This is a genomic window from Shimia sp. R9_1 (assembly GCF_017743775.1).
Classification (GTDB): Bacteria; Pseudomonadota; Alphaproteobacteria; order Rhodobacterales; family Rhodobacteraceae; genus Shimia.
Map to the genome: position 1 here is coordinate 396,149 of NZ_JAGHRN010000003.1, position 108,398 is coordinate 504,546.

Genomic DNA, 108,398 nt, shown 5'->3' on the forward strand with positions numbered 1-108,398 from the left:
GTCGTCATGATCAGACATGTCTCAACTCCTTTCCTGCTGCGTTATTGGGACGGGGTGAAGGTGCTCTCCACCAACGGCGGCGTGTTGGCCTGCGGCACGTGGCATTGGTTACAGAACCAACGGGTGCCCGCGACCTGATCAAGCTGTTCGCCCTCGCGCCCCAGATAGTGGGTCATCGACAGCGTCGGTGCGCCGCGATCCCCGGCATTGCTCCAGTCATGGCACGCGAGACACTGGTTTGCGCTCAGATCAATCTGATACTGATCGATGGAATGCGGGATCAGCGGCGGCTGCTGGCGATAGTTGCGCACAAACCGGCGGCTCTCCTGATGCAGAACCTCATCAATCCGGTTGATGTGGTCGATCTGATCATTGCGCAGCGTTTTCACTGTGCCCGCCTGATCCGCAATCGCAAAACCGCTGCCCACAACCACAGCAACCGCTGCCAAGGTGCTGACAAAACTGTATTTTCTCATCTTACAATCTCCGTAGCTTGCGGGGGTGGCTTTGGGCCGCGCCCCGCGCTGGCTATGTTGGGTGGGGCGCTCTTCAGGCGCGCTCCACCTTGCAGGCACATTTTTTGAAGTCCGTTTCTTTGGACAGCGGACATGTCGCATCCAGCGTCAACTTGTTGATCAGCTGACCCTCATCAAACCACGGCACAAACACCACGCCACGCGGCATCCGGTTGCGGCCACGGGTTTCAACACGGCTGTGCATCTCTCCACGACGGGTGGAGATGGTGATCTCCTGCCCGCGCCGCAGGCCGCGCTCCTTGGCGTCCTCCGGGTGCATGAACACCTGCGCATAAGGATAGGCCCGGTGCAGCTCGGGCACACGCCGGGTCATGGAACCGGAATGCCAGTGCTCCAACACACGACCGGTGACGAGCCACATGTTGAACTCCTCATCCGGCACCTCCGCTGGCGGCTCATAAGGGGCAAAGATGATCTTCGCCTTGCCATCTTTGTGGCCGTAGAACTTAACGCCTTCGCCTTCTTTCACGTAGGGGTCATAGCCCTCGCGGAAACGATATTTGGTCTCCTTGCCGTCAACCACGGGCCAACGCAGGCCGCGCTCCTCGTGATAGACGTCAAAGTCCGCAAGATCGTGCCCGTGGCCCCGCCCAAAGGCGGCGTATTCCTCAAACAGGCCTTTCTGCACATAGAAGCCGAAGTCCTCAGATTCCGCGTTGGCAAAGCCCTCAGCGGTTTCAGAAAGCGCGTATTTGTCGACCTGCCCATTGGCAAAAAGCACATCAAACAGGGATTTGCCTTTGAACTCCGGGTTCGCATCCAGAATGTCGGCTGGCCAAACCTCGTCAGTGGTGAAGCGTTTGGAGAACTCCATCAGCTGCCACAGATCCGACTTTGCCTCACCGGGCGCATCCACCTGCTGCCGCCAGAACTGCGTGCGGCGCTCCGCATTGCCAAAGGCGCCTTCTTTTTCCACCCACATCGCTGTGGGCAGGATCAGGTCTGCCGCCAATGCAGTGACCGTTGGATAAGGATCAGATACCACGATGAAGTTGTCGGGGTTGCGATAGCCCGGATAGCCTTCCTCATTCATATTGGGCGCGGCTTGCATGTTGTTGTTCACCTGCACCCAATAGGCGTTGATTTTGCCGTCTTTCAGGTCGCGGTTCTGCTGCACAGCATGGGAGCCCGGCTTCGCATTCAGGATGCCGCTGGGCAGTTTCCACTTCTTCTCGGCAATCGCGCGGTGCTCATCATTCGCCACCACCATGTCAGCTGGCAGACGGTGGGCAAATGTCCCCACCTCACGCGCCGTCCCACAGGCCGAAGGCTGCCCTGTCAGGGAGAAGGGCGAGTTGCCCGGCTCCGAAATCTTGCCGGTCAGCAGGTGCACATTGTACATCAAGCCATTCACCCAGGAACCACGGGAGTGCTGGTTGAAGCCCATGGTCCAGAGGCTCATCACCTTCCGGTCCGGATCGGCATACTGCTGTGCCAGGCGCAGCAGATTGCTCTCCGGCACGCCGGACAGCTCGCTCACATATTCCAGCGTGTATTCGCTGACATAGTCTTTGTAGGCCTCAAAATCGATCGCTTCGAGCTTGCCGCTGTTCGGGTTCGCCGCCGCTTGCTGAAGCTCATGTTCAGGGCGCAGGCCATAGCCGATGTCGGTCGCGGTTTTGGTGAAGTTGACGTTCTTGTTCACAAAGTCCCAGTTCACCGCATCATTCTCGATGATGTAGTTCGCGATGTAGTTCAGGATGGCGAGGTCGGTCTGCGGCGTAAAGATCATGCCATTATCCGCCAGCTCAAAGGAGCGGTGCTCAAAGGTGGAAAGCACATGCACCTGCGCGCCGGGCTTGGTCAGGCGTGTGTCGCTGATGCGCGACCACAGGATCGGGTGCATCTCCGCCATGTTGGAGCCCCAGAGCACAAAGGTGTCCGCCGCCTCAAGGTCATCATAACAGCCCATCGGCTCATCAATGCCAAAGGCCCGCATAAAGCCGACCACCGCAGAGGCCATGCAATGGCGTGCATTCGGGTCGATGTTGTTCGACAGAAAGCCCGCTTTCATCAGCTTGGCGGCGGCATAGCCTTCCCAGACCGTCCACTGGCCGGAGCCAAACATGCCGATGCCGGTCGGGCCTTTGTCCTTCAGCGCGGCTTTGAACTTCTCTTCCATGATGTCGAAGGCTTCATCCCAGCTCACCGGGGTGAACTCACCTTCTTTGTCATAGACACCATTGGTCTTGCGCAGCATCGGCTGGGTCAGCCGGTCCGCGCCATACATGATTTTGGACAGGAAGTAGCCCTTGATACAGTTCAGTCCGCGGTTCACTTCGGCTTTCGGGTCGCCTTGGGTGGCAACCACTTTGCCATCCTTGACCCCCACCAGGACCGAACAGCCCGTGCCGCAGAACCGGCAGGCCGCTTTGTCCCAGCGGATATCGGGCGTGCCCACCTGCGCCTGCGCCTCTTTGGGCAAGGTGATCCCTGCGGCAGAGGCCGTGGCCGCAGCGGCCGAGGCCTTCAGGAAACTACGTCGGGACGTTGGCAATGTCATGGCTAGACCTCCTTCAGAGCGTTTTGGATGCGGCTGCATCCGCGCCGCTTGGTTCGAAATGGTGATAGGTCAGCGTGATGGTGATCACGCCGGGGATCTGGTGCATGTCCATGATGATCTCCGAGGCCCGTCTGGTCTCGGTGTCTTCAACGGTGGTGACAATCCGCCCCTCTTCCTGGGCGTGCACCTCACAGCCTTCCGTGGCTTTGATATCAGCGACGATTTCTGAGACACGCTCAGGCATCGCATGAACTAGGCATCCGCAGATATTGTACATTTTGGCATCTCGCTGGCTTGGGAAAGGCTGGCTGGGGAAGTCTCGTCCTCCGCCCCGACTGCGGGCGCAGGATGGTGAAGCGACAGGGCATCTGCCGGACAAGGCGCAACACAGGCCCCGCATCCGCTACAGGCATCAACATCAATGTTGGGCTGCGACCGCCCCCCTGTCATAAGGCGAAACCGAATGGCGCCTTCGTCGCAATGATCTTCGCAAGTGCGGCACATCACCCCCTGCAAAGAGAGGCAGCTCTCCGCGACAACCGCGCGTACCTCCCATCCTGTCGCAGGCAGGATCGCACCAGCGGTGCAAACGTCAGAGCAAGCGTTACAGAAATCACAGGCGCGGTCACTCACATCCACCACCGGAAAGCCGGCGTCATCAGCTGTGATGATGGCTTGCGGGCATGCCGCCGCGCAGTCTCCGCAATGGGAGCAGGCCTCTTCAAACAGCCCGCTCTCAAGTGCGCCCGGCGGACGCAGCGCCTGTGCGTGCGCAAACTGCCCGGTCAAAAGGGCTCGGCGCTCAGGCGAATGTCGCATCTCTAACGTCACGTAAACACCGTAGAAAAATTCTGTTCGGGTCTTGAAGTCGTAAGTGCGTTCTTGCGCCACAAATAGGCTGGCGTAATTGACCTAGATCATTATGCGCCGATTTAGTGAAGCTTTTATCTGCCAAGGCAGAGATTAAACCCAACAATTACAACTGCATATTCGCGACTTCCCCAGCTTACAATGCAAGCTATACGTGTGTCAAAACATGCATGTTTGGCGCAACGATTTTTTGGCACTCTCAAAACATTTCGGCAGAGCGCCCTAAGACGCATCGCGTTCCGCTACCTCAGCAGCCCCCTCAAAAAAACCTTGGCGCACAGCAATACGACGCGGGGTCCCTTTTCGAGTTCACGCTTCAACTCATTAAAGTTGTTTGTTTCATTTGCGAAGCATATGCGGATTTTGGTAACGGAAAGCGTTACACAATAATCAACACAAACCAAATAACGTAACTTTAACTTGCGACGAATCGAACCGACGCTTAGGAAAACACAAGGGATCGCGGCATGTGCCGAAACACAGAGATCCCGGGAGGAAACATGTCAGACGCTTTTATCTGTGACGCCACACGCACCCCAATTGGCCGCTACGGCGGGGCGCTTTCTTCGGTGCGCACAGACGATCTCGCTGCAGCGCCCATCGCCGCATTGATGGTACGCAATCCCCAGGTCGATTGGACCTCGCTCGATGACGTGATTTTCGGCTCTGCCAATCAGGCGGGCGAAGACAACCGCAATGTGGCGCGCATGGCCGCCCTGCTCGCAGGTCTGCCCACCGACGTGCCCGGCACCACCATCAACCGCCTCTGCGCCTCTGGCATGGATGCGGTTGGCATGGCCTCGCGTGGTCTGCGCGCGGGTGACTACGACATGGCCATCGCAGGCGGCGTGGAAAGCATGTCCCGCGCGCCGTTCGTGATGCCCAAAGCCACCACAGCGTTTTCGCGCGCCAATGAGGTGTTTGACACCACCATCGGCTGGCGTTTTGTGAACCCGAAGATGAAGGCGATGTACGGCACCGACAGCATGCCGCAAACTGCCGATAACGTGGCCGCAGATTACAACATCAACCGCGCAGATCAGGATGCATTTGCCGCCCGGTCTCAGGCGCGGTGGGCGGCTGCTCATGACGCTGGCTACTTCGCTGAAGAGATCACCCCGGTGACCATTCCCCAGCGCAAAGGCGATCCGCTGATCGTCGACACCGATGAACACCCCCGCCCCGGCACCGATGCTGCCAAACTCTCAAAACTGCGCGGGGTGAACGGGCCTGACCTCACCGTCACCGCAGGCAATGCCTCCGGCGTCAACGACGGCGCCGCCGCGCTCTTGATGGCCACCGAAGCTGCCGCCGCCACCAATGGTCTCACCCCGATGGCCCGCATCGTGGGCATGGCCGCCGCAGGCGTTGAACCACGCGTGATGGGCATCGGCCCGGTGCCTGCCACACGCAAAGTTTTGAAGCGCACAGGTCTCACCATCGACCAGATGGATGTGATAGAATTGAACGAGGCTTTCGCGGCTCAGGGGCTCGCATCGCTACGCGAACTCGGCGTGGCCGATGATGCGCCCCATGTGAACCCAAACGGTGGCGCCATTGCCATTGGCCACCCGCTCGGCATGTCAGGCGCACGCCTCGTGCTTTCTGCCGCTTATCAGCTCAAACGCACCGGCGGCCGCTACGCGCTTTGCACCATGTGTGTCGGCGTTGGCCAGGGCACCGCACTTATTCTCGAAAGGGTCTGACATTTCTCAGCCCGACGCCAGAGGAGGATACCAATCATGTACGCTCAGATGATCCAGTCAGAAGCCAGCCTGGATGATCCGCAAAAGCTTGCGGAGTTTCAAGCCCGCATTGATGCCGACATCAAGATCGAGCCGCGTGATTGGATGCCCGAAGGTTACAGAAAAACCCTGATCCGCCAGATTGGACAACACGCCCATTCCGAGATCGTGGGCCAATTGCCTGAGGGCAACTGGGTCACCCGCGCACCCACGCTGGAGCGCAAGATGATCCTTCTGGCAAAAGTTCAGGATGAGGCCGGCCACGGCCTCTACCTCTACTGCGCCGCTGAAACCCTGGGTGTGAGCCGCGATGACCTTACCGAACAGCTCCTGTCCGGCAAGATGAAATACTCCTCCATCTTCAACTACCCCACCCTCACATGGGCCGACATCGGCGCGGTCGGCTGGCTGGTGGATGGGGCGGCCATCATGAATCAGGTGCCGCTGCAACGCACCTCTTATGGCCCCTATTCGCGCGCCATGATCCGCATCTGCAAAGAAGAAAGTTTCCATCAGCGTCAGGGCTTTGACATCATGATGAAGATGGCTCAGGGCACCGAGGCGCAGCGCCGCATGGCGCAGGATGCGCTCAACCGGTTCTGGTACCCCTCACTCATGATGTTTGGCCCGTCTGACGCGGAGTCGGTGCATTCCACCCAGAACATGGCGTGGAAAATTAAGATGAACACCAATGACGAGCTGCGCCAGAAATTCGTCGACCAAACCGTGCCACAAGCAGAATTCCTCGGCCTCACCGTGCCGGATGAAAACCTTGCCTGGAACGATGAAAAAGGCGGCTACGACTTTTCCGAGCCTGACTGGTCAGAGTTCTTTGACGTTCTGAAAGGCAACGGCCCCTGCAACACAGAACGGCTGGAGGCACGCAACAAGGCCTGGGACGACGGCGCATGGGTGCGCGAGGGCTTGCTGGCTCATGCAGAAAAGAAACGCACCCGCAAAACCGCTGCGGAATAGGAGGCAGACATGTCCAAAGAATGGCCCCTCTGGGAAATCTTCATCCGTGGCCAACATGGCCTAAGCCACCGCCACGTCGGCTCTCTGCACGCGCCAGATGCAGAAATGGCGATCAAAAACGCACGCGATGTCTACACCCGCCGCAACGAAGGTGTGTCCATCTGGGTGGTTGAAGCCAACAATATCGCTGCCTCGGCCCCGTCCGAGAAAGGCCCGCTTTATGAACCTTCTGAGAGCAAAATCTACCGCCACCCCACCTTCTACGACATCCCTGATGACGTGGGGCATATGTGATGGATCAGGATAAAACACAGCTCACTGAATTCCTGCTGCGGATGGGCGACAACGCCTTGATCCTCGGCCACCGCACCTCTGAATGGTGCGGCCATGCGCCCGTGCTCGAAGAAGACATCGCGCTCGCCAACACAGCGCTCGACCTGATGGGCCAAACCCAGCTCTGGCTCACCTATGCCGCAGAGGTCATGGGCGACGGCAAAACCGCCGACGACCTCGCTTTTTTGCGCGACGTCTGGGATTTCCGCAATCTCCTACTGGTCGAGCTGCCCAATGGCGATTTTGGCCAAACCCTGATGCGCCAATTCCTCTTTGACGCCTTCCAGTCAATCCACCTGCCCCGTCTGGCAAAATCCTCAGATCCGCGCCTCGCTGAGATTGCGGAGAAAGCCAGTAAAGAAGCCGCCTATCATGTGGAGCGGTCAGCTGACACCGTGGTTGGTCTTGGCGATGGCACCGAGGAAAGCCACAACCGTATGCAAGCCGCGCTCGATCGGCTCTGGCCTTACATTGGAGAGATGTTTGCCAGCGATCCGGTGGATGCTGCCATGGCCGAGGCCGGCATCGCCCCCGATCCCGCCAACCTGCGCACTGAATATGACGCTCTGGTGGGCAGAGTTCTCGCTGAGGCCACGCTGACGGTCCCGGAAAGCACATTTGCGCACAAAGGTGGTCGCACTGGTCAGACGCACACCGAACACCTCGGGCATTTGCTGACCCAAATGCAGTGGCTGCAGCGCGCCTATCCGGGGGCAACGTGGTGATCAAAGGGCATCGTGCAACCGCGGGCGGAAGCGAAGCGCCCGCCCATGGGGGCGGTTGGGCGCTGCCCGGCCTATCGCCAGGCGACTCGGCTTTGCCGAGTATTGAGCAAGTCTGGTCTTGGCTCCACGCCATCCCTGATCCGGAAATTCCGGTAATCTCGCTCACCGATCTCGGTGTGATCCGCGATGTGGCTTACGAAGATGAAACGCTCATCGTCACCGTGACCCCCACTTATTCCGGCTGCCCCGCCACCTCGATCATCAACCTCGATATCGAAACCGCTCTGCGAGACCACGGCGTTACCGAGCTCAAATTGCGCAACCAGCTCAGCCCGGCATGGACCACCGACTGGATGACAGATCAGGGCCGCGCCAAGCTCAAAGCCTATGGCATCGCGCCTCCGACACCCACGGGCCATCCGGAATGCTGCCCGAATTGCAACTCGGAAGACCTTGAAAAGGTAAGCCAATTTGGCTCCACGCCCTGCAAATCCCTCTGGCGCTGCAAAAGCTGTCTGGAACCCTTTGACCACTTCAAATGCATCTGAGGAGACCACCATGGCGCGTTTTCATGACCTCACTGTCACAGACATCCAAAAGACCATCCGGGACGCGGTGGTGGTCACCCTCACCCCAGCTGCAGATGACGCGGCGGTGTTTGATTTCACCCAAGGCCAATACCTGACATTCAAACGCGATTTTGACGGCGAAGAGCTGCGCCGCTCCTATTCGATCTGCGCTGGCAAAGACGACGGCGTTCTGCAGGTGGGCATCAAACGGGTTGATGGCGGGGCCTTCTCCACATGGGCCAATACCGATCTGCAAATTGGCGACACACTCTCTGCCATGCCGCCCATGGGCACATTCTTCACCGATCTCGATGCAGATGCCGCCAAAACCTACCTCGGCTTTGCAGGCGGCTCCGGCATCACACCGGTGCTTTCGCTGATCAAAACCACCCTCAGCCGCGAACCGCGCGCCAATTTCACACTGATCTACGCCAACAAAGGCGTCACCACGATCATGTTCCGCGAGGAACTGGAAGACCTCAAAAACCTCTACATGGGCCGCTTCAACGTGATCCACGTGCTGGAAAGTGACAGTCAGGAAATCGACCTCTTCACCGGGCTGGTGACAGAGGAGAAATGCGCGCAGCTCTTTGGCTCAGGCTGGATCGACATCAACAGCGTCGACACCGCCTTCATCTGCGGGCCGGAGCCGATGATGCTTGGCATCGCAAAAGCGCTGCAGGATCACGGTCTTGCCAAAGAGCAGATCAAATTTGAGCTCTTCGCCAGCAGCCAGCCCGGCCGCGCCAGACAGAAAGCGGCCAGCACGACCTCAGAGGCTGACAAAGTGACCGCGACGATCACGCTGGATGGCGCCACGCAGACCATCACCATGGATCAGAACACCGCCATCCTCGACGCCGCGCGCGCGCAGTCTCTGGACGTGCCCTACGCCTGCAAGGCGGGCGTCTGCGCCACCTGCCGCTGCCGCGTGCTGGAAGGCGAGGTCGACATGCACACTAACCACGCGCTGGAGGATTACGAGGTGGAAAAAGGCTACGTGCTGTCGTGCCAGTCCTACCCGCTCAGCGACCGCGTGGTGGTGTCATATGACGAATGAGCGCGCTTAAATTCAGGCCGCTAACACCATGTCATGTATGGAATTTTCTTAGATCGGAGGCGCTGGAGAGCCTGAGCTCTCCTCTTCGGTGTCAAACGCGCCGCCAATACCGATACCATAATCCAGCGCACCGATGCCGAGATCATATCCAAGGCTGAAATCGACGTAGAAATCCTCATCCAGATAGGCCGCACCCACCGTCGGCCGGATCGCACCGGAGCCGAACTTATAATCCGCTCCGATTGCCAGTACCGCACTTTCTGGCTCGTCATCACTGAAAACACGAATGCCCGCGGCAACGTCGCCGCCAAACACAAAAGTGACGCCAAAACCAAAGGACGGATCAGCTTGCGTGAAGGTCGGCCCAGCCAGCGCCGTTACCAAAACAACAGATTTCATATAGGTCTTCATGAAAATCCCTCAAACAAATTAACCAAAAAACAAATCTTAACACCGGCGCTGACCAGTGCAAATATTAACGCATATTAGGGATGTTTTGTCAGGTCAGGGTTTCCCGCCCCCGGCGGTGCCAGTGTTTCCAGCGGTCCCTGTGATCCCGTTCAGCACAAGATCGGCCACCACATCCGCATAGCGCAGCCGCGCGGCCTGATCCGCAGCGCTCTGCCACATATAGTACCAATTCAGCATGCCAAAGATCGACATGGTGGTTTCATGCAGGCGCGCTGCATCCTCGGCAAACAGCTCTGGCGCATTGGCCGCCACAACCCTCTTCATCACCGCCACCATGTCACGCTGATAACCGCGCAGCACCTGCTGCTCTGCCTCAGGCAGGCGCGCAATGCCGCTGCTCTGCACCCGATGCTCATCGTCAGCACCCTGATAGGCCAACAGGATTTCACGCAACAGCGCGCGCAGCTGCGTCTCAGGTGCCAACTCCGCCAGTTCCAAGCCGCAAACCCGATCACGCAGCGCGCGCAAATAGCTGTCCAGCACATCAAACAGCAAGGCATCCTTGCCGCTGTAATAGTGATAGATATTGGCCTTGGAGATGCCGCAGGCCTTTGCCAAAACCGTCATAGACGCGCGGTCAAACCCTTCGGCGGCAAAGACTTTTGCCGCCACCTTCAGGATATGCGCCCGCTTCTGATCGTGATCTTTGGCAATTGTGCGCGCCATGGGCTCAGCCTTCGCTCCGCCGGTCTACAACCCGACGCGCTTTGCCCTGAGAGCGCTCGACCGAGCCAGGTGCGCCCACAGAAACCGCTGCAGAAACGCCGACCATCGCTTTGATATGTTTGCTCAAAATCCGCGTCGCCTCTTCTGTGTTGCCCACTTCCGGCAGCGCCTCAACATGCACCCGCATCGCGTCCATCCGACCGTCTTTGTAGAGTTCGATCTGGTAATAGGGCGCAAGCCCCTCCGTGGCCAGCACCTGTTCCTCGATTTGTGAGGGGAACACATTCACCCCGCGCAAAATGATCATGTCATCACTGCGCCCGGTGATCTTTTCCATCCGGCGCATCGAGCGGGCCGTGCCGGGCAACAGCCGGGTCAAATCGCGCGTGCGATAGCGCACCATTGGCAGGCCTTCTTTGGTCAGGGTGGTAAACACCAACTCGCCAATTTCCCCGTCTGCAACCACTTCGCCGGTCTCAGGGTTGATGATCTCCGGATAGAAATGATCCTCCCAGATCACCGGCCCATCTTTGGTTTCCACACATTCGTTGGCCACCCCCGGCCCCATGATCTCCGACAGCCCGTAGATGTCGACCGCATGCATATCAAAGGCGGCTTCCACCTCTTTGCGCATCGCGTCGGTCCAGGGCTCCGCCCCAAACACCCCAACACTCAGCGAACTCTCGCGCGGATCGATCCCTGCCGCCTGAAACGCCTCCAGAATGTTGAGCATATAGCTCGGCGTCACCATGATCCCATCCGGTTTGAAATCGGTGATCAACCCAACCTGTTTCTCGGTCTGCCCGCCACTCATCGGCACCACCGTCGCCCCAAGACGCTCAATCCCGTAGTGCGCGCCCAGCCCGCCGGTGAACAGCCCATAGCCATAGGCGTTGTGAATCATGTCACCCGCGCGCAATCCCGACGCCCGGAGGCTGCGCGCCATCAAATCCGCCCAATTGTCGATGTCCTTTTGCGTGTAACCCACCACCGTTGGCTTGCCCGTGGTGCCGGAGGAGGCATGCAGGCGCGCAATCTGCGCTCGTGGCACTGCCAGCATGCCAAAGGGATAGTTGTCGCGCAGATCGTCTTTGTAGGTGAAGGGAAATTTCGCCAAATCGCTCAGCGATTTCAGATCATCCGGATGCACTCCGGCCGCATCAAACCGCAATCGGTACATCGGCACATTCTCATAGGCATGGCGCAGCGACCATTTCAGACGCGCGAGCTGCACCGCCCGGATTTCGTCAATCGAGGCAATTTCGATTGGCTCCAGCTCCTCCCGCCGTGGTGACAAATCCTTCATGAAACCCTCCCAAGTTCCCCGCTAGTCTTCTTCAAATACCGCGCCTTTGACCGCACGCGACGCCCCGCGAAACGCGGCAATCACCCGATTGTCCTGATTGGTAACGGTGACATCATAAAGCCCGCTGCGGCCGTTGAGGCTGATCTCTCGCGCCTCGGCCCGCAGCACATCGCCTTCTTGTCCCGGCGCAAGGTAGCTGATGGCGTTGTGCTGCGCGACCGTCATCTGATTGCGGCTGTTGCACGCAAAGGCAAAGGCGCTGTCCGCCAGCATAAAGGTGATGCCGCCGTGACAGATGCCATGTCCGTTGCAATGCTCAGGCCGCACCGTCAGTGTCAGCACCGCACGCCCGGCATCCACCTCGGCAATCTCCATGCCGATATGCTGGCTCGCGCGATCGCTCGCCCACATCGCCGCCGCAGCCTTTTCCGCCAGCGCCTTTGGCGTCAGCTCTCCCATCGCGTCCTCCCCATCACTGCCTCCCCTGCGTGATGTTCCTCTCTCCCAGCTTGCATAAACCGAACGGTTGGTCAATAAATAACCAGAGGAGACATTCAGGGAGGGGCAACCATGTCCATTCATCAGGTGGCAAGTTTCGCCGCAGGCCAGTGGTTTGCGCCAAACAGCGCCGCGCGCGCAATTGACTGCGCGATCACCGGAGCGCCTTTCGCAACTGCGGGCAATGACACACTCGATGTGCAGTTGATGCTGTCTTATGCCCGCGAGACCGGCGGCCCCGCCCTACGCCAAATGACCTTCCATGACCGCGCCCGCATGCTCAAGGCACTGGCTCTGCATCTGCGCGAACACCGTCAGGCGCTTTATGATCTCTCCTTTCATACCGGAGCCACGCAAACCGATCACCTGATCGACATCGACGGCGGCATCGGCACCATGCTGGTCTACGCCTCCAAGGGCCGCCGCGAGATGCCCGACAGCACAGTCTATCCCGATGGCGAGGTCGAGCAACTCTCCCGCAACGGCAGCTTTCTGGGCCAACACATCTGCACGCCGCTGCAAGGCGTCGCGATCCACATCAACGCCTTCAACTTTCCGGTCTGGGGCATGCTTGAGAAACTCGCCCCCACGCTTTTGGCCGGTGTGCCCGCCATTGTAAAACCCGCCACCGCCAGCTGCTATGTCACCGAGCTTTGCGTACGCCTCATCATCGACAGCGGCATTCTCCCTGAAGGCGCCTTGCAACTTGTCTCAGGCGGCCTTGGCGACATGCTCGATCATCTCAGCTGTCAGGATGCTGTGGCCTTCACCGGATCCGCACAGACCGCATTAAAACTGCGCTCCAACCCATTAATTTTGAAGAACTCAACCCGTTTCACGGCAGAGGCCGACAGCCTCAATGCATCTATCCTTGGGCCAGACGCCACAGTGGGCACGCCGGAATTTGACCTCTTCATCAAAGAGGCCGCGCAGGAGATCACCACCAAGGCCGGGCAGAAATGCACCGCCATCCGCCGCATCATCGTGCCGGAAAGCGCGACCGAAAGCGTGATCGACGCGCTCAGCCAGCGCCTGTCAGACACCCTGATCGGAGATCCCCGCGCCCCCAACACCCAAATGGGGGCTTTGGTCTCCGCCGCGCAGAAACGTGATGTGCATGCCAAGGCCGCGCTTCTCGCAACCGAATGCGAGCAGGTCTTTGATGGGGCCGGAAACATGGAACTTGCCAGTTGCCTCGCCAAGGGCGCCTTTGTGCCGCCCATGCTGTTTCACTGCGCCGATCCGGACACCGCCACCCATGCCCATGGCACCGAAGCCTTCGGCCCGGTCTCAACCATCATGAGCTACCGCACGCTCGATCACGCCATTACGCTAGCCAATAAGGGACAGGGCTCGCTGGTCACCTCACTGATCACACAGGATGCGGATATCGCCCGCGAAATCACGCTGGGCAGCGCAGCCTATAATGGCCGCATCTACATCAACAACCGCGACAGCATGGCCGAAGCCACAGGCCATGGCGCGCCCCTGCCACATATGACCCACGGCGGCCCCGGGCGTGCTGGCGGCGGCGAGGAACTGGGCGGCATCCTCGCGGTCAAACACTACATGCAGCGCACCGCCATTCAGGGCAGCTCTGACATGCTCGCCAAAATCACCGGCCATTGGGTGCCCGGTGCCATCCAACAGCCCGCGCCAGCCCACCCGTTCACCCGCCGTTTTGGGGAGCTGCAGATCGGGGAAACCCTGCACACCGCGCCTCGCGAAGTGTCGCTTGAGGACATTGAGCACTTTGCCCATTTCACTGGCGACACTTTCTATGCCCACATGGACGAGGCCGCCGCCGCCCGAAATCCCTTCTTCCCCGGCCGCGTCGCCCACGGGTATCTCCTGCTGTCCTTCGCCGCCGGTCTCTTTGTTGAACCCAACGAAGGCCCCGTGCTCGCAAACACCGGCCTTGATAGCCTGCGCTTCATGAAACCGGTGGTGCCGGGCGACAGCATCAAGGTCGCGCTGACGGTGAAGCAGAAAACCAAGCGCAATGACGAGTACGGCGAGGTCCGCTGGCACGTGCGTCTCACCAATCAGGATGATGAGGCGGTGGCCGAATATGAGCTCCTGACCATGGTGGCCTACTAGGTGCCAGCCAAGGGGCCGCAATAAGCCGCTTGTTCAAAGGCATGCGGCGCGCTACCCCTTGGCCTGCAACCACCTCGGACCCGCCCATGCCCCTCGCGCTCACCCAGCTTGCCGACCTCGCCGCCCTGCCGTTTGACGAGGTCATCGATGTGCGCTCCCCCGCTGAATTTGCCGAGGACCACATGCCCGGCGCGATCAACCTGCCTGCGCTCTCCAACGAGGAACGCGCCCGCGTCGGTACGATCTACGTGCAAGAAGACCCGTTCAAAGCCCGCAAAATCGGGGCGGCGTTGGTGTCGCGCAATATGGCGGCGCATCTTGAAGGCCCGCTGGTCGATCGCGAGGGCAGCTACAAACCCTTGGTTTATTGCTGGCGCGGCGGCCAGCGCTCAGGCTCCGTGGCCATCATCCTCAAACAAATCGGCTGGCGCGCGGACACGGTGGAGGGCGGCTATCAGGCCTATCGCCGTCTGGTTTCAAAAGCGCTGTATGATGGAGCGATGCCTTGCCCTGTGGTGGTGATCGACGGCGGCACGGGTACGGCCAAAACCCGTCTTTTGCACCACCTCGCGGCTCAAGGCGCTCAAACGCTCGATCTGGAGGCCATGGCGGCCCATCGCGGTTCTCTCTTTGGCCCAATCTCAGAGGCTCAGCCGAGCCAGAAAGCCTTTGAGAGCCAGCTGGCCATGGGCCTCGCCGCGCTCAAGCCGGACCGTCCGGTCTATGTGGAGGCCGAAAGCTCCAAGATTGGCCGCCTGATCATTCCGCCAACTCTCTGGCAGGCCATGATCGCCGCACCCAATCTGCGCGTTACCGCCCCTTTGCAGGCCCGCGTCACCCATCTGATGACCGCCTATCCCGACATGCTGGAAGATAGCGCAAAACTCGCCGATGTGCTCATCCAGCTGACCCGCTATCACGGCCATGAAATCGTGCAACAGTGGCAGACCTTGGCGCAGGCCCGTGATTTTGCTCCCCTCATTCAGGCTCTGGTGACAACCCACTATGACCCGCGCTACGCCCGCATCAGCCGCGCGCATGCTCCGGCCGCCAAGGAGATCGCCTTGCAAGATTTGTCTGAGGATACGCTGGCCGCCACCGCCGCCGAACTGATCGCTGCAGAGTGATCACATCAGGGTAATGGACGGCCCGCCCTCCATTAGGGTGCCAATCACCGCCGCATCATGCCCCAGCGCGCGCAGCTGCACCACCAAACCAGCCGCTTCCTCCGCTTTCACCGCCGCCAACAGGCCGCCCGCAGTCTGCGGATCATGCAGCAACACCGCCCGTGGGCTCTCGCCGCCAAACACCGTCGTATGCGCGGCGTTGTCATTATAGATCGTGCTACGGTGCCCTGCGGCTGCCAGCGCCTCGGCACCGTCATAAACCGGCACCGCGGCCAGATCGAGTTCCGCCGCCACTTCGGAGGCCGCACAAATGGCCATCAAATGACCGGCAAGGCCAAAGCCCGTGACATCCGTCATCGCATGGGCGCCCCGTAAGATGGCCGCCGCATCTCCCTGCGGCTGCGCCATCTGCGCCAGCGCGGCGGTCACATCCGCCCCTTGCGCTTTGCCCTGCATCATCGCCGCCAGTAGCGTGCCGGACCCGATGGGCCGCGTCAGGATCAAGCGATCCCCGGCTTTCGCACCCGCCACCGTGATCGGCGCGCCGTCGAGCAATCCCGTGACGGTCAGACCAATGCTCAGCTCTGCCCCCATGGTCGAATGACCGCCGACAATCTCGGCCCCAGCCTGCCGCACCACCACCACGGTTTGCTGCATCACCTCGGTCATGGCCCGTACCTGCAGCTCCGGCGTCATACGAGGCAGCGTCACGGACAACAGCGCAGACTGCGGCGCGGCCCCCATGGCCCAGACATCCCCCAAAGCATGCACCGCAGCAATCCGCGCCATCAGGCCGGGATCTTGGATAAAACCGCGCAGGTGGTCGACGGAAATCACCTGACGCGCCGCGCCCATCTGCAAAACCGCCGCATCATCTCCCGGACCGCTCAACACATCGTCGCGCGTTCCCACTGGCAAGGCTGCCACGGCCTGCGCCAATTGTTTGGGCGCCACCTTGGCCCCACAGCCGCCGCACAACATCTGATCCGCACCCAGCGAAGGTCCGCCCTGTGCCACCAGCTCAGATTTGGTGGCGAGCGCCATGTTTGGTAGCTCGTCAAACTGGCGCATGAATTTCTGGTCGATCCCATCCTTGAGGGTCCACAACGTCTTGGCCGGGCCGCGCAGCACACGCCCCCATTTCGCAGCCATCGCCCCTTTGCCCCCCAGAGAGATCAGCTTCAGATAATCGCCTTGCGGAAGGAACCTCTCATAGCTGCCCCCGGTCAGTGCAGCGCGAATATTGGCCAGAAGAACCGGCGCGGCCCGCACCGCAAACACCCCGGCCTTGGGGCGCGGCGAGGCCAGCAGATGCGCGCAATCACCTACGGCAAACAGATCTTGCTGCCCCTCAACCAACAGCCGGTCATCCACCTGCACAAAGCCATCCGCATCGCAAGGGAGCCCGGAGCCCGCAACCCAGTCATGGGCAAAACCACCCGCCGTTGCCACGGTGAACTCAGAGGTCACATCCTCAGCGCCCTTCAAGGCCACCGCATCCGCACGCACCTGGCTCACCTTCGCGTTCACATGCACCGTGATGCCTAGCGCTGACATGGCCGCGCGCAATGGCGCATCCGCTCCCGGCACCCCAGTGCCAAGCCTTGCGCCCGCCTCAATCAGTTGCACCCCGCCCGGTCGGCCAATCTGGCGTAGGTGGTGCGCCATCGCCATCGCCAGCTCCGATCCGGCAACCCCGCCGCCAATCACCGCCACACGGCCCTCGGCCTGCCCCATCTCGACTTGTTTGAGGAAACCCGCCCATCTGTCAGCATAGAGCCCCAAGGGCTTCGCGCCGACGCCGTATTTGGCGAATCCGGAAATATGAGGCGTGACCGCATGCAGCCCGACGTCCAGCGACGCAACATCGTAGGGGATTTCGCGCGTTCCAAGGATGGCATCCTCAACCGTCACAACGCGCGCGGTCGGATCAATCGCGGTTGCCGCCCCATCGATCAGCCGAACTCCGGCCCATGCCGCCAGCTTCACCAGATCAATATCCAGCGCCTCCCGGCTGTAGTGCCCGGCAATATGCCCCGGCAACATCCCCGAATAAGGCGCCGTCGCTCCGGGATTGATCAGCGTCACCTGCACACCGGCCACCGGCTGCATCCCCCACATGCGCAACAGCAGCGCATGGGCATGGCCGCCCCCCACCAGAACCAGATCACGGGTCAGCATCCTGTCAGCAGTCATCGGCATTCTGTCTCTGCGCCTCATCCGTCCAATTTGCCCTTGGATACCCCAAGCCAGAGCCCTGTAACACCCTTCTACCAAAACGTGATTTACGGCGACGAAAAACCTGCCTGTTGCGCGGTGTTGCGCTGCAATGCGGCGCAAAACGGCACCTCCGCGATACAGCCGCAATACCGACGCGATACCGAAGCCAAAAATGAGCGGATTTCGACCGAACGGTAAAGAATTAACCCCGCCAGCGCCATGGCCGCTAGACATCGCCTGCCCACATTGTAAGTGTGCGCTCTCAACCATCGAAGAGGACGGCTATGAGCGCGCGCAAGATCATCATCGACACGGACCCCGGGCAAGACGACGCCGTCGCCATTTTGCTGGCGCTGGCCAGCCCCGAGGAGATCGACGTTCTCGGCATCACCGCCGTTGCTGGCAACGTGCCGCTCTCTTTGACCGCCAAAAATGCACGTATTATCTGTGAGTTAGCAGGCAAATCCGACGTGAAGGTCTTTGCCGGTTGTGAACGCCCAATGGGCCGCGTTCTGGTGACCGCAGAGCATGTGCATGGCGAAACCGGCCTCAACGGCCCCGTGCTTCCCGATCCTGAAATGCCGCTTCAGGACATGCACGGCGTTGATTTCATTATCGAAACCCTGCGCGCCCATGAGGCGGGCACGGTCACGCTCTGCCCGCTTGGCCCGCTCACCAACATCGCGACGGCTTTTGAGAAAGCGCCTGATATCGTTGAAAAGGTTCAGGAAATTGTCCTGATGGGCGGCGCCTACTTTGAGGTGGGCAACATCACGCCCGCAGCCGAGTTCAACATATATGTGGACCCGCAAGCCGCTGATATCGTGTTTAAATCCGGCGTTCCAATTGTGGTGATGTCGCTGGATGTCACCCATAAGGCGCTGGTGACCAAATCCCGCAACGACGCCTTCCGCGCGCTGGGCACCAAAGCCGGTGTCGCCGTTGCGGAAATGACTGATTTCTTTGAACGTTTTGACCGCGAGAAATACGGCTCCGAAGGCGCGCCGCTGCACGATCCCTGCGTTACCGTCTACCTGATCAACCCCGACCTCTTCACCGGCCGCCACATCAATGTAGAGATCGAGACCCAGTCCGAATTGACCATGGGTATGACCGTCGCCGATTGGTGGGGCGTCACCGACCGCAAACCCAACGCGCTGTTCATCGGCGACGTGGATGCTGACGGCTTCTTTGGCCTGCTTACAGAACGGCTCGCACGTCTATGAGCGGCGCCGTACATCTCGCCACAGAGGCAGATTTTCACCGCCTGGACGCGCTTGTGGCCGCATTTCATGCTGAAATGCACATGGCGAGCTCGCCAGAAAAGCGCGCCGATGCGCTGGTGCCGCTGCTAAATGGCTCACCCTATGGAAGCGCCTACCTGATCGGCCCGCGCCGCGCCCCGGTTGGCTATCTTGTGGTGACCTTCAGCTGGTCGGTGGAGTTTGCCGGCATGGACGCCGCCATCGACGAATTCTACATCCGCCCCAATGTGCGCGGCCGTGGCATGGCCTCCAGCGCGCTTTACAGCATCTGTGAAGCGCTTGAAAACAATGGCATAACCGCGTTTCATATCGAAGTGGATCGCGAGGATGCTTCCACGCAAAAGCTCTATGAGCGCGCCGGGTTCACGCGGCGTGACCGCTACGCTCTGATGACCCGCGCGAAACGCTGACGCAAAGCCTCTGGATTTCTGGAGCGGGCGGATTATCTTGCCTCTATGAGCCTGCATATTCCCTTTGAAAACAGCTACGTCGATCTCCCCGATCGCCTGTTTGCCCGCCAGAAACCCACCCCGGTCCGTGCACCCAAATTGATCGCCTATAACGCGCCCCTTGGCGCGGAACTGGGCATCACCGAAGACACAGACGAGGCAGAACTCGCGCAGGTCTTTTCCGGCACCCAGCTGCCGGAAGGCTCAGACCCGATCGCACAGCTTTATGCCGGCCATCAGTTTGGCAACTGGAACCCGCAACTGGGCGACGGTCGTGCGGTTCTCTTAGGGGAATCAAACGGTTACGACATTCAACTTAAGGGTTCCGGCAAGACGCCTTTCTCCCGTCGCGGCGATGGTCGCTCTTGGCTCGGCCCAGTCCTGCGCGAGTATATTGTGTCTGAGGCCATGCATGCCTTTGGCGTTCCAACCACCCGCGCGCTTGCCGCCGTGGAAACCGGTGAAACCGTCTTTCGCGAACGCCCACAACCCGGTGGCATCCTCACCCGCGTGGCCAGCAGCCACATCCGTGTCGGCACCTTTCAGGTCCTCGCTGCCCGTCAGGATATTGAAGGACTTCAATCCCTTATGAGCTACTCCTGCGCGCGCCATTATCCTGAGGCATCGACCCCTGCGGAATTTCTAGCCTCCGTCATCGCACGACAAGCTGATTTGGTGGCCCATTGGATGGCCCTTGGTTTCATTCATGGGGTGATGAACACCGACAACTGCAGCATTTCGGGCGAAACCATCGACTATGGCCCCTGTGCCTTCATGGATGCGTTCCACCCCGGAAAAGTGTTCTCCTCCATCGATCACTACGGCCGCTATGCCTATGGCAACCAACCGGAAATCGCCGCTTGGAACATGGCACAGCTGGCCACCGCGCTGCTGCCGCTGGAAGGCAATTCCGACGCCGCTGTGCAGGAATTCACCAAGCTGGTGCACGCCATGCCCGAGATGATCCGCACCGAATGGCGCAGTCGTTTTGCCGCCAAGCTCGGCATCACGAAAGTTGTGGCCGAGGATGAAGATCTGATTGCGGACCTGCTGGAAATCATGACCGACACCAAGGTCGATTTCACCAATAGTTTCAGCGTCCTAACTGATGAAACTGCCACAGAGTCACCCCTTGGTGCCAATGATACCTTCCAGGACTGGCACAGCAGATGGCAGCGTCGCCTAGAGGCAGAAACCGCTGATCCCAAAGCCACCATGACTGCGGCCAACCCGGTGCGCATCCCGCGCAACCACCGCATCGAAGCGCTCATTCAAGCCGCGCTTCAGGGTGACTATGCCCCGTTTCACAGGCTGCACGCCGCACTCGCGCAGCCCTATGATGTCATTGAGGAATTTGCCGACCTCACCGCACCTCCAGAACCGGAAGAGGTCGTCACACACACCTTCTGCGGCACCTAAACGCGCTTTAAAAAGCAAACACAAAGGGCTCTTTATGACCAAATATTTTGTCTATGACGTCTTCACCGAAGCGCCCTTTGGTGGCAATCCTTTGGCGGTGATCCCCGACGCGACAACGCTCGCCGAAGATCAGCTCCAAAAGATCGCCCGCGAGTTCAATTTCTCTGAAACGATCTTCGTTTACCCGCCAAATGAGGCGCAACACACTGCAAAGGTTCGAATTTTCACCCCGACCATGGAAATCCCATTCGCCGGGCACCCGGTTGTTGGCACCGCGATCGCGCTCGCCGATGAAGGCGCTCAAGGGGATCTGACACTTGAACTCGGCATCGGCCCCGTTGCCTGCAAGATCAACGGACGACATGCAGAGTTTGTCACCACCGCAGCGCTGGAATTACAGGCCGAACCTGACCCCGCGCTGGTTGCCGCAGCACTTGGCACCCGCACCGACAACATCGTCTTTGCCACCCATCCGCCCGTCATGGCCTCTCTTGGATTGCCCTTCACAATCACACAGCTCAAATCCCGTGAGGTGCTCGCTAACCTGACCACGGACATTGCCGCCTTCCGGGAAGGTAACGCCAAACACCCCTCCGGGCTTGATTTTGCGCAATTTGCCTATGTGCGCGACGGCAACCATGTCGATGCCCGCATGTTTGCCCCGCTGGACAATATTCCCGAAGACCCCGCCACCGGCAGTGCCTGCGCCACCCTTGGCGCTTTACTCCATCGCATCGAAGGCGCGCCGGTGTCGCTCTCCATCGTGCAGGGCGAAGACATGGGGCGGCGCAGCGAGATCTCCGTGCGGGCCGACAGCGCAGGCGTGGCCGTCGCGGGGAGCGCCGTGCGGGTCATGTCAGGAAATCTGACCCTCTAATCCGGAGTTTTCCCCAGAAATCTTGGCAAATTGCTGTGGAATTTGATGACGTCTTTGGATAGACAGGAAAGCCAGAAAAACAAGGCATCCAAAACGGGCGATCATGGGCGACACCATCATAGAACGCTGCGAAGCCAAAGGCTTACGCATGACAGGACAACGCAGGACCATCGCGGCCGTTTTACAGGACTGTGATGACCACCCCGATGTCGAAGAGCTCTATGCCCGTGCATCGGCGCGCGATTCCGGCATTTCACTGGCCACCGTCTACCGCACCGTGAAGCTCTTTGAAGAAGCGGGCATCCTTGACAAACATGAGTTTGGCGACGGGCGCGCGCGCTATGAGGATGCGGAGCGCGCCCATCATGACCACCTGATTGACATCAACTCCGGCGAAGTCATCGAATTTGTCGATCCGGAGATCGAAGCGCTTCAGGAAAAGATTGCCGAAAAGCTCGGCTATGCGCTCAAGGGCCATCGGCTGGAGCTCTACGGCGTTCCCATCAAGAAATAACCGCCTTCCAGGCACAGGTTTACCCATCTGAGGGGATCAGGTCCGTTGCGCTGCAGCGGGCCTTTTTGTTTGCCAGTGCCGCCAGAAAAGCGAGCCTCCCTGAACCGGCACCGCCAAAGATCGTGAGCCTTCAAAATCCAGATACGACACTTTCTGTCGCAATCCGACATGCCGGGGCGTTTGCGTTGTTCGTTTGATGAAACCAACAACAAGAGGGAGATCGCCATGGAGACCACCACCCGCGTGGCCGTTATTGGGGGCGGCGTTGTTGGCTGCTCGGTATTGTACCATCTGACCAAGCTTGGCTGGTCTGACGTCATGCTTCTGGAGCGCAATGAGCTGACCTCTGGTTCGACATGGCACGCTGCGGGCGGCTTTCACACGCTGAACGGCGACACCAATATGGCAGCCCTCCAGGGCTATACAATCAACCTCTACAAGGAGCTTGAAGAGCTCACCGGCATGTCCTGCGGCCTGCACCACGTCGGAGGCGTGACACTTGCGGACAATCAGGACCGGTTTGACATGCTGTTGGCCGAGCGGGCCAAGCATCGCTTCATGGGACTGGATACCGAAATCCTCACACCCGAAGAAATTCAGAAGTTCGCCCCTGCCACCAATATCGAGGGCATCCTCGGCGCGCTCTATGATCCGCTGGACGGGCACCTTGACCCGTCCGGCACCACCCATGCCTACGCCAAAGCCGCGCGGCTTGGTGGCGCAACGATCCAGACCCACACCAAGGTTCTGGCCACCAAGCAGCGCACTGATGGCACCTGGGATGTGATCACCGACAAGGGCACAATCCATGCGGAGCATGTGGTCAATGCGGCGGGCCTCTGGGCGCGCGAAGTTGGGGCCATGGCCGGTGTCTATTTCCCGCTGCATCCGATGGAGCATCAATACATCGTCACCGAAGATGTGCCTTTGATTGTCGAAATGATGCAGGACGGCAAAGAGCACCCGCATGTGATGGATCCCGCCGGAGAAAGCTACTTCCGGCAGGAAGGCCGCGGCCTCTGCATCGGCTTTTATGAGCAACCCTGCCGCCCCTGGGCGGTCGATGGCACGCCTTGGGACTTTGGCCATGAGCTGCTGCCGGATGATTTTGACAAGATCGAAGACAGCATTGCCTTTGCTTATAACCGCTTCCCTGCTCTGCAAACAGCAGGCGTGAAATCGGTCATCCACGGCCCCTTCACCTTTGCCCCAGACGGCAACCCGCTTGTCGGCCCCGTGCCCGGTATGCGCAACTACTGGTCCGCATGTGCCGTGATGGCCGGCTTCAGCCAGGGCGGTGGCGTTGGCCTGATGCTGGCGCAATGGATGGTCGAAGGAGAATGTGAGCGCGACACATTCGCCATGGATTGCGCGCGGTTTGGCGATTGGATCACACCGGGCTACACCCGTCCGAAAGTGATCGAAAACTACCAGACCCGCTTCTCGGTCTCCTATCCAAACGAAGAACTGCCCGCCGCGCGCCCGTTCCGGCAGACGCCGATGTATGACGTGTTTGACAAGATGGGTGCCGTCTGGGGGCAGCAGTTTGGCCTTGAGGTGGTGAACTACTTCGCAGAAGGCGATGAGCCGCGCTATGAGACCCCGTCGTTCCGCCGCTCCAATGCCTTTGACGCCACCGCGCGCGAGGTCAAAGCCGTGCGCGAAGCCGTGGGCATCAACGAAGTCCACAACTTCGGGAAATACATGGTCACCGGCCCAAATGCCCGCAAATGGCTCAACAAGATCATGGCGGGCCGCATTCCGGAACCAGGCCGCCTGAGCCTTACCCCCATGTTGTCCCACAAAGGCCGCTTGATCGGCGACTTCACCGTGTCCTGCCTGTCAGAAGACGCTTTCCAGCTGACCGCCTCTTACGGTGCGCAAGCCTATCACATGCGGTGGTTTGAGCAGAATGAGGCCGAAGGCGTGTTGGTCAAAAACGTGTCCGACCGTCTCACCGGTTTCCAGATCGCGGGTCCCAAAGCCCGCGAAGTCCTGCAGGCCTGCACCCGTAGCGATATCTCAGACATGGCCTTCATGGATGTGCGGCCTTTGACCATCGGCATGGCGGACTGCATTGTGCAGCGGGTCAGCTACACCGGCGATCTGGGCTTTGAGATCTACTGCGATCCGATGGCACAACGCGCGCTCTGGAATACACTTTGGGAGGCCGGAGAGCCGCTTGGGATGCGCCCCTTTGGCATGCGCGCTATGATGTCCCTGCGGCTCGACAAATTCTTTGGTTCCTGGCTTTCGGAATATTCCCCCGATTACACCGCCGCAGAGACCGGATTGGACCGCTTCATCTCCTTCAAGAAAGAAGGCGCTTTCATCGGTCGTGAAGCAGCGGAAGCGCAGAAAGCCGAAGGCGCAGCCCGCAAACTGTGCTGCTTTGAGGTAGAGGCAGAGGATGCCGATGTTCACGCCTATGAGCCGATCTGGCTCGATGGTGAAGTGGTTGGCTTCTGCACATCCGGCGGCTACTCGCACCACGCGCAGAAATCCATCGCCATCGGGTTTGTGCCCACCAAACAGATCACCGATGATCTGGAGGTCGAGATCGAAATCCTCGGAAAAATGCGCCAGGCGAAGATCATGACCACTCCGTCATTTGATGCAGACGGTGCGCGCATGCGGGGCTAGTATCGTCTCAGAAAACAGAGGCACCGCAAAACCTGCGGTGCCTACGATGGGCATTGGTTCAATAAAATGATTTCGATACTGATACTTGCAGCAGGATCTTCATCTCGCATGCGCGGCGGAGACAAATTGATGGAGGAGGTAGAAGGCGCCCCACTGCTGCGCAATCTGGCCCAACGGGCCATGAAGACCGGCTCAGAGGTTCTGGTTGCCCTACCCACGGACAGACCACAGCGCCGCGACGCTCTGGACGGTCTGAACGTCGGCATCGTTGAAGTTTCAGATGCGAGAGAAGGCATGGCCCATTCCCTGCGCGGCGGCATTGCGGCATTGCCAGAGGAGACCAGCGCCGTAATGATCTTACCTGCGGATATGCCGGAGCTCACGTCAGAGGATTTTCAAACACTCACTGCCGAGCATCAAGACGACCCAAAAGCCATTCTGCGGGGCGCGACCAGCACCAACAAACCCGGCCATCCGGTGCTCTTTCCCAGGCGCTTCTTTGAAGATCTGCGCAAACTGACAGGCGATGTCGGCGCGCGCGACGTTCTGAAAGCCAACCATGATGTGGTGAAACTGATCCCCTTGCCCGGCGATCATGCCCTGATTGATCTGGACACACCGGAGCAATGGGAAAACTGGCGCGCGGCTCAGGATTAAACCCAAGCCGCGCCCCAGTCTTAGAGAAGAGGTCTTAGAACAGCACTCTTAGAACAGGAAGTGGTCGCTGCTCAGATCATTGAGCTGCGCATCTTCCAAAGTGATATTGTGACTGCCCAGCGAGATCACCACATCAGCCCCGCTTTGCTTGGCGTGATTTGACATCAGGTCGGAGAAGCTCTTGATCTCTGTGACCTCAGAGAAGTCCAGCACATCCGCGTCACCATCCACGTCAAAATCGGTCACCACATCGCTGCCAAAGCCGTTGTGGAAGACAAACACATCCACGCCCATGCCACCGGTCATCCGGTCATTGCCCGCATCGCCGCGCAAAGTGTCATCACCGCCGCCGCCAATCAGCGTATCGTTGCCTGCCGCGCCGCGGATATAGTTATCCCCCGCGTCACCGGTCAGATGGTCGGAAGCCTCTTGCGATCCCACCAGCCCTTCGATGCTGACATAGGTGTCAGAGCTTGAGTTTTCGCCGGTCTGCAGGTTGGCAGTCACGCCGGTCGCATGGCCCCAATAGCTGGCGGTGTCAAAACCTTCGCCGCCGTCAAACACATCTTTGCCGTCATCATCGCGCAGATAGTCATCGCCCGCGCCACCTTCCAGCCGGTCATTGCCCTCGCCGCCATAAAGCCGGTCGGTGCCTTCACCGCCGATCAGCGTGTCATGCCCGTCATAGCCATGCAGCGAGTCATTGCCACCAGCCCCGTCCAGACGGTTTGCCACCTCATTGCCGTAGAAACGGTCGTCCGCAATATTAGACCCAAGCAGGTGCTCGATGCTGTCATAAGTGTCACCACTGGTGTTCTTGCCGGTGGTCAGGCTCGCCGCCACACCGTATTTGTGCCCCCAGTAAGACACGGTGTCCTGTCCGGCACCGCCTTCAAAGACATCCCGGCCGTTCTCATCACGCAGATAGTCATCGCCATCGCCGCCTCTCAGCGTGTCGTCCCCGGCGCGCCCATAGAGGCGATCATCCCCGAAAGCACCGTAGAGCAGATTGTCACCACGGCTGCCCACCAGCGTGTCATTGGCTTCATTGGACCCGTAGAGATTTTCGATGCTGTCATAAGTATCTGAGCTGTTGTTCTTGCCGGTGTGCAGATCAACATAAACGCCGTAGTGGTGCCCCCAATAGGAGGCCGTGTCATTGCCAGCGCCACCGACAAACTCATCCCTGCCGTTTTCATCGCGCAGATAGTCATCGCCATCCCCGCCGATCAGCCGGTCATCGCCGCTGCCGCCATAAAGCCGGTCCTCACCGTCGCGCCCTTCCAAACGGTCGTCGTTGCGCCCCCCAATAACGGTGTCATCGCCTGTGCCGCCCACCAGGAAATCATCCCCGTCGCGCCCGTTGATATAGTCGTCCCCGCCGCTGCCATCAAAGCCATCTTCGCCGTCACCACCTTCCAGCACTTCTGCGGAATTGGTGCCGAAGATGACATCCTCATGTACAATGGTGATTTCAATCACCTCATAGGGATTGAGCGTCGCCGTCAGGTTGGAAACATCGCTGCCAAGCGCCTGTTGAGAGACATCGGTGATCGTGCCCGTGATATCGGTTTCCGTCGCGAAATAGAAATCATTCAGGCTGGTTGCACGCGACACACCGGGGCGCAACAGAATGTCCTGTGGCTGCGGCAGGTAGGTTTTGGTCGCTCCGCCAACAGTCTTGATCAGACTGTCATCCCAGGCATCTCCCAGAACATCGCGCAGCGCATTCAGCTCAGCCTGATCAATGGTCCGCCGCGGGTTACGCGAGGCCAGATCGCCATATTCATCATAAGCCGCATTGTCGCTCAAACCGTCAGAGGTTGCCGCGTCAAACCCGATCAGCCGCCCGCTCCAGCTTTCGGCCATACCTGCAAGATCAGACAGATCGAGCGTAAAGTTCTGGCCAAAATTTTCGCTGTGGGAGGTCACATAGACAACCGTCCGGTAGCCGTTGGTAAAGGCATTCACCTCAAGCTGCGTCGGATCAAAGCCCCCCAGGCTGACGGCATACATCGCGCCGTTCTCCGGGTGCAGGCTCTCGGTCATCAGTTTCAGCGCGACACCCGCGGGGGTCAGCTCAACCGGACCAGCATCGTTGTTGCCACCCGCAATCGCGGAGGCAGTGTTGTGGCGGATGGTCCAGAAATCTGCCCCATCCACGCCCAGCTCCACCATACTGTGGAATTGCTCCACAATCGCACCAGCCGCGCGCAGGCCGAGATAGGACCAATGGCCGATTTCGACATTCCATTCCGTAAGCTGCAGATCGAGGTCCTGAGGGATCAGCCCCTCCCAGGTTGCCAGACGCAGATCAAGGTTCTTCAGCTCCGAACGGCTGGCGGCCGGGCTGAGGTCATAACCGTCCACCTCATCATCAAAATAGTAGTGCGCAATCACCCCGTCGACGGCACCAGAAGCACTGTCTGTCTGGAAGCCATTGGTGATATCGCGGTCCGCATCCAACTGCTCGATGAGCTCAAGATTGCCCTTCACGATGCGTTTTTCAAAGCCACTCAGGCTGCGATAGTAGTCTTCGCCAGATTGCGCGTCAGACCAATCCGCCGGCCGCACGTCGCGGTCCCAGTGCTGCATGGCCGCAATCGCATCTTCATCTGAAATGCTCCCAAAGCTGCCGCCCTTGTAGTTGGAGCCATCCCCGACGACATTGGAGCTCTGCACCCAGATATCGGGCTGATAGCCATTGATCGAAGCCCCGCTCAGGCCACGTGCAATGTCATGGGCGTATTCGCCGTATTCTCTCTCATCAATGTGCTGCCAGAATTCATTGCCGATTTCATAGCCGACAATCAGCTCCGCCTTATCGCCCATATACTGCAGCATCAGGTTGGCCCAATCGCGCACATCCTGCTGATTGGCGTTCTCAGGTGACAGCGCGGGCACCACCAAAGTGGTCCGGTTGCCGGTCTCCATCACCCAGTCCAGATAATTCCGCAGATCTTCGCGCAGCTGGTCCGAGCCGCTTTCAGAGCGGTCCAGCTCAATGATGTTCTCGCTCGCAGCGCGGCCACCGGGATAGCGCAGCCTTGTGGAGCCCAGAACGTCAATGGCATCAGAAAACTCGTCTGTGGGGACGCCATTGACCTCATTGGTTGTGCCAAGGAGGTTGGCTCCAAACATGTCCGCGCGCACTTCGACTGGCGCACTACTGCGATCCACAGTAATGGTGATAGGCATCAAACTGTCCTCAGACTGAGTATTAGTGCGCGGCGCGTCCTGCGACCTGCTGTGCGGCGCTACGTCCGCCTAAGGACATAGCGTCCTGGCTAAGCGGCTTGCTCTTGGCAAAGCTGTACTGCTTGAGAAACATGACAGTGTCCCCACGATAAGGCCTTCCCAGGCCGTTACAAATCCCACCTCTATTGGTAGGACTTTCCGCTTAACGAAGCCAAAACATTGAATTTTCAAGTTCTCTCAAATTTGCAGAGAACTAAAAACTTGGGAAATTTTCGACGTAAGTAACTGTAAATAATATGATTTTCAAAGTGCAACAATTCGCCAGAGAATTGCATCCTATTGTCAAAATTTTAAGAAGATGCTGATCGCCCAATTCTTGCCACATTCTAAACACGCGAGCGACTCACTGCCTCAACCTGGCTGACACAATCGATCCGACTGCCACAAAAACACCCCATTAGGGCGAGTCGCAGATTCGGTTCACGAGAGTTTTTTGTTGGGGAGATGGCGCACCCAGAAGGATTCGAACCTTCGACCTTCGCCTTCGGAGGGCGACACTCTATCCAGCTGAGCTATGGGTGCTTCCAAAACGGGGTATAGCCAGTGTGGCTACGCCCCGCAATCGCAAAATGCTTGGTTACGCAAAGAGTTCGTGAGCGAGTTCCAGCGCGTCCACCAACACATCCACCTCTTCTGTGGTGTTATAAAGACCAAAGCTGGCGCGGCAGGTGGCCGACACACCCAGATGGTCCATCAGCGGCCCGGCACAGTGGTGCCCTGCCCGCACAGCCACACCTTTCTTGTCCAGAATGGTGGAGATGTCATGCGCGTGCGCTGCGCCATCCAGCGTGAAGCTGAAGATCGCCGCCTTATCCGCCGTCGTGCCCTGCACCTGCAGCCAATTCAGCCCGGAGAGCTTTTGCACCGCATAATCCCGCAGCGAGGCCTCATGCGCGGCGATGTTCTCCATGCCGAGATCCATCATATACTCCAGCGCTACGCCCAGACCGATGGTCTGCACAATGCCCGGTGTACCTGCTTCAAACTTCATTGGCGGATCATTGTAGATGACAGCCTCTTTGCTGACTTCCTTGATCATGTCGCCGCCCCCGATAAAGGGGCGCATCTCCGCCATGCGTTCTGCCTTGCAGTAGATCGCGCCGGAGCCGGACGGGCCATAAAGCTTGTGTCCAGTGATCGCATAGAAATCGCAGTCGATGTCCTGCACATCCACAGGCGCGTGCACCGAGCCCTGAGAGCCATCCACCAGCACCGGCACGCCTTTTTCATGGGCTGCTGCGGTGATGGTTTTTACATCCACCATGGTGCCCAGAACGTTGGAACACTGCGTGATGGCGACCAGCTTGGTTTTGGGGCCAATCGCGTCAATCACCGCCTGTGGGTCCAGCGCGCCGGTTGCGTCCACATCCACCCATTTGATCACCACGCCCTGACGCTCGCGCAGGAAATGCCACGGCACAATATTGGCATGGTGCTCCATCACCGACAGAACGATCTCGTCACCGGCTTCCATACGCGGCATCGCCCAGCCATAGGCCACCATATTGATGCCTTCGGTGGTGCCGGAGTTCAGGACGATCTCATCCTCGCTCTTGGCGTTCAGGAACTTGGCAATGATGCCCCGCACCGCCTCATATTTGTCGGTCGCCAGATTGGAGAGATAGTGCAAACCGCGGTGCACATTGGCGTATTCATCAGCATAGGCCTGCGTGACCGCGTCAATCACCACCTTGGGCTTTTGCGCGGAGGCGCCATTGTCCAGATACACCAGCGGCTTTCCATTCACCTCACGGCTGAGGATCGGAAAATCAGCGCGGATTTTATTGACGTCATACATGTTAGGACATCCCAATTGCGGTTGCGGCAGTCAGTGACAGCAGCATGGTCATTCCGAGCACAAGGCCCAATGAGGTAAAAAGCAGCAGCACAAAGGTTTTGCCAAGACTGCCGATGCCATGGATCACATTCACGAAATGCAACACGATCCAGATCGAATAGAGCCCGACGCCAAGCGACAGCAGCAACGCGAAGTTTGGCAGCAAAACCATGAGGATAAGAACAAACATTTGAACCACGAAACGCATATACTGCAGCCAGCCCATAGCCAGCAGCAGATCGTCAAACCGCCCGCGTCCACCAATTGCGCGACCGCCCCAGAAGAAGGCAAAGATCAGCACAATCAGCCCACCGCCCATGGCAAAGGCATAGAGGAAAGGCGCATTCAGCAGAGGTGTGGCAAACTCTTCCGGCGCAGGGAAAATGGCCAGCGTCAGGAAATGGGCAAACACATTCAGCAGGATGCCCAGAAACAGGATCATCCAGCCAATTTGGCGTGCCACAGGGCGGCTCATGATCGCGAGGGCGGCCTCTGCAGGGTCACGGATCGTGAGCCAGAACAAAGCGCTCAATTGGTCTTTCATGCGTCTACCCTGCCCGCCTCAATCAATCCGGAAAACCAGATCCACAGAAACACCGCAAACCACAAGGCCCCCACGATGGTCAAGGCGGTGCCCTCACCGATGAAGCCCTCCACAAGCCCCACCAAAAGATAGAGCGGGCCGGTGGCGATCATCGCCCAGAACAGCGACATACGCGCGCCAAAGGCGCTTTGCTTGCGCCCAGCGGTGCGCAGGATCAGATGTGTCACGTAGGCCAGAACATAGGCACAAAGCGGCAAAATGAACAAAAGCGCAAAAAGGCTGCCCCCCAGAAGCGGGTTCAGCTCGATCTGCTCAAAATGAGCTTGTCGCGCAAGCGCAGGCCAGCGCGATACAAAAATGACCGCGCAAGCGGCCATGAGGATCGCAAAGGCGCGATCCTCTCGTTCTCCCATTGCAAGCAATCTGCGCACCACAGAGCGTGGTGCGCGATAGCTCGCAACAATGTCTTGCGTGATTGACATCAGTGGTGACGACGCTCCAGCCAGCCTTGCAGACGCTCAATCAGCGCCTCCCGCAGCTCTTCGCTTTCGACCTCATCCACCGCTTCGGCCACAAAGGACATCACCAACAGATCGGTGGCAATGTCTTTGGGCACGCCGCGCGCACGCAGATAGAAAAGCGCATCTTCGTCGATCGCACCGGAAGTGGAGCCGTGTGAACAGGCCACATCATCGGCGTAGATTTCAAGCTCCGGCTTGGCGAGGAACTGGCTGTCTTCATCCAGCAGAAGCGACTGGCTGATCTGATAGCCATCGGTCTTCTGTGCGCCTGCTTTCACGAGGATCTTGCCCTGGAAGGTGCCAACCGCGCCATTGCGCAGCACCTTTTTGAACACCTGACGGCTTTCACAGTTCAGCGCATCATGGGTCACAAACACCGTGTCATCATGGTGGAATTCACCATCACCCAAGCACGCACCCGCCACATGGGCCACCGCGTCATCCCCGGTCAGCTCAAGCACAGCTTCGTTGCGGGTCAGACGGCCATTCACAGTCAGCGTGAAGGATTTGAACACGCTTTCGGTGCCCAGACGCCCAAACAGATGTGTCACCGCACGGCGCTCGTGATCACGGCCCTGCGCACGCACATGGTGGAACGCCGCCCCATCCGCCACATCCACTTCCATGGATTTGTTGAAACGCGCCGCTGCCGGGCCGTTTTCAAGGATGGTCACTTCCGCACCGGCGTCCAGTTTCACAACATGGTGCAGGATCGCGTCAGAGGTGGTTTCCTTGTGACGGTAAATCAGGTTCACAGGCTTGCTCACCTTGCCGGTCACATGGATCACCACACCGTCAGTGGCAAAAGCGGTGTTCATCGCCGCCATCGGGCGTTCAACCGGATCCTGACCTTTGGCTTCCAGATGCCCGTAAAGGTCTTTGGCCCAGTGAATGTCCTTGCTGGCCACATCCGCCAGACGCTCGATGCTCAGGCCTTCACCGGCCAGCGCGTCAGAGGCATCCGCGTCAAACACACCGTCAACAAAGACCACTTTGATGCGGTCAAAATTGTCAAACAGCGGCGCTTCGCCGGTTTCAAACACAGCCGCCTCAGGCGCCTCTGCTTGGGTCAGCGTGTCCGGGCGAGTGAACTTCCAGTATTCGTCGCGACGATCCGGCAGGCCCATTTCCTCGAGACGGCTCAGCGCCGCCTCACGTGCCTCAGTGGCCCACTGGCCACCGGCCGGCAAGCTCAGCCCGTCCAGCCGCGCTGCCGTTGCCTCTTGTTTCTTTGCCAAAGCGGCCATTATGCCACCTCCGCCAGAATGTCGGCATAGCCGTTCTTTTCAACTTCCAGCGCCAGCTCGGGGCCGCCGGTCTTCACGATGCGGCCGTTTGCCATGATGTGCACAACGTCCGGTTTGATGTGGTCCAGCAGACGCTGGTAGTGGGTGATCACAAGGAAACCACGGCCTTCATCACGCAGCGCGTTCACGCCCTCAGACACCAGTTTCATCGCGTCCACATCCAGACCGGAGTCGGTCTCATCAAGGATGCACATCTTTGGCGCAAGCATCGCCATCTGCAGGATTTCGTTACGCTTCTTCTCACCACCGGAGAAGCCCACGTTCACCGGACGCTTCAGCATATCCGCGTCGATTTTCAGGGTCTTCGCCTTTGCGCGCACCTCTTTGAGGAAGTCCGCCGCAGAAAGCTCTTCTTCGCCACGTGCCTTGCGCTGTGCGTTCACCGCGGTGCGCAGGAAGGTCATGTTACCAACACCGGGGATCTCCACCGGATACTGGAACGCCAGAAACAGGCCCGCCGCCGCGCGCTCTTCCGCTTCCATATCCAGCAGGTCTTCGCCCTCAAGGGTCGCTTCGCCGTCGGTGACTTCATAGCCGTCTTTGCCGGACAGAACATAAGACAGGGTGGATTTGCCGGAGCCGTTCGGGCCCATGATCGCATGCACCTTGCCCGCTTCCACTTTCAGATCCACACCTTTCAGGATCTGCTTGTCTTCTTCTTCCAGTTTGACCTTCAGGCCTTTGATTTCCAACATTTTCTATTCCTCAGAATTTCTTCGAGCGCGCACGCCCGGTCATAACTTTTGGGGAGAAGGCGCCGCTTTTGAGCCGCCGCGCCCTCAAACAGGCGGTATCAGCCCACAGAGCCTTCCAGCGAGATCGCCACAAGCTGCTGCGCTTCCATGGCGAATTCCATCGGCAGCGCCTGAAGCACTTCCTTGGCAAAGCCATTCACGATCAGCGCCACAGCCTCTTCCTCGTCCATGCCCCGCTGGCGGCAGTAGAACATCTGTTCATCATCCACCTTGGAGGTTGTCGCCTCATGCTCCACACGGGAAGAGTTGTTCTTCACCTCGATGTAAGGCACCGTGTGCGCCCCGCATTTGTCGCCGATCAGCAGGCTGTCACATTGCGTGTAGTTCCGGCTGTTCTTGGCTTTCGGGTGCATGGAGACCAGACCGCGATAGGTGTTCTGCGCCACACCTGCGCTGATGCCTTTGGAGACAATGCGCGATTTGGTGTTTTTGCCCAGATGGATCATCTTGGTGCCGGTGTCGGCCTGCTGGTGGTTGTTGGTGATCGCAATCGAGTAGAACTCGCCTTGGCTGTCATCGCCACGCAGAATACAGGACGGGTATTTCCAGGTCACCGCAGAGCCGGTTTCCACCTGCGTCCACATCACTTTGGAGCGGTCGCCACGGCAATCCGCGCGCTTGGTCACAAAGTTGTAGATACCGCCTTTGCCGTTCTCATCACCGGGGTACCAGTTCTGAACGGTGGAGTATTTCACCTCTGCATCTTCTTCGATGATGATTTCCACCACCGCGGCGTGCAGCTGGCTGGTGTCACGCTGTGGCGCGGTACAGCCTTCCAAATAAGACACGTAAGAGCCTTTGTCCGCGATGATCAGCGTGCGCTCAAACTGGCCGGTGTTTTCCGCGTTGATCCGGAAATAGGTGGACAGCTCCATCGGGCAGCGCACACCAGGCGGCACGTAGACAAACGAGCCGTCAGAGAATACGGCGCTGTTGAGCGTCGCATAGAAGTTGTCGCTCACCGGCACAACGGAGCCGAGGTATTTTTTCACCAGCTCGGGATGCTCGCGGATCGCCTCGGAGATCGAGCAGAAGATCACGCCCGCTTCTTTCAGCTCTTTCTGGAAGGTTGTGCCCACGGAAACCGAGTCAAACACCGCATCCACAGCCACCTTGCGGCCTTCTGCAGGGGCGTTCTCAGCACCTTCGACACCCGCCAAAATCATCTGTTCTTTCAGAGGGATACCGAGTTTTTCATATGTAGCCAGAAGCTTGGGATCCACCTCATCCAGAGACTTCGGCTTCTCTTCCATGCTTTTGGGGCGCGCATAGTAGTACTGATCCTGAAAATCCACTTCTGGATAGTCCAGCATCGCCCAATCTGGTTCTTCCTTGGTCAGCCAGCGCTGATACGCCTCCAGCCGCCATTCGGTCATCCACTCAGGCTCTTCGTTCTTCTCGGAAATCAGGCGAACGATGTCAGGGGTCAGCCCTTTTGGGGCGTATTCCATCTCGATCTCGGTTTCCCAACCGTATTTGTATTTGCCGCCCACTTCGCGCACGGCATCTACGGTTTCCTGATCGACGCCTTCTTTTACTTGCGTCTGGTCGATTGCCGCCATCTGCTACTCCTATGTGTTCGCTGCCCTGCCGTGTTCTTATGCAGAACGGGCAAGGTGTTTCCTTTGGACGGAGAGCCAAGCATCGGCAAACCCCATCACATCGTTCTCTGTTGTTACGGGCCCCAAGCTGACCCGGATTGCACTCGCGGCTGTGGGTTCGTCAAACCCCATTGCGGTCAGCACCTTGCTCGCCCGGACTTTGCCCGACGAACAGGCTGAACCGGCAGACACCGCAAAGCCTGCCAAATCCATCTGCATGACCTGCGTCTCTCCCTTCCAGCCGGGGGTCGCAATGCAGCTCGTGTTGGGCAGACGTTTTGCACCCTGCCCCACAAAGATGGTGTCAGAGGACTCGCTCGCAAGACGCGCCTCCAACATATCGCGCAGCTCGGCCACTCGGTCCCAAACGCCGTTGGCCAGATCACGTGCCGCCGCGCTCGCTGCGGCGGCAAAGCCCGCTGCACCAATGATGTTTTCAGTGCCAGCACGACGGCCCATTTCCTGACCACCGCCCAAAAGCTGCGCAGGCACATCGGTGCCACGTTTCACCACCAGCGCGCCAATGCCTTTGGGGCCACCCAGCTTATGGGCCGAGATCAGCGCCATCTGCGCGCCGCTCCAGTTAAACGCCAGCGGCAGCTTGCCAAAGGCCTGCGTCATATCGCTGACCGCCAGCCCTTCGGGCAGATCCTGCACAATGCCGGTTTCCGAATTGGCCAGCTGCACACAGCTTTGGCTCGAGTCAGTGATCGCGACGCGCCCGTCGCCATCCACAGGCAAGGTGCCGGAGGTCCAGGCCGCCACAGCATCATGTTCCACATCCGCACCAAGCAAATCGCGCCCGCGCAGCGCCAAAGCCGCAGCCTCGGTAGCGCTGGAGGTGAAAATCACATCCGCCCCGTCCGCGCCAAAGGCTGTCGCGATCTCTGCCCGCGCTCGCTCCAAAAGGCTCTTGGCCGCGCGCCCTTCGGCGTGCACGGAGGATGGATTGCCCACCACATCCATCGCCGCGATCATCGCGTCCTTGGCCTCCTGCCGGATCAGCGTGGTGGCATTATGATCCAGATAGACGCGCATCAGGCTTCTTCATCCACAACCGCAAACAAGGTTGGGACTGCCGGACATGGCGCAAGATCGTTCTGAACGATGTCAGACAGGCGTGTCTGATGCAGGAACACATAAACATGCGCCGACAGACCTTCCCAAAGGCGGTTTGCCATCGACTGCGCCCGCGACCCGCTGGAGCCGCCGCTCGCTCCCGCACCGGTGTGCAGTGCTGACACGGTTTCATCCACCGCTGCCAGAATATCCGCTGTGCGAATCTCAGACGCGCTGCGCGCCAAACGATACCCACCACCCGGTCCACGCACAGATTCAACCAGCCCTGCCCGGCGCAGCTTTACGAACAGCTGCTCCAGATACGGCAGGGAAATGTCCTGACGCTTCGCGATCTCATTGAGGCTCACGAGGTTCTCAGGCGGCTGCAATGCAATATCCGCCAACGCAACCACCGCATAGCGTCCTTTTGTCGACAGTTTCATGACAGACCCCTTCGAACTGATTGACCTCGGCCACTTCTGAGCTTAAGTCGCTAGAACCTGCACGGCGCACAAGCGCCACACGATTTAGAAGCGTTCTAAGGTGATAGAGGGATTTCGTCAAGAATTCCCGGCCACCTTTCTGAGGGAGATTGACGACAAACATGCCTGAGGTGATTTTTCCAGGACCAGAAGGCCGCCTCGAAGGCCGCTACCACCCGCAGAAAGAAAAAGACGCCCCCATCGCCATCGTTTTGCATCCGCATCCACAATTTGGCGGCACGATGAACAACAAGGTCGTCTACAATCTGCACTACGCATTCTACAACATGGGGTTCACCGTTCTGCGGTTTAACTTCCGTGGTGTTGGCCGGTCTCAGGGCGAATACGACCAGGGCGTGGGTGAGCTGTCTGATGCGGCCTCCGCACTCGACTACCTGCAGTCGATGAACAACAACTCCAAGCACTGCTGGGTTGCTGGCTTCTCTTTTGGTGCCTGGATCGGCATGCAGCTTCTGATGCGCCGTCCAGAAATCACCGGCTTCATCTCCGTGGCGCCGCCTGCCAACATGTATGATTTCTCCTTCCTCGCGCCCTGCCCGAGCTCTGGCCTGATCATCAACGGCAAGAACGACCGTGTGGCGCCTCCGGCAGAAACCCATACGCTTGTGAACAAACTTCACGAGCAAAAAGGCATCACCATCACGCACACCGAAATCGACGGTGCCGGTCACTTCTTTGAAACCGATGAGTATATGGATCAGCTCACCGGCAATGTGACCGACTACGTGAAGCGCCGCCTGACGGAAAGCACCCGCTGATGAGCTCTTCGCTGGAGACGCTGGCGGCCAAACTTGCCGAAGACACCCTCAAAGCCCAGAAAGAGCTGGGCGATGAGCGCCTCTTTGTGGAAGTTGGAAATATGCTGGCGGCGTCTTCGCAGTCTCTTGAAGAGGCCTTTCTGACCGAGATCCGCGTGCGCATGTCTGAGGAGAAAGCGCGCGCCTTTCTGGTGAACAAAGTCAAAGCCGCCCGCGCGGCCAAAGCAGCAGCGGAAACAAAGCCCACATGAGCGATCGTCTCAGCCAGCAAATTGCCTTTCTGACTGAGGCGGACAAACTCAAATCTGTATATCGGGCCACCAAGGTGCTCGATGGCCACCGCAAAGAAGACAGCGGCAGCCACAGCTGGCACATCGCGCTTTATGCAATGATCCTGGCCGAACATTCTAATCGTGACATCAACATCGACCGCGTGATCCGCATGCTGCTGATCCACGATCTTGTGGAAATCGACGTGGGTGACAGCCCCATCCATGGCGACCATGACATTGCCGCGATGGAGGCCGCCGAAAGCGCCGCTGCAGATCGCATCTTTGGCCTTTTGCCTGCCGATCAAGCCAATGAATTCCGTACCTTATGGGATGAATTTGAAGCCGCCGAAAGTGATGACGCGGTCTTTGCCAAAAGCATTGATCGGGTCCAGCCGGTGATCGGCAACCTAGAAACCGACGGCGGCACATGGCCAGAATACAACGTCACCCGCCAGCAGCTCGAAGACCGCGTGGGCTGGAAAGTGGCCAAAGGCGCGCCCGCTATTTGGGATCATCTCAAGGCCCGCATTGCCGCGTGGTTTGACGGCCGCGCCTAAGCGCAGCTCACCAGCATTGCGGCCAGCCGTACCCCCAGCGCCAGGACAGCCCTGAACAGGGCCACCCGCCAAGGCGCACGGCCTCATACATCCGCTGACTGACAAAAGTGATGATCGCCGCCACTTCCTCAGCCTCGCGCCCGTATTGCGCCGCCAGCGCCTCACTGTCGCGTTGCCCCACGTCCTGCACACAGCTGCGCAGCGCCTCATCCGCCTGCAGGCGCGCCCAGTAACCGGCCTCAGGCGCAGGATCTTCTCCTCCCAGATGATACGCCCGATCATGGCTCACGCAACACGCATGCCACGGCGCCTGCGTTTCAAAGACCTCATAAAACCACGGCGATTGCTCTGCCAGCGCCTCCCAAGCAGCGGACATGCCCCCCGAACACCCATCTGTGGTAAAGGGCTGCAATGCCTCTGGATCGCTGTCCCGCACCAATTCCAATCGGCTGTGCCGCCAGATTTCCACCTTGGCCGGAAAGGCAAACCGCGCCGCATCACGCTCATCCGCGAAACTCACATGGCCCGGCACATATGCAGCCAAAAGGCACAGGCCCAACCGTTTAAGCATCCTCATCGCCCTGCTCTGGCAGATCCAGCCCAATGCGCCCCGCCATGCCAAGGATCGCCCGTTCAATGCCACTCAGCGTCTTGCGCTCTGCCAGCACCTGCCGCGCCAAGGCCGGCTCATCCGTGATCAAACCGTCCACCCCCAGCGACAGCATGCCTGACATCGACAGCGCATCATTGACCGTCCAGACATAGACGGGCTTGCCCACCGCCTGCGCGGATTTCACCAGATCAAGCGACACGGTCGCGCTGTTCACCGCCAGAAAATCCGCATCCAGCTTCCACATATTGCCAAGCGCAGCCGAGGCCAGCAGGCCCACCGACCACTCCGGGCGCAGCCCATGTATCTTTTGCACCGCATCATATTTCAGCGACATCAACTGCACCTGCTCCACCATGCCGGTCTCTTCGACAATATCGACCACCCGCTGCTCCAACTGTTGATCACGGCCGTAGTATTTCAGCTCAATGATCACCCCGGCTTTGTCTTTCGCCGCCAAAAGAACATCGCGCAACAGCGGAACACGCTCTTCAGCAAAGGCCGGATCATACCAGCTGCCGATGTCGATCTCCTCCAAATCCGCCAGGGTGGCGTCCCAGATCTTGATAGGGTTGCCCGCAAGCTTCATGAAGTCGCTGTCATGCATCACCACCACAGCGCCATCGACGGTTTCCTGCACGTCAATCTCGATCCAGTCAGCCTGATCCTCAATCGCCTTCATCACTGAGGCCATGGTGTTTTCCGGGCGCGCGCCTGCCGCGCCGCGATGGGCAATCACCGCCACCGGTCGTGTCTGATCGACACGCGCTAGCTCAAGCACCCCCGCACCACCAAGGCCCGCAGACCCGGCGGCCACGGCCACCACCGCGATCAACAGCCCGCGTGGTGCAAGCGCTTGGCGCTCTGCCTTGCTGTCGGGCCATTCCGAAGCATCCAAAAAGGTCACCGCCAATGCGCCGGTGGTCCAGGACGTCAGAAGCAAATTCAAAAGCGACCAGCAAGCAACTGAAACCAACAAGAAAGCCGCGGTTGCACGCAGGTTCTCAGACAGCACATGCAGCCCCGCTTGCAGCCCAAACGCCACAACGCCAAGCACCAGCGCACTCACCAGCGCGCCAATCAGCGCCCATGCAATGATCTGAAGCGCAAACGCCATGCGCTTGCCTGTCATCATCCCTTTGCTCTCTCTGATTGCATCTGCTGGCGCCATGCTCTCAAACAGCACCAATGGTAGCGACAGAACCCAACCCAGACTGCGCCACAGCATCACCCCCGCCATGACAGCCAGCGTCGCGCCGATCACCAAAACGGCACGCTGAAACTCCGGCGGGCGCGTGCTGAGGTAATAGTTGATGTCATAGGCACTCAGCCAATACCAAAACGCCAGCCCCGCCACCGCGAGGAAAGGCAAGGCAAGCGCCAGAAGTCTCAAGGCAATCTGCACCGCCAGCCCCAGAACCGCAGGCAAGCGCGGCATCACCAGATCGATGCCATCCCAAAGCCCGTGTGATTTGCCCACCCGGTCCCTGAGTGCCACCGCCATCATGAACGACAGGTTCAGAGTCAGCAGCACAAGCGTCATGCCAATCAGCAAAAGCCCCGCCACAAACCCCACCGGAGACAGCAGGAAATACGCGATGTCAAAATCCGCGAGCGCCGGTTTGCCGGAGAGCTTCAAGGCCAGAAAAATCGCACCCGCCATCATCGGTGTGAACACAGCCGCCAACAGCAGATTGAAAACCAGATGGGATTTCACAAAAGGCACCCGCAAGCGCCAGGAGTCGCCATAATGTCTTAAGACTTCTGTTGTCATATGCGGCTCAGGCTCCCAATGGCGTTAATCAATGGCCACATGGTATCCTTGCACGTGCGTGCGGTCGAGATGCCTTCTCGCCAACCCGCAGCGCTCCCGCGGCACCGCAAGGCAAAGACTTCTCCGGATGTTACGAATTTTTAGTATACTATTGCATACAATACTTTCAAATCGGCCTGACTTCCGCTAAGGAAGCGGCAAGAAGGACTCGGCTCACAGGAGACCCCCATGACCAAGATCAAAGTTGATAACCCGATCGTCGAAATGGACGGCGACGAGATGACCCGCATCATGTGGCAGTTCATCAAAGATAAGCTCATCCTGCCCTATCTCGACCTCGATCTGCTCTATTATGATCTCGGAATCGAAGAGCGCGACCGCACCAACGACCAGATCACCATCGACGCCGCCGAGAAGACCAAAGAGGTCGGCGTTGCGGTGAAATGCGCGACCATCACGCCAGATGAGCAGCGCGTGGAAGAATTTGGCCTCAAACAGATGTGGCGCAGCCCCAATGGCACCATCCGCAACATTCTCGGCGGTGTGGTCTTCCGCCAGCCAATCATCTGCCGCAACGTGCCCCGCCTTGTGCCGGGCTGGACCTCGCCCATCGTTGTGGGCCGCCACGCCTTTGGCGATCAGTACAAAGCCACCGATTTCACCTTCCCGGGCGCGGGCAAGCTGACCATGAGATTTGTCGGCGAAGACGGCACCGTGATCGAAAAAGAAGTCTATGACGCCCCATCCGCAGGCGTCTATCAGGCGATGTACAACCTCGACAGCTCGATCATCGACTTCGCACGCGCCTCGCTGAACTACGGCCTCAACCTGGGCTGGCCGGTGTATCTCTCCACCAAGAACACAATCCTGAAAGCCTATGATGGCCGCTTCAAGGACCTGTTCCAGAAGGTCTATGAGGAAGAGTTTGAAGAGAAATTCAAGGCCGCCGGTATCTGGTATGAGCACCGCCTGATCGACGACATGGTTGCCTGCGCCATGAAATGGAACGGCAAATTTGTCTGGGCCTGCAAAAACTACGATGGCGACGTGCAGTCTGACACCGTGGCACAGGGCTTTGGCTCACTCGGCCTGATGACCAGCCAGCTGATGACCCCGGATGGCAAGATCGTGGAGGCCGAGGCGGCCCACGGCACCGTCACCCGCCACTATCGTCAGCACCAAAAGGGCGAAGCCACCTCGACCAACTCGATTGCCTCGATCTATGCTTGGACTGGCGGCCTGAAGCACCGCGCCAAACTCGATAACAACATCGCACTGCGCGCCTTTGCCGAGACGCTGGAGCGTGTGATTATCGAAACCGTAGAAAGCGGCTATATGACCAAAGACCTCGCCTTGCTGGTGGGTCCGGATCAGGGCTGGCTCACCACCATGGGATTCCTTGAGAAAATCGACGAGAATCTCAACAAAGCGCTGGCCGCGTGATAATTTAAAAGGCGCCCCAAACGGGCGCCTTTTCTTTTCTCCACCGCAATTTACATGCCCAAACTTCATGCAACGGCAGAGCTTTGTGCAGCGTTCATAGCTGCTTTGTCCTGCCCCCTCTGGACAGTCCGCGCTCTCTGATCCAAATCGCACCCCATGGTTAGCTTTCTGGAATCCCCCCACCCCGAAAAACACAGCCTCTTTGATGATTTTCAGGGGCTTATGGTCGGCACACTGTTGGTCGCTCTGTCTGTCACCTTTCTGCAGAACAGCGGGTTGTTCACCGGTCAAATCGCGGGCCTCGCCCTTGTGGCCAGCAAAGCGCTTGGCGTGCCCTTCGCCGCGCTGTTCTTTGTGTTCAACATGCCGTTCTACGTGATCGCCTACCTGCGCATGGGGCTCACCTTCACGCTCAAAACCTTCATGGCTGTCGGGCTGCTGTCGCTCTGGTCCTACCTGCTGCCCAGCTTCTTCACCATCAGCGACCTCAACAGTCTGGTAGCCGCAATCCTCGCAGGCATCACCGCAGGCTCCGGCCTGATCGCGCTTTTCCGCCACGGCGCAACCCTTGGCGGCGTGGGCATCGTTGCGGTCTGGCTGCAAGACACCCGCGGCATCAAAGCTGGTTGGACACAACTTGGATTTGATGTGGTTGTCTTCGCACTCGCCCTGTCGTTTTTTGACCTGAACGCTGTCGTCTTCTCGCTGATCGGCGCTGCGATCACCAATATAATGATTGCAACCAACCACCGGCGCGATCGCTACATCGCGCGCTGACCATCAGGACGCCCCATGCCCAAAGCCTATCTGATCCTCATGATCGCCGTTGTGTTTGAAACCATCGGCACCGCCGCGCTTCAGGCAAGCCAGCAGTTCACCAAACCGATCCCCTCCATCATTGTGGTGATAGGCTATGGTCTGGCGTTTTACATGATGGCGCTGACCCTCAAGTTCCTTCCGGTTGGCATCACCTATGCGGTCTGGTCCGGCCTTGGCATCATCTCGATCTCAGTGATCGCCTATTTTGCCTTCGGCCAAAAGCTCGACCTGCCCGCCATTTTGGGAATGGGGCTGATTGTGGTTGGCATCTTGATCATCAACCTGTTTTCTAAGACCGCAGTGCATTAATTTCCCCATAAAGGGCTGGCCTTTTGTCGCAACCCGCGTTAGGGCGAGCGCGAACAGAAAAGGCTGCCCTTATGGATCTTCGCAACATCGCCATCATCGCTCACGTTGACCACGGCAAAACCACGCTTGTGGACGAGCTGCTGAAACAGTCGGGCGCATTCCGGGAAAACCAAGAAGTGGCGGAACGCGCCATGGACAGCAACGATCTGGAGCGCGAACGCGGCATCACGATCTTTGCCAAGCCAACTTCCGTGGAATGGAAAGGCACCCGCATCAACATCGTGGACACCCCCGGCCACGCCGACTTCGGCGGCGAAGTGGAGCGTATCCTGAGCATGGTGGACGGTGTGGTTCTGCTGGTGGACGCCGCAGAAGGCCCAATGCCACAGACCAAATTTGTGACCTCCAAAGCCCTTGCTCTGGGTCTGCGCCCGATTGTGGTGCTGAACAAAGTCGACAAGCCAGACGCCGAGCCTGACCGCGCGCTGGATGAGTGTTTTGACCTCTTTGCCTCGCTCGATGCAAACGACGATCAGCTCGACTTCCCGCACATGTATGCCTCCGGCCGTAACGGCTGGGCGGATGCAGAGCTTGATGGCCCACGCAAAGACCTGCACGCGCTCTTCAACCTGATCGTGAACCACGTTCCTGCGCCGAAACAGGTGACCCGTCAGGACGATGACTTCCGCATGCTGGCCACCACGCTGGGCTCTGACCCGTTTGTTGGCCGCATCCTCACCGGCCGTGTGGAATCCGGCACGCTGAAAGTGGGCGCAACCGTTCAGGCGATCTCCCGCATCGGCCAGAAAATCGAACAGTTCCGCGTCACCAAAATTCAGGCCTTCCGTGGTCTTGCCCAGCAGGACATCGAAGAAGCCCAAGCTGGCGACATCGTCTCCATCGCGGGCATGGCGAAAGCCACCGTGGCAGACACCATTTGTGCGCTGGCCGTGGATGAGCCGCTGGAAGCACAGCCAATCGATCCGCCCACCATCACCGTGACCTTTGGCATCAACGACAGCCCTCTGGCCGGTCGTGACGGCAAAAAAGTGCAGTCCCGTGTGATCCGTGACCGTCTCTACAAAGAAGCGGAATCCAACGTTGCGATCAAAATCGAAGACACACCCGGCGGCGAAGCCTTTGAGGTGTCCGGCCGCGGCGAACTTCAGATGGGCGTTCTGATCGAAAACATGCGCCGCGAAGGCTTTGAACTGTCGATCTCCCGTCCGCAGGTGATCATGCGCGAAGAGAACGGCGTAAAGATGGAGCCGGTCGAAGAGGCCACCATCGACGTGGATGACGAATACTCCGGTGCGGTGATCGAAAAACTCACCGGCGCGCGCAAAGGTGAGCTGGTTGAAATGCGCCCAGCCGGTGCAGGCAAAACCCGCATCATCGCCCATGTGCCGTCCCGCGGCCTGATCGGCTACCACGGTGAATTCCTCACCGACACCCGCGGCACCGGCGTTCTGAACCGCGTGTTCCACGGCTGGACCGAGTTCAAAGGCGCCATTCCGGGCCGCCGAGCAGGTGTGCTGATCTCCATGGAGAACGGCCAGTCCGTCGCATACGCTCTCTGGAACCTCGAAGATCGCGGCAAAATGATGATCGGCGCACAGGCCGACGTCTACACCGGCATGATCATCGGCGAGCACTCCCGTGACAACGATCTCGAAGTGAACCCGCTCAAAGGCAAGAAGCTCACCAACGTCCGTGCCTCTGGTTCCGACGAAGCGGTGCGCCTAACCACACCGATGGTGCTCTCTCTGGAAGAGGCGATTGCTTACATCAACGACGACGAGCTGGTGGAAGTGACCCCCAACAACGTGCGTCTGCGCAAACGCTATCTGGACCCGCATGAGCGCAAGCGGATGTCCAAGCAAGTTGGCTGAATGATAAAACGCCGGAGCCCCGCTCCGGCGTTTCTTTTTTGGGGGCCGCCGCACCATGGTTTTGCAATCGCGCGCGGCAAATCGCATTAAGTCTTGAGAAAACGCGCATTTTGTTTGACCTTTGGGACAATTGATTTCCAAAGGTTCTTTTTCGTCGCCATGTTGCTCAGACTGCTTGCAGCTTTTGCCCTCAGCCTCCTTACCTTCACGCCCGCGCTCCTGCATGCCCAGATGGAAGGCTTTGGCGCACTCCCCGCACGACAAGCGATCACCACACAAAACGCCCATAAGCGCGTCGGTGTTGGCATCAAGATCGACCAGATCACCTTTGTTGACCAGCAGTCCGAAAACTTCGGCGTGGTCGGCACGCTGTTTCTGCTGGTGGACTACCCCGACCTCGCCTTTGACGCTGAAGAGCACGGCTTTGAATACAAAACCTACAGTCCGGAAGGGTTCAGCGAAGAACTGAAAGAGACCGGAGAGTTTCTGCCCTATTTCATCTTCCGCAACCAGCAGGGCCGCCGCTTCACACAGCAATCCTCGATACTGGTCTCCGCAACAGGCCAGACAAACTACGCGGAACGCTTCAGCGCCACCTTTCAGGCCCCACACTTCAATTTCAAAAGATACCCGTTTGATAAGCAGGAGTTTTTTGTCGAAGTCTCCTCCCTACTTCCCACCGAATTTGTGGAATTCTACCCGCTTGAGGACAAAACCGGCATGGGGGATTTGCTGGGCGAGGAGGAATGGATCCTCTCCAACTCCAGCATCGCCGCCTCAAACGTGCCCGGCATTGGGGAGCGCGAAACCTCTATGGTTGCCCTGCGGTTTGAGGGCAAACGCCACGTCCAATATTACATGCTGCGCATCATGCTGCCGCTGGTCATCATCCTCTTTGTGACCTGGGCCACGTTCTTTCTCGAAGAATACCGCCGCCGCATCGACATGGCCTCCGCCAATCTGCTTGTGTTCGTTGCCTTCAACTTCGCGATTTCCACGATGCTGCCAAAGCTCGGCTATCTCACGTTCATGGATTCCTTGCTAGCGGGCATGTTTGTGATCACCGGTTCAACCGTTCTAGTGAACATCATGCTCCGGCGCATGAAAACCACAGGCCGCGAAGCCCTGGCGCGTAAGATCGACACCTATCTGGTGATCTGGGTCTACCCAATCCTGCACGGCATCTTCCTGTTCTGGGCCGTGCGGTTCTTCTTGATCTGAAGTCAGCTCAGCGGCGAGAACGGCTCGATCTCATAGCTGCCATCTTTGTGAAAACGGCAGAAACTGCCCGGCGGCACCACTTCCCAGCCATCTTCGGCGGGCACCAAAGGCTCACTCACCACCGCACGGCCGCTCCGGCTTTCGCTGATCTTGTGATAGACCGTGGGCGCGCGCTCATCTGAGGCATAGCGGATCGCATAAAGCGTCTCGCCATCAGAAAATGCTGTGGCCAGCCGCATATGTGGCGTGCTGCCCCGCTCCCGGCTCATCCGCTCCAGAATGCCCACGGCGATTTCCATCGCCTCGCGTGGATTGTCCTGCAAGCCTTCGGTCAGCCCCAAGAGAAACAGCACTTCGCTGTCGGTTGCGCCTTTGCGCTCTTGGTAGAGGTCATCGGGGATCAGCATATCGGCACGGCGGCGGAAATTCTCAAATCCCCCGATCTGCCCGTTGTGCATGAAAGACCATTTGCCCACCGCAAAAGGATGGCAATTGTTGCGGCTGGTAGCGGTGCCGGTCGAGGCCCGCACATGAGCCAGAAACAGCTCCGATTGCACCTGCGCGGTCAGCGAGCGCAGATTGGGATCAGACCAGGCCGGATGGGTGTCGCGATACAGCCCCGGTTCCGGACGGCTTCCATACCACGCCAGACCAACGCCATCGCCATTGGTCTGGGTTTTGCATTCAGTCGCCTGCATGCTTTGCTGGATCAGCGAGTGATCTGGCCGCGTGACGAGATCTTCAAGATAACAGGGGTGCCCGATATAGGCGGCCCAACGACACATCTGGCCAGTCTCCTTCCGCTTAATCGGTGGTTTCAACCACCATCAACTCGCGCTCACTTGCGCCCCGCGCGTGGTTCAGCGCCTCTTGGTATTCCGGGCTGTGATAACAGGCCACCGCCGTGTCCACATCCGGGAATTTCGCCACCACATTGCGGGGGCGCTCTTTGCCCTCAAGCTGCACAAATTTGCCGCCGCGCGCGATGAACTCGCCGCCATGTTTGGCAATCGCAGGGCCTGCGAGCTCTGCGTATTTTCCATAGGCCTCTGCGTCGGTCACGGTGACATGTGCAATCCAAAGTGCGCCCATCTGGCTCTCCAATCCTGTTGTTCTGCCCGGCAGTCTAGTTGAAAAGCCGGGCAGTCCAAGCAGAATTTGACCAAATGGTCAGCCAGCGATCACCGCTTCAGCAGCCACAAAGGCTTCGTCTGCTTTGGAGGCATCTTTGGCACCGCCCTGAGCCATATCCGGACGGCCACCGCCGCCCTTGCCGCCCAATGCGCCCACGGCCGCACGCACCAGATCCACGGCGCTCAGGTCGCCTTTCAGATCATCGGTCACACCAGCGGCCACAGCCACTTTGCCATCGGTGTCCGCAATCAGCAGAACCGCACCGCTTTCCAGACGCGCCTTATGCTCGTCAATCAGAGGAGGCAGGTCTTTGCCGGACACACCAGAGAGCACCTGTGCAAAGAATTTCACGCCGTTGATCTCTTTGGCTTCCGGGCCAGCGCCCTGACCAGCTCCACCAGACATGGCCAGCTCACGACGCAGAGTCGCCACTTCGTTTTGCAGCGCCTTACGTTCATCCAGAAGCGCTTTCACACGGTCCACGATGTCCGCTGGCTGCGCCTTCAGCGTGCCAGCCACTTCGGCCACACGTTTGGCTTCACGCTCCAGATGCGCCAACGCCACCTCACCGGTCAGCGCCTCGATCCGGCGCACACCGGCAGAGGACGCGCTGTCAGACAGCAGCACAAACACACCGATGTCGCCGGTCTGTTTCACATGGGTGCCGCCGCAAAGCTCTAGCGAGTAGGTGTCGCCGTTCAGGCCTTTGCCGGTGTTGGCACGGCCCATCGAGACAACACGCACCTCATCGCCATATTTCTCACCAAAGAGCGCCTGTGCACCCATTTCACGCGCGTCATCCGGGGTCATGATCCGGGTTTCCACGGCGGTGTTCTGGCGGATATAGGCGTTCACATCGAGGCCAACCTGGGTCAGTTCCTCAGCGCTCAGCGCCTTGTTGTGGCTGAAGTCAAAGCGCAGACGGTCATCGGCGTTGAGCGAGCCACGCTGTGCCACGTGATCGCCAAGCGCCTCGCGCAGCGCCTCATGCAGCAGGTGGGTCGCGGAGTGGTTTGCGCGAATGGCCGTGCGGCGCGCATGATCCACGTCCATGGCAACCGGATCACCTTTGGAGATTGTGCCACGCGCCACTTTGACCTTATGGGCAATCAGCTTGCTGTCCGCAAACTTCTGCACATCGGTGACATGGCCCAGCTCATCGCGGTTCTCAAGGCGCGCAACCACACCGTGGTCGGCCACCTGACCACCGCTTTCAGCGTAAAACGGCGTCTGGTTCATCACCAGCCATCCCTCTTCGCCTTCTGCCAGCGCATCCACAAGCGCGCCGTCTTTCAGCACAGCCTGCACCTGCCCCTCGGCGGTTTCGGTGTCATAGCCCAGGAACTCGGAAGATCCGTTGTCCTCGGCAATATCAAACCAGATCGCGTCTTCAGCCACATCACCGGAGCCCACATGGGCCGCACGCGCCTTGGCTTTCTGCTCCGCCATCGCGGCGTCAAACCCGTCGGTGTCAACCTCACGGCCCTTCTCGCGCAGCGCATCCTGCGTCAGGTCCAGCGGGAAACCATAGGTGTCATAGAGTTTGAAGGCCGCCTCACCGGAAAGCGGCGCGCCCTCTTCCAGCCCGCCAAGCTCGTCATCCAGCAGCTTCAGACCACGGTCCAGCGTCGCTTTGAACTTGGTTTCTTCCTGCTTCAGGGTCTCTTCAATCAGCGCCTGCGCCTGCCCCAGCTCCGGGTAGGCTTGGCCCATCTGAGTGACCAGAGATGGCACCAGCTGATGCATCACAGGATCTTTTGCGCCCAAGAGGTGCGCATGGCGCATCGCGCGACGCATGATGCGGCGCAGCACATAGCCCCGGCCATCGTTGGACGGCATCACACCATCCGCCATCAGGAAGGAGGTGGAGCGCAGATGGTCCGCAATCACGCGGTGGTGCACGTTCTGATCGCCATAAGGATCGGTCGAGGTCACATTGGCGGAGGCCTCGATCAGCGCCTTGAACAGATCGGTGTCATAGTTGTCGTGGCTGCCCTGCAGCAGCGCGCCGATCCGCTCCAGCCCCATGCCGGTGTCGATCGACTGCATGTCCAGCGCCTTCATCGAGCCGTCTTCAAACTGCTCGTTCTGCATGAACACAACGTTCCAGATCTCGATGAAACGGTCGCCATCTTCCTCAGGAGAGCCGGGAGGGCCACCCCAGATGTGATCGCCGTGGTCATAGAAGATTTCCGTGCACGGACCACAGGGGCCGGTTGGCCCCATTTGCCAGAAGTTATCGGATGTTGCGATGCGGATGATCCGCTCCTCAGCCACGCCGAGTTTCTTCCAGATCTCAAAGGCTTCGTCATCGGTGTGATAGACGGTGGTGTAGAGCTTGTCCTTCGGAATGCCGAATTCCTTGGTGATCAGCTCCCAGGCAAATGGGATTGCCTCATCTTTGAAGTAATCGCCAAAAGAGAAGTTGCCGAGCATCTCAAAGAATGTGTGGTGGCGCGCGGTATAGCCCACGTTGTCCAGATCGTTGTGCTTGCCACCGGCGCGCACACATTTCTGGGAGGTTGTCGCGCGCTGATAGTCGCGTTTTTCCACCCCTGTGAAGAGGTTCTTAAACTGCACCATCCCCGAGTTGGTGAACATCAACGTCGGGTCATTGCGTGGCACCAACGGGCTTGAGTCCACAATCTCATGGCCCTGTTTGGCGAAGTAATTCAGAAAGGTCGACCGGATGTCGTTAAGGCTGGCCATGGGCTGATCTCTTTACCTGAGTTTCGGTATTGCAGCGGGTTTATAACCCCCACGCCTGCCTGTCCACATGTCAAAGAGATCAAGGCGCAGCTGGACCTATATCCGGTCGATTTTTCGCATCACATCCCCGCTGCGCACAACACCGTCCTTCTCAATGCTGCACAAAATGCCCCGCAGTCGCAGGTTGCGGTATTCCGGCCTGCGCACCCAGTCAAAAACCGGCTGACCATAGCGCGCTTTCCACTTCACGCAGGCATCATTGAACACCTCAGACACCCGCAGCTCCGCGCTGCCCACCGAAAGATATTGCCCCTCGGGCAGGTTCGCCTCGGTCATATCCAAATCGGCGGTAAAGGTATCGCCCGGAAACAGCGCGTCATCTTCTGGCGACCAGACCAGATCCAGAACCCGTTTTGGAATCACACAGACCTGAATGCCCGGATGCGGATCACCGTTTTCCGTGCGGATCCAGGGTTGGGTCATCCACCGCTCCCCCGGAATGCCCTGTGCCTTGGTCAGGGTGATCTCATCGACAAACTTGCGCGCATTGCGTTCAGGCCGCAGGCACAAATGCGAAATGGCCGCCCCGTCTTTGGGAGCGGCCAAAACATGCGGCAAAGCCCGCATTAAGTCTTCATGTGACGGGGTCAATCTTCCAAAAGCTCTTCGTCAGCAGGTGGCATGTCGAAATCCAACCCATGTGCGGCGCGGATCTTGTCTTCGATCTCAAGCGCCATACGGTTGTTTTCCTTCAGGAAGGTCTTGGCGTTCTCACGCCCCTGCCCGATCCGCTCATCGCCATAGCTGAACCAGCTGCCGGATTTCTCCACCACGCCAGCTTTTACGCCCAGATCCAGCAGTTCCCCCATTTTGGAGATGCCTTCACCATACATGATGTCAAATTCCACCTGTTTGAACGGCGGCGCCACCTTGTTTTTCACCACTTTCACGCGGGTTGCGTTGCCGACCACCTCGTCGCGGTCCTTCAGCGCGCCAATGCGGCGGATGTCCAGACGCACGGAGCTGTAGAATTTCAGCGCGTTACCACCGGTCGTGGTTTCTGGGCTGCCAAACATCACGCCGATTTTCATCCGGATCTGGTTGATGAAGATCACCATACAGTTGGAGCGTGCGATGGAGCCGGTCAGTTTACGCATCGCCTGGCTCATCAGACGCGCCTGTACACCCACATTGCTGTCGCCCATGTCGCCTTCAAGTTCGGACTTCGGCGTCAGCGCCGCTACCGAATCGACCACAACCATGTTCACAGCGCCCGACCGCACCAGCGTGTCGGTGATCTCAAGCGCCTGTTCCCCGGTGTCAGGCTGCGAAATCAGCAGCTCGTCAAGGTTCACGCCCAGCTTCTTGGCGTATTGCGGGTCCAGTGCGTGTTCCGCATCCACAAAGGCGCAGACTCCGCCTTTTTTCTGCTCTTCTGCAATACAATGCAGCGTCAGCGTGGTCTTACCGGAGCTTTCCGGCCCGTAGATCTCGATGATCCGGCCCTTGGGCAGACCGCCAATGCCCAACGCAATGTCCAGACTCAGGGACCCGGTCGAGGTCGCCTCAATCTCCTGCGCAGGGTTGTCGGCGCCCAGCTTCATGATGGAGCCTTTGCCGAACTGCCGCTCGATCTGTGCCAGCGCGCTGTCCAGCGCCTTCTGTTTATCCGGGGATGAGGATTTCTTGGAGGTCATTGTCAAAAGATCTGCCGTTGCCATTTTGCTTGGTTCCTTATTCCACACCCGCACGCGGGCGGCAATCACTGCCTGTGTTCACCTCTTGTTCCACAATCTTATGAGATCAAAAGGAGAACAAATCAATGAAAAAGAATAAGAACATCTTCCGCAGGCGCTGGTTAACAACTAGTTTACGGATCAATAATAAGTTGAGACAAACCATAACGAGGCCGCGCAGATGCTTGTTTTCTGGAACAAAAAACTTGTGTTCCTATCGGTGCCCAAAACCGGCACCACCGCGATTGAGGCCGCTTTGGCCCCGGTGGCCGATATGGTGATTGCGAATCCCCCGGAGCTGAAACACGCGCCGGTCTATCGCTACAACCGCTTCTTCCGCCCGATGTTTGAACGCGCCTGCAACCGCGATGACATGGAACTCATGGCTGTGATGCGCGAACCTGTGAGCTGGCTGGCAAGCTGGTATCGGTATCGCCGCCGCGACAGCATGCGGGGCCATCGCAACTCCACCCATGAGGTGAGCTTTGACGAATTTGTGCAGGAATACATGAAGGGCGACAAGAAAGCGCCGTTTGCCAATGTGGGCAGTCAGGCCAAGTTTCTGGAGCCGCGCCCCAATGGCGTGCAGGTCGATCACCTCTTCCGCTATGAGGATCAGCCCAAGATGCTCGCCTTTCTGGAGGCACGTCTGGATCAGAAGATCACCCTGGAGCGGCGCAACAGCTCCCCTTCAATGCCGCTTGATCTGCCCGAAGCCACCTTGGCGAAACTGCGCCGCAAATGCGCCGCAGAATTTGAGCTTTACGAGAGCCTCTCTTAACCGCTGATCCGCGCCTGCACCGCTTCGGTGAGATCGCCGAGCGAAAACGGCTTGGGCAGGAAACTTGAGTTGTCGATACGTGACTGATCGTCCGAAAAACTGTCTTCCGCGTAACCTGAGACAAAGATGACCGGCACTTCCGGATATTCAGAGCGCGCCTGACGCACCCAGGTTGGCCCGTCCATTCCCGGCATGATCACATCGCTGACAAAGACGTCGATGCCGGGCTGATCTGCGGCCAAAATCTCCAAGGCTTCTTCGCCGCTTGCAGCTTCAAGCACCGTGAAGCCCCGCATCTTCAACGCGCGGGTCGCAAAAGAGCGCACCGGTGCTTCGTCTTCCACCAGAAGCACCACACCGCTGTGTTCCACCGCTGGCAGATCGGGGCGCTTTTCATCCAACTCCGGCACAAACTCTTCCGCCGCACCATAGGCCGGGAACATCAGCGTAAATGTGGTGCCCACGCCCTCGGTGCTGTCCACAAAGATGAACCCGCCGGTTTGTTTCACAATGCCATATGCGGTGCTGAGCCCAAGCCCGGTACCCTCACCGGTTTTCTTGGTGGTGTAAAACGGCTCAAACACTTTCTGCATCTTGTCCTGCGGGATCCCAATACCCTGATCAGCCACTTTGACCGCAACATATTTGCCCACCGGCACCACAACACGGTCCCGCTCCAGCGGCGCATCCAAGGCCACCTCTTCGGTTGTGACACGGATTTCGCCGCCCTCCGGCATCGCATCACGCGCATTCACCACAAGGTTCATCAGCACCTGCTCAAGCTGGCGCTTGTCTGCGCGGATCGACGGCAGCACCGGATCATTGCTCAGCGAAAGCGCCACGCGCTCCCCCACCAACCGGTTCAGCAGATGGGTCAGATCCGCCAGCGTGTTGCGCAGATCAAGTACTTCGGGCCGCAGGTTCTGTTTGCGTGAAAACGCCAGTAGCTGCCCCACAAGCGCTGCGGCGCGGTTGGCGTTCTGGTTGATCTGGATGAGGTCTGCATAATCCGCATCCCCCTGATCGTGGCGCAGCAACAGCAGGTCGCAATGCCCTGAAATCGCAGTCAAAAGATTGTTGAAATCATGCGCCACACCGCCAGCCAACTGGCCAATCGCCTGCATTTTCTGGCTTTGCACAAACTGCTTTTCCAGCGATTTGAACTCAGTTGCATCGTTCAGAACCGCGATCAGGGACCGCCCGTTGCCTTCCACAATACGGTTCAGGCTCACCTGCACGATGACTTCTTTGTCTTCGCGCTTCAGGCGCAGGAATTCGCTTTTCTTGGCAGATTTGCCCTGTGCAGCTTCCACCAGCCAATCCCGAATGGAGCGGCCAAGGCCTTCCATCAGATCGCTCATCACAGTGTCTTCGGTGATGTCCAGATGGATCAGGCTGCGCGCGGCACGGTTGGCCAGAACCACACGGCCCTCAGGCTCTAGCTTCACAATCGGCACCGGCAACTCATCAAACTGCATCGCACCGCCGTGAGTCACAGGGGTTTCGGTTGGCAAAAGATAGATCTCACGACGGCCCGCCGTGGCATCATATTGCGCCACCAGACACTGCTGCTCACCGCTTGAGGTGTGGATCACCGTCGCATCGCGCGGCTGCGCCACATCGGGGCCAAACACATCTGTCAGCGTCTTTTTACGTTCGCCGAGCAGCGCGCGCGCCGCGGCATTCATGAACAAAATCGTGCCGGTGCGCCCGGCTGTCAGCATCGGCAGCTTTGGTCCGGTGCCCGCACCAGCGGCGTCTTTGGCCGGGTGAGTTTTGCTCATGGTCCAGAGCAGAATATCCTCGTCAACCAGCTGAACCTTGAGCCGCAACATATTGTCACGCAACACAAGTTCGTCTTCGTGCTTGCCTTCGGTCAAGCTGGTGGCAATGGCATCCGCGACCTTGTTTTCCGCATCCAGAACGTGACCTGCCAGCACATCCTGCATGGTCTCACGCGCATCGCCGCCCGCTTCCTGCGCTGTCTTGTTCGCATAAAGCACACGACCTGCAAAATCGGTAACAAGCACCTGCTCTTCGGCATCCACATGCAGCTGGGTCAACAGCTCAACAACACCGTTTTGCACCGCACGGCGGCGCATCGACAGCGCCATGGTCACCGCACAGGCAAAGCCCGTCAGCCCGCTGGCAAAAAGCATGATCAGCCGCAACATCTCGTTTTCGAGCATGAATGTCGTGGCCACCATGGCGAACGCGGCAAAGGCGAGAAGTCCGGCGTGATGGGGAGTTGCTGCCTTTTTGCGGGGCAGCGGTTGCGCTGCATCGGTCGAGCTAGACACGTTTGCACCTACTGTTTTTGGTTTTCGTTAATATGCGCGAAATATCCTTAATCACGCATTAACGATAACTGAGGATTCATCTATTCTACCTTATTTTCGACGCAAAACCGCGTCAAAAAAGCCGTCGCCGCCATCAGCGAATGAATACTGCCGCGACGAGAGCGTCTCCCACCCCGGATGACGGTCGTGGAAGGCGTTGATTTGCGCCATGTTTTCAGCCTCAAGGAAAGAGCATGTGGCATAGGCCAGCACGCCATCCTCTGCGACCAAACTCTGCGCCTGATCCAGAATCTCCGCCTGAATTCGGGTTAGATCGGCCAGGTCATCTTGGCTAAATCGCCACTTCGCATCCGGTGTGCGCCGCCATGTTCCGCTGCCCGAACAGGGCGCATCACAGAGCACCAGATCATAAGGCGCATGTGTCTGCGGCGCATCAACCAGCGTGACTTTCACGCCTGCGCGTTTGGCCCGGTCCGGCAAATCCGCCATCCGGCGCGGGGCCGCATCATGGGCATAAAACTGCCCCTTCACCTGCCCCGCCATGGCAAGGGTTTTGCCCCCGCCGCCAGCGCAATAATCCAGTATTTTCATACCTTTGTTCAGCGGCAGCTCCGCCACCATCGCTTGGGAGGCCGCATCCTGCAGCTCCACGGCACCGTTCAGATAAGGTGCTGCCTGCCGAATGCGCCGCGCCCCTTCGGTGACTTCCAACGCGGTGTGCACCAAAGCCACCGCGCGCGTCATAACAGCGGCCTCCGCAAGCGCTGCCTGCGCCTCTGCCACAGTGGATTTCGCAAGGTTCACCCGCAGAAACACCGGCGCACGCGCACGCATCTGCCCAAGCGTTTCACCAAATTGCTCAACAAGACTTTCTCGTAACAGCTCAACCAGCCAATCAGGCACGTCCAAAGGCAGATCGGTCGTTGGAGCTGAGATTTCCGTATCATCCAAAGCAGCAGGCGCATAGGCTGCCCCCGTGAACAACGCCGCCAGATCAGCCCCCTGCGCCCGCAGAACCCCGATCATCAGCCCGCGCCCGCTCAGCCCGCCGCCCAGATGGGCCGCCGAATTGCGCTGACGCAGCGCATCAAACACATGGTCGCGGATTGCTGCCCGATCTTTGGAGCCCGCAAACCGGCTGCGTCTTGCCCAGCCGGTCAATGCTTTCTCTGCTGGCGCGCCTTCAAGGATCTGATCCAGAACCTCAATCGCCGCCTGAACGCGCGCCGCTGGCGTCATCCGCCAATCCGGTAGTTTGGCGCCTCACGGGTGATCTGCACATCATGCACGTGGCTCTCTTTCAGGCCCGCACCGGTGATTTTCACAAACTTGCAGTTCTTGCGCATCTCTTCGACGGTGGCATTGCCGGTGTAGCCCATGGCCGCACGCAGGCCGCCCACCAGCTGGTGGATCACAGTTCCTGCCGGACCTTTGTAAGGCACCTGCCCTTCGATCCCTTCCGGCACCAGCTTGTCGCTTGCCGCATCCTTCTGGAAGTAGCGGTCCGCCGAGCCGCGCGCCATCGCGCCAAGGCTGCCCATGCCACGGTAGGATTTGAACGAACGGCCCTGATAGAGGATCACCTCGCCGGGGCTTTCATCGGTGCCCGCAATCATCGAACCAACCATGGCACAGCTTGCACCCGCCGCAATCGCCTTGGCAAAGTCGCCGGAGAACTTGATGCCGCCGTCTGCAATCACCGGCACGTCACCGGCTGCGGTCGCACAGTCATCAATCGCGGTCAGCTGAGGCACACCCACACCGGCCACCATCCGTGTGGTACAGATCGAGCCCGGCCCGATGCCCACTTTCACCGCATCCGCACCTGCATCAATCAAGGCACGTGTGGCGTCACCGGTGGCAACGTTGCCCGCAATCACCTGCACCGCGTTGCTTTGGGATTTGATGCGTTTCACCGCTTCGATCACCCCTTCAGAGTGACCATGCGCGGTATCGACCACCACGATGTCCACCCCCGCATCAATCAGCATCTCAGAGCGCTCAAAGCCGCTGTCACCCACAGAAGAGGCCGCAGCCACGCGCAGACGGCCCAGCTCGTCTTTACAGGCGGTCGGGTTCAGCACAGCCTGCTCGGTGTCTTTCAGCGTCAACAGGCCGGTGAGCTTGCCCTGCCCGTCATGCACCAACAGCTTCTCAATCCGGCGCGCGCGCATCAGGCTCTTGGCCTCTTCCAAATCCGCAGGCTCTGCCAGCATCGCCAGATCATTGGTGGTCATCATCGCGTGTACCGGCGTGTCATCGCTCTGGGCAAAGCGCATATCGCGGTTGGTCACAATGCCCACCACGCGGCCTTCTTCGTCCACCACTGGGAAACCGGTAAAGCGATAGCGCTCAATCAACGCCTTGGCATCTGCCAATGTCTGGTTAGGGGTCAGCGTGACCGGGTTATAGACAATCCCGCTCTCAAAGCGTTTCACCCGGCGCACTTCACGGGCTTGGGATTCCGCATCAAGGTTCTTGTGGATCACCCCCATGCCACCGGCCTGCGCCATGGCAATCGCCATCCGGCTTTCGGTCACAGTGTCCATCGCCGAGCTTAGCAGAGGAATGTTCAGATCAATGCTCTTTGTGACCCGTGTGCGCGTGTCCGCCGTAGACGGCAGCACCACCGACGCGGCTGGAACCAGTAGAACATCATCGAAAGTCAGCGCCTCACGAATCTCCATCGCAAATCTCCTTTGGGGAACCTCGTTTGGCACGTCCCTATCGCACGCCCTCCGCCTGTGGAAAACCCCTAATCCGCCCAAGCGCTTCATCTTCTCACAAATACGCGGATCAATGGCTTATCTGGGGCAATGCTCGGTGCAAATAGCATTTTGCCGACCAACATGCCGCCAAGCGACACTTCGATGCCGCTCCTTGTCATTTCTCTGCACAAACGGCAGATATGCTCTGAAGCAAGCGAACAGACCCAAGGCACTCCCATGAGCAGCGATCCTCTTGTGATTTTCACCCCCTCAGGCAAGCGCGGCACCTTTCCCGTTGGCACCCCAATCCTCACCGCGGCACGCCAGCTTGGCGTCGATCTGGACAGTGTGTGCGGCGGGCGTGGAGTCTGCTCCAAATGTCAGGTCACCCCATCTTATGGCGAATTTCCCAAGCACGGCGTGACCGTCGCCGACGATGCGCTCTCGGAATGGAACGCGGTGGAACAGCGCTATGACGACAAGCGTGGCCTCACCAAAGGCCGCCGCCTGGGCTGTCAGGCCACCGTTCAGGGTGACGTGGTGATTGATGTTCCAGCCGAGAGCCAGGTCCACAAACAAGTGGTGCGCAAACGCGCCGAGGTGCGTGACATCACGCTCAACGCCACCGTCTCGCTCACCTATGTCGAGGTGGAAGAGCCCGACATGCACAAGCCCTCCGGCGATCTGGAGCGGCTTCTGACCGCGCTGAAGGCCGCCACGGGCCATGCAGAAATCGCGTTAGACACCCACCTTCTGCGCCCGCTGCAGCCACTCTTGCGCAAAGGCAACTGGGCGGTGACCGCCGCGCTGCATCAGGGCCACAACGACAGCACACCGCGCGTGATCGCGCTCTGGCCCGGCTATTTCGAAGGGCCGATCTATGGCCTCGCCGTTGACCTTGGCTCCACCACCATCGCAGGCCACCTCTGTGATCTCTCCTCCGGCGAAGTGGTGGCCTCCTCCGGCCTCATGAACCCGCAAATCCGATTTGGCGAAGACCTCATGAGCCGCGTCAGCTATGCCATGATGAACAAAGGCGGCGACTTGGAAATGACTGAGGCCGTGCGCGAAGGTCTCAATCAGCTGGTTGTGGACATCGCTCAGGAGGCCAAAATCGAGACCAGCCAGATCCTCGATGCGGTCTTTGTGATGAACCCGGTGATGCACCATCTGTTCCTCGGCATCGACCCGTTTGAGTTGGGCCAGGCGCCCTTTGCGCTTGCTACCTCTGACGCGCTCGAACTTATGGCTTCTGACCTTGGCCTCACCATTGCACCGGGCACCCGCGCCTATCTGCTGCCCTGTATCGCGGGCCACGTGGGCGCTGACGCTGCAGGCGTTGCGCTCTCCGAGGCCCCAGACAAATCCGAAGACCTCGTTCTGGTCGTGGATGTGGGCACCAACGCCGAAATCCTCTTGGGTGACAAAGACGGCGTGCTCGCCTGTTCCTCCCCCACCGGGCCTGCGTTCGAAGGCGCACAGATCAGCGCAGGCCAGCGCGCCGCACCCGGTGCCATCGAACGTGTGGAAATTGACCCCGTCACAAAAGAGCCACGCTTCCGCGTGATCGGCTGTGAGCTCTGGTCTGATGACGAAGGCTTTGCCGCCGCTGTCGCAGGCACCGGCATCACCGGCATCTGCGGCTCCGGCATCATCGAAGTGATCGCCGAAATGCGCCTTGCCGGTCTGGTGGATGCCTCCGGCCTCATCGGCTCAGCTGAGCAAACCGGCACTTCCCGCTGTTTTGCTGACGGGCGCACCAATTCCTACACGCTGTGGGAAGGCGACGCGGATCAGAAATCCGTCACCGTCACCAATGGCGACATCCGCGCCATCCAGATGGCCAAAGCCGCGCTCTATTCCGGCGCGCGCCTGCTGATGGACAAACGTGGCGTCGATCAGGTGGACCGCGTTGTACTCGCCGGGGCCTTTGGCGCGCATATTTCGGCCAAACACGCCATGGTGCTGGGCATGATCCCGGATTGCACGCTGGAGAAAGTCACCTCCGCAGGCAATGCCGCCGGCACAGGCGCGCGCATTGCGCTGCTCGACCGCGAAGCCCGCGGGCAGATCGAAACCCTCGTGCGCCAGATCGAGAAAATCGAAACCGCCGTGGAGCCGCGCTTTCAAGAGCATTTTGTAAATGCCTCCGCCATGCCGAACTCCTCTGATCCCTTCCCGATCCTGCGCACCGTGGTCGAACTGCCAGAGGTGAGCTTCAACACAGGTGGTGGCGATGGCGGAGCCGCTGGCGGCGGACGCCGCAGACGTCGGCGCGGCTGATACACACAGAACCCAGATCCCTGCGGCCAGCCCAATGGCCGCGCGGATCGCGCAGAGGTCGCTAGGTATCTCATTCCCGAATTGTCGCCAAACCCATTCAGGCCTAGTCTCTAGACTGGTGAGGGAGTGGGTTTCATGGTGCGTAAACTGATCATCTGTCTGGACGGCACAGGCAACGAGGTTGAGAAAAACGAAAGCAACATTCTCCGCCTCTACAAGTGCCTCAAACATGACGAGCAGCAGCTTGTCTATTACGAGCCGGGCGTCGGCACCCTGTCCACCAGACCTTTCGCGCGCAGCCATTTCTCAAAAATCAAACTGCTTCTGGGGCTGGCCACCGGCCTTGGGCTGCACCAAAACGTCATGCACGCCTATTCCTTCCTCTGTGAAAACTACCGAGAAGGCGACCAGCTCTATTTCTTTGGCTATTCCCGAGGCGCCTACACCGCGCGTGTGCTCGCGGGCTTTATCAATGACTTCGGTCTGGTCGCGCCCCATGAGCTGCATCTGGTCGGCCCGGTGTTCAAAGCCTGGCGCAAGCTGCGCACCGACAGCGACTCCAAAGATTATGCCACCCTGCGCATCTCCGAACAGTTCTTCCACATGCGCCACCCCTCGATCCGCTTTCTGGGCCTGTGGGACACGGTCAGCTCCATGATCCGACTGCGCCTGAGATGGGGCAGCCTGATCGAATTTGGCAGCCATTCCAGCGTGGATGAAAACCCAAGCGTCAAGGCCGTGCGCCACGTGCTCGCCATCGACGAAACCCGCCGCTTTTTTCGCCATCAATTCTGGAAACCTGGACAGAAATACTACGGCAACCGCTTCAAGAAGAAATCCGATCCACCGGATCAGGACGTCAAACAGGTCTGGTTTGTCGGCACCCACACCGACGTGGCTGGATCTGTTACCGAAAAAGAGGCCGGCCTCGCAAAAGTAACAATGCAATGGATGCGCGAAGAGCTTGACGGCCTCGATAGCGACAGCACCCTGCTGTTTCGCGATATTTTCTACAACCGCTATGTGCAGGGCAAAGAGGATGAGGTCACCAAACGCATGGGGTTGGAGATCTCCTCACCCGATGGAAAAGCCCCGATCCACAGCCAGATGAAGCTGCGCAAATTCTGGCCCATTCTCGAGGTCTTTCCCCGGCTGGTCAGCCGAAGCCGTCACCCCGATCAAAAGGGCTGGTTTGGCTACTACCTGCCCCTTGCCCAGCCCCGCTACATTGCGCCAGGCTCAGACATCCATCCCACTGTGGCGGAACGCAAATCTGACCCGGCCACAGACTATGATCCGCCCAATCTGCCGTGATTTTAGAATGGTCTCTTGCGCTGCCAGACACGTGGCAAAAATAATGCCCCGCCCGCCACTTGACCTTCGGACGGGTTAGAAGTAGCTCTGCCAACCAGAGCGCGGGTATGGTGAAATGGTATCATGCGAGCTTCCCAAGCTTAAGGTGCGGGTTCGATTCCCGCTACCCGCTCCAACTCCCCCCCATTTGATGTCGCCTGCCGGAATGCTACGCGGCGTCTCGGCCATGTTGCGTAAGGTCATGTTTGCCGCCCACCTGACGTGCAGGTAAAGTTTCCGGCAAACATCCAAACCTATGAGCCTTCCATGTCTATCGTGACCTATGAAACCCGCGGCAAAACCGCGATCCTCACGCTGAACAATGGCGAAAACCGTCAGAACCCGGCCTTCGCCACAGCCATGCTGGATGCCTTGCAGCAAGCTGAGGACGACAAATCCATCCGCGCCGTTGTGATCACTTCCAGTGATGAGAAAAACTGGTCCCAGGGCGTCGATCTCAACTGGCTGATGGCCGCCAAACAGGCAGGCAAAGTCGATGACATGCGCGCCTTCATGAACGGCATGAACGAGGTCTTTGCCCGCGTTCTGACCTTTCCAACGCCGGTGATCGCCTCGATCACAGGGCATGCCTTTGGCAATGGGGCGATGCTGGCCTGCGCCTGCGATTTCCGCTTCATGCGCGCGGATCGCGGCTATTTCTGCTTCCCGGAAGTGGACATCAACATCCCCTTCCTGCCCTCCATGATCGCCTATGTGCGCAAAGCCATTCCCGAATACCGCTTCAACGAAATGAAGCTGACCGGCCGCCGTGTCACTGCAGCAGAGCTTGAGACCGACCACGTGCTGACCGCCGCCCCTGATGCAGAGGCGACCCTGACGGCGGCGCTGGAATTTGCCGCCACTTTCGCCAAAGGGCGCGCGATCTTTGGCGAGCACAAACGCCGGATGCACAAGGATATCCTTGAAACCATGGCACGCGATGACGCGCCCCTGATCGCGGCGCTCAAACTCACCGTGTAAGGAACATCTGGTCGCCACTTGCGGGCTGTAAACCCTGCGCGGCCAGACCCAAATCAGCTGTGAAAGCTGCGGATATAGGCCAAAAGCGCCTTGGTGGACGCGGAGGCCGCCTCTGGCGCGTCACCACTGGCAACGGCATCCAGCAATCCCCCCGCCAGCTCTTTGCCCAGCTCCACGCCCCATTGGTCGTAGGAGTTGATGCCATAGATCACCCCTTCGACAAACACGCGATGCTCATAAAGCGCCACGATCTGCCCCAGCACAAAGGGCGTCAGCCGTGGATAGACAAGCGTGGTTGAGGGGCGGTTGCCGCTGAACACCCGGTGTTTGGCCAGCTGATCCAGCGTGTCGCCCGAGACGCCCTTCGCTTCCAGCTGTGCGCGCGCCTCTGCCTCGCTGCGCCCTTTCAAAAGCGCCTCAGACTGCGCCAGACAATTGGCCACAAGCGCACGGTGATGGCTGCTTAGCGCGGGCTCATGCCCCTCCGCACCGACAATAAATTCACAAGGCACCACCTGCTTGCCCTGATGGATCAGCTGATAAAACGCATGCTGCCCATTGGTGCCTGGCTCACCCCAGACAATCGGCCCTGCCACACGGTCAAGCGTTTGGCCATCCACTGCCACCCCCTTGCCGTTGCTCTCCATCTCAAGCTGCTGCAGATAGGCTGGCAGCCGCGCCAGCCGCTGCTCATAAGGCAGCACCGCGCGGGTCTCATAGCCACAGACCTGCTGATGCCAGATACCCACCAAGGCCAGCAGCACAGGCAGGTTTTCCGCCAGCGGCGCGTCACAGAAATGGCGATCCATCGCCTGCCCGCCTTCAAGGAAACCCTCAAAGGCTGTCGGCCCAATCGCCAGCATCAGCGAAAAGCCAATCGGCCCCCAGACCGAATAGCGTCCGCCAACCCAATCCTCAAAGCCAAACACCCGCTCCGCCGGAATGCCGAACTCGGCACAGCGCTCCACGGCGGAGGAAATCGCCACAAACCGCTCCAGAGCCGCCTCACCACCGGCCCAGTTCAGCACGGTGCGCGCGTTCATCAGCGTTTCCTGCGTGGTGAATGTCTTGGAGGCCACAATCACCAGCGTGGTTTCAGGGTCCAACCCGTCCAGCGTGTCAGTGGCGTCCGCACCATCGACGTTTGAAATGAAGTGGCATTTCGGCCCGTCGTGATACGGCGCCAGCGCCAACACCGCCATCAAAGGCCCCAGATCAGAGCCGCCAATGCCGATGTTCACCACATCGGTGATGCGTTTGCCCTGCCCCGGAAAGCGCCCATCGCGCACCGCAGAGGCCAGTTTCGCCGTCCGCGCGCGGGTCTCTTTGATCTCCGGCAGCACGTCTTCGCCGTCCACAACCACCGGCGCGCCGCTCAGGTTGCGCAGCGCCGTATGCAGCACCGCGCGGCCCTCGGTGGCATTGATCTTTTCCCCGCCAAACATGGCCGCCCGCTTCTCAGCCACCCCCGCAGCCTCGGCAATTTCGATCAGCGCGGCCTTGACCTCGGCGTTGATCGTGGTCTTGCTGAAATCAAACAGCACCCCATCCGCCGTCAGCGAAAACCCCGCCGCGCGCTCAGGATCATCCGCAAAAAGCTCTGCAATCTGAGCATCTTGCGCGTAGGTCTTCAAGGCATCCAGTTTGGTCCACATTTCACTCACTCCGTCCAATGCACATCGGCACCCGCGCAGACCGCGCGGATCGGGGCATCCACCTCAGGCAGGCTCTGCGCCGCATTCAGCGCCTCGCGTTTGTCCACCCCTTTGATCAGGATATGCTTGCGCAAGGCCCCATTCAGCACCCGTGCCGACAGCGTGATCCGAATGTCAGGCAGATCATCGCGCCGCACAGGGATCAGGATCGGCGCATCAGCAGCCAGCGCCGCCTCAAGCCCTTCTGAGCCCGGGAAAAGCGAGGCGGTGTGCATATCCGCGCCCATGCCCATCACTGCCACATCCACCGGCAGCGAGGGCGCAATGCCTGCTTCAAGCTCTGGCAAAACGTCTTCGGGCACCTCCGAAGGCGCATAGAGCGGCAGGTAGCGTGCCGCCATGGCGCGGTTGGTCAGAAGCCGCTCTTTCACCAGCGCCGAATTGGAGCGCGCGTGATCTTCTGGCACCCAGCGCTCGTCGGTCAGGATCACGTCCACGCGCTCCCAGTCTAGATCCACCGCGCTCAACGCATCAAAAATCGGCCCCGGCGTGGTGCCGCCCGGCACGGCCAACACAACCCGTTCCTTCTGGTGCAGCGCTTCGCTCAGATCGCCCGCCAGCGCTTGCGCCACATCCATCGCCAGCATATCGGCATCGGGGTAACTCTTGAAATTCATTTGTCTAAACCTCTCCATGCGCGCGCATCCCGCCGCATCATCAATTCCGCATCATCCGGCCCATCAGAGAACGCATCATAGGGTTTGGGCACATCGCCGCGCGCTTCCCATCCGCGAATGATCGGATCGGTCCAGGCCCAGGCCGCCTCCACCTCATCATCGCGCATGAAAAGCGTCTGATTGCCCCGGATCACGTCCATGATCAGCCGCTCATAGGCGTCCGGCGTGCCCTCGGCTGATGGCCCCAAAGCCTCCGCAAAGCTCATGTCCAGCGGCACATCCACCAGCCGCATGCCTCCCGGGCCCGGCTCCTTGATGGTCACATTTAATGTAATGCCTTCATTGGGTTGCAGCTGAATATTCAACTCATTGCGATGCCGTCCGGCTTCGGGACCAAAGATCGAATGCGGCGTGTCCTTGAACACCACCGTGATCTCGCTGTCCCGCGCGCTCAGCCGCTTTCCGGTGCGCAGATAAAACGGCGTGCCCGCCCACCGCCAGTTGTTGACCTGACATTTCAGCGCCACAAAACTCTCGGTTTTGGAGCGCGCATTGTCGACATCTTCACGATAGGCCGCCGCGCCATCCGCCGCCGTGTACTGGCCGCGCACAATATGATGGGGCTGCACATTGTCCAGCGCGCGGATCACCTTGAGCTTTTCGTCACGCACCGCATCCGGCTCAAACTGCGCCGGTGGCTCCATCGCGATCAGACACAACAGCTGCATCAGGTGGTTCTGCACCATATCGCGCATGGCACCGGATTTTTCGTAGTAATCGCCGCGCCCGGCCACGCCGACCGTTTCCGCCACGGTGATCTGGATATGATCAATGTATTGCGCGTTCCACAGCGGCTCAAACAGCATATTGCCAAAGCGCACCGCCATCAGGTTTTGCACGGTCTCTTTGCCAAGGTAATGGTCAATCCGGTAGATCTGCCCCTCGTCAAAATACTGTGCTAGCTCGCTGTTCAACGCCTCCGCGCTCTCCAGATCATGACCGAAGGGCTTTTCCACCACGATCCGCGTGTCATCTTCCACCAGCCCGTGTCTTTTCAGGCCTTTGGCAAGATCGGAAAACACCCCCGGCCCAACCGAGAAGTAAAACGCTCGCACAGAGCCCGGCGTCAACAGCGCCGCCAGCTCAGACCAGCCGCCCTCGCCCCGCGCATCCACCGCCACATAATCCACATGCTCACAAAACGCCGCGACCTGCGCGTCATCCAGCGCCAGCTCTCCGGCAAACTCCTTGAGCGCTGTGCTCACAGTGGCGCGATAGGCCTCAGAGCTCAGCGCACTGCGCGCCGCGCCCACCACTTTGCTGCCATCCGGCATCTGCCCGGAACAAAACCGCCGAAACAGCGCCGGCAGGATCTTGCGCCGCGCAAGATCACCCGTTCCCCCAAACACCACCAAATCAAAAGGCTCTACTGGAATAATACGAGAAACCATGCGGCCTCTTCCCTTGCTTTCTGCTCGGACCGTCGCTGCGGCGCCGTCTCATTGCCCCAACATCGTTAGCGCTAACGACGCTTTCGAGTGGTCTAACATCGCCACTCTAACACCGCAAGCGCGCATCACAACTCTGTCAGAAGCGCTGCGGCACGGATGGTCAAGCCCTATAACATTGGGTAGGAGGCATTGGGCACATAACAGATGGCAGTTTCATGAAAGATCAGGCAAATCTCGGCAAATTCCAGGATCCGTTCATCACCGCCAAAGGCGAAGATCGGGCGCATGTTGCGCTCAACAACCCTGAAACGCTGTGGTTCAACACCGGCACGCTCTGCAATATAGAGTGCGAGAACTGCTATATCTTCTCTTCGCCCACCAATGACGATCTGCTCTACATCACCGCTGATGAGGTGAGCGACTACCTCGATCAGCTGGAAGCCCGCGAATGGAACGTGCGCGAAATCGGCTTCACCGGCGGCGAGCCTTTCATGAACCCGGAAATGATCGAAATCACCCGCCGCTCGCTGGAACGTGGCTATGATGTGCTGATCCTCACCAACGCCATGCAGCCTCTGATGCGCAAACGTGTCCGCGAAGGCCTTCTCGAGCTACGTGAAACCTACCGCGACAAGCTCACGTTTCGCATTTCCATCGACCACTGGAACCCGGAGCGTCACGATCAGGAACGCGGCGCCGGCTCCTTTGACCGCATGATCCTCGGCATGGAATGGCTGCGCGACGAAGGTTTTCAGATGACTGTTGCAGGCCGCACCCTCTGGGGCGAGTCCGATGCGGACTCCCGCGCCGGATACGCGCGCCTTTATGCCAAACACGGGTTTGAGATCGACCCGCAGCATCCGGCGCAAACCATGCTCTTCCCGGAAATGGACGAAACCGTGGAAGTGCCGGAAATCACCACCGCCTGCTGGGGCATCCTCAACAAATCCCCCAACGACATCATGTGCGCAAGCTCACGCATGGTTGTGCGCCGCAAAGGCTCCAAAGCCCCGGCGGTGATCGCCTGCACCCTGCTGCCCTATGTCGAAGAGTTTGAGCTTGGCCAGACGCTCAAGGAGGCCGAGAAGCCCGTGCTTCTCAACCACCCCCACTGCGCCAAATTCTGTGTGCTCGGCGGCGCCAGCTGCTCCGCCTAAGCGTATTGCGCTACTGCATCATACGAAGTCAAAGACTTCTGAGCCAAAATTGTTGAATTCGTTGAACTCGTCTAGCTTGGCGTTTTGGTCTAAGATTGCCGTCAAGATGTACTTGTCAGTAGCTGGATTTCCTCCTGCAGCAGCTAGAGCGTCGTCGACATCATTCAGCCGTATGACCTGCATGTCCCCCCCTGCAAACAGAGTTGTGTCACCGGAATCCAAGACAAGAATGGGGCCACCTTTTTCTGCACTCGCCACAATTTGATATTCAACGGGTGCGCTTAGGATATCGTTACCTCCGAGAGAGGCTTTGAAAACAAAGGTATCATCACCTTCTGCGTCGACTTCCGTCACATACGCATCTGGTTTGATAAGCGGTGCAAACAGCGAAGTCTCACCAGTATTATTGTTTTCATTGGTTTCATCGATCGTATTCTCAGGATCGATGGTCACCCTGAACCGGTATGTCTCGTCAAGCGCTCCGCCACCGTTGTAGATAGCAGCAGCCGCATCCGGTATCGAGATAGTACCTGAACTATCTCCGAGTGGCGCTTCAATCTGACCTGAAGATATGACAGTGCCAGAGCTTTGTCCCGGCGCGATCATTTCGACCTTGTAGTTTACTTCACCGTGGTAAAGGAGGAGATCTTCAATCGAATACTCAAATGTCAAAGATACATTCAAGGCTCCATCTAATACTCCCATTTCTTCGATAGAAACATGGCTAATTTCAAGATCAATTGGCAAAGCCGGCAATGGATCGCCAGTGAACGTAGCGATATTGTTGCCTTCATTCAGCTCGTCAATCTGTTCTTCACTATCGAGCTTCACTTCATAAGTCAGCCTCTGACCAATCAGCTCAGGATGGTCTCTATAGATAGTGCTGTGATCCAATTTCGCAGAGTAGCGCCCCAAATCTCCGTATGCGATGCGCGTCAATGCGCCTGATGCGACCTCACCTAACTCTGTGCCATCAGGTGCAAATGCGGTGATGTTGTAGCGAGCGCCTGTGCTCGGACTATCATTTCCACCATTACCCGCATAAAACACTATCTCAGATTCGTAGGTTCCATTGCGCACGCCCTCATTTTCGAATCCATATTGACTTGAATTTTTGTGCTCGTGGAAAAACTTCAAATCGACTCCGACTTCCGGCAATGGATCGCCAGTGAACGTAGCGATATTGTTGCCTTCATTCAGCTCGTCAATCTGTTCTTCACTATCGAGCTTCACCTTATAGGTCAGCCTTTGGCCAATCAGTTCAGGGTAGTCGCGATAGATTGCGCTATGATCTAGTTTCGCGGAGTAGCTTCCCAAATCTCCGTAAGCCATGCGCGTCAATGCGCCAGAAGCGACCTCGCCCAGCTCAGTACCATTCGGTGCATAAGCTGTGATATTGTAGCGAGCGCCGGTCGCAGCATGACCATCAGTTACACCACTGCCTGCGTAGTTGCCTGCATAAAATTTGATCTCTGCCTCATATTTTCCATTTCGCACACCATCGCCATCAAAGCCATATTGATTTGGGTTCTTGTGTTCGTGAAAAAATCTTAGATCTGCTACCATGACTTTCTACCTGTCGACTTCCATCTGTACCTCTGGGTTGTTTACGAATAAATTGCTCAATCAAAAGTTAAATTCTTCCCGCGTAAATTACAGAAGATTAAAAGGTGCTAGGACTTCTTCTACTCCACAAGAAGTTCTAGCATGTGAATCCAACAGCCCCATTGCACCCTACATGTCGCCTCTGATATAAGCGAGCCAACAAGATATGGACCGCCAAAAAGAAGCGAGATCGGGACTTGAGCGACACGCCGGAAACCCCTGAAAACGAAGAAGAAAACACGCATGAGCGGATGATCCACGACGGTCCTACTGTGACCATCGAGGAGGAAATGCGCGCCAGCTACCTCGACTACGCCATGAGCGTGATCGTCAGCCGCGCCATTCCAGACCTGCGTGATGGCCTCAAACCGGTGCACCGCCGCATTCTTTATGCGATGCATGAAACCGGCAACACCCACGACAAAGCCTACCGCAAATCAGCCCGTCCTGTGGGCGACGTGATGGGTAAATACCACCCCCACGGCGATGGCGCGATCTATGACGCTTTGGTGCGGATGGCACAGGATTTCTCTATGTCGCTGCCGCTGCTGGACGGTCAGGGCAACTTCGGCTCCATGGACGGCGACAACCCGGCGGCCATGCGTTACACCGAGGTCCGCATGGACAAACCGGCGGCTGCACTGCTGGCGGACATCGACAAGGAAACCGTTGATTTCCAAGACAACTATGATGGCAAAGACCAGGAGCCAACCGTGCTGCCTGCGCGCTTCCCCAACATGCTTGTCAACGGCGCAGGCGGCATTGCGGTTGGTATGGCCACCAACATTCCGCCACACAATCTGGGCGAAGTGATCGACGCCACCTTGGCGCTGATCGAAGACCCGGATCTGACCTCTGAGCAGCTCATTCAATATGTCCCCGGCCCGGACTTCCCCACCGGTGGCATCCTTCTGGGCCGCTCCGGCGCGCGCAAAGCCTATCTTGAGGGCCGCGGCAGCGTTGTGATCCGCTCCAAGACCCGCGTGGAGGAAATCCGCAAGGACCGCTACGCCATCGTCATCGACGAAATCCCCTATCAGGTGAACAAAGCCTCCATGATCGAAAAGATCGCAGAGGCCGCACGCGAAAAGCGCATCGAAGGCATCGCCCACGTGCAGGACGAGTCTGACCGCGACGGCGTGCGTGTGGTGGTCGAGCTCAAGCGCGACGCCACCGCCGAGGTGGTGCTGAACCAGCTCTTCCGCTTCACCCCGATGCAGACCCACTTTGGCTGCAACATGCTGGCCCTGAACGGCGGCCGCCCGGAGCAGCTCACCCTACGCCGCTTCCTGACCTCCTTCATCGATTTCCGCGAAGACGTGGTTGCCCGCCGCACCGCGTACCTCTTGCGCAAGGCCCGCGAACGCAGCCACATCCTCTGTGGTCTGGCCGTGGCCGTCACCAATGTGGACGAAGTGGTTGCCACCATCCGCAGCTCCGCCGATGCGGCCGAGGCGCGTGAAAAGCTGATGACCCGTCGCTGGCCAGCAGCAGAAATCGCCGGCTACATCCGTCTGATCGACGATCCGACCCACACCATGAACGACGATGGCACGTACAACCTGTCGGAAACACAGGCCCGTGCCATTCTCGAGCTGCGCCTGCAGCGCCTCACCCAGATCGGGGTGAAAGAGGTCACGGACGAACTCGAAGAACTGGCGGCTAAGATCAAGGAATACCTTGAAATTCTCGGCTCGCGCGAGCGCATCATGTCCATCATCGGTGACGAGCTGCGCGAAGTCCGTGAGAACTTCGCTGTAGAGCGCCGCACCGAAATCGTCGACTGGTCCGGCGACATGGACGACGAAGACCTGATCGAGCGCGAAGACATGGTCGTGACCGTCACCTCCGGCGGCTACATCAAGCGCACCCCGCTGGCCGACTTCCGCGCCCAGAAACGCGGCGGCAAGGGCATCTCGGGCATGCAGACCAAAGAAGAGGATGTGGTCACCACCCTCTTTGTGGCCAACACCCACACCCAGCTTCTGTTCTTCACCACCGATGGCATGGCCTACAAGCTCAAGACCTGGCGTCTGCCGCTGGGGGGCCGCACCGCCAAAGGCAAGGCGATTGTGAACATCCTGCCGATCCCGTCCGGGGTCTCCATTGCTGCGATCATGCCGGTGGACCGCCCAGAGGATGAATGGGACGATCTGCAAATCATGTTTGCGACCTCTGCGGGCACCGTGCGCCGAAACCGCCTGTCCGATTTCACCAATGTGAAATCCAACGGCAAGATCGCCATGAAGTTTGAGGATGATCACGCCGACACCAAGCTGATCAACGCCCGCATCTGTACCGAAGAGGACGATGTGATGCTGGTGACCAACTCCGGCCGCGCGATCCGCTTCCCCACCACCGAGGTGCGCGTGTTCAACAGCCGCTCCTCCACCGGTGTGCGTGGCATTCGCCTGAACGGCAATGACGAGGTGGTCTCCATGTCCGTCATCCGCCACTTCCGCGCCGAAAGCGAAGAGCGCGCCGCCTACCTCAAGATGCGCCGCGCCGTGGCTGGTCTCACCGATGATGGCGGGGATGAAGACGAGGCGCCAGCGGGCGAACTCTCTCAAGAGCGCTACGCCGAAATGTCCGCCGCCGAAAACCTGATCCTCACGATCACCGCAGGCGGCGCGGGCAAACTCAGCTCGTCTCATGACTACCCCGTGCGCGGCCGTGGCGGCCAGGGTGTGGCAGCCATGGACAAAGCCATGCGCGGCGGCGAACTTGTTGCCTCCTTCCCGGTGGAACTGGGCGATCAGATCATGCTCGCCACCTCCAAAGGCCAATCCATCCGCGTCCCTGTGGATGGCATCTCCTTCCGCTCCCGCTCTGCCGGCGGCGTCCGGGTGTTCAACACCGGCAAAGGCGAAGAAGTGGTCTCCGTGGCCTGGATCGCGGAACAAGACGACGAGGATGTGGCGGAAGAATAAACCGCCGCACCCAAGTAACACACAAGCCCCGGCGCTCACCGCGCTGGGGCTTTTTTCTGCAAAGACAGGGCGTTACGCAGGCTTCTTGAGATGCCAGACCTGCTCCATCGGATAGGTTTTGGCCCATTCCGCCGGGATCGCCGCCCGTGTGCCTTTCGCCCATTCCGGCGCATATACCTCCTGATAGCGCACCACCGCGAAACCGATCTCAGCAAAAAGTGCCATCCAATCAGCCATTGTCAGGTTGAAACACACCCCGCTTGGCTCAAACGCAACCTCCGTCCAATCCGCGCCCCACATATCCTTGTAGGGCCGATGCAACTGGCGATCACAGGGCGCGCCATTCAGGGGCGAACAGATCAGAGACAGTGGGTGGTTGCCCAGAAACACCAGTGCCCCCTCCGGCTTTAACAGCCGCCACGCCTCCCGAAGCCAAACCTCCGGCGGGCACCAGATTGCAGCGCCATATTCCGAGATTGCAAAATCAAACGATGCATCCGGCAAACCCGTCGCCTCCGCATTGCCTTCCAGAAAGTCGATTGCGGCCCCATGGGTCTGTGCCAGTTGCCGCGCTGTCGCCAATTGCTGAGGCGAGACATCAATCGCCGTCACCTCCGCCCCCCGCCGGATCATCCAGCCAGAAACATAGCCGGTGCCGCAGCCCAACTCGATTGCCGCCATGCCGCGCATGTCTTGAGGCAAAATATCCAGCGTTTCTTCAGGCGTATTCCAATTTCCCCAAACCGGTTTCTCCACAGTCCAAAGCCGCGCGCCAATCTCCTCCCAATTGGCCGCATCCGCCTCCCAGACCGCTTTATTGATCACCACATGATCCCGTGTCACCGCACCAACTCCAAACCGCACATCACCAAACCCGACCGGCAAGCTTTTCCTTGCCTCACAAACATTTCTATGCCGAAGTTCGCACAGACTATCACTGACTTTAGAAAACACCTAAATACCTATGATAAAATACCTTTCCGGCGCAGCTTTTTTGAGCGCCTGCCTCAGCCTTGTGACCACTTCTCCGGCTCAGGCCGCGACCATCATCATCAATAGCGAACTGGTTCAGGTCGATACCGACACAGAATTCTACACAGATGTTTTTGTTGACCAACTCCCAGAGAAATACGCCAAATGCCACATTCTATACAAAGGAAGCGTAGAAGGCGGCGATCTATTTAAATTCTATGATATTTCCGACTTTTTTTATGACAGTTTTTCAGAAGAGTTCCCAGAAGGAGTAACTCTTTGTCTTAATAGCCCAGGCGGAGACATGAATGCAGGGCTCGAAATTGTTACATTCTTTCGAGAGTCATACGCAGGCTTACAAACCCACGTGGCCGACGGAGACCTATGCGCCTCCGCTTGCTCTGATATTTTTCTTTCTGGTGCTGCCGTTTTTGAAGGCAAGAGTACGGAGGTCTACTCAGCCCGCTCACTTGCTCCTACAGCCAAACTAGGCGTACACGCTCCACGTATCGAGCTGCCAAGCGCGGGCGAAAGCTACGACGCTGAGAAGGTGGCAAGCGCCTATGATGATGCAATGGTAGACGCCGCACGCTTGTTTTTGATTTCGCAACAACATGATGACGAGGGAACACCCTATCTCACGCCCTATCTGTTTGCTCGAAGCATCGAAACGCCTCCTCATGAAATGTACTACGTCAGCACAGTTGCAGACGCAATTTTTTCGCAAATCCCGGTTACCGGCATATCTTATGACGTTACTCTTGATGAGGAGCTGATCGAAACGATTTGCGACAATGTCTTTCTCTATGACGATGGTGCATTTTCATGGTCTGATGCGCCCACTTGGAAATCCAATCCATTGGCCTCAATCTACGATATCTGGCCAGATTTTCTTAAGATCATCGAAGCGGAGTACCATCCGGAAACAGGGGAGCTTGATCCTTCGTTTGATGCCACTGTCACACTTGAAAGAGAAGAAGGCGCTGTCTATGGCTATCGACGCGGCTATAGAACGAGAGGCCCAGAATACGCGGAAGACTGCCTTGTCAGACTACCCACAGACGCCCCTGTCGGTACCGAGGTAAACATGGGTACAATCAGAACGATTTGGGATCTAAGGACAACCCCGACCATCGAAGTCCGGATTGGCTTGCAAACCAAACGCGGGACGTTTTTGTATCATGAACCGGGCTATATGTCTTCACCTCACGCATACTGGCAACATCTAAGCAAAAGCCGCAACGCCACCAAGCACACATATCCGGCCTTAATGATGTTCTCCTTCGGCATGAATATAAGCGACCTACCACGTTCGCCATCTCTTCTCGAAACAGCCAAGCAATCGAGCAAAGAACTGATTGACCAGGTAACTTGCGAAGACCTTTGGTATTACCGCAACCGCATCATGCACGAGTACGGCTATTGTTTTAGCTCAGAGCGCGGCATCGCTGCATTTGGCAATGAGGGCTGTCGAACCGATTCACCGGAGCTCTCATACGAAGATGCAGAAGATGTTCGCATTCTAAAAATTCTTGAGGCTGAGCGCGGCTGTTAGGCCCTGAGCTTCTCATTCTTCAAATATCCAAAAAACAAAGGGGACGCCAAAGCGTCCCCTTTTTTATCCAACATCTCCCCAAGCGCTCACAGCTTGTAGATGTCACCAAACTTCTCTTCCAGATAGGCCAGCAGCGGCTCCCCGCTTGGGGCCATACCCGTGGCATGTGCGATGGTCGCCGCAGGCTCGCGCAAACCACCGTGCTGCTGCAGGTTTTCGCGCAGCCAGCCTGTGGCCGCCGAGGTATCCCCCTGCGCCAGTTGTGCATCCAGATCCGGCACCGCCTTACGCAGCGCCTCATTCAGGCAGCCCGCATAGACGTTGCCCAGCGAATAGGTCGGGAAATAGCCAAACAGCCCCACCGACCAATGCACATCCTGCAACACACCATTGGAGGGCTTGTCCACCGCATAGCCAAAATCAGCAGCAAACCGGTCATTCCAGGCCGCTTCCAGATCATCCACCGCCAGATCGCCCAACATCAGCGCCCGCTCCAGATCAAAGCGCAGCATGATGTGCAGGTTATATTGCACCTCATCCGCCTCGGTGCGGATATAGCCGTCATTCACCCGGTTCACGGTGCCATAAAACGCCTCAGCATCCGCGATGCCAAAATCACCAAACTCCGCCTTCATCTGCTCATAGAGCCAGCCGGTATAGGCGCGCCCGCGCCCAAGCTGGTTCTCATAGATCCGGCTCTGGCTCTCATGCACGCCCATGGAGACCCCATGTCCGATCGGCGTCAGCAGGTAGTCGCGGTGAATGCCCTGCTCATAGGCCGCATGGCCCACCTCATGAATGGTGGAGTAAAAACAGTTGAACGGATCGCTCTCGCTGGTGCGCGTGGTGATGCGCACATCCAGCCCGCTGCCTGAACAGAACGGATGGGTCACACAATCAATGCGCCCATGGTCAAAATCATAGCCAAAGGATTTTGCCAGTTTGGCGGTCAGCGCCATCTGCTTGTCGCTGACAAATGTCCCGCTCAGCTTCGCCGGAGCTTCCGCCGCCAGCACCGCCGCGCGCAACGCCACCAGCCGGGGCCGCATCGCGTCAAACATCGCCGCAATCTCAGCCGCCGTCATCTCCGGCTCATAATCGTCAATCATGGCGTCATAAACATCGCCACCGGCTGCCAGCGCCTGCCCTTCCTGACGCTTCAGGCCAACAACTTCTTTCAAGGTTGGCAAAAACGCCGCCACATCCTCGTCAGAGCGCGCCTGAGCCCAAATCCCCTGCGCGCGGCTGGTGACTTTGGCAATCTCCGCCGCCAGATCCGCCGGCACTTTGGAGGTGCGCTCAAAGCTCTTTTTGATGTGGCGCAGCTGCGCACGGCCCACATCATCCAGTTGCGCCGGATCAATCTCCGCGAGCCAAGCCCCCACCTTGGGATCTGTGCGGCGCGCATGCAGCACGCTTTCCATCGCCGCCATTTCTTCGGCCCGCTGCGGCGCAGCCCCTTGTGGCATGAGCGCTTCCTGATCCCAGCCCAGACGCCCGGCCACCTGACCCAGCGCCTCTGTGGTGTGGCTGAACGCCATCAACTGCTCATATGCAGACATGTCTTTTCCCTCTCTCTCGGGTGAAATCTTCAGGCTGCGTCGCGCACCGACGTGGCAACAGGATAATGGCTCAGGAACCGGGCCCGCAGGATCAGCGCCACAACAAGCACCGCCATGATCTGATGGGTGATCGCCACATGCATATGCGCGAATGTCATCACCGTGACCACGCCCAGCACCATTTGCAAAAACACCGCTGCCAGCACCAGATTGAAGGCAAAGCGCGTGGATTTATGCGCCGATCCCTGCCCCTTGCGCCACACCACAATGGCAAAGATCATCAACAGATAGCCCCAGCTGCGGTGAATGAACTGCACCAGACCGGCGTTCTCAAAGAAATTGCGCCACGCAGGCTCGATGTAAAACGCATCCGGCGGAAACACCTGCCCCGCCATCAGCGGCCAGTCGTTAAACGTGCGCCCCGCATCAATCCCGGCCACCAGCGCGCCCAGCAGGATCTGCACAAAGGTCATATGCAAAAGCCCGGTCGACATGGAGAACTGCTTGGCCTCCTTGCCGCGCCGCGCCTGCATCAGGTCACGCTCGCTGCGCCCCAGCATAAGCACATACCAGCCAATGAAGGCGAGGATCAAAAACGCCAGCCCAAGATGGCTGGCCAGTCGATAGCTCGCCACCGTGGTGACCCCTTCACCGGAGGTCACGCCAGAGGCCACCATCCACCAGCCAATCGCGCCCTGCAGACCACCCAAAGCGCCGATCAGCAACAGCCGCCCGGTCCAGCCTGTCGGGATCTGGCGCGCCAGCGCAAAGCCGGCAAAACCCGCCGCCCAGACCAGTCCGATCACGCGGCCCAGCTGACGATGACCCCATTCCCACCAATAGATGACCTTGAAGTCCGCCAACGTCATCCAGTTGTTCTCAAGCGCCCATTGGTCGATCTGCTTGTATTTCTCAAACTCGCTCTGCCAGTCCGCCTCATTCATCGGCGGCACAGCCCCGGTCACAGGACGCCATTCGGTGATCGACAAGCCGCTGTCCGTCAGACGTGTCAGCCCGCCCACGGCGATCATCACCACCACCAGAGCAAAGAGGATCATCAGCCAGATCCGAATGCCGCGCCGCGCGCCTTTGGCACCGGCATCAATCACGCCAACAGCCTTGGGGGCCTCTTTGGGCGCCTCGCTGCCAACCTCTTCAAAAATGCTGCGTTTCTGGCTCATCGCTGCCTCCTGATCTTGCGCGCGAGCCTAATCCGGCCATACGCGCGCTGCAACCACTCAAGGGGTCCTCAATGGTACGGATAGACTATCTGTTCAGACTTGGAATTAAGGGCGAAATTCACCCTTTTTCTTTCCAGCGGACCATCTGTCGCATGACCCCATGCAGCATCTGCACATCCGCGCGCGTCAGCCGCATGCGGCTCCACATATTGCGCAGATTGATCTTCATGCCCTCCGCCTTCTCCGGCGGAAAGAAGAAACCAGCCGCGTCCAGCCGCTCCTCGTAATGGCGCTCCAGCGCCTCCATCTCGGCATGGTTGGCCCAATCCGTTTTGGTCATATCCACGCGCTCATGCACAATGTCCGCGCTCTGACGGCGCCACTCATAGGCGGTCAGCAGCACACATTGCGCAAGGTTCAGCGAGGCATATTCCGGGTTCACTGGCACATTGATGATCGCATTGGCGCGCGCGATGTCTTCGTTTTCCAGGCCAGACCGCTCCGGCCCAAACAGCACCGCCACTTTCTCGCCGCGCGCAATCATCTCTGCCGCCTGTTTCATCGCCACTTCCGGCGTCACCACCGGTTTGGTCAACCCACGTGCCCGCGCCGTGGTGGCAAAGACGTAGTGACAATCCTCAAGCGCCGCCTCGGTGGTCTCGGTCAGGAACGCCGCATCCAGCACCCGCCCCGCACCAGAGGCCATCGCCACCGCGCGCTCATTGGGCCAGCCATCGCGCGGGTCCACCACCCGCATCTTATCAAGCCCAAAATTCAGCATCGCCCGCGCTGCGCCACCGATGTTTTCCCCCATCTGTGGGCGCACAAGAACAAAGGCAGGTTGCGGTGTGGCGGATGTCATGGCTTTCTCCTGAAAAATCCGCCTGCTCATACCCGCGCGCCGCGCTCAAAACAAGCCATGCGCCTTCCTCTTGCCGCAAATATCCCCGCCGGAGGCTCGAAATCTCTTTTACACCGCCCACCTGCTGGCCAAACTCCCGATAGCCAAACCAAAAAAACCGCGCTATAGCGGCGCGATCTAGACACGAGGAACACGCGCATGGCCGAGACAGAGCTGCCCCAGATCTATCTGATCACCCCGCCAGAGATCGAACTCTCCCAGTTTCCTGATCAACTGGCCGCTGTCCTGGACGCCAGCGACATTGCCTGCGTGCGCCTTGCCCTCGCCACCCGCGACGAAGACCGCCTGTCGCGCGCCGCGGACGCGCTGCGCGAAGTGGCCCATGCCCGTGATGTGGCCATCGTGATTGACGAACATGTCCTTCTTTCCGAACGCCTCGGCCTCGATGGCGTGCACCTCACAGATGCCGCGCGCTCGGTTGCCAAAACCCGCAAGGAACTTGGCAAAGACGCCATTGTTGGCGCTTTCTGTGGCGCCTCCTCTCACGAGGGCATGACCGCCGGTGAAAACGGGGCGGACTACGTGAGTTTCGGTCCGGTCGGCACCACCCCTCTGGGGGATGGCACTTTGGCGGAAAAAGACCTGTTTGAATGGTGGTCTCAGATGATCGAAGTGCCGGTTGTCGCCGAAGGCGCGCTGGATACGGACATCATCCGCACTCTTGCGCCCTACACCGATTTCTTTGGCATCGGCGAGGAAATCTGGCGCGCCGAAAATCCGGCTGCCAAACTCAAAGAGTTCGAAGCCGCCTTCACCGCCTGATCCGCCCCCATCTCCGTGAGGTTCTCATGACCGCCACGCCTGACATTCTCTGCATCGGCTCCGTCCTCTGGGACATCATCGGCCGCGCGCCCAGCCACATGCGTCAGGGCTCGGACGTACCGGGCCGCATCTCTCGCCTGCCCGGCGGCGTCGCCTGGAACATCGCTATGACGCTCGCGCGCTTTGGCCTGCGACCTGCCGCACTTTCGGCCATTGGCCGCGACGCAGAAGGCGACGAGCTGATGACCGCCTGCCGTGAAATGGGCGCGATCATGGATCACGTCTATCGCTCCGCCGATCTGCCCACCGACACCTATATGGCGGTCGAAGGCAAAAACGGCCTCATCGCCGCCATCGCCGATGCCCATTCGCTTGAGGCGGCAGGCGATAAAATCCTGACCCCGCTTGAGGATGGCACCCTCGGCTCTGAGGCGGCGCCCTATGGCGGGCTCATTGCTCTGGATGGCAATCTCACCCAGCGCCTGCTCGATCAAATCGCCCGCAGCCCGCTGTTTTCTGCCGCCGACCTGCGCGTTGCGCCTGCCTCTCCGGGCAAGGCCGAGCGCCTGATGCCGTTCCTGATGCACTCCCGCGCGGTGCTCTATGTGAACCTTGAGGAAGCCGGCTACCTTTGTCAGACCGAGTTTACCTCGTCCGAAGCCGCCGCCGAGGGCCTTCTGGCGCGCGGCGCCGCCCGCGCCCTCGTCACCGATGGCGGAAACTCTGCCTCTGACGGGACTGCCGCAGGCATCATCACCCAACAGCCGCCTGCCGTTCTGGTGACTCGCGTCACCGGCGCAGGCGACACTTTCATGGCCGCGCACATCGTAGCCGAATCCCAAGGCGCCAGCCGCGACGAGGCGCTCTCCCGCGCCCTCACCGCTGCCGCCAAATACGTCTCTGGAGAACACGCCACATGACCCTGATCACTCTGTCCCCCGAAGTGTCTGAGGCCAAGAAAAACGGCACGCCCATCGTGGCGCTGGAAAGCACAATCATCACCCACGGCATGCCCTACCCGCAAAACCTCGAGGTGGCGCGTCAGTTGGAAAACGACATCCGTGAAAAAGGCGCAGTTCCGGCCACCATGGCCGTGATCGACGGCACCCTGCACGCAGGCCTGACCGATGCGCAACTCGAAGCACTCGCACAAGCCAAAGACGTGGCCAAAGTCAGCCGCGCCGATATGGCCGTGATCATGGCGCAGGGCCGCACCGGTGCCACCACCGTCGCTGCCACCATGATCGCTGCGCATCTTGCGGGCATCTCCGTCTTTGCCACCGGCGGCATCGGCGGTGTCCACAAAGGCGCGGAAGAGAGCTTTGACATCTCCGCTGACCTCACCGAGCTGGGCCACACCCCTGTGACCGTTGTCGCTGCGGGCGCGAAAGCCATCCTTGATGTGCCCAAAACGCTCGAAGTGCTGGAAACCAACGGCGTGCCGGTGATTGCCTATGGTCAGGACAGCTTCCCGGCTTTCTGGTCGGCGCAGTCTGACCTCGCAGCGCCCCTGCGCATGGATGACGCCGCCGCGATCGCAGCCGCCCACAAAATGCGCGGGGCCATGGGTCTGCCAGGCGGCCAGCTGGTCGCCAACCCGATTCCCGCCGCCGATGAAATCCCCGCAGCCGAGCTGGCCCCTGTGATCGCGCAGGCCACCCGCGAAGCTGACGAACAGGGCGTCACCGGCAAGGGTGTCACCCCCTTCCTGCTGCAACGCATCTTTGAGCTCACCGAGGGCCGCTCGCTGGTGGCCAATATCGCTCTGGTGCGCAACAACGCACGCCTTGCGGCAGATATCGCCGCCGCGCTGGTCTGACCGCTTTAAAATCTGCCTCCTGAGAAGGCACAAAAACGGCCGCTGCCCCGCGCGGCGGCCACATTCACTTGCCCCTAGCGTAAACGTCATTGCAGCCTCTGCCACAAATGCCTAACTAGGTATCAGAATTTGGCAGGACCCACGAATGACGACCCCATTTGACGAAGATCCAAACAAACACAAAGTTGGTTTTTTTGGCAGCCTCCGCTCCAGCTTCTTTACGGGCATCGTCGTTATTCTCCCCATCGCGCTGACCATCTGGCTGGTCTGGACCCTGATCGGCTGGGTCGACGGCTTTGTGCTGCCTCTGGTGCCAAGCACCATCCAGCCGGAGAAATACATCGGCATCAACCTGCGCGGCGTTGGTTTGATCATCTTCCTGATCTTCACCGTGCTCGTCGGCTGGATCGCCAAAGGCCTCATCGGCCGCTCCCTGATCCGCTACGGCGAAAGCCTGGTGGACCGCATGCCCGTCGTGCGCTCGATCTATTCCGGCGTCAAACAGATCGCGGAAACGGTCTTTGCCCAGAGCGAACGCAGCTTTGAAAAAGCCTGCCTGATCGAATACCCCCGCCGCGGCATCTGGGCGATTGGCTTTATCTCCACCACCGCCAAGGGCGAAGTCGCGGAGTCTGCGGCCACCACCAACGGCCTTGTCAGCGTCTTTGTCCCGACAACCCCCAACCCGACCTCCGGCTTCCTGCTGTTCTTCCCCAAGGACGACATCATCGAGCTCGAAATGTCCGTTGAGGATGCCGCCAAACTCGTGATCTCCGCCGGTCTGGTCTATCCAAACCCCAAAGATCCAAGCGCCCCCGCCGAGGAAGCCTCAAAAAAAAACCGCGCAAGCTAAGCGGCTTCCAGAAAACACTTCGCGCATCGCTGCTGCTGATCGCCGCCTTGGGCGCGCTGTTCCTGTTTGAAATCCGCCCCGCCATGACACCGGTCATGCGCACATCGCCGGAAACACCCGTCTTCACCATCGGAGAGCGCGCCAGCTACACTCCGGCTCTGGAGGCCGGGAAATCCGTGGTCAAATTCGGCCCGCTGCTCTTCGGCCTCTATCCCGGCGGTCTCGCGTTTGCCTCGCCCCAGGAGGCCGAAGACCACATGCGCAGCCACAATTGGGAGCGCGCAAAATGGGCGATCTACGAGCTGTCAGGCGACTATGCACAAGACACAGCAAACGGCCACCTGACCACCTCTTTGCGTGTGGTTAAAGCGCATTGAGCCAGACAACAGCTGCGATTTACGCGCCTCCCAACGGGCAAAACCCACTTCAGGATCACCCTCTAAGCTGCTAACTAAAAAAGACTTTTCAAAGTAGATCCAACCTTCACCTCGCGCGCCCCACGCCCCCAATCTCCGCCCAAACCCCAATCTGTGCTATCCTCCTCCCATTATCGAGGAGCATTTAAATGTCAGAGTATTTTGATCTGGGCAGCCACAGCCGCCCCGCAAGTGACGTTCCCGAAGCGCAAATCTGGTGTGATCGCGGCCTGATCTGGCTCTTTGCCTACAACCACGAAGAGGCCATCGTCTGTTTTGAAAAGGCGCTTGTTGCCGATCCCGCCTGCGCCCTGGCCCATTGGGGCGTCGCCTATGGGTTTGGGCCCAACTACAACAAACCCTGGGAGGTCTTCACCCCTGAGGAAAAAGCCCCCGCCTTGGCGCGCACACACAGCACTCCGCGACGGGCTGGCCCTCAAAAACGCCGCCCCGGCAGAGCGCGCCTTGCTGGAGGCGCTGGCGTCACGCTACCCCACCGATCCCGAGATCGAAGACTACCAGCCCTTCACCGACGGGTTTTCTGCCGCCATGAAACCGGTTTATGAGGCCAATCCCGACGATCTGGACATCGCATGCATCTACGCCGAAGCCATGATGAACCGCACCCCATGGCAGCTTTGGGATTTCAAGAACGGCGTGCCAAATCCCGACGCCTCCACACCCGAGGCCATCGCGGTACTGGAACGCGCCTTTGACCACACCCCGGGGGCCTGGGATCATCCCGGCCTCCTTCACATGTACATCCACCTGATGGAGATGTCCCCGCACCCCGAGCGCGCGCTGCGCCACGGCGACCGGCTCAAAGATCTTGTGCCGGATGCAGGCCATCTCGTGCATATGGCCACCCATATTGATGTGCTCTGTCGCGAGTATCAGAACGTGCTCTATCGCAATCTCGCCGCCGCCGCGGTGGACGACACATTCAAAGCCTACGCCGGCCCAGCCAATTTCTACGCGCTTTACCGCATCCACAATCTGCATTTCGCCTTTTACGGCGCGATGTTCTTGGGTCAGAAAGCCGCCGCCATAGACGCGGTGCTGCGCCTGCGCGAAGAGGTGCCGGACGAGGTGGTGCGCGCCTATCCCGACATCTTTGAAACCTTCGTCGCCGCCGCGCCCCATGTCTACATCCGCTTTGGCATGTGGGAGGACATCGTCGGGCTCGCGCAACCGGAGGACAAAGAGCTCTATGTCACAACCCACGCCCTGATCTACTACGCCAAGGCCGTGGCGCGCGCCAATCTGGGGCAGCACACCGAGGCACAAGCCATGATGGCCGCCTTCACCACCGCCTATGCCGCCGTGCCGGACACACGCATGCTCTTTAACAACAAAGCACGCGACGTGCTCGCCGTGGCCGAAGAGATGATGAAAGGTGAGCTCGCCTTTAAGGCGGGCGATCACCACACGGGGCTGAGCCACCTGCGCAAAGCGGTGCATCTGGACGATCATCTTGAATATGAGGAGCCCTGGTCATGGCCCCAGCCCACCCGCCACGCCTTAGGTGCGCTTCTGATGGAAGCTGGTGCCTATGAGGAAGCAGAGGCTGCCAAACTCGTGATCTCCGCCGGTCTGGTTTACCCGAACCCCAAAGACCCGAGCGTGCCAGAAGGCAAGTAAAACGTAGTTTGTTATTCAAGCTATCATTCTAAATGAGCGCGTCAGCAGTCCTGAAATAACCGTAACATGGGATATCGCGTCAAGGACGCTGCCGGCGCGAGTTTCATGAATTGCTTTCGCAGAAACAAAGACAGATGCCCAGAGGTCTTCTTTTCAGCAATCGAAATCGCAGCGATGCTTATCCACGGGCGTTCAAACTCAATCTGTCCTGAACCTGATACTACCTAATCCATCAAAGCGGCCAAAAAAATTAATACACACACATGCAATACCGTTATTGGCAACATTAGCTTGTCGCGATAGCTGTGCAGGTCGCTCAAGAACAACATTAAACCCTTTCGCTCTTTGTTCCTTAATCTCCAGATCAAATAGAGCGAGCAGTTCGCTGATATACAAAGAAAAATCAACATGTCTCAGCACCCAATTTCAACTTCTATTCGACCTGTAGACTGCGAAGAAATGGTTTCACAGCAGCCACTCTTCTTCACTCAACAAACGTGTCAACTTTCCCATCGGGTCGGACTACGCACAGCTGAGCGCACGGTCTAACCACCACAGGTGCACGCCCCCACCCTTTCCCGCTCAATAGAGCGTCTCGCGATACCGCTGCTCGGCATACGACTGCTCTGTAGAGGGCACCTCAAGCTCCGCATGATCCTGGATCATCGCATAAAGCGAGGGCACAGGGCGCTGGGTCGGCCAGGTCTCAGGCTTCCAGAGCCCGGAGCGCACCGGCGCTTTGCCACAATGCAAAAACACCTCCTCCGCCGTCACCCGCAGCACCGTCTTGGGCGCGCGCCCCTTGATGGCAAAGCGCGCGCAAAGCGCCGCATCATCACTGATCTCTGCCACGCCATTCACCCGCAGCGTCTCCGCCATGCCGGGGATCATGAACAGCACCGACACTTTTGAATGCGCCAAAATATTGAGCAGCCCGTCAATCCGGTTGTTGCCCGGCCGATCCGGGATCAACAGCGTGGTGTCGCTTTCCACCTCCACAAACCCCGCCGGATCGCCTTTGGGCGAGGCGTCCAGATTTTGCCCGTCAGAGGTCACCAGCACCAGAAACGGCGCGTGCGCGATGAAGTTGCGGCAATGCGCGTCAAACTGCGCGATCACCTTCTGCGCCGCATGCGGCGACACATCCCCGTAGATCTCTCTCAATTTCTCAAGCGTCATCATCCACGTCTCTCCCTTCGCCCTTTGCACGGGCATCCTGCCCCGCCCATCCTCAGTCTTGAAGCGCGTTGACCGCCCTGATGCAAGCCTTGCACATCACCCGCCATACATCGCCGCCAGATCCACCGTGCCTTGCGCGTTCAGATCATCCTTATGGGCGGAGAGGAACGCCTTGGCTGCCGCCTGCCCCGCTTCCTTAAGCTGCAGCAGGACCGAGGTCACCGGCCAGCTTTTCGTCATCACCGACAGGCTGTTCATCAGCGCATCATCGGCGATCATATGCACCTTCACATCGCGCTTTTCTTCCTGTTTCAGCGCACCTTGGGCAATCAGACGCTGCACAAAGGCGACCGCCCGCAATTCGCTCATCAGCGAGGCGTTAAAGCTGATCTCATTGATCCGATTGGCAATCTGCTGCGGCGTCACCGGCAGGGTTTCCCGCCGCAACGGGTTGATATTGACGATCACCACATCATCCGGGAACTTCCGGTCAAACAGCGGCCAGAGCGACGGGTTGCCGGTATAGCCCCCGTCCCAATAGGCCTCCGTCTGCCCGCTCTTGGGATCATAGACATCCACCGCCTGAAACATGGTTGGCAGACAGGCCGACGCCAGAAGCGCATCGGTGCTGATCTCGCTGCCGGAAAACACCCGCGCCTTGCCGGAGCGCACATTGGTCGCACAAACAAACAGCGCAGGCCCCTGATCGGCGCAGATCAGATCAAAACTCATCTCATCCACGATAGCGCGCAGCGGATGGGCATAAAGCGGCCCCATCGCATAAGGCGAGGTCATCTGCTGCATCATGTCAGCTGCCATAAACGGCCAGCTGTATTCCATACTGCGGCTGACCATTCCGGGCGGCACAGCGGCAAACCACAAATCCAGCCCCGGCACCTGCGCCGCGCCCATTTTCTCCCAGAACCAGTCGAGATTTGCGCGCGCGCCGTCCCGGCCGCCTTTCAGCATGCCAGCCTTGAGCGCAGCCCCATTCATCGCGCCTGCCGAGGTGCCGGTGATCCCGGCAATCTCGATCTCTTCATCCTGCAACAGTGTGTCGAGCACGCCCCAGGTGAAGGCCCCATGCGCGCCTCCGCCTTGCAGGGCCAGATTGATGCGCTTCATGTAAACCTCCTAAACACCTGAACTCAAAACGAAATCACAAAGCAGTCCAGCCACCGTCCACACTGATCGTCGTGCCGGTGATCTGCGCCGCCGCGTCACTCGCCAGAAACGCCACCGTGCCGCCCAGCTGCTCCACCGTGGCAAATTCCCGGCTTGGCTGGCGCTCCAGCATCACCTTCTTGATCACCTCTTCGCGGCCCATGTTGTATTTCTCCATGGTGTCCGGAATCTGCGCTTCCACCAGCGGGGTCAGCACATAGCCCGGGCAGATCGCATTGCAGGTGATCGGCTCCTCTGCGGTTTCCAGCGCCACGGTCTTGGTCATGCCAACCACGCCGTGTTTCGCCGCCACATAGGCCGCCTTATAGGGGGATGCGGTCAACCCATGGGCGCTGGCGATATTGATCACCCGGCCCCAGCCCCGTTTGCGCATATGCGGCAGCGCCGCCGCGGTGGTGTGAAACGCCGAGTTCATATTGATCGCGATGATCGCGTCCCATTTCTCGGTCGGAAACTCGTCAATTGGCGCCACATGCTGGATACCGGCATTGTTGACCAACACGTCACAACCGCCCGCCTCCTCGATCAACCTCCGGCATTGGTCACCTTGTGACATATCTGCCGCAATATAGCGCGCGTTGACGCCAAATTCCGCCGCGATCTCCGCCGCCAGCGCGTGATCTTCCTCTCGATCGGTGAATGAGTTCAAAACCACATCCGCCCCGACTCGCGCCAGCTCCCGCGCCACGCCCAAACCGATTCCCGAATTGGATCCGGTGATGATCGCGCTTTTGCCTTTCATACTCATGCCTCAGCCCTTCCCTCTGCGACTGCACAATGTTAGGCGCAGCATAACATGCTGCACTCGCAAAATAAGGGGGATTACGGCCCTACCGTAGTCTTACGTAAACGCCTCACAACGCCCTCATCAGGCTGTGATTTGACCTGTCAGGATCCGGACCATTAGGCCAAAAAAAACGCCCGCGCGAAGCGGGCGTGAAGTTATTGAGGCAGGTTTCATACAGGCAAGAAACCTATCGAGCAGTGATCTTGTTATAAGCGTTCTCGCGCCGACCTCCAAGCTAAAAGTTTGATAAGCCTCAAATCCCTCGCTAGTTTTTGGACAACGACAAGAAATCACCAACAGGATTGTTCAGGCGATGACACCAATCAGTTTCCCCAAAGTCACCAGTGCAGCAGCATTGCTTGCGCTTTCGCTCGCCGGTGCGCAAAGCGTGGCAGAGCCGCGCCATGGCATCGCTATGTATGGCGACCCTGCACTTCCACAGGATTTTGTGTCCCTCCCATACGCCAACCCCGACGCCCCTAAGGGCGGCCGCGTGGTCACCGGCAACGGCGGATCCTTTGATTCTCTCAACCCGTTTGTGCGCAAAGGCGAGGTTCCATGGCAGCTCCGTTTCTTTGCCTATGAATCCCTGATGGGCCGAAATTGGGACGAACCTTTTGCCCTCTATGGCCTTCTCGCCGAATCGATTGAAACGCCGGAAGATCGCTCTTGGGTGGAATTTACACTGCGCGAAGAGGCGCGATTCTCTGACGGCGCACCGGTCACTGTCGAAGATGTGATCTGGTCTTATGAGACCCTCGGCACCGTCGGCCACCCGCGTTATCTCGGCTTCTGGCAACAGGTCGAAAGCATTGAGGCCACCGGCCCCCGCACCGTGCGCATCACCTTCAACACCGAAGACCGCGAATTGGCCCTGCTGGCAGGCCTGCGTCCGATTCTGCAAAAGGCGCAGTTTGAGGGCAAATCCTTTGAAGACATTACCTTGCAGGAAGTGCCCATCGGCACCGCCCCCTATGTGGTGTCAAATTTCGAGGCCGGTCGCTTTGTCACCCTCAGCCGCAACGCGGACTACTGGGGCAACGATCTGCCCTTCCGCAAAGGCACCAACAACTTTGACGAAATCAAAATTGACTTCTTCGGCGACGCGGCAGTGATGTTTGAGGCCTTCAAGGCCGGTGAAATCTCCTATGTGCGCGAGTTCAACGCGGAGAAATGGGCCGCCGCCTATGATTTCCCGCTCGCCCAATCCGGCGATGTGGTGAAATCGGAAATCCCGCACCAGAAGCCTTCCGGCATCACCGGCCTTGTGCTCAACACCCGCCGTGCCCCGCTGGATGACATCCGCGTGCGCGACGCGCTGATGCATGTGTTCAATTTTGAGTTCATCAACGACACGATGACCGGCGGCCGCCAGCCCCGCATCAGCTCCTTCTTCTCCGGCTCCCTTCTGGCAATGCAGGACGGCCCCGCCACGGGACGCGTGGCCGAGCTGCTTGCCCCCTTCGCCGCAGAGCTCCCTGCCGAGGCTCTGGAAGGCTACACACTTCCGCAATCGGACGGCTCCGTGCGCAACCGCAAGAACCTGCGCAAAGCCATGGGCCTGATGGAAGCCGCCGGATACAGCGTGGTTGACGGCAAAATGCAAAACGCCGCCGGCGAAGTGCTCACCCTCGAAATCCTGCTCAAACAGGGCGACACCGAAAACAAGGCCATCACCGATATCTACAGCAAGTCGCTGGAAGCGCTTGGCATCGACGTGACCATCACCCTTGTGGATGGGCCACAATACAATCAGCGCACCGGAGCCTTTGATTTTGACATCACCAACTACCGCCGCGCCATCTCGCTCAGCCCGGGCAACGAGCAACGCCTCTATTGGGGATCTGTTGCCGCCGAACAGGAAGGGTCGCGCAACCTGATGGGGGTGCAGTCCCCGGCGATCGACGCCATGATCACAGAGATGCTCACCGCCACCTCACAGGAAGATTTTGTCGCCGCCACCCGCGCGCTTGACCGCGTGCTCAGCACCGGCCGCTATGTGATCCCGATCTGGACGTATGCGGTTGGTCGCGTCGCCCATAACAAGAACCTGCATTTCCCGGAGACCCTGCCGATCTACGGCGACGGGGTTGATTGGCTGCCGGGTGTCTGGTGGCATGAAGAGCAATAAGGATCTGAGGCGCCTGCGGGCGCCTCTTTTCATCTCAGACAGCACAAATCAGAGCGCTCAAATTTGTCAGCAAAACCTGCCGGCGCAGCCCATGCCATGCATTAACGTTAACCTTTGAAACCGCGATTTTACACCTACGCAATAACGTCGCATTACCGACGCGATACCGACGTTAAATCCGGCGCTCAATCCGAAGGTTAATGCCATCGCGCGACCGCACCGTCAGATGCGCAATCGGCACCGGTGGATCGCCCACGGGGGTCAGTTTGAAATGCTTCAAAATCATCGACAGCATCAACACCCCCTCCACCATCGCAAAGCCCGCACCGGTGCAAACCCGCGCCCCTGCTGAGAACGGCACATAGGCCTCCCGCGCGCACTGTTTGCCGTTCTCCGTCTGCCATCGCGTCGGATCAAACCCATCTGGATTGTCCCAAAGCCGCTCCTGCCGGTGCAAATGCCAGGGTGAGATAACAATCTGAGATCCTTGACGAATTTCGCGATTCCGGAAGTCTTCCGGACATGTTGTTTCGCGCACCATCATCGGCACTGGCGGATAAAGTCTCAGCGCCTCGCGGAACACATCACGGCTGATTTTCAAACGGCTGACCGACGCAAAGTCGGCCTCAAGCCCTTGCGCCTCTTGGGCAATTTTCTCCTGCCATTCCGGGAACAGCGCACAGAGATACAGCGCCCAAGCCAGTGCAGAGGCGCTTGTCTCATGTCCCGCCAGAAAGAAAATCGCAACCTGATCCACCATCTCATTGGTATCAAACGGTTTTCCGGTCTCTGGATCGACCGTCGTCATGATCTTGGTGGCCAGATCATCCGGTGCCGTCCCCGCCTCAATCGCCGCCATCCGCTCTTCTGTGAGACCTGTGATCAACGCCCGAATGCTGGTTGCGGTGTTCTTTGTGTCTTTGTGAAAAAACCTCGGAAACCAACGAGGTAACGGCAGGAACGCACCCAAATTCACAATCGGAGCTGAGCGCTGATAGGTGCGAAATTCGCTGAAAACCCGCCCGGCAATCTCATGCTCGATGGGGATAGAGAACAGCGTGCGAAAGATCACATCCGCCGCCGCGTGGCTGGTTTCCTCTTCGATTTCAATATCTTGCCCGACATTTCTCTCAAGCCGCGCAACCGCAGATTCCGCCGCAGCCCACATAGCCGGAAAGGTATCGCGCAGCCGTCCGCCTTCAAAGGCCGGATCAATAATCCGCCGCTGCCGCTTCCAAGTCTCTCCATTGGTGAGGAAGACCGACTCCCCCAACAGAGGTTTCAAACCCTCGCTAACCCTTTGAGATTTCGGGAAATCATCGGGCCGTTCCTTGAGCACAGTCTGGATCAGCGACGGCTGATTGATCATGTAGGATCGGAAAAACGGCGTGCGGAACTCCGCCATCCAAGCGCGATAAAGCCGCTGTGGCTGTGCCGAAAGCAGATCTTGCCGAAACAGCTTAACGTATTGACGCAATGAGACTTTATCCGGCCGAGGTGTCGGCTTGGGTGGGATCATGGGGCTATCTTCGTAAACTTGTTCACCGGCTTTTCAATCCGCGACTTGGACGGGCTCCGCCCCTCATAACGCTCCGCCAGTGTCAAAGGACCAGCGGTGATCTGAAAATAATCATAATGACCGGGCTTATCAAAGGCGCAAAGGTATTGAAAATGCAGCCGAAAAAAGCGCCAGCGCAGCTCTTTCCAACGCTCAGGCGTCAAGGTCAGCGTGAAAGCTGCAGAGACCACCAGAGGCCATTTTTTGCCGCTCTCAGGCGCAACCCCCGTCACCGAAACCGGATCACACAAGGCAAAGGCACAGCCGTCACCGGGCGCAGTCACATCGACCCAGGTGATGTCCTCACGCTGACAAAGAAAGGCAAGATCGGCACGTAACCGATAGGAATCACTCAAGAAAGAGACCATGGGCACAACCTGCCCAAGCGACAGAAACGCCAGTTTTGGCCCCTCTTTCGGCAGTCGGTTTTCGCGGAGCAGATCAGACAGCACAGACACAGCCAAATGCGCCCCGCTGGAGTGCCCAACCACCAGAACCTCATCACAGTCGCTCTGCAACGCTTCTGCAATACGCTCTTTGAACTGCGCCATTCTCGCCTCCAACGCCACAGGATTGGCCCCGCGCGTCGACGCCGAATAGGCGTAGTCATGCATCAGATAATAGGCAAAGAACTTCCCGTCATGCCTTTGAAACCACTTGAGAATTGGCGGCACCACAAGCAGGCCGAAGACTTTGCTCCACCACGGCAACACCAGTGCCAAAAGGGCTCCGACACCCCAGGCCACCAGCAAGGCGAAGACCAGTTGGGTCAATAGAAAGACAACCGGATAGAGCGCTGCAATCACCGGCCCCTTGCGTAGCTTCATCAGGCGCGCAAGCGCGCCACTGCCGATGTAGATCCAAGCTGTCCGCAGGAGTTGGACATAGGTGGCAAAGATGCCCTGATCCATGCTGTCTTTGACGATATCCGACCAGATCAGAACCTCAAAATCCGCTTCACTTTCAACACCTTGAAAACGCCCAGTGGCATGCCAGCCAAACGGACCAGCGCCTGCCATCTTAGGGGCAAGCGCCATCTCATACCCTGAAATCTCCGCCTGAGCGGCCCCCTCCTTCCGGTACAGTTCACGGTACCGGCGCGGGTGGATCGGGTCATATCCGGGAATATAAAACACACGGCGTTTTCGCACGCTCTGGTGTTGGGTGTTTTCGCCCATTGGCTGCTCTCTCCTTTGGAGAGAGCATAGACCGTCAGTTGGGCAAAATTAAGCCTTATCCGAGTGTTGCAAGCGCCGGGAATGTTTCCAGCAGCCAGAAGGAGAATGTAGAGAACGCGCCGGTCAGGAGCATGATGCCCACAAACAGCAGTAACCCGCCCATCACCTTCTCAATCTTGCCCATATGGGGTTTGATCTTGTTCATCACGCCCATGGCACGGTTGAGGAAGACAGCCGCCAGCAGAAACGGAATGCCCAGCCCCGCCGCATAGACACCCAGCAAAACGGTGCCACGCGCAATGGAGGCTTCACTCGCCGCAATGGAGAGAATCGCACCAAGCTGAGGACCAATGCATGGCGTCCAGCCGAAGGCGAAGGCGAGGCCCAGCACGTAGGCGCCAAAGGCGGATCCGCCAGAGTCCCCGGCATCAATCCGGGCTTCGCGATCCAGAAACGGAATGCGGAAAACATTCAGGAAGTGCAGACCAAAGATGATCACCACGCCACCAGAAATTTTGCTGAAAAGCTCTTGGTTTTGCAGGAAAAATGCACCAAATGCCGAGGCCGTAAATCCTAGGAACAGGAAGACCGTGGAGAGCCCCAGTACAAAGAACAGCGCCGTGACAATGACCTTCCGGCGCGCCTCCTGTTGGGTGGTGAGCTCTGACATGCTCATGCCACTCATATAGGCAAGATAGGGCGGCACGATCGGCAGCACACAGGGGCTCAGAAACGAGATGGTCCCCGCCAGCAAAGCCACGAACATGGCAGGGAGCAGCCCTGCATCGATGATATCAATTCCAAACATGTGGCAACACTTAGTGTATCCCCGCGCCAAGGTCACCCATGCTCCGGTAACATCCTTGTGGACACTTCGAAACATCGCGCATATGTGATTTTCATGGATCTGGAAATTGACGCCCTCGGCCTGCTGTGCCCCCTCCCCGTTCTGCGCTTGCGAAAGCGCATGGAGCCGCTGCAACAAGGTGCCAAAGTGCTGCTGATCGCAGATGATCCCGCCGCCATTGTGGACGTTCCGCACTTCTGCAATGAAGCCGGCCACCAGTTTATCAGCATGTCCGAAGTGGACGGTCGGTTGGAGTTTAAGATCCAAAAAGGCTGAGCTGAGAGACCTTTCACAGCCATACAAGGCCAGGCCCTGTGGGAACACAGCTTTCAATGTAACCTACTGACAAACATAAAAAAGCCCGAGACGGTCCAGCGTTTCTAGCAGGATCATCCCAGGCTCTTTCTTGTTTCAGCCAATTTGGCGTTTCGCAAAACAGCGGCACCTAATTTCGCGCGGCACCGCTGCCAAGGCATCCCCACCGCTACCTGCGAAACGTCGGGAGCCTTAGAGTGGCTGTCACCAGCCCATCACGCAGAGGCGTCAGCTGGTGTGGCCTCCACAGCCTCATCACGGCTCAACCAGCGGAATAGGAACATCACCGGCAAAACCACCACATACATCGTGATCGAGTACATGGCAGACGGCAGCGCCAGTGGCACCTCAGCAAAGTTGGTGGAGGTCCCGGTGATCACAATGGCCAGCGTAATCCCCAGTGGAGAGTTCTGAACGCTTGTCTCAATGCTGACCGTCTTGGATTCAGTCTTGTTGAGACCAAAGAGACGCGCCACCAACAAGCCCATCACCACCAGCACCGCAGGCAGCAGCATGGTCGCGTAGCCAAGGGTCGGCATGTTGTCGATGATCACCTGACGGTTGCTGGCGAACAGCGCAAGCAGCAGCAGCACCCAAAGAACGATGGCGATGTTTTGCAGCGGGCGCTCCAGACGGCGCGCAAGTTTGTTCACCACCGCACACACAAAAACACCGGTCAGAACTGGCAGCGTGGTGACGAGGAAAGTGAAGATCGCGATGTCAAAGAAGGAGAAATCAGGCGCTTCAGAGCCCATCAGATAGAGAATGGACCAGGTCGCAAGCGGTGGCACCGTGATAAAGGCGATTACAGATGTAACAGCCGTCATGGAGACAGACAGCGCAAGGTCACCGCGCGACAGCTTGGTGATCACGTTGGAGCTCACTCCGCCCGGGCAGAAGCTGAGCAGCATCAAACCAGCGCCCAAAACAGGTGGCATGTCTAGCACCAGCACAACGCAGAAAGCCGCAAGCGGCAGCATCGCGATCTGCGCAAAAGCACCAATGGCAAAGGCGGTGCGGCGTGTGAAAACGCGTTTGAAGTCAGCGATTTCCAGGCCGAGGCCCAATGAGAACATAATGAAGGCCTGCGCTGCAGGCACCACCACGTTGATTGCAAAGTCCATAGTATTCCTCCCTTGAGTGGATTGGGGTTGCCTGAAGCGCTCCCCTCTGGCGCCGCAGGCGACTGATCAGTCCTCGTAGTCGACGTTGAAAGCGTAAAGACCGAGGACATGACGCATCTCGTCGGTACTGTTTACCATACGTAGTTTCGCCACAATGCCGCGCTGATTGTCCTGCGTCAGTTCCAGCTCAGCGATATCGAGGTTTTTCGCTGCGGCTTCAGCTCGGATGACGCGTTCGATCTCCATCATCATCAGGCTTGGCTTGTGGATCTTTCCAACACCCGTCACCGGAAGCTCTTCCAGTCGGATGAAATCTTTCGGGACGGCAGCCCGCTCAGCCACGTTGCTTGCCGCAAATTCGGCAAGTTCCGCGGTGGAGAGCTCTTCCCCCTGATAGTAGAGAACAGGCAACTCGCCGACCTTGGCGTCGAGCCGGCCGATGGCCGCGGCCATGGTTATGCCCGGGTGCATGTGCATCGCCTCTTCGATGATTTTCGGGTCGATATTATGCCCGCCGCGAATGATCAGCTCTTTCTTGCGACCAGTCATCCAGAAGTATCCTTCAGCATCCTGACGCGCCAGATCGCCAGTGCTCATCCAGCGTTCGCTCTCGATCTCAAAGAAAAGCCCTTTGTTCTGGCTCTCAACCAGATAGCCGTCAAAGACGTTTGGTCCAGAGATCAGGATGACCCCGACCTCATCGATCTCGGCCCAGCGTTCAAAGCTGTCGTCTTCCGCCAAAACATCACAGCGCATTTTCTGGTGCGGTAAACGCAGACCAATGGAGCCAATACGCGCGCCGCCATCCGGATGTGTCGGGTTCAAGGAGGAGGCCACGGCCCCTTCTGTCAGACCGTAGCCTTCAACAATCGGGATGCCAGTCTGCTCGACAAAATTGTTGAACAGCTCAACCGGCATTGGCGCGGCACCACAGGCACCAAATTTGACGGAAGAGATATCCAGACCATCGCGCGGCACATCAAGCAACGCGGAATAAACAGTTGGCACGCCAGAGAACGTGACAATCTTGTAGTGATCAACAATCTTCCAAAAATTCGGAAACACCCCATCGCCCCTATAGCCTTGCGGCGTCGCCAGCACGACGTTGCCACCTGACATCAGTACCAACAGGCCGGTCACCAGGATTGCGTTGGAGTGAAACAGCGGCAGGCCGCAGAGCACAGAGACACCCGGCGAAGAGATCTCTGGGTTAAACTGCGCAAGCGCCCAGGCGTCATAGACCTCAGAGGCATGAGTCCGAGGAGCGATCTTTGGCAGGCCCGTGGTGCCTCCGGTGCAAAGCATTGTGGAGGTGTCTGAGGCTTTTGGAGCTTCAAATTCCAGATCATCAGACCGCGCCCCTTTGATCAGGTCCTCAAAGCGTGTGACCGGTATCGGGCGCTTGAAAATGCGCAGCTTGGACGGCCGGCTCTTGCCCAAAGCCCGAAAAACGGATGCTGCAGCCCCATCCATCCAACCAAAGACGCTACAGGTCACAATATGCTGGATGCTGGGCACCATAAGAACCGCCGCGCGGCACTTTTCCCAAAGATCTGTGCGTGGCGTTTTTTCCAGTGTCACCAAGACTTTGGTGTTTGCAGCCTTCAGCAATTCGGCAATCTGGTCCGCTTCCAGAAGCGGATTGATAGCCAGCACACGCCCCGCAGCGGAACCACCCCAAATCACCATATGGGTTTCCGGCAGGTTCGGCAGCACATAAGCCACCACATCATTTGGGCCAACGCCAAGCTTGCGTAGTGCGTTGGCAGTTTGAGTGACTTTGGCTAGCAGCTCGCCATGTGTCAGCGTCTTCGGCTTATCATAATCTTTGCCGGAGACAAAAAAGCTGATCGCAGGCGCTGCCGGATTGAGCGCCGCGCCGCGTTTCAGCGCGTCATAGGTGGTGGCAGGAAGGTTATGGCTGTTTAGCGGCGTTTGTTCAAAGCTTTCGATATCAGCAAGATTTGCGAAACCGGTTTGAATGGCGTGGCTCTGGTTCATAGCAATCCTTGAATTTGTGTCCGAGACTGCGCGGATACCGGACCTAAGCCCCCAGATGATCCTGCGCTAACGGCTCTTGGAGTGTCTGAATAAGGGACAGGAAACACGGTGGCTGCAGACAGTGCTCCAACCGTCCGACAAGCTTGTTGACGTGTTTCCCAGCGCGCCATCTTAGGTGGCCCCGCAGTGTTGATCGATCATGCGCCCGAATTCGCGCTCAACCCAATTGTGCACATCAACGGTTGTCTGAGCGTCTGGCACATTGTCTTCCATCGCGTGGAACAGGCCGTCAAAAACGCGGAATGTCACATCGTTCCCAGCCGCTTCAACGCGCTCTGCGATGTCTTTGACTTCATTCATAAGAATGTCGTCAGCACCGACGTAGCTGAGCATGGGTGGAAGTTTAGAGAGATCCGTTGCCAAAGCCGGCACTGCGTAGGCTGGGATGTCGTAGCGTTTCTCCGCACGAAGACCGCGCAACAACAAATGCCACGCCATCACACCATGCTCTTTGGTCCAGGTGATCTTGTCTTTGGGCAGTGCACTCCAATTTTTGGAGCGATCATCAACCATCGGGTAAAGCGGCATCTGAAACGCGATATTCACGTCCTCTGTGTCGCGCGCGCGCAATGCTGTTGAAAGCGCGATGCCGCCGCCGGAGCTGTTGCCCGCAACAATGATTGACTGGCTGTTCCCACCGATGCTTTCGGCATTGTCGCGCGCCCAAAGCAGCGCGTCATAGCAATCGTCATGCCCAGCGGGATACGGGGCTTCCAATGAGGAACGAAACACAGGTGCCACAATGATACAGGGGCGCGTTTTCATCAGGCGCTCGTAGATCGCGTGATGGCGCTCCGGCCATCCGGTCGCAAAACCACCGCCATGGAAATAGACCACAACAGGCAGGGGCCCCTTGGCGTTCGCAGGCTTATAGATGCGCGTGCGGATGGTCCCGTTGCCGTCCCGTCTTGGAATTGCGACGCGCTCATTGACGGCCCCTTCCAAGTCACGCAACGCCGCCTTCTTGCTTCCGCGCAAAGAAAACCGCAGTCCTGCCGGGAGCTTGATCAGCCACATGGCAAAACGTTGTTTCAAAGGTCTCAGATCGTTTTTTGACATTAGTAACTAGAGCTCAGTTCGAATGAGGACAGAGATCATCGCTGAATGATCACAAACGGGCGCTCTCAGCATTTGCCGACGCGATGCCGACGGAATCCCCATCGGCATCGCATTGGTTTTTCGGACAACATGCCAATCACGTGTCGGATTACTCCGCTGGGGTGGTGTTCCCCATACCCTTGGCCTTCGCCCATTCATCAGAGCTGAAGTACAGGGTGCCGCAGAGCCAATCAAACAGCGGCAGCGTGATGTTGAAGTTGCCTTCTGCCATCAGGTGACGGTTGTGGTGCACCGTGTGGAACAGTCGCAGATAAGTCCAACCTGGGATCAGTTTGAAGATCCGTTCCGTGACAGAGCCTTTCTGCAGGTGGTAGCTGAAGTGCAGCACCTCATATGCTAGATAGCAGCACATGATGGTCACAAACGCCAACCAGCCATAGTTCCAGCCCAGTACAAAGTAAGACACAAGGCCCGCAGGCAGCGCGAACACGACCGCAGTCGCAACCAACAGCGCGATCGGGAAGATCACAACACGCCAGTCGAGCACCATCTGATATTCCATGTCATGCTCGACAAAGAACGTATGGTGGTCGCCGGTGTGGCGCTGGTAGAAGAACTTGAACAGATCTGTCTTCTTGTGACCCCAAAAGCAGTGGGTGTACCACTCTGCCCAATTATAGACGACATACAACGCCGCAACGAACAGGATCTGCAAAAGGGTGACATTTTCCAATTGGGAAATGCCGAAACTGATCAACCCGCCTGCTCCGAAGAGAACAACAGAGAGGTGTAGAAAACCACTGTAGTTGGGGCTGATAGCTGCGCGATAGCGAGCGCGAAATTTTTCGCGTGCTTCATCGTTCATGGCTCGTTCCTCCCTAGTTAAGCCAACTAGGGCAATAATAGGAGGCGTTGATATCACGTCTAATATATATTACAAAACCACATTATAACTTTGATGAATGAATTCGCAATGTTAAGAAATCATGACTTAAATTTGCTTCCAATCTTCGAAGCCCTGATGCGCGAACAGCATTTGTCGCGTGCTGCAGAGCGTCTGAACATGAGTCAGCCAGCCGTCAGCAACGCACTAAAACGGCTGCGGCTGGAGTTTGAAGACGACCTTTTTGTGAGGACAGCGCGCGGTCTAAAACCAACTCAAAGGGCATTTGATCTGCATGAGCGAATCCAACCGGCATTGGTGTCTATCCTTGATGGATTTGAGGATCGCGGCTTTGAAGCCGAAACCTTTTCCCGAACAATCACCATCGCAATGAACCATGCCGTTGAATACCTTTGGGGCGGCGCGTTGCTGCAGGCCATCCGCGCGCAGGCCCCCATGGCCAAACTCAAAGTGCATCCAGACTACAGCGACGACATACCTAATCAACTGAAAGCGGGCCACCTCAGCTACGCCGTGGACTACAACCCCTTGCCCGAAGATCAATTCAGCTCAATCGCCTTAGCGCATGAGAAACTGACGCTGATCTGCTCTGCGGATCATCCAAAGGCCAACTCGGGCTTTGACATCGCGGACTTTGAAACTCTGCCCCAAGCCTCTCTCCTACGGCGCTCAGAGTGGATCCGCTCCAAAAACAGCAGACGCCACACGCCGCTTGAGTATCTCATGGGGGAAGAGCTTCCCAACCGAAACGTCGTCGTTCAGGTGGCAAGCTTCCTCTCGATCCCCAGTATCGTCGCCTCCACGGATTTGATAGCAGTTGTGCCACAGCAGCTTGCCGACCCGCTCCTGCAAACCGGTGCGCTATGCGCCCACGATCTGCCCTTTGAGTGCCCTGACGTTGTCTTGCACCTGTTTTGGCACAAGAGTCGGAACCGTGATCCTAGCCATATCTGGCTTCTGGACCTCCTCAAGGACCGCGCAAGAGTGGCTTTTGGTGCGATGCCTGAGCGACAATAACGAGAGCAAACCCACTGGCAAAAAGAACGCCTTTATGCCTCTCGTAAAGATTGCATCCGTCGCTTCGATCAAACCGTTATGGTTAATTCTCCCCCAGCGAAACCTAATCGTTCTGCACCAATTTTGCGACATCATCAAAACGCTTTTGCACCAAGCCAGAAAGGCTCAAAGGGCATTTAGTCAGTCCCTCCGTTACCCACCTGCGCAGTCTCCAAACCCAGTATTCGTTTGATTTTGAGGGGCAAAATGGCGTATCGCTTACGAAGAACGACTTTTAATCAGTACTTTCATTTTATGTCACTTCGTTTGATCCATGAAAAATCTATTTGCCTTCGCGGCGGTCGCGACTACCTGCATTTATTCGGTTTTCCCTCAAGATGCCCGCGCTGAAACGCTGGTAGATGCGGTCTACAATGCCGTGTCAAACAGCGAAGCCCGCAAGGCGGCCATTTCCGGGATTGAAGCCCAAGGGCGCATGATCACTATCGCCCAAGGCGACAAGCGTGCACAGGTCAATTTGTTTGGCAGCGTGGCGGCCGAATGGGTCGATGACCCCACGCTGGATGCCGCGGACAATCGGGACACAAAATTCGCGCGCTTCATCGGCGTAGATGTTCAAGTCAATCTGCTCGATGGCATGCGTGCCATGAACCGGATCTACCGCGAAGCGACCTTACTGGATGCGGAGATCATACGCCTGTCCGATGCGACCGAGACTTTGGCGTTGAATGCGATCCAAGCCTATATCGACGTGGTACGGCACAGAAATATCGTTGAGGCGTCGCGACGCAATCTGGCGCGCCACGGCGAAATCTCTCGGCAGGTCGCGGAAAAAGTCGATGCCGGGAAACTGTCCGAAGCAGATCGTTTTCGTGCCAATGACAAGTTGCTGGCCGCCCAACTCGCGCTTGCAGAGTCTGAGGCACAACTCGGCGATGCGGACTCCCAGTTCGAGTTAGTGACCGGCAAACGGCCGACATCAACTTTGTCGCGTGCCTTCCATACGCACACGCCGCCCTCCCGCGAGGCGGTTGAAACCGCCGCTGTCACCAACAGTTTTCAGATGCGTCTGGCACAGACCGATATTCAGGCCCAAACCTATCAGGGCGCAATTGACGAAGCTGATTGGAAACCCCGCTTAGACGCCTTTGTCGGCGCCGACATTGGTCAAAACCAAGAGGGTGCACGTGGAACGGATTCGACAATAGCTGCCGGAGTGCGGCTGAACTGGACCCTCTATAAGGGCAACACCAGAGAGGCCACGCGCGCCCGTAACCGCGATTTGCTCATCCGGGCCCACTACCGCTTAAAGCAGGTGGAAAATGAAGTCCGCGATTTTGCACGGCGGGCTTGGAATTCCTACGATTCAGCTCGTGAACGCAAACTTCTGTTAGATCGCTCCGTCTCCACCAACGAATTGATTGTGGAAGCCTTCCGGCAGGAATTTGAAGCTGCCAAACGGCCGCTGCTTCAGGTTCTTGATGCGGAGCGTGCCCTTTTCAACCTTCGCATTCGTCAGATCAACGCCTCTGCTGCGCATCACTATCAAGGCTATCGCGTGCTCGCAGCACAAAGCAAACTCTCCGATCATTTTGGTCTTACCAAAGAAGGGCGTGCGCTCAACGCGGACTTCGAAGATCGCGTCAAATCCGCGCCAATGGATCGGTTTGACGTCTCTGCCCCTGCCCTTGAGTAGAGCCCGTCGCAGTGGCTGACCCTGATCTTTACACCCCTTCCAGTGAACTTCGCAGCGCGCTTGACGTCGTGTCTTGGCTGGCGCGCTATCATGGTCGACCGTTTGTTAAAACCGGTGTGACCGGGCGCCTGCCTGAGGGGTTCGAAACGGATGGCGCCTCCGGATTGATACGCGCGCTCGACGTGGTCGGCCTCAAGGCCAAAAAAGTGAAACGCAGCCTAGCGCAGCTTGATCGCGGCAGCTTACCCGCCGTGCTCATGACCAAATCAGCGGCCCCGACAATCCTAGTGGGACTGGATGACAAAACGCGAACCGCCTCAATCGTTGATCCTGCTACAAACGAAAGTGATGAGGTCCCGACCCGCTCTCTATCGCGCCAGTTAACTGGAGAGGTTCTTTTGGTTGCGTCAAAGGAAGCTTCGACCTCCTCCCGTCTCAGTCCGGATGCACAAAAGATCGCGCCAAATGGTGTACATTGGCTCTGGTCGGAGCTGGCCCGCCACAAATCTGCATGGTTGCAAGTGTTTCTGGCGGCCTTTGGCGTCAACTTGGCTGGGCTAGCCTTGCCGATTTTTGTGATGAATGTCTTTGATCGCGTGATCCCGAACCTTGCGTTTGTCACTTTGATCACACTGGCGATTGGAGTCGGGCTGGCGCTCGGGCTGGATCTCTTATTGCGGCTCCTGCGTAGTGCCATAATTCAAAGAGTGTCGCGCAGAGCGGACTTAGCCTTGGCCTCCCGCCTGTTTCAAATGGCGCTTGCGCAAAAAATTCTGGCCCGCAAAGGCGGTGCAACCGGCGCAATCACAAATTTGCGCGACTTTGAAGTTGTGCGAGATTTCTTCACCTCCTCCACCTTGATCGCGCTCATCGATCTTGCTTTTGTCGGCATCTTTCTGACGGTTCTAACCATGATTGTGGGGCCGCTTGCCTGGATACCAATCGCAGCCATTCCGGTGATGATCGCCATTGCCGTTTTGGCGCAGGTGCCAATTGCCCGATCCGCGCGGCAGGCGCAGCAAATGACCGTAAAGCGCAATCAGGTGCTGATTGAGGCGCTGACAGGATTGGAAACCGTCAAGAGCGTCGGCGCAGAGCCTGTGTTGTTACGCGAATGGGAGAACGCGGTGGCAGCATCGTCGCGTGTAACGGCCCAAACCCGAAACTGGGCGAACTTCACAGGCTCCGCGACTGTGCTTGTGCAACAGGCCGTCAGCGCGGGTATCGTTTGTCTGGGTGTGTTTCTGGTGTCCAAGGGAACCGTCACCATTGGGGCCCTGATTGCTGCCAACATCATGGCAGGCCGTATCCTTGCGCCGCTTGCAGGTATCACGCAGACCATCTTCAGAGCCAACTTTGCGATCTGGTCCATGAGGTCGATTTCACGCTTCGTGGAGACAGAAGTCGAGCAACGCGAAGCGTTGCGCAGCGATCTACAAGTCAGAGAAGGCAAGATCGAATTACGTGAAGTGAAATTCACCTATCCCGATATGCAAACTCCCGCGATTGTCGGGATTTCTGCAGTTTTTGAACCCAGCAGCACAACCGCCTTACTGGGGCGGATCGGTTCGGGGAAGTCTACACTCGGCAAGCTGATCAACGGTCTCTACCAGCCCCAAGAAGGCACTTTGCTGATCGATGGTCATGAAATCGCGCAGTTTGAACCGGTAGCCGTCCGCGCGGGCGTAGGCTATCTGCCTCAGGATCCCCTTCTGTTTACAGGCACCATACGCGAAAACATCACGCTGGGTGTGCCGGATGCTCCAGATGCCGAAATCATGAGGGCACTGCATTTGGCGGGGCTTGATGCCTTTGTTGCAGGTCTTCCTGAAGGGTTAGAGTACTTCGCGGGGGAAAGAGGTGAACGGCTTTCTGGAGGGCAAAGGCAAGCCCTTTCTCTGGCGCGCCTTTTGCTTCGTCGACCGAAGTTCATCTTCCTTGATGAACCAACCAACGCAATGGACCATCAAAGCGAAGCTCTAGCAATTGAGCGGCTGCGTCTGTTGCAAAAGGAAGGTGTGGGCATGATTTTATCCACGCACCGGATGTCTCTCGCAGCGCTCGCAGATCGTTTCATAGTGATCGAACAGGGCCGCAAGGTGCTTGATGGACCACGCGCCGAGGTAATGCACCAACTGTCACAAACAACTTCTGCAGAGCGTCAGATCGATCAGAAGGCAGCCGAGTGATGTTTTCCATGCGGATAGAAGACGAAGAATTCGTCAATCGCCCGGGAGGACAGGACGCAGGAAAAGGGCTTTGGGTCTTGCTGCTGTTTGTGATCGCGCTCATTGGCGGGTTCGTGTTTTGGGCAGCAACCTTCGAAATCGAAGAAGTGACCCGAGCTTCTGGTCGCGTTGTACCCAGCTCCCAAGTTCAAACAGTGCAAGCTCCCGAAGGAGGTATTGTGTCTGCAATCCATATCTCAGAAGGAGATGTGGTCGAGCCTGGTCAGGTGCTCTTTCAGATCGACGATACAACGGTGCAATCCAATCTTGGTGAATTGGAACAACGTTATCAGGCTTTATCCGCTGAACTTGTCCGGCTGAGAGCGGAAGCCGAAGGGTCAGATACGCTAACGTTCCCGATAGAACAGAACTGGAATGACAGGCTCATCGCGGCAGAAATAGCCGTGTTTGACACGCGGCGAAGCCAGCTGGATCTGGAAATCAGTGTTTTGCAAGATCGCCTGTTACAGCGGGAAGCCGAGCTTGTGGAACTGACCGCAAAACGCGCGCGTCTTGAAGCGGTCGCTGCCCCCCTTCGGCGGGAAGTCCAAATCTCTGAAGGCCTCTTTGCAAGCGGATCGGTCCCCGAGATCGAAATACTTCGCCTTCGAGGGCAGCTGGCAGAAATCGAAGGCGACATCACCGTCTCAGAGGCCACCGAACTCCGTGTCCGCGCGAGCATTGCCGAAACCGAAAAACAGATCGGCTCTGCCCAATCATCCTATGGTCTCACAGCGCGGGAGCGTATCTCGGTGGTGCTTGGAGATCTGGCAGTGGTCGAGGAAACACTGACCGCCGCGAGAGATCGGGTCTCGCGCACAGACTTACGCGCGCCTGTTCGTGGAACTGTCAATCGGATTTCAGTCACCAATGTTGGGAGTGTCGTCCAACCCGCGATGACGCTGGCTGAAATTGTGCCTCTGGATGACACGCTGCTGATTGAGGCAGAGGTCAGCCCACGGGATCTGGCCTTTGTCCGAGTTGGGGCAGATGCTTCGGTCAAGATCACCGCCTACGACTATCTGCGCTATGGTGACCTCCCTGCCCAAGTAGAACGCATCGGCGCGGATGCGCTCAACAACGCTGACGGCGTGCCCTATTTTCAAGTCATGCTACGCACCGAACAAACCTCATTGGAAGGTGACAACGGAGCGCTCGACATCTCTTCGGGAATGGTTGCAAGCATCGATATACAAAGCGGCCGCAAAACGGTGCTCGAGTATCTTATTCGCCCTGTATTACGCGCCCAGCACGAGGCTTTGCGCGAACGCTAGCAAGACAGATACCGGCCAGAGGTCGAGGAGAAATCTGTCACACCACATGAAATGCCAAAACATAACAGTTACTTAAATCAGTCTCACATCTAAATTGTGGCATTTATTTACAATTTGATTTAATTTTCTCTCCAATTGTTTTTAGAGCCGCCTGGCGTTTCAAGCCTCAATATTCGCGGACGTGTTTTTGTATCGGTTGTTCCTGGGGACTGCCCATGAGTATTAGTGACTTCGACCGCCCTGATAGCGGCGAAAACGAGTTTGTGGTTGTGGCGGATGGGTCAGAGGTTCTGACCCCGAATACTGAAGCCCTCTTTCAAGGCGACTACGCCAAGGACGGCCAAGACCTTGTCATCTCTTTTGATGGTGCAGAAACGCTCCGGGTTTCCGGGTACTTTACTTTCGCCTCTCCTGCAGCGCTGATCGCCCCCAATGGAGCGAAAATCCAGGGCGCAGATGTGGCTCGGATCGCTGGAGCCGGTATCGATACGCGTACAGCCGCGTTAAAGACCGAAGCGACTTTCCAACACACGGATATCACGCAATCAGATATCGTTCCTGTTCAAGCGCAAGCGCCATCTGACGCCATCGGACAAGTTGATACGATTGAAGGCGTGGTAACGGTCACCCGCGCAGACGGCTCTACTGTCCGACTGAATGACGGCACTTTGGTTTTTCAAAACGATGTGGTCCAAACCGGCGCTGGCAGCACGGTATCTTTGGTATTTATCGACGGAACGATTTTTACCTTGGCGCAAGACAGCCGTATGATATTGGACGAGCTGATTTATGATCCTGACGGGTCAGACAATTCCGCAGCGTTTAATCTGATACAGGGCGGCTTTGTTTTTGTGGCTGGACAAGTTGCCAAAATCGGCGACATGGAGGTGAACACACCCACTTCCACAATCGGCATCAGAGGCACAACTGTGGAAGTGCGCATCGTGGTGGTCAACGGTGTGACGGAAGTTGTCGTCTCTCTCTTGCCAGACTGGCCAGACAGCGCTCTCGGCAGCATAGATTTGTTTGATCAGAACGGGAACTTTGTCTCTTCCCTTTCCGACCCGGAAACTAGCTGGATTGTGTCCCCCGTCGATGGCGAAACGCGCCCAGTGCCACGTGCCCAGGTGGTTCAAGCGGACTCGGAAGCCCTGCAAGTCCAAACAAATGAGGTGACAGAACGCGCCGAACTGCGTCTGGAGAACAGCGGCAGCTACATAGACTTTGACGGAACAGGCACAGGCGAAGCAGGGCCTGACAGCGGCGGGCAGGCAGCCCCTGGCGACGCCCCCCCTGCCCCGGCTCCCGCGCCTCAAGATGGTGGCGGTGGTCAAGATGCAGCTCCGCCCCAGGATCAAGGACAAGACCCTGGGGACTCCGAAGGCGAAGAAACAGTACCTCAAACTCCCAACGACGCAGAAACTCAGGGCGAAGACGACGCCTCACTTCAACAAGACAGCCAGGAGCAATTTGCGGCGGTCGCGCCTTCCGAAGTCGACAACTCCGAGACCTCAGCAGAAAGCATTGCCGCGCTCGCTCTTGCGCAACTAGACGCCGAAGGCGGGGATCTTGGCCTTGAAGGCGTAACCAATTTGGTCACTGGCGAGGATGGCTTAGACACCGGCTCCCTTGGTACTGCTGATCCGGGGCTTGGTCCCGGAACAGAAACCGCTGACACCGGTACCTTTTCTTCCGACCCAGGTCTTGGCGACACCACAAGTGGTGAATCTTTCACGCAAGTTGGTGCGCCTGCAGCACCAACATCTCCGCCAACAAACTCTCCAGTTAATGACGCCTCTTCAAGTCAAGACGGAGGATCTTCCTCATCTGGTGACACAGAAAGCGAAGAGCTAACGACCGAAAATACCAACTCTGAGTTGGTTGAAGATACCTCGATGTCACTGAACCTCGCCAGCGCGGTCAGTGGTGCCAACGGCTCAACACTGTCCTTCTCCGCAACAAGTGCCCCCTCAAACGGCGTTGCGACCCTTCTGACAAACGGGGATGTGACCTACACGCCAAACGCCGATTTCGCAGGCACCGACAGCTTCACCTACAATGTGGAGAACGAACAGGGCGACAGTACGTCCGGAACGGTGACCTTTTCGATCACCCCTGTCAACGACGCGCCGATTGCAGCAGACGACAGCGGATTATCCACTGCGTATAATATGCCCTTGGCGATCGACATGTCCGCACTTTTAGCCAATGATTCCGATGGTGATCCAGAAACTGTGCAGCCCCTCACAATGCTTTCGGTTGGCTCTGCGGTAGGAGGCACGGCTGCGCTCTCAACAAGTGCTGTAACCTTCACGCCAGACGCAGATTTTAGCGGGCAAGCCAGCTTCACGTATGAAGTTTCTGATGGTGCGGGCGGGCTAGCTACGGCAACAGTGCTCATCGAGGTCTCTGAAAACACGCCCCCCATCGCCGCAAACGACGCCATTAGTACCTTCGAGGACAGCGCATCCACAATTGATCTGCTGCAAAACGCTTTAGACGCTGACGGTCATGCTGTTTCATTGGCAGCGGTTGAGCAACCTTCCAACGGCACTGTGGATTTGACGATTTCTGGAGAGGTCATCTACACCCCCAATGCGGATTTTTCTGGGAGTGACAGTTTCAGCTACACCATTGATGACGGCAATGGCGGGCAGGACACCGGCACCATCACCATCACCGTCGCCGCAGTCAATGATGCGCCTGTGGCGCAGGATGACAGTGTAAACACGGGTGAAGATCTCGCGCTCACATTTGATGTGCTCAGCAATGATGCGGATGTGGAAGGCGATGCGCTGTCTGTCACCAGCGTCTCTGATCCCGCCAACGGCACCGTGGTGATTGAGGCCAACGGCCAGCTCACCTACACGCCGGATGCAAACTTCAACGGCAACGACAGCTTCACCTACACCGTGGCCGACAGCAACGGCGCCACCGACACCGCAACCGTGGTTGTGCTTGTTGCACCCATCAATGACGCGCCTCTTGCCACAGATGACAGCGCCGCAACCGACGAAGACATCGCCGTGACCTTTGACGTGCTGGGCAATGACAGCGATCCGGACGGCGATCCGCTGACCGTCTCGGATGTGGGCACCCCGGCCAATGGCACCGTGGTGATTGAGGCCAATGGCCAGCTCACCTACACGCCAGACGCTGGGTTCTCCGGAGCCGACAGCTTCACCTACACCGTGGCAGACGGCAATGGCGGCAGCGATACCGCCACCGTCACCCTCGCCGTGGCGCTCGTCAACCTGCCCCCCGTGGCCACCGATGACAGCTACAGCCTGACAGAAGACACCCCCCTCGCCATAGACGCAGCCCAGGGCCTTCTGGCCAACGACAGCGACCCCGATGGCGATCCGATCAGCGTCACCCTGACCAGCGATGTCTCAAACGGCACCCTCACCCTCGATGATGACGGCAGCTTCACCTACACGCCGGACGCAAATTTCAACGGCAACGACAGCTTCATCTACCAGATCAACGACGGAAACGGAGAAACAAGCACCGCAACTGTCACACTCAACGTTGACCCCGTCAACGACGCGCCGGTGGCCACCGATGACGGCGGGCTCTCCACCGCCTTCAACACCCCGATCTCCATCGCCGTGGCCACGCTGCTGGCCAATGACACCGATGGTGACCCGGAGCTGACCCAGACACTCTCCGTCCTGTCGGTCGACGCGCCCGTGGGTGGCACCGTGGCGCTGGCTGGCGACACCATCACCTTCACGCCGGATGCCACCTTCTCAGGTCAGGCAAGTTTCACCTACACGCTGTCAGATGGCGCAGGCGGCCTCGCTACCGGCACCGTGACCCTCGCCGTGAATGACAACACCGCGCCGGTGGCCGGAGACTACCCCAACGTCACAACCAACGAAGACGTCTCTGTCTATATTCCCTTCTTTGCCAATGACAGCGACGCCGATGGCGACCCGCTCTCCATCGCGGCCATTGGCACACCGGCAAACGGCACCGTCACGCTGGACGGCGAAGGCTATCTCTACACGCCCGATGCGGATTTTTCTGGGAGTGACAGTTTCAGCTACACCATTGATGACGGCAATGGCGGGCAGGACACCGGCACCATCACCATCACCGTCGCCGCAGTCAATGATGCGCCTGTGGCGCAGGATGACAG

General features: G+C 58.4%; 91 protein-coding genes and 2 tRNA genes (1 of these 93 cut by a window edge). 45 read left to right on the forward strand and 48 right to left on the reverse strand.

The genetic code is table 11. The annotated features are described in order from the left end of the window. From J7399_RS12905 to napF, 5 genes are all read right to left on the reverse strand, one after another. On the reverse strand, positions 1-18 hold the beginning of the coding sequence (locus J7399_RS12905) for a NapC/NirT family cytochrome c (RefSeq protein ID WP_209062842.1). 684 nt of this gene lie to the left of the window's left edge; 18 of the gene's 702 nt are visible here — the first part of the coding sequence; the start codon lies at positions 16-18; the stop codon falls past the left edge of the window. A 23-nt stretch (positions 19-41) separates the two neighbouring features. Beyond that, entirely contained in the window at positions 42-476 is a 435-nt protein-coding gene (locus J7399_RS12910; protein ID WP_209086735.1) for a nitrate reductase cytochrome c-type subunit, read from the reverse strand. A gap of 73 nt (positions 477-549) precedes the next feature. Beyond that, positions 550-3,039: a nitrate reductase catalytic subunit NapA gene (gene napA, locus J7399_RS12915; RefSeq protein WP_209086736.1), complete on the reverse strand. Its 2,490-nt coding sequence runs from the start codon at positions 3,037-3,039 to the stop codon at positions 550-552. Between the two features lie 13 nt (positions 3,040-3,052). Continuing rightward, positions 3,053-3,283 (reverse strand): chaperone NapD, encoded by a 231-nt coding sequence (locus tag J7399_RS12920; RefSeq protein ID WP_247738735.1) that lies wholly within the window; start codon positions 3,281-3,283, stop codon positions 3,053-3,055. Between the two features lie 8 nt (positions 3,284-3,291). Beyond that, positions 3,292-3,858: a ferredoxin-type protein NapF gene (napF, locus tag J7399_RS12925; protein WP_209086737.1), complete on the reverse strand. Its 567-nt coding sequence runs from the start codon at positions 3,856-3,858 to the stop codon at positions 3,292-3,294. Positions 3,859-4,409: 551 nt separating this feature from the next. Between napF and pcaF the strand changes: the two genes are divergently transcribed. From pcaF to J7399_RS12955, 6 genes are all read left to right on the forward strand, one after another. Next, entirely contained in the window at positions 4,410-5,615 is a 1,206-nt protein-coding gene (pcaF, locus tag J7399_RS12930) for a 3-oxoadipyl-CoA thiolase (protein ID WP_209086738.1), read from the forward strand. 36 nt (positions 5,616-5,651) lie between these two features. Further along, a complete protein-coding gene (gene paaA, locus J7399_RS12935; protein WP_209086740.1) occupies positions 5,652-6,629 on the forward strand; it encodes a 1,2-phenylacetyl-CoA epoxidase subunit PaaA in 978 nt (325 codons plus the stop codon). 9 nt (positions 6,630-6,638) lie between these two features. Further along, positions 6,639-6,923 (forward strand): 1,2-phenylacetyl-CoA epoxidase subunit PaaB, encoded by a 285-nt coding sequence (gene paaB, locus J7399_RS12940; protein ID WP_209062856.1) that lies wholly within the window; start codon positions 6,639-6,641, stop codon positions 6,921-6,923. Then, positions 6,923-7,687 carry a 1,2-phenylacetyl-CoA epoxidase subunit PaaC gene (gene paaC, locus J7399_RS12945; RefSeq protein ID WP_209086742.1) on the forward strand — a complete coding sequence of 255 codons (765 nt, stop codon included), beginning with the start codon at positions 6,923-6,925 and terminating at the stop codon, positions 7,685-7,687. The genes paaB and paaC overlap by 1 nt, the downstream gene beginning before the upstream one ends. Before the next feature lie 92 nt (positions 7,688-7,779). Further along, a complete protein-coding gene (gene paaD, locus J7399_RS12950; RefSeq protein WP_247742877.1) occupies positions 7,780-8,235 on the forward strand; it encodes a 1,2-phenylacetyl-CoA epoxidase subunit PaaD in 456 nt (151 codons plus the stop codon). 10 nt (positions 8,236-8,245) lie between these two features. Continuing rightward, positions 8,246-9,316, forward strand: a complete 1,071-nt coding sequence (locus J7399_RS12955; protein WP_209086744.1) for a 2Fe-2S iron-sulfur cluster-binding protein — start codon at positions 8,246-8,248, stop codon at positions 9,314-9,316. A gap of 48 nt (positions 9,317-9,364) precedes the next feature. Here J7399_RS12955 and J7399_RS12960 read toward each other — a convergent pair whose 3' ends face one another. The 4 genes from J7399_RS12960 to paaI form a co-directional block, all read right to left on the reverse strand. Beyond that, positions 9,365-9,727, reverse strand: coding sequence for a hypothetical protein (locus J7399_RS12960; protein WP_209086746.1), 363 nt, complete (start codon positions 9,725-9,727; stop codon positions 9,365-9,367). Between the two features lie 93 nt (positions 9,728-9,820). After that, complete coding sequence (locus J7399_RS12965; RefSeq protein ID WP_209086748.1) at positions 9,821-10,453, reverse strand: TetR/AcrR family transcriptional regulator; 633 nt, start codon at positions 10,451-10,453, stop codon at positions 9,821-9,823. A 4-nt stretch (positions 10,454-10,457) separates the two neighbouring features. After that, on the reverse strand, positions 10,458-11,759 hold the full coding sequence (gene paaK, locus J7399_RS12970) for a phenylacetate--CoA ligase PaaK (RefSeq protein WP_209086750.1): 1,302 nt from the start codon (positions 11,757-11,759) through the stop codon (positions 10,458-10,460). A gap of 21 nt (positions 11,760-11,780) precedes the next feature. Then, a complete protein-coding gene (paaI, locus tag J7399_RS12975) occupies positions 11,781-12,209 on the reverse strand; it encodes a hydroxyphenylacetyl-CoA thioesterase PaaI (RefSeq protein ID WP_209086840.1) in 429 nt (142 codons plus the stop codon). A gap of 120 nt (positions 12,210-12,329) precedes the next feature. On the opposite strand from paaI, the gene paaZ reads away from it, so the two are divergent. Together paaZ and mnmH are read left to right on the forward strand one after the other, a co-directional pair. Further along, positions 12,330-14,357: a phenylacetic acid degradation bifunctional protein PaaZ gene (gene paaZ / locus J7399_RS12980; RefSeq protein WP_209086752.1), complete on the forward strand. Its 2,028-nt coding sequence runs from the start codon at positions 12,330-12,332 to the stop codon at positions 14,355-14,357. Between the two features lie 86 nt (positions 14,358-14,443). Then, complete coding sequence (gene mnmH / locus J7399_RS12985) at positions 14,444-15,484, forward strand: tRNA 2-selenouridine(34) synthase MnmH (RefSeq protein ID WP_209086754.1); 1,041 nt, start codon at positions 14,444-14,446, stop codon at positions 15,482-15,484. Here the strand turns inward: mnmH and selD are convergent, their stop codons facing one another. Beyond that, positions 15,485-17,686: a selenide, water dikinase SelD gene (gene selD / locus J7399_RS12990; RefSeq protein ID WP_247742878.1), complete on the reverse strand. Its 2,202-nt coding sequence runs from the start codon at positions 17,684-17,686 to the stop codon at positions 15,485-15,487. A gap of 302 nt (positions 17,687-17,988) precedes the next feature. On the opposite strand from selD, the gene J7399_RS12995 reads away from it, so the two are divergent. The 7 genes from J7399_RS12995 (at position 17,989) to J7399_RS13025 (ending at position 25,528) form a co-directional block, all read left to right on the forward strand. Then, entirely contained in the window at positions 17,989-18,930 is a 942-nt protein-coding gene (locus J7399_RS12995) for a nucleoside hydrolase (protein ID WP_209086756.1), read from the forward strand. Continuing rightward, complete coding sequence (locus J7399_RS13000; protein WP_209086758.1) at positions 18,927-19,379, forward strand: GNAT family N-acetyltransferase; 453 nt, start codon at positions 18,927-18,929, stop codon at positions 19,377-19,379. Before J7399_RS12995 ends, J7399_RS13000 begins: the two co-directional genes overlap by 4 nt. A 45-nt stretch (positions 19,380-19,424) precedes the next feature. After that, positions 19,425-20,837, forward strand: coding sequence for a protein adenylyltransferase SelO (locus J7399_RS13005; RefSeq protein ID WP_209086759.1), 1,413 nt, complete (start codon positions 19,425-19,427; stop codon positions 20,835-20,837). 34 nt (positions 20,838-20,871) lie between these two features. After that, on the forward strand, positions 20,872-21,714 hold the full coding sequence (locus J7399_RS13010; protein ID WP_209086760.1) for a PhzF family phenazine biosynthesis protein: 843 nt from the start codon (positions 20,872-20,874) through the stop codon (positions 21,712-21,714). 103 nt (positions 21,715-21,817) lie between these two features. Next, entirely contained in the window at positions 21,818-22,228 is a 411-nt protein-coding gene (locus tag J7399_RS13015; RefSeq protein WP_209062882.1) for a Fur family transcriptional regulator, read from the forward strand. Positions 22,229-22,453: 225 nt separating this feature from the next. Continuing rightward, positions 22,454-24,871, forward strand: coding sequence for an FAD-dependent oxidoreductase (locus J7399_RS13020; protein ID WP_209086761.1), 2,418 nt, complete (start codon positions 22,454-22,456; stop codon positions 24,869-24,871). Between the two features lie 66 nt (positions 24,872-24,937). Beyond that, on the forward strand, positions 24,938-25,528 hold the full coding sequence (locus J7399_RS13025) for a nucleotidyltransferase family protein (RefSeq protein WP_209086762.1): 591 nt from the start codon (positions 24,938-24,940) through the stop codon (positions 25,526-25,528). A 48-nt stretch (positions 25,529-25,576) separates the two neighbouring features. Here J7399_RS13025 and J7399_RS13030 read toward each other — a convergent pair whose 3' ends face one another. The 10 genes from J7399_RS13030 to J7399_RS13075 all read right to left on the reverse strand — a co-directional run bounded on the left by J7399_RS13030 (position 25,577) and on the right by J7399_RS13075 (position 36,853). Further along, positions 25,577-28,726 (reverse strand): calcium-binding protein, encoded by a 3,150-nt coding sequence (locus J7399_RS13030; protein WP_209086763.1) that lies wholly within the window; start codon positions 28,724-28,726, stop codon positions 25,577-25,579. Positions 28,727-29,231: 505 nt separating this feature from the next. Beyond that, a tRNA-Arg gene (locus J7399_RS13035) sits at positions 29,232-29,308 on the reverse strand. Positions 29,309-29,363: 55 nt separating this feature from the next. After that, positions 29,364-30,584, reverse strand: a complete 1,221-nt coding sequence (locus J7399_RS13040; RefSeq protein ID WP_209062888.1) for a cysteine desulfurase — start codon at positions 30,582-30,584, stop codon at positions 29,364-29,366. A 1-nt stretch (position 30,585) separates the two neighbouring features. Then, positions 30,586-31,167: a YIP1 family protein gene (locus J7399_RS13045; RefSeq protein ID WP_209086764.1), complete on the reverse strand. Its 582-nt coding sequence runs from the start codon at positions 31,165-31,167 to the stop codon at positions 30,586-30,588. Beyond that, positions 31,164-31,649, reverse strand: a complete 486-nt coding sequence (locus tag J7399_RS13050; RefSeq protein ID WP_209080980.1) for a YIP1 family protein — start codon at positions 31,647-31,649, stop codon at positions 31,164-31,166. Before J7399_RS13050 ends, J7399_RS13045 begins: the two co-directional genes overlap by 4 nt. Beyond that, positions 31,649-32,935 carry a Fe-S cluster assembly protein SufD gene (gene sufD, locus J7399_RS13055; RefSeq protein ID WP_209086765.1) on the reverse strand — a complete coding sequence of 429 codons (1,287 nt, stop codon included), beginning with the start codon at positions 32,933-32,935 and terminating at the stop codon, positions 31,649-31,651. The genes J7399_RS13050 and sufD overlap by 1 nt, the downstream gene beginning before the upstream one ends. Then, entirely contained in the window at positions 32,935-33,690 is a 756-nt protein-coding gene (sufC, locus tag J7399_RS13060) for a Fe-S cluster assembly ATPase SufC (RefSeq protein ID WP_209080976.1), read from the reverse strand. Before sufC ends, sufD begins: the two co-directional genes overlap by 1 nt. Before the next feature lie 98 nt (positions 33,691-33,788). After that, on the reverse strand, positions 33,789-35,312 hold the full coding sequence (gene sufB / locus J7399_RS13065; protein ID WP_209080967.1) for a Fe-S cluster assembly protein SufB: 1,524 nt from the start codon (positions 35,310-35,312) through the stop codon (positions 33,789-33,791). A gap of 36 nt (positions 35,313-35,348) precedes the next feature. Then, positions 35,349-36,392, reverse strand: coding sequence for a cysteine desulfurase family protein (locus tag J7399_RS13070; protein ID WP_209086845.1), 1,044 nt, complete (start codon positions 36,390-36,392; stop codon positions 35,349-35,351). Continuing rightward, positions 36,389-36,853, reverse strand: a complete 465-nt coding sequence (locus J7399_RS13075) for an Rrf2 family transcriptional regulator (protein WP_209062896.1) — start codon at positions 36,851-36,853, stop codon at positions 36,389-36,391. The genes J7399_RS13070 and J7399_RS13075 overlap by 4 nt, the downstream gene beginning before the upstream one ends. 161 nt (positions 36,854-37,014) lie before the next feature. Between J7399_RS13075 and J7399_RS13080 the strand changes: the two genes are divergently transcribed. The 3 genes from J7399_RS13080 to J7399_RS13090 are packed head-to-tail and all read left to right on the forward strand — an operon-like array spanning position 37,015 to position 38,500. Beyond that, the gene (locus tag J7399_RS13080; protein WP_209062898.1) at positions 37,015-37,671 is read left to right on the forward strand and encodes an alpha/beta hydrolase; all 657 of its coding nucleotides are present in this window, start codon (positions 37,015-37,017) and stop codon (positions 37,669-37,671) included. Continuing rightward, positions 37,671-37,922, forward strand: a complete 252-nt coding sequence (locus J7399_RS13085; RefSeq protein ID WP_209062900.1) for a hypothetical protein — start codon at positions 37,671-37,673, stop codon at positions 37,920-37,922. Before J7399_RS13080 ends, J7399_RS13085 begins: the two co-directional genes overlap by 1 nt. Then, the gene (locus J7399_RS13090) at positions 37,919-38,500 is read left to right on the forward strand and encodes an HD domain-containing protein (RefSeq protein ID WP_209086767.1); all 582 of its coding nucleotides are present in this window, start codon (positions 37,919-37,921) and stop codon (positions 38,498-38,500) included. The genes J7399_RS13085 and J7399_RS13090 overlap by 4 nt, the downstream gene beginning before the upstream one ends. Before the next feature lie 7 nt (positions 38,501-38,507). On the opposite strand, the gene J7399_RS13095 is transcribed toward J7399_RS13090, so the two are convergent. Further along, on the reverse strand, positions 38,508-39,071 hold the full coding sequence (locus J7399_RS13095) for a hypothetical protein (RefSeq protein WP_209086768.1): 564 nt from the start codon (positions 39,069-39,071) through the stop codon (positions 38,508-38,510). Continuing rightward, on the reverse strand, positions 39,064-40,884 hold the full coding sequence (locus J7399_RS13100; protein WP_209086769.1) for a glycerophosphodiester phosphodiesterase: 1,821 nt from the start codon (positions 40,882-40,884) through the stop codon (positions 39,064-39,066). The genes J7399_RS13095 and J7399_RS13100 overlap by 8 nt, the downstream gene beginning before the upstream one ends. Positions 40,885-41,112: 228 nt before the next feature. Here J7399_RS13100 and J7399_RS13105 point away from each other — a divergent pair, with 228 nt between their 5' ends. The 5 genes from J7399_RS13105 (at position 41,113) to J7399_RS13125 (ending at position 46,568) form a co-directional block, all read left to right on the forward strand. Beyond that, complete coding sequence (locus tag J7399_RS13105; RefSeq protein ID WP_209086770.1) at positions 41,113-42,327, forward strand: NADP-dependent isocitrate dehydrogenase; 1,215 nt, start codon at positions 41,113-41,115, stop codon at positions 42,325-42,327. A gap of 156 nt (positions 42,328-42,483) precedes the next feature. Continuing rightward, positions 42,484-43,104, forward strand: a complete 621-nt coding sequence (locus tag J7399_RS13110; protein ID WP_209062912.1) for a YitT family protein — start codon at positions 42,484-42,486, stop codon at positions 43,102-43,104. A gap of 15 nt (positions 43,105-43,119) precedes the next feature. Beyond that, the gene (locus J7399_RS13115; RefSeq protein ID WP_209062914.1) at positions 43,120-43,455 is read left to right on the forward strand and encodes an SMR family transporter; all 336 of its coding nucleotides are present in this window, start codon (positions 43,120-43,122) and stop codon (positions 43,453-43,455) included. A 71-nt stretch (positions 43,456-43,526) separates the two neighbouring features. Then, positions 43,527-45,347, forward strand: coding sequence for a translational GTPase TypA (gene typA / locus J7399_RS13120; RefSeq protein ID WP_209062916.1), 1,821 nt, complete (start codon positions 43,527-43,529; stop codon positions 45,345-45,347). Between the two features lie 159 nt (positions 45,348-45,506). Beyond that, complete coding sequence (locus J7399_RS13125) at positions 45,507-46,568, forward strand: hypothetical protein (protein WP_209086771.1); 1,062 nt, start codon at positions 45,507-45,509, stop codon at positions 46,566-46,568. A gap of 2 nt (positions 46,569-46,570) precedes the next feature. Here J7399_RS13125 and J7399_RS13130 read toward each other — a convergent pair whose 3' ends face one another. From J7399_RS13130 to recA, 5 genes are all read right to left on the reverse strand, one after another. After that, on the reverse strand, positions 46,571-47,353 hold the full coding sequence (locus tag J7399_RS13130; protein ID WP_209062919.1) for a class II glutamine amidotransferase: 783 nt from the start codon (positions 47,351-47,353) through the stop codon (positions 46,571-46,573). A 19-nt stretch (positions 47,354-47,372) separates the two neighbouring features. Beyond that, entirely contained in the window at positions 47,373-47,660 is a 288-nt protein-coding gene (locus J7399_RS13135; RefSeq protein ID WP_209062921.1) for a DUF1330 domain-containing protein, read from the reverse strand. Between the two features lie 78 nt (positions 47,661-47,738). After that, positions 47,739-50,411, reverse strand: a complete 2,673-nt coding sequence (gene alaS / locus J7399_RS13140; protein WP_209086772.1) for an alanine--tRNA ligase — start codon at positions 50,409-50,411, stop codon at positions 47,739-47,741. Positions 50,412-50,507: 96 nt separating this feature from the next. Then, a complete protein-coding gene (locus J7399_RS13145; RefSeq protein ID WP_209062925.1) occupies positions 50,508-51,038 on the reverse strand; it encodes a hypothetical protein in 531 nt (176 codons plus the stop codon). Positions 51,039-51,058: 20 nt separating this feature from the next. Further along, positions 51,059-52,132 carry a recombinase RecA gene (recA, locus tag J7399_RS13150; protein ID WP_209062927.1) on the reverse strand — a complete coding sequence of 358 codons (1,074 nt, stop codon included), beginning with the start codon at positions 52,130-52,132 and terminating at the stop codon, positions 51,059-51,061. Positions 52,133-52,328: 196 nt separating this feature from the next. Between recA and J7399_RS13155 the strand changes: the two genes are divergently transcribed. Next, positions 52,329-52,928, forward strand: coding sequence for a sulfotransferase family 2 domain-containing protein (locus tag J7399_RS13155; protein ID WP_209086773.1), 600 nt, complete (start codon positions 52,329-52,331; stop codon positions 52,926-52,928). Here the strand turns inward: J7399_RS13155 and J7399_RS13160 are convergent. From J7399_RS13160 to guaB, 3 genes are all read right to left on the reverse strand, one after another. Then, on the reverse strand, positions 52,925-55,228 hold the full coding sequence (locus J7399_RS13160) for an ATP-binding protein (RefSeq protein WP_348539467.1): 2,304 nt from the start codon (positions 55,226-55,228) through the stop codon (positions 52,925-52,927). The two genes, J7399_RS13155 and J7399_RS13160, sit on opposite strands and share 4 nt — an antisense overlap. Before the next feature lie 90 nt (positions 55,229-55,318). After that, complete coding sequence (locus tag J7399_RS13165) at positions 55,319-56,467, reverse strand: RsmB/NOP family class I SAM-dependent RNA methyltransferase (protein WP_209086774.1); 1,149 nt, start codon at positions 56,465-56,467, stop codon at positions 55,319-55,321. Beyond that, positions 56,464-57,915 carry an IMP dehydrogenase gene (gene guaB, locus J7399_RS13170; protein WP_209086775.1) on the reverse strand — a complete coding sequence of 484 codons (1,452 nt, stop codon included), beginning with the start codon at positions 57,913-57,915 and terminating at the stop codon, positions 56,464-56,466. Before guaB ends, J7399_RS13165 begins: the two co-directional genes overlap by 4 nt. A gap of 258 nt (positions 57,916-58,173) precedes the next feature. Between guaB and J7399_RS13175 the strand changes: the two genes are divergently transcribed. The 4 genes from J7399_RS13175 to J7399_RS13190 all read left to right on the forward strand — a co-directional run bounded on the left by J7399_RS13175 (position 58,174) and on the right by J7399_RS13190 (position 62,553). After that, positions 58,174-60,219, forward strand: a complete 2,046-nt coding sequence (locus J7399_RS13175; RefSeq protein ID WP_209086776.1) for an ASKHA domain-containing protein — start codon at positions 58,174-58,176, stop codon at positions 60,217-60,219. A gap of 135 nt (positions 60,220-60,354) precedes the next feature. Then, positions 60,355-61,533, forward strand: coding sequence for a DUF2235 domain-containing protein (locus J7399_RS13180; RefSeq protein ID WP_209086777.1), 1,179 nt, complete (start codon positions 60,355-60,357; stop codon positions 61,531-61,533). A 101-nt stretch (positions 61,534-61,634) separates the two neighbouring features. Next, positions 61,635-61,708, forward strand: a tRNA-Gly gene (locus tag J7399_RS13185). Positions 61,709-61,839: 131 nt separating this feature from the next. Continuing rightward, the gene (locus J7399_RS13190; RefSeq protein WP_209086778.1) at positions 61,840-62,553 is read left to right on the forward strand and encodes an enoyl-CoA hydratase/isomerase family protein; all 714 of its coding nucleotides are present in this window, start codon (positions 61,840-61,842) and stop codon (positions 62,551-62,553) included. 53 nt (positions 62,554-62,606) lie between these two features. Here J7399_RS13190 and pgi read toward each other — a convergent pair whose 3' ends face one another. The 3 genes from pgi to zwf are packed head-to-tail and all read right to left on the reverse strand — an operon-like array spanning position 62,607 to position 66,336. After that, positions 62,607-64,208: a glucose-6-phosphate isomerase gene (gene pgi, locus J7399_RS13195; RefSeq protein WP_209086779.1), complete on the reverse strand. Its 1,602-nt coding sequence runs from the start codon at positions 64,206-64,208 to the stop codon at positions 62,607-62,609. A 5-nt stretch (positions 64,209-64,213) separates the two neighbouring features. Further along, complete coding sequence (gene pgl / locus J7399_RS13200) at positions 64,214-64,885, reverse strand: 6-phosphogluconolactonase (protein ID WP_209086780.1); 672 nt, start codon at positions 64,883-64,885, stop codon at positions 64,214-64,216. Next, positions 64,882-66,336: a glucose-6-phosphate dehydrogenase gene (gene zwf / locus J7399_RS13205; protein ID WP_209062948.1), complete on the reverse strand. Its 1,455-nt coding sequence runs from the start codon at positions 66,334-66,336 to the stop codon at positions 64,882-64,884. The genes pgl and zwf overlap by 4 nt, the downstream gene beginning before the upstream one ends. A gap of 215 nt (positions 66,337-66,551) precedes the next feature. Between zwf and J7399_RS13210 the strand changes: the two genes are divergently transcribed. Beyond that, positions 66,552-67,493, forward strand: coding sequence for a radical SAM protein (locus J7399_RS13210; protein ID WP_209086781.1), 942 nt, complete (start codon positions 66,552-66,554; stop codon positions 67,491-67,493). A gap of 18 nt (positions 67,494-67,511) precedes the next feature. Here J7399_RS13210 and J7399_RS13215 read toward each other — a convergent pair whose 3' ends face one another. Further along, entirely contained in the window at positions 67,512-69,059 is a 1,548-nt protein-coding gene (locus tag J7399_RS13215) for a CARDB domain-containing protein (RefSeq protein WP_209086783.1), read from the reverse strand. 236 nt (positions 69,060-69,295) lie between these two features. Here J7399_RS13215 and gyrA point away from each other — a divergent pair, with 236 nt between their 5' ends. Further along, entirely contained in the window at positions 69,296-72,028 is a 2,733-nt protein-coding gene (gene gyrA / locus J7399_RS13220; protein ID WP_209086785.1) for a DNA gyrase subunit A, read from the forward strand. A 72-nt stretch (positions 72,029-72,100) separates the two neighbouring features. Here gyrA and J7399_RS13225 read toward each other — a convergent pair whose 3' ends face one another. Further along, the gene (locus J7399_RS13225) at positions 72,101-72,871 is read right to left on the reverse strand and encodes a class I SAM-dependent methyltransferase (protein WP_209086787.1); all 771 of its coding nucleotides are present in this window, start codon (positions 72,869-72,871) and stop codon (positions 72,101-72,103) included. A gap of 121 nt (positions 72,872-72,992) precedes the next feature. On the opposite strand from J7399_RS13225, the gene J7399_RS20975 reads away from it, so the two are divergent. After that, on the forward strand, positions 72,993-74,555 hold the full coding sequence (locus J7399_RS20975) for a YARHG domain-containing protein (protein ID WP_247742880.1): 1,563 nt from the start codon (positions 72,993-72,995) through the stop codon (positions 74,553-74,555). 86 nt (positions 74,556-74,641) lie between these two features. Here J7399_RS20975 and J7399_RS13235 read toward each other — a convergent pair whose 3' ends face one another. From J7399_RS13235 to J7399_RS13245, 3 genes are all read right to left on the reverse strand, one after another. Further along, positions 74,642-76,117: a carboxypeptidase M32 gene (locus J7399_RS13235; RefSeq protein ID WP_209086789.1), complete on the reverse strand. Its 1,476-nt coding sequence runs from the start codon at positions 76,115-76,117 to the stop codon at positions 74,642-74,644. Positions 76,118-76,146: 29 nt separating this feature from the next. Further along, a complete protein-coding gene (gene ctaA / locus J7399_RS13240) occupies positions 76,147-77,298 on the reverse strand; it encodes a heme A synthase (protein ID WP_209086790.1) in 1,152 nt (383 codons plus the stop codon). Positions 77,299-77,416: 118 nt separating this feature from the next. Continuing rightward, positions 77,417-78,160: an RNA methyltransferase gene (locus J7399_RS13245; RefSeq protein ID WP_209086791.1), complete on the reverse strand. Its 744-nt coding sequence runs from the start codon at positions 78,158-78,160 to the stop codon at positions 77,417-77,419. A 198-nt stretch (positions 78,161-78,358) separates the two neighbouring features. On the opposite strand from J7399_RS13245, the gene J7399_RS13250 reads away from it, so the two are divergent. The 7 genes from J7399_RS13250 (at position 78,359) to J7399_RS13280 (ending at position 83,711) form a co-directional block, all read left to right on the forward strand. Beyond that, positions 78,359-78,982 carry a thiamine phosphate synthase gene (locus J7399_RS13250; protein WP_209086792.1) on the forward strand — a complete coding sequence of 208 codons (624 nt, stop codon included), beginning with the start codon at positions 78,359-78,361 and terminating at the stop codon, positions 78,980-78,982. Between the two features lie 26 nt (positions 78,983-79,008). Beyond that, the gene (locus J7399_RS13255) at positions 79,009-79,902 is read left to right on the forward strand and encodes a PfkB family carbohydrate kinase (RefSeq protein WP_209086793.1); all 894 of its coding nucleotides are present in this window, start codon (positions 79,009-79,011) and stop codon (positions 79,900-79,902) included. Further along, on the forward strand, positions 79,899-80,801 hold the full coding sequence (locus J7399_RS13260) for a pseudouridine-5'-phosphate glycosidase (RefSeq protein WP_209086794.1): 903 nt from the start codon (positions 79,899-79,901) through the stop codon (positions 80,799-80,801). The genes J7399_RS13255 and J7399_RS13260 overlap by 4 nt, the downstream gene beginning before the upstream one ends. Before the next feature lie 145 nt (positions 80,802-80,946). Next, the gene (locus J7399_RS13265; RefSeq protein WP_209062971.1) at positions 80,947-81,654 is read left to right on the forward strand and encodes a DUF502 domain-containing protein; all 708 of its coding nucleotides are present in this window, start codon (positions 80,947-80,949) and stop codon (positions 81,652-81,654) included. A gap of 47 nt (positions 81,655-81,701) precedes the next feature. After that, entirely contained in the window at positions 81,702-82,031 is a 330-nt protein-coding gene (locus J7399_RS13270) for a hypothetical protein (protein WP_209086795.1), read from the forward strand. A gap of 188 nt (positions 82,032-82,219) precedes the next feature. Continuing rightward, on the forward strand, positions 82,220-82,636 hold the full coding sequence (locus J7399_RS13275; protein WP_209086796.1) for a tetratricopeptide repeat protein: 417 nt from the start codon (positions 82,220-82,222) through the stop codon (positions 82,634-82,636). After that, positions 82,536-83,711 carry a hypothetical protein gene (locus tag J7399_RS13280; RefSeq protein ID WP_209086852.1) on the forward strand — a complete coding sequence of 392 codons (1,176 nt, stop codon included), beginning with the start codon at positions 82,536-82,538 and terminating at the stop codon, positions 83,709-83,711. Before J7399_RS13275 ends, J7399_RS13280 begins: the two co-directional genes overlap by 101 nt. 582 nt (positions 83,712-84,293) lie before the next feature. Here the strand turns inward: J7399_RS13280 and J7399_RS13285 are convergent. The 3 genes from J7399_RS13285 to J7399_RS13295 all read right to left on the reverse strand — a co-directional run bounded on the left by J7399_RS13285 (position 84,294) and on the right by J7399_RS13295 (position 86,823). Beyond that, positions 84,294-84,893, reverse strand: coding sequence for a pyridoxamine 5'-phosphate oxidase family protein (locus J7399_RS13285; RefSeq protein ID WP_247742881.1), 600 nt, complete (start codon positions 84,891-84,893; stop codon positions 84,294-84,296). Positions 84,894-84,986: 93 nt separating this feature from the next. Next, positions 84,987-86,015 (reverse strand): patatin-like phospholipase family protein, encoded by a 1,029-nt coding sequence (locus J7399_RS13290; protein ID WP_209086797.1) that lies wholly within the window; start codon positions 86,013-86,015, stop codon positions 84,987-84,989. 34 nt (positions 86,016-86,049) lie between these two features. After that, positions 86,050-86,823 carry a 3-hydroxybutyrate dehydrogenase gene (locus J7399_RS13295; protein WP_209086798.1) on the reverse strand — a complete coding sequence of 258 codons (774 nt, stop codon included), beginning with the start codon at positions 86,821-86,823 and terminating at the stop codon, positions 86,050-86,052. Positions 86,824-87,277: 454 nt separating this feature from the next. Here J7399_RS13295 and J7399_RS13300 point away from each other — a divergent pair, with 454 nt between their 5' ends. Then, positions 87,278-88,993 (forward strand): extracellular solute-binding protein, encoded by a 1,716-nt coding sequence (locus J7399_RS13300; RefSeq protein ID WP_209086851.1) that lies wholly within the window; start codon positions 87,278-87,280, stop codon positions 88,991-88,993. A 172-nt stretch (positions 88,994-89,165) separates the two neighbouring features. Here the strand turns inward: J7399_RS13300 and J7399_RS13305 are convergent, their stop codons facing one another. The 3 genes from J7399_RS13305 to J7399_RS13315 are packed head-to-tail and all read right to left on the reverse strand — an operon-like array spanning position 89,166 to position 92,537. Continuing rightward, the gene (locus J7399_RS13305) at positions 89,166-90,512 is read right to left on the reverse strand and encodes a cytochrome P450 (protein ID WP_209086799.1); all 1,347 of its coding nucleotides are present in this window, start codon (positions 90,510-90,512) and stop codon (positions 89,166-89,168) included. Then, on the reverse strand, positions 90,509-91,729 hold the full coding sequence (locus tag J7399_RS13310) for a hypothetical protein (protein ID WP_209086800.1): 1,221 nt from the start codon (positions 91,727-91,729) through the stop codon (positions 90,509-90,511). Before J7399_RS13310 ends, J7399_RS13305 begins: the two co-directional genes overlap by 4 nt. 55 nt (positions 91,730-91,784) lie before the next feature. Next, positions 91,785-92,537, reverse strand: coding sequence for a cytochrome c biogenesis protein CcdA (locus J7399_RS13315; protein WP_209086801.1), 753 nt, complete (start codon positions 92,535-92,537; stop codon positions 91,785-91,787). Positions 92,538-92,630: 93 nt separating this feature from the next. On the opposite strand from J7399_RS13315, the gene J7399_RS13320 reads away from it, so the two are divergent. After that, the gene (locus J7399_RS13320) at positions 92,631-92,852 is read left to right on the forward strand and encodes a sulfurtransferase TusA family protein (protein ID WP_209086802.1); all 222 of its coding nucleotides are present in this window, start codon (positions 92,631-92,633) and stop codon (positions 92,850-92,852) included. A 254-nt stretch (positions 92,853-93,106) separates the two neighbouring features. On the opposite strand, the gene J7399_RS13325 is transcribed toward J7399_RS13320, so the two are convergent. From J7399_RS13325 to J7399_RS13340, 4 genes are all read right to left on the reverse strand, one after another. Next, a complete protein-coding gene (locus tag J7399_RS13325) occupies positions 93,107-94,015 on the reverse strand; it encodes a bile acid:sodium symporter family protein (RefSeq protein ID WP_209086803.1) in 909 nt (302 codons plus the stop codon). A 66-nt stretch (positions 94,016-94,081) separates the two neighbouring features. Continuing rightward, a complete protein-coding gene (locus tag J7399_RS13330) occupies positions 94,082-96,016 on the reverse strand; it encodes an acyl-CoA synthetase (protein WP_209086805.1) in 1,935 nt (644 codons plus the stop codon). A gap of 171 nt (positions 96,017-96,187) precedes the next feature. Further along, entirely contained in the window at positions 96,188-97,030 is an 843-nt protein-coding gene (locus tag J7399_RS13335; protein WP_209086807.1) for an alpha/beta hydrolase, read from the reverse strand. A 253-nt stretch (positions 97,031-97,283) separates the two neighbouring features. Then, positions 97,284-98,000: a hypothetical protein gene (locus J7399_RS13340; RefSeq protein WP_209086808.1), complete on the reverse strand. Its 717-nt coding sequence runs from the start codon at positions 97,998-98,000 to the stop codon at positions 97,284-97,286. Positions 98,001-98,336: 336 nt separating this feature from the next. On the opposite strand from J7399_RS13340, the gene J7399_RS13345 reads away from it, so the two are divergent. The 5 genes from J7399_RS13345 to J7399_RS13365 form a co-directional block, all read left to right on the forward strand. Then, complete coding sequence (locus J7399_RS13345; protein WP_348539468.1) at positions 98,337-99,056, forward strand: LysR substrate-binding domain-containing protein; 720 nt, start codon at positions 98,337-98,339, stop codon at positions 99,054-99,056. 313 nt (positions 99,057-99,369) lie between these two features. Then, entirely contained in the window at positions 99,370-100,752 is a 1,383-nt protein-coding gene (locus J7399_RS13350) for a TolC family protein (RefSeq protein ID WP_209086810.1), read from the forward strand. 11 nt (positions 100,753-100,763) lie between these two features. Continuing rightward, positions 100,764-102,941 (forward strand): type I secretion system permease/ATPase, encoded by a 2,178-nt coding sequence (locus J7399_RS13355; protein ID WP_209086811.1) that lies wholly within the window; start codon positions 100,764-100,766, stop codon positions 102,939-102,941. Further along, complete coding sequence (locus J7399_RS13360) at positions 102,941-104,254, forward strand: HlyD family type I secretion periplasmic adaptor subunit (protein WP_209086812.1); 1,314 nt, start codon at positions 102,941-102,943, stop codon at positions 104,252-104,254. Before J7399_RS13355 ends, J7399_RS13360 begins: the two co-directional genes overlap by 1 nt. A gap of 215 nt (positions 104,255-104,469) precedes the next feature. Beyond that, positions 104,470-108,398 (forward strand): Ig-like domain-containing protein (locus J7399_RS13365; RefSeq protein ID WP_209086813.1); only part of this gene is annotated, 3,929 nt, incomplete at its 3' end.

What these genes read in the sequence shown, in the direction of transcription:
- sufB (WP_209080967.1), bottom strand. Translation starts at nt 35,312, where the DNA reads ATGGCGGCAATCGACCAGACGCAAGTAAAAGAAGGCGTCGATCAGGAA.
- J7399_RS13305 (WP_209086799.1), bottom strand. Translation starts at nt 90,512, where the DNA reads ATGATCCCACCCAAGCCGACACCTCGGCCGGATAAAGTCTCATTGCGT.
- J7399_RS13300 (WP_209086851.1), top strand. Translation starts at nt 87,278, where the DNA reads ATGTATGGCGACCCTGCACTTCCACAGGATTTTGTGTCCCTCCCATAC.
- J7399_RS13295 (WP_209086798.1), bottom strand. Translation starts at nt 86,823, where the DNA reads ATGAGTATGAAAGGCAAAAGCGCGATCATCACCGGATCCAATTCGGGA.
- J7399_RS13340 (WP_209086808.1), bottom strand. Translation starts at nt 98,000, where the DNA reads ATGAACGATGAAGCACGCGAAAAATTTCGCGCTCGCTATCGCGCAGCT.
- J7399_RS13310 (WP_209086800.1), bottom strand. Translation starts at nt 91,729, where the DNA reads ATGGGCGAAAACACCCAACACCAGAGCGTGCGAAAACGCCGTGTGTTT.
- J7399_RS13255 (WP_209086793.1), top strand. Translation starts at nt 79,009, where the DNA reads ATGACCGCCACGCCTGACATTCTCTGCATCGGCTCCGTCCTCTGGGAC.
- zwf (WP_209062948.1), bottom strand. Translation starts at nt 66,336, where the DNA reads ATGGTTTCTCGTATTATTCCAGTAGAGCCTTTTGATTTGGTGGTGTTT.
- J7399_RS13095 (WP_209086768.1), bottom strand. Translation starts at nt 39,071, where the DNA reads ATGCTTAAACGGTTGGGCCTGTGCCTTTTGGCTGCATATGTGCCGGGC.
- J7399_RS13075 (WP_209062896.1), bottom strand. Translation starts at nt 36,853, where the DNA reads ATGAAACTGTCGACAAAAGGACGCTATGCGGTGGTTGCGTTGGCGGAT.
- pgl (WP_209086780.1), bottom strand. Translation starts at nt 64,885, where the DNA reads ATGAATTTCAAGAGTTACCCCGATGCCGATATGCTGGCGATGGATGTG.
- J7399_RS13085 (WP_209062900.1), top strand. Translation starts at nt 37,671, where the DNA reads ATGAGCTCTTCGCTGGAGACGCTGGCGGCCAAACTTGCCGAAGACACC.
- J7399_RS13155 (WP_209086773.1), top strand. Translation starts at nt 52,329, where the DNA reads ATGCTTGTTTTCTGGAACAAAAAACTTGTGTTCCTATCGGTGCCCAAA.
- J7399_RS13000 (WP_209086758.1), top strand. Translation starts at nt 18,927, where the DNA reads ATGAGCGGCGCCGTACATCTCGCCACAGAGGCAGATTTTCACCGCCTG.
- J7399_RS13020 (WP_209086761.1), top strand. Translation starts at nt 22,454, where the DNA reads ATGGAGACCACCACCCGCGTGGCCGTTATTGGGGGCGGCGTTGTTGGC.
- J7399_RS13350 (WP_209086810.1), top strand. Translation starts at nt 99,370, where the DNA reads ATGAAAAATCTATTTGCCTTCGCGGCGGTCGCGACTACCTGCATTTAT.
- J7399_RS20975 (WP_247742880.1), top strand. Translation starts at nt 72,993, where the DNA reads ATGATAAAATACCTTTCCGGCGCAGCTTTTTTGAGCGCCTGCCTCAGC.
- J7399_RS13210 (WP_209086781.1), top strand. Translation starts at nt 66,552, where the DNA reads ATGAAAGATCAGGCAAATCTCGGCAAATTCCAGGATCCGTTCATCACC.
- J7399_RS13315 (WP_209086801.1), bottom strand. Translation starts at nt 92,537, where the DNA reads ATGTTTGGAATTGATATCATCGATGCAGGGCTGCTCCCTGCCATGTTC.
- J7399_RS12955 (WP_209086744.1), top strand. Translation starts at nt 8,246, where the DNA reads ATGGCGCGTTTTCATGACCTCACTGTCACAGACATCCAAAAGACCATC.
- J7399_RS13080 (WP_209062898.1), top strand. Translation starts at nt 37,015, where the DNA reads ATGCCTGAGGTGATTTTTCCAGGACCAGAAGGCCGCCTCGAAGGCCGC.
- paaB (WP_209062856.1), top strand. Translation starts at nt 6,639, where the DNA reads ATGTCCAAAGAATGGCCCCTCTGGGAAATCTTCATCCGTGGCCAACAT.
- J7399_RS13040 (WP_209062888.1), bottom strand. Translation starts at nt 30,584, where the DNA reads ATGTATGACGTCAATAAAATCCGCGCTGATTTTCCGATCCTCAGCCGT.
- paaZ (WP_209086752.1), top strand. Translation starts at nt 12,330, where the DNA reads ATGTCCATTCATCAGGTGGCAAGTTTCGCCGCAGGCCAGTGGTTTGCG.
- paaC (WP_209086742.1), top strand. Translation starts at nt 6,923, where the DNA reads ATGGATCAGGATAAAACACAGCTCACTGAATTCCTGCTGCGGATGGGC.
- J7399_RS13275 (WP_209086796.1), top strand. Translation starts at nt 82,220, where the DNA reads ATGTCAGAGTATTTTGATCTGGGCAGCCACAGCCGCCCCGCAAGTGAC.
- J7399_RS13320 (WP_209086802.1), top strand. Translation starts at nt 92,631, where the DNA reads ATGGATCTGGAAATTGACGCCCTCGGCCTGCTGTGCCCCCTCCCCGTT.
- napA (WP_209086736.1), bottom strand. Translation starts at nt 3,039, where the DNA reads ATGACATTGCCAACGTCCCGACGTAGTTTCCTGAAGGCCTCGGCCGCT.
- J7399_RS13110 (WP_209062912.1), top strand. Translation starts at nt 42,484, where the DNA reads ATGGTTAGCTTTCTGGAATCCCCCCACCCCGAAAAACACAGCCTCTTT.
- guaB (WP_209086775.1), bottom strand. Translation starts at nt 57,915, where the DNA reads ATGGAGATTCGTGAGGCGCTGACTTTCGATGATGTTCTACTGGTTCCA.
- typA (WP_209062916.1), top strand. Translation starts at nt 43,527, where the DNA reads ATGGATCTTCGCAACATCGCCATCATCGCTCACGTTGACCACGGCAAA.
- napF (WP_209086737.1), bottom strand. Translation starts at nt 3,858, where the DNA reads ATGCGACATTCGCCTGAGCGCCGAGCCCTTTTGACCGGGCAGTTTGCG.
- J7399_RS13115 (WP_209062914.1), top strand. Translation starts at nt 43,120, where the DNA reads ATGCCCAAAGCCTATCTGATCCTCATGATCGCCGTTGTGTTTGAAACC.
- J7399_RS13090 (WP_209086767.1), top strand. Translation starts at nt 37,919, where the DNA reads ATGAGCGATCGTCTCAGCCAGCAAATTGCCTTTCTGACTGAGGCGGAC.
- J7399_RS13245 (WP_209086791.1), bottom strand. Translation starts at nt 78,160, where the DNA reads ATGACATCCGCCACACCGCAACCTGCCTTTGTTCTTGTGCGCCCACAG.
- selD (WP_247742878.1), bottom strand. Translation starts at nt 17,686, where the DNA reads ATGCCGATGACTGCTGACAGGATGCTGACCCGTGATCTGGTTCTGGTG.
- J7399_RS13105 (WP_209086770.1), top strand. Translation starts at nt 41,113, where the DNA reads ATGACCAAGATCAAAGTTGATAACCCGATCGTCGAAATGGACGGCGAC.
- J7399_RS13130 (WP_209062919.1), bottom strand. Translation starts at nt 47,353, where the DNA reads ATGTGTCGTTGGGCCGCCTATATCGGGCACCCCTGTTATCTTGAAGAT.
- J7399_RS13005 (WP_209086759.1), top strand. Translation starts at nt 19,425, where the DNA reads ATGAGCCTGCATATTCCCTTTGAAAACAGCTACGTCGATCTCCCCGAT.
- paaK (WP_209086750.1), bottom strand. Translation starts at nt 11,759, where the DNA reads ATGAAGGATTTGTCACCACGGCGGGAGGAGCTGGAGCCAATCGAAATT.
- J7399_RS13050 (WP_209080980.1), bottom strand. Translation starts at nt 31,649, where the DNA reads ATGTCAATCACGCAAGACATTGTTGCGAGCTATCGCGCACCACGCTCT.
- J7399_RS12910 (WP_209086735.1), bottom strand. Translation starts at nt 476, where the DNA reads ATGAGAAAATACAGTTTTGTCAGCACCTTGGCAGCGGTTGCTGTGGTT.
- J7399_RS12920 (WP_247738735.1), bottom strand. Translation starts at nt 3,283, where the DNA reads ATGCCTGAGCGTGTCTCAGAAATCGTCGCTGATATCAAAGCCACGGAA.
- J7399_RS13265 (WP_209062971.1), top strand. Translation starts at nt 80,947, where the DNA reads ATGACGACCCCATTTGACGAAGATCCAAACAAACACAAAGTTGGTTTT.
- J7399_RS12995 (WP_209086756.1), top strand. Translation starts at nt 17,989, where the DNA reads ATGAGCGCGCGCAAGATCATCATCGACACGGACCCCGGGCAAGACGAC.
- sufD (WP_209086765.1), bottom strand. Translation starts at nt 32,935, where the DNA reads ATGGCCGCTTTGGCAAAGAAACAAGAGGCAACGGCAGCGCGGCTGGAC.
- J7399_RS13235 (WP_209086789.1), bottom strand. Translation starts at nt 76,117, where the DNA reads ATGTCTGCATATGAGCAGTTGATGGCGTTCAGCCACACCACAGAGGCG.
- J7399_RS13045 (WP_209086764.1), bottom strand. Translation starts at nt 31,167, where the DNA reads ATGAAAGACCAATTGAGCGCTTTGTTCTGGCTCACGATCCGTGACCCT.
- J7399_RS13180 (WP_209086777.1), top strand. Translation starts at nt 60,355, where the DNA reads ATGGTGCGTAAACTGATCATCTGTCTGGACGGCACAGGCAACGAGGTT.
- J7399_RS12960 (WP_209086746.1), bottom strand. Translation starts at nt 9,727, where the DNA reads ATGAAGACCTATATGAAATCTGTTGTTTTGGTAACGGCGCTGGCTGGG.
- J7399_RS13025 (WP_209086762.1), top strand. Translation starts at nt 24,938, where the DNA reads ATGATTTCGATACTGATACTTGCAGCAGGATCTTCATCTCGCATGCGC.
- J7399_RS13175 (WP_209086776.1), top strand. Translation starts at nt 58,174, where the DNA reads ATGAGCAGCGATCCTCTTGTGATTTTCACCCCCTCAGGCAAGCGCGGC.
- J7399_RS13330 (WP_209086805.1), bottom strand. Translation starts at nt 96,016, where the DNA reads ATGAACCAGAGCCACGCCATTCAAACCGGTTTCGCAAATCTTGCTGAT.
- recA (WP_209062927.1), bottom strand. Translation starts at nt 52,132, where the DNA reads ATGGCAACGGCAGATCTTTTGACAATGACCTCCAAGAAATCCTCATCC.
- J7399_RS13250 (WP_209086792.1), top strand. Translation starts at nt 78,359, where the DNA reads ATGGCCGAGACAGAGCTGCCCCAGATCTATCTGATCACCCCGCCAGAG.
- J7399_RS13260 (WP_209086794.1), top strand. Translation starts at nt 79,899, where the DNA reads ATGACCCTGATCACTCTGTCCCCCGAAGTGTCTGAGGCCAAGAAAAAC.
- J7399_RS13325 (WP_209086803.1), bottom strand. Translation starts at nt 94,015, where the DNA reads ATGGACTTTGCAATCAACGTGGTGGTGCCTGCAGCGCAGGCCTTCATT.
- J7399_RS13010 (WP_209086760.1), top strand. Translation starts at nt 20,872, where the DNA reads ATGACCAAATATTTTGTCTATGACGTCTTCACCGAAGCGCCCTTTGGT.
- J7399_RS13190 (WP_209086778.1), top strand. Translation starts at nt 61,840, where the DNA reads ATGTCTATCGTGACCTATGAAACCCGCGGCAAAACCGCGATCCTCACG.
- J7399_RS13285 (WP_247742881.1), bottom strand. Translation starts at nt 84,893, where the DNA reads ATGATGACGCTTGAGAAATTGAGAGAGATCTACGGGGATGTGTCGCCG.
- J7399_RS13215 (WP_209086783.1), bottom strand. Translation starts at nt 69,059, where the DNA reads ATGGTAGCAGATCTAAGATTTTTTCACGAACACAAGAACCCAAATCAA.
- alaS (WP_209086772.1), bottom strand. Translation starts at nt 50,411, where the DNA reads ATGGCCAGCCTTAACGACATCCGGTCGACCTTTCTGAATTACTTCGCC.
- mnmH (WP_209086754.1), top strand. Translation starts at nt 14,444, where the DNA reads ATGCCCCTCGCGCTCACCCAGCTTGCCGACCTCGCCGCCCTGCCGTTT.
- pgi (WP_209086779.1), bottom strand. Translation starts at nt 64,208, where the DNA reads ATGTGGACCAAACTGGATGCCTTGAAGACCTACGCGCAAGATGCTCAG.
- J7399_RS13290 (WP_209086797.1), bottom strand. Translation starts at nt 86,015, where the DNA reads ATGAAGCGCATCAATCTGGCCCTGCAAGGCGGAGGCGCGCATGGGGCC.
- J7399_RS13015 (WP_209062882.1), top strand. Translation starts at nt 21,818, where the DNA reads ATGGGCGACACCATCATAGAACGCTGCGAAGCCAAAGGCTTACGCATG.
- J7399_RS13360 (WP_209086812.1), top strand. Translation starts at nt 102,941, where the DNA reads ATGTTTTCCATGCGGATAGAAGACGAAGAATTCGTCAATCGCCCGGGA.
- sufC (WP_209080976.1), bottom strand. Translation starts at nt 33,690, where the DNA reads ATGTTGGAAATCAAAGGCCTGAAGGTCAAACTGGAAGAAGAAGACAAG.
- paaA (WP_209086740.1), top strand. Translation starts at nt 5,652, where the DNA reads ATGTACGCTCAGATGATCCAGTCAGAAGCCAGCCTGGATGATCCGCAA.
- J7399_RS13145 (WP_209062925.1), bottom strand. Translation starts at nt 51,038, where the DNA reads ATGCGGGCTTTGCCGCATGTTTTGGCCGCTCCCAAAGACGGGGCGGCC.
- pcaF (WP_209086738.1), top strand. Translation starts at nt 4,410, where the DNA reads ATGTCAGACGCTTTTATCTGTGACGCCACACGCACCCCAATTGGCCGC.
- J7399_RS13125 (WP_209086771.1), top strand. Translation starts at nt 45,507, where the DNA reads ATGTTGCTCAGACTGCTTGCAGCTTTTGCCCTCAGCCTCCTTACCTTC.
- ctaA (WP_209086790.1), bottom strand. Translation starts at nt 77,298, where the DNA reads ATGAGCCAGAAACGCAGCATTTTTGAAGAGGTTGGCAGCGAGGCGCCC.
- J7399_RS13030 (WP_209086763.1), bottom strand. Translation starts at nt 28,726, where the DNA reads ATGCCTATCACCATTACTGTGGATCGCAGTAGTGCGCCAGTCGAAGTG.
- J7399_RS13165 (WP_209086774.1), bottom strand. Translation starts at nt 56,467, where the DNA reads ATGACGCCAGCGGCGCGCGTTCAGGCGGCGATTGAGGTTCTGGATCAG.
- J7399_RS13135 (WP_209062921.1), bottom strand. Translation starts at nt 47,660, where the DNA reads ATGGGCGCACTTTGGATTGCACATGTCACCGTGACCGACGCAGAGGCC.
- J7399_RS12965 (WP_209086748.1), bottom strand. Translation starts at nt 10,453, where the DNA reads ATGGCGCGCACAATTGCCAAAGATCACGATCAGAAGCGGGCGCATATC.
- J7399_RS13100 (WP_209086769.1), bottom strand. Translation starts at nt 40,884, where the DNA reads ATGACAACAGAAGTCTTAAGACATTATGGCGACTCCTGGCGCTTGCGG.